At 64.8% G+C, this 111,898-nt stretch carries 114 protein-coding genes, 1 pseudogene and 1 riboswitch (2 of these 116 only partly in view); of the genes and pseudogenes, 56 read left to right on the top strand and 59 right to left on the bottom strand.

All coding sequences use genetic code 11. The annotated features are described in order from the left end of the window. A protein-coding gene (locus XI08_RS30820; protein ID WP_271577272.1) for a PAS domain S-box protein crosses the window boundary here: on the top strand, positions 1-1,216 show its 3' portion. The gene continues 1,610 nt to the left of window position 1, outside the view; the window shows 1,216 of its 2,826 coding nt (coding positions 1,611-2,826); the start codon falls outside the window, past its left edge; its stop codon occupies positions 1,214-1,216. Between the two features lie 61 nt (positions 1,217-1,277). Then, positions 1,278-2,276 carry a P1 family peptidase gene (locus XI08_RS30815; RefSeq protein WP_271577271.1) on the top strand — a complete coding sequence of 333 codons (999 nt, stop codon included), beginning with the start codon at positions 1,278-1,280 and terminating at the stop codon, positions 2,274-2,276. Between the two features lie 222 nt (positions 2,277-2,498). Here the strand turns inward: XI08_RS30815 and XI08_RS30810 are convergent, their stop codons facing one another. Further along, a complete protein-coding gene (locus XI08_RS30810) occupies positions 2,499-3,293 on the bottom strand; it encodes an EF-hand domain-containing protein (protein WP_271577270.1) in 795 nt (264 codons plus the stop codon). A 254-nt stretch (positions 3,294-3,547) separates the two neighbouring features. Between XI08_RS30810 and rpe the strand changes: the two genes are divergently transcribed. The 5 genes from rpe (at position 3,548) to XI08_RS30785 (ending at position 5,528) form a co-directional block, all read left to right on the top strand. Next, entirely contained in the window at positions 3,548-4,249 is a 702-nt protein-coding gene (gene rpe / locus XI08_RS30805) for a ribulose-phosphate 3-epimerase (RefSeq protein WP_271577269.1), read from the top strand. 49 nt (positions 4,250-4,298) lie between these two features. Continuing rightward, positions 4,299-4,898, top strand: coding sequence for a hypothetical protein (locus XI08_RS30800; protein WP_271577268.1), 600 nt, complete (start codon positions 4,299-4,301; stop codon positions 4,896-4,898). Positions 4,899-4,989: 91 nt separating this feature from the next. Continuing rightward, positions 4,990-5,127, top strand: a complete 138-nt coding sequence (locus XI08_RS30795; RefSeq protein WP_271577267.1) for a hypothetical protein — start codon at positions 4,990-4,992, stop codon at positions 5,125-5,127. A 5-nt stretch (positions 5,128-5,132) separates the two neighbouring features. Beyond that, a complete protein-coding gene (locus XI08_RS30790; protein WP_271577266.1) occupies positions 5,133-5,312 on the top strand; it encodes a hypothetical protein in 180 nt (59 codons plus the stop codon). Between the two features lie 24 nt (positions 5,313-5,336). Then, positions 5,337-5,528, top strand: a complete 192-nt coding sequence (locus XI08_RS30785) for a hypothetical protein (RefSeq protein ID WP_271577265.1) — start codon at positions 5,337-5,339, stop codon at positions 5,526-5,528. A 27-nt stretch (positions 5,529-5,555) separates the two neighbouring features. Here the strand turns inward: XI08_RS30785 and XI08_RS30780 are convergent, their stop codons facing one another. The 5 genes from XI08_RS30780 to XI08_RS30760 form a co-directional block, all read right to left on the bottom strand. Further along, entirely contained in the window at positions 5,556-6,995 is a 1,440-nt protein-coding gene (locus XI08_RS30780; RefSeq protein ID WP_271577264.1) for a bifunctional serine/threonine-protein kinase/universal stress protein, read from the bottom strand. Between the two features lie 5 nt (positions 6,996-7,000). Continuing rightward, complete coding sequence (locus XI08_RS30775; RefSeq protein ID WP_271577263.1) at positions 7,001-7,741, bottom strand: metallophosphoesterase family protein; 741 nt, start codon at positions 7,739-7,741, stop codon at positions 7,001-7,003. Between the two features lie 117 nt (positions 7,742-7,858). Beyond that, complete coding sequence (locus XI08_RS30770) at positions 7,859-8,464, bottom strand: hypothetical protein (RefSeq protein ID WP_027548676.1); 606 nt, start codon at positions 8,462-8,464, stop codon at positions 7,859-7,861. After that, a complete protein-coding gene (locus XI08_RS30765) occupies positions 8,457-9,128 on the bottom strand; it encodes a hypothetical protein (protein ID WP_271577262.1) in 672 nt (223 codons plus the stop codon). Before XI08_RS30765 ends, XI08_RS30770 begins: the two co-directional genes overlap by 8 nt. Next, on the bottom strand, positions 9,125-9,895 hold the full coding sequence (locus tag XI08_RS30760; RefSeq protein ID WP_271577261.1) for a MotA/TolQ/ExbB proton channel family protein: 771 nt from the start codon (positions 9,893-9,895) through the stop codon (positions 9,125-9,127). Before XI08_RS30760 ends, XI08_RS30765 begins: the two co-directional genes overlap by 4 nt. 179 nt (positions 9,896-10,074) lie before the next feature. Here XI08_RS30760 and XI08_RS30755 point away from each other — a divergent pair, with 179 nt between their 5' ends. From XI08_RS30755 to XI08_RS30745, 3 genes are all read left to right on the top strand, one after another. Continuing rightward, positions 10,075-11,445 carry a sensor histidine kinase gene (locus tag XI08_RS30755; RefSeq protein WP_271577260.1) on the top strand — a complete coding sequence of 457 codons (1,371 nt, stop codon included), beginning with the start codon at positions 10,075-10,077 and terminating at the stop codon, positions 11,443-11,445. 7 nt (positions 11,446-11,452) lie between these two features. Continuing rightward, positions 11,453-12,106 carry a response regulator gene (locus tag XI08_RS30750; RefSeq protein WP_271577259.1) on the top strand — a complete coding sequence of 218 codons (654 nt, stop codon included), beginning with the start codon at positions 11,453-11,455 and terminating at the stop codon, positions 12,104-12,106. Between the two features lie 107 nt (positions 12,107-12,213). After that, positions 12,214-12,519 carry a hypothetical protein gene (locus XI08_RS30745; RefSeq protein ID WP_271577258.1) on the top strand — a complete coding sequence of 102 codons (306 nt, stop codon included), beginning with the start codon at positions 12,214-12,216 and terminating at the stop codon, positions 12,517-12,519. Positions 12,520-12,535: 16 nt separating this feature from the next. Here the strand turns inward: XI08_RS30745 and XI08_RS30740 are convergent, their stop codons facing one another. Then, entirely contained in the window at positions 12,536-13,123 is a 588-nt protein-coding gene (locus XI08_RS30740; protein ID WP_271577257.1) for a TetR family transcriptional regulator, read from the bottom strand. Between the two features lie 542 nt (positions 13,124-13,665). Here XI08_RS30740 and purB point away from each other — a divergent pair. Next, positions 13,666-14,973, top strand: a complete 1,308-nt coding sequence (gene purB, locus XI08_RS30735) for an adenylosuccinate lyase (RefSeq protein WP_027548669.1) — start codon at positions 13,666-13,668, stop codon at positions 14,971-14,973. 129 nt (positions 14,974-15,102) lie between these two features. Next, complete coding sequence (locus tag XI08_RS30730) at positions 15,103-16,275, top strand: M20 aminoacylase family protein (RefSeq protein ID WP_271577256.1); 1,173 nt, start codon at positions 15,103-15,105, stop codon at positions 16,273-16,275. Positions 16,276-16,414: 139 nt separating this feature from the next. On the opposite strand, the gene XI08_RS30725 is transcribed toward XI08_RS30730, so the two are convergent. After that, a complete protein-coding gene (locus XI08_RS30725; protein ID WP_333928589.1) occupies positions 16,415-18,268 on the bottom strand; it encodes a CHASE3 domain-containing protein in 1,854 nt (617 codons plus the stop codon). Between the two features lie 202 nt (positions 18,269-18,470). On the opposite strand from XI08_RS30725, the gene XI08_RS30715 reads away from it, so the two are divergent. Then, the gene (locus tag XI08_RS30715; RefSeq protein WP_271577255.1) at positions 18,471-19,832 is read left to right on the top strand and encodes an ABC transporter substrate-binding protein; all 1,362 of its coding nucleotides are present in this window, start codon (positions 18,471-18,473) and stop codon (positions 19,830-19,832) included. Between the two features lie 64 nt (positions 19,833-19,896). On the opposite strand, the gene XI08_RS30710 is transcribed toward XI08_RS30715, so the two are convergent. Continuing rightward, positions 19,897-21,768, bottom strand: a complete 1,872-nt coding sequence (locus XI08_RS30710; protein WP_271577254.1) for a caspase family protein — start codon at positions 21,766-21,768, stop codon at positions 19,897-19,899. 127 nt (positions 21,769-21,895) lie between these two features. Beyond that, entirely contained in the window at positions 21,896-23,803 is a 1,908-nt protein-coding gene (locus XI08_RS30705; protein WP_271577253.1) for an acyl-CoA synthetase, read from the bottom strand. A 251-nt stretch (positions 23,804-24,054) separates the two neighbouring features. Here XI08_RS30705 and XI08_RS30700 point away from each other — a divergent pair, with 251 nt between their 5' ends. After that, positions 24,055-25,152: a SecDF P1 head subdomain-containing protein gene (locus XI08_RS30700; RefSeq protein ID WP_271577252.1), complete on the top strand. Its 1,098-nt coding sequence runs from the start codon at positions 24,055-24,057 to the stop codon at positions 25,150-25,152. A gap of 259 nt (positions 25,153-25,411) precedes the next feature. Beyond that, positions 25,412-26,218, top strand: coding sequence for a Crp/Fnr family transcriptional regulator (locus XI08_RS30695; protein ID WP_271577251.1), 807 nt, complete (start codon positions 25,412-25,414; stop codon positions 26,216-26,218). A 13-nt stretch (positions 26,219-26,231) separates the two neighbouring features. Here XI08_RS30695 and XI08_RS30690 read toward each other — a convergent pair whose 3' ends face one another. Further along, a complete protein-coding gene (locus XI08_RS30690) occupies positions 26,232-26,873 on the bottom strand; it encodes a glutathione S-transferase family protein (protein ID WP_271577250.1) in 642 nt (213 codons plus the stop codon). A gap of 131 nt (positions 26,874-27,004) precedes the next feature. After that, positions 27,005-27,556: a cytochrome b gene (locus tag XI08_RS30685; protein WP_271577249.1), complete on the bottom strand. Its 552-nt coding sequence runs from the start codon at positions 27,554-27,556 to the stop codon at positions 27,005-27,007. Positions 27,557-27,729: 173 nt separating this feature from the next. On the opposite strand from XI08_RS30685, the gene murI reads away from it, so the two are divergent. From murI to XI08_RS30655, 6 genes are all read left to right on the top strand, one after another. Beyond that, on the top strand, positions 27,730-28,527 hold the full coding sequence (gene murI / locus XI08_RS30680; protein WP_271577248.1) for a glutamate racemase: 798 nt from the start codon (positions 27,730-27,732) through the stop codon (positions 28,525-28,527). 82 nt (positions 28,528-28,609) lie between these two features. Beyond that, entirely contained in the window at positions 28,610-29,383 is a 774-nt protein-coding gene (locus tag XI08_RS30675) for an HpcH/HpaI aldolase family protein (RefSeq protein WP_271577247.1), read from the top strand. A gap of 69 nt (positions 29,384-29,452) precedes the next feature. Next, positions 29,453-29,836, top strand: a complete 384-nt coding sequence (locus XI08_RS30670; RefSeq protein WP_271577246.1) for a cupin domain-containing protein — start codon at positions 29,453-29,455, stop codon at positions 29,834-29,836. Positions 29,837-29,941: 105 nt separating this feature from the next. Then, positions 29,942-30,709: an acyltransferase gene (locus XI08_RS30665; protein ID WP_135174168.1), complete on the top strand. Its 768-nt coding sequence runs from the start codon at positions 29,942-29,944 to the stop codon at positions 30,707-30,709. 303 nt (positions 30,710-31,012) lie between these two features. Beyond that, a complete protein-coding gene (gene rpsD / locus XI08_RS30660; RefSeq protein ID WP_271577245.1) occupies positions 31,013-31,630 on the top strand; it encodes a 30S ribosomal protein S4 in 618 nt (205 codons plus the stop codon). Between the two features lie 88 nt (positions 31,631-31,718). Beyond that, complete coding sequence (locus XI08_RS30655) at positions 31,719-32,786, top strand: threonine aldolase family protein (protein ID WP_271577244.1); 1,068 nt, start codon at positions 31,719-31,721, stop codon at positions 32,784-32,786. A 16-nt stretch (positions 32,787-32,802) separates the two neighbouring features. On the opposite strand, the gene XI08_RS30650 is transcribed toward XI08_RS30655, so the two are convergent. From XI08_RS30650 to grxD, 4 genes are read right to left on the bottom strand one after another with little or no spacing between them, the layout of a single operon-like run. After that, entirely contained in the window at positions 32,803-34,065 is a 1,263-nt protein-coding gene (locus XI08_RS30650; protein WP_271577243.1) for a serine hydrolase domain-containing protein, read from the bottom strand. 1 nt (position 34,066) lies between these two features. Next, the gene (locus XI08_RS30645) at positions 34,067-35,353 is read right to left on the bottom strand and encodes a serine hydrolase domain-containing protein (RefSeq protein ID WP_271577242.1); all 1,287 of its coding nucleotides are present in this window, start codon (positions 35,351-35,353) and stop codon (positions 34,067-34,069) included. Between the two features lie 46 nt (positions 35,354-35,399). After that, positions 35,400-35,951 (bottom strand): O-acetyl-ADP-ribose deacetylase, encoded by a 552-nt coding sequence (locus XI08_RS30640; RefSeq protein ID WP_271577241.1) that lies wholly within the window; start codon positions 35,949-35,951, stop codon positions 35,400-35,402. 3 nt (positions 35,952-35,954) lie between these two features. Further along, the gene (grxD, locus tag XI08_RS30635; protein WP_027548651.1) at positions 35,955-36,281 is read right to left on the bottom strand and encodes a Grx4 family monothiol glutaredoxin; all 327 of its coding nucleotides are present in this window, start codon (positions 36,279-36,281) and stop codon (positions 35,955-35,957) included. Positions 36,282-36,521: 240 nt separating this feature from the next. Here grxD and egtB point away from each other — a divergent pair, with 240 nt between their 5' ends. The 3 genes and pseudogenes from egtB to XI08_RS30620 all read left to right on the top strand — a co-directional run bounded on the left by egtB (position 36,522) and on the right by XI08_RS30620 (position 39,818). Continuing rightward, positions 36,522-37,820, top strand: coding sequence for an ergothioneine biosynthesis protein EgtB (gene egtB, locus XI08_RS30630; RefSeq protein ID WP_271577285.1), 1,299 nt, complete (start codon positions 36,522-36,524; stop codon positions 37,818-37,820). 50 nt (positions 37,821-37,870) lie between these two features. Beyond that, positions 37,871-38,842: an L-histidine N(alpha)-methyltransferase gene (gene egtD, locus XI08_RS30625; protein WP_271577240.1), complete on the top strand. Its 972-nt coding sequence runs from the start codon at positions 37,871-37,873 to the stop codon at positions 38,840-38,842. Positions 38,843-38,993: 151 nt separating this feature from the next. Beyond that, positions 38,994-39,818 (top strand): annotated as a pseudogene (locus tag XI08_RS30620) (IS5 family transposase). Positions 39,819-39,972: 154 nt separating this feature from the next. On the opposite strand, the gene XI08_RS30615 reads toward XI08_RS30620, so the two are convergent. Beyond that, the gene (locus XI08_RS30615; RefSeq protein WP_271577239.1) at positions 39,973-41,166 is read right to left on the bottom strand and encodes a low temperature requirement protein A; all 1,194 of its coding nucleotides are present in this window, start codon (positions 41,164-41,166) and stop codon (positions 39,973-39,975) included. Between the two features lie 24 nt (positions 41,167-41,190). Further along, a complete protein-coding gene (locus tag XI08_RS30610; protein WP_011088461.1) occupies positions 41,191-41,427 on the bottom strand; it encodes a BolA family protein in 237 nt (78 codons plus the stop codon). Positions 41,428-41,611: 184 nt separating this feature from the next. Between XI08_RS30610 and XI08_RS30605 the strand changes: the two genes are divergently transcribed. Beyond that, positions 41,612-41,971, top strand: a complete 360-nt coding sequence (locus XI08_RS30605; protein WP_271577238.1) for a DUF427 domain-containing protein — start codon at positions 41,612-41,614, stop codon at positions 41,969-41,971. 120 nt (positions 41,972-42,091) lie between these two features. Here the strand turns inward: XI08_RS30605 and XI08_RS30600 are convergent, their stop codons facing one another. Next, positions 42,092-42,265, bottom strand: a complete 174-nt coding sequence (locus XI08_RS30600) for a DUF1328 domain-containing protein (protein ID WP_027548646.1) — start codon at positions 42,263-42,265, stop codon at positions 42,092-42,094. Between the two features lie 214 nt (positions 42,266-42,479). Here XI08_RS30600 and XI08_RS30595 point away from each other — a divergent pair, with 214 nt between their 5' ends. Continuing rightward, positions 42,480-43,670, top strand: coding sequence for an acyltransferase family protein (locus XI08_RS30595; protein ID WP_271577237.1), 1,191 nt, complete (start codon positions 42,480-42,482; stop codon positions 43,668-43,670). A gap of 106 nt (positions 43,671-43,776) precedes the next feature. On the opposite strand, the gene purL is transcribed toward XI08_RS30595, so the two are convergent. Next, positions 43,777-45,987 (bottom strand): phosphoribosylformylglycinamidine synthase subunit PurL, encoded by a 2,211-nt coding sequence (gene purL / locus XI08_RS30590; RefSeq protein ID WP_271577236.1) that lies wholly within the window; start codon positions 45,985-45,987, stop codon positions 43,777-43,779. A 183-nt stretch (positions 45,988-46,170) separates the two neighbouring features. On the opposite strand from purL, the gene XI08_RS30585 reads away from it, so the two are divergent. Together XI08_RS30585 and XI08_RS30580 are read left to right on the top strand one after the other, a co-directional pair. Further along, a complete protein-coding gene (locus XI08_RS30585; RefSeq protein WP_271577235.1) occupies positions 46,171-46,650 on the top strand; it encodes a PaaI family thioesterase in 480 nt (159 codons plus the stop codon). 75 nt (positions 46,651-46,725) lie between these two features. After that, on the top strand, positions 46,726-47,691 hold the full coding sequence (locus XI08_RS30580) for a DMT family transporter (RefSeq protein ID WP_271577234.1): 966 nt from the start codon (positions 46,726-46,728) through the stop codon (positions 47,689-47,691). A 9-nt stretch (positions 47,692-47,700) separates the two neighbouring features. Here XI08_RS30580 and XI08_RS30575 read toward each other — a convergent pair whose 3' ends face one another. Together XI08_RS30575 and purQ are read right to left on the bottom strand one after the other, a co-directional pair. After that, positions 47,701-48,675 carry a tripartite tricarboxylate transporter substrate binding protein BugD gene (locus XI08_RS30575; RefSeq protein ID WP_271577233.1) on the bottom strand — a complete coding sequence of 325 codons (975 nt, stop codon included), beginning with the start codon at positions 48,673-48,675 and terminating at the stop codon, positions 47,701-47,703. Continuing rightward, positions 48,672-49,373, bottom strand: coding sequence for a phosphoribosylformylglycinamidine synthase subunit PurQ (purQ, locus tag XI08_RS30570; protein WP_027548640.1), 702 nt, complete (start codon positions 49,371-49,373; stop codon positions 48,672-48,674). Before purQ ends, XI08_RS30575 begins: the two co-directional genes overlap by 4 nt. A gap of 167 nt (positions 49,374-49,540) precedes the next feature. Here purQ and XI08_RS30565 point away from each other — a divergent pair, with 167 nt between their 5' ends. Further along, entirely contained in the window at positions 49,541-50,557 is a 1,017-nt protein-coding gene (locus XI08_RS30565) for a magnesium and cobalt transport protein CorA (RefSeq protein ID WP_271577232.1), read from the top strand. A 260-nt stretch (positions 50,558-50,817) separates the two neighbouring features. On the opposite strand, the gene purS is transcribed toward XI08_RS30565, so the two are convergent. After that, positions 50,818-51,057 (bottom strand): phosphoribosylformylglycinamidine synthase subunit PurS, encoded by a 240-nt coding sequence (purS, locus tag XI08_RS30560; RefSeq protein ID WP_014494125.1) that lies wholly within the window; start codon positions 51,055-51,057, stop codon positions 50,818-50,820. Positions 51,058-51,070: 13 nt separating this feature from the next. Further along, the gene (gene purC / locus XI08_RS30555; RefSeq protein ID WP_008974302.1) at positions 51,071-51,838 is read right to left on the bottom strand and encodes a phosphoribosylaminoimidazolesuccinocarboxamide synthase; all 768 of its coding nucleotides are present in this window, start codon (positions 51,836-51,838) and stop codon (positions 51,071-51,073) included. 309 nt (positions 51,839-52,147) lie between these two features. On the opposite strand from purC, the gene XI08_RS30550 reads away from it, so the two are divergent. Further along, positions 52,148-52,471, top strand: a complete 324-nt coding sequence (locus tag XI08_RS30550; protein ID WP_271577231.1) for a DUF1476 domain-containing protein — start codon at positions 52,148-52,150, stop codon at positions 52,469-52,471. 115 nt (positions 52,472-52,586) lie between these two features. On the opposite strand, the gene cynS is transcribed toward XI08_RS30550, so the two are convergent. The 4 genes from cynS to XI08_RS30530 form a co-directional block, all read right to left on the bottom strand. Beyond that, a complete protein-coding gene (gene cynS, locus XI08_RS30545) occupies positions 52,587-53,075 on the bottom strand; it encodes a cyanase (RefSeq protein WP_011088475.1) in 489 nt (162 codons plus the stop codon). A 97-nt stretch (positions 53,076-53,172) separates the two neighbouring features. Further along, entirely contained in the window at positions 53,173-54,105 is a 933-nt protein-coding gene (locus XI08_RS30540) for an ABC transporter ATP-binding protein (protein ID WP_271577230.1), read from the bottom strand. A 6-nt stretch (positions 54,106-54,111) separates the two neighbouring features. Next, complete coding sequence (gene ntrB, locus XI08_RS30535; protein WP_271577229.1) at positions 54,112-54,954, bottom strand: nitrate ABC transporter permease; 843 nt, start codon at positions 54,952-54,954, stop codon at positions 54,112-54,114. A 184-nt stretch (positions 54,955-55,138) separates the two neighbouring features. Then, the gene (locus XI08_RS30530; RefSeq protein ID WP_271577228.1) at positions 55,139-56,518 is read right to left on the bottom strand and encodes a CmpA/NrtA family ABC transporter substrate-binding protein; all 1,380 of its coding nucleotides are present in this window, start codon (positions 56,516-56,518) and stop codon (positions 55,139-55,141) included. Between the two features lie 159 nt (positions 56,519-56,677). Between XI08_RS30530 and XI08_RS30525 the strand changes: the two genes are divergently transcribed. Continuing rightward, the gene (locus XI08_RS30525) at positions 56,678-58,606 is read left to right on the top strand and encodes a sigma 54-interacting transcriptional regulator (RefSeq protein ID WP_271577227.1); all 1,929 of its coding nucleotides are present in this window, start codon (positions 56,678-56,680) and stop codon (positions 58,604-58,606) included. Positions 58,607-58,612: 6 nt separating this feature from the next. Here XI08_RS30525 and XI08_RS30520 read toward each other — a convergent pair whose 3' ends face one another. Genes XI08_RS30520 through XI08_RS30510 form a run of 3 tightly spaced genes read right to left on the bottom strand, consistent with a single transcriptional unit; the run spans position 58,613 to position 61,230 of the window. Then, on the bottom strand, positions 58,613-59,491 hold the full coding sequence (locus XI08_RS30520) for a sulfurtransferase (RefSeq protein WP_271577226.1): 879 nt from the start codon (positions 59,489-59,491) through the stop codon (positions 58,613-58,615). 48 nt (positions 59,492-59,539) lie between these two features. Further along, positions 59,540-60,652, bottom strand: a complete 1,113-nt coding sequence (locus XI08_RS30515) for an acyl-CoA dehydrogenase family protein (RefSeq protein ID WP_271577225.1) — start codon at positions 60,650-60,652, stop codon at positions 59,540-59,542. A 35-nt stretch (positions 60,653-60,687) separates the two neighbouring features. Then, a complete protein-coding gene (locus XI08_RS30510; protein WP_092191689.1) occupies positions 60,688-61,230 on the bottom strand; it encodes an OsmC family protein in 543 nt (180 codons plus the stop codon). A gap of 247 nt (positions 61,231-61,477) precedes the next feature. Between XI08_RS30510 and XI08_RS30505 the strand changes: the two genes are divergently transcribed. Next, on the top strand, positions 61,478-62,131 hold the full coding sequence (locus XI08_RS30505) for a TetR/AcrR family transcriptional regulator (RefSeq protein ID WP_271577224.1): 654 nt from the start codon (positions 61,478-61,480) through the stop codon (positions 62,129-62,131). Between the two features lie 165 nt (positions 62,132-62,296). On the opposite strand, the gene XI08_RS30500 is transcribed toward XI08_RS30505, so the two are convergent. Next, on the bottom strand, positions 62,297-63,856 hold the full coding sequence (locus XI08_RS30500; protein WP_271577223.1) for an alpha/beta hydrolase: 1,560 nt from the start codon (positions 63,854-63,856) through the stop codon (positions 62,297-62,299). Between the two features lie 138 nt (positions 63,857-63,994). Here XI08_RS30500 and mddA point away from each other — a divergent pair, with 138 nt between their 5' ends. The 3 genes from mddA to XI08_RS30485 are packed head-to-tail and all read left to right on the top strand — an operon-like array spanning position 63,995 to position 66,545. Beyond that, a complete protein-coding gene (mddA, locus tag XI08_RS30495) occupies positions 63,995-64,786 on the top strand; it encodes a methanethiol S-methyltransferase (RefSeq protein ID WP_271577222.1) in 792 nt (263 codons plus the stop codon). Further along, the gene (locus XI08_RS30490; RefSeq protein WP_271577221.1) at positions 64,783-65,760 is read left to right on the top strand and encodes an NADPH:quinone oxidoreductase family protein; all 978 of its coding nucleotides are present in this window, start codon (positions 64,783-64,785) and stop codon (positions 65,758-65,760) included. The genes mddA and XI08_RS30490 overlap by 4 nt, the downstream gene beginning before the upstream one ends. A 32-nt stretch (positions 65,761-65,792) precedes the next feature. Further along, complete coding sequence (locus tag XI08_RS30485) at positions 65,793-66,545, top strand: PaaI family thioesterase (RefSeq protein ID WP_271577220.1); 753 nt, start codon at positions 65,793-65,795, stop codon at positions 66,543-66,545. A gap of 27 nt (positions 66,546-66,572) precedes the next feature. On the opposite strand, the gene XI08_RS30480 is transcribed toward XI08_RS30485, so the two are convergent. Then, positions 66,573-67,772 (bottom strand): TrmJ/YjtD family RNA methyltransferase, encoded by a 1,200-nt coding sequence (locus XI08_RS30480; RefSeq protein ID WP_271577219.1) that lies wholly within the window; start codon positions 67,770-67,772, stop codon positions 66,573-66,575. 337 nt (positions 67,773-68,109) lie between these two features. Here XI08_RS30480 and XI08_RS30475 point away from each other — a divergent pair, with 337 nt between their 5' ends. Both XI08_RS30475 and XI08_RS30470 read left to right on the top strand, forming a co-directional pair. After that, a complete protein-coding gene (locus XI08_RS30475) occupies positions 68,110-69,324 on the top strand; it encodes an NADP-dependent isocitrate dehydrogenase (RefSeq protein ID WP_271577218.1) in 1,215 nt (404 codons plus the stop codon). A gap of 96 nt (positions 69,325-69,420) precedes the next feature. Next, positions 69,421-69,921: a DUF3455 domain-containing protein gene (locus XI08_RS30470; RefSeq protein WP_271577217.1), complete on the top strand. Its 501-nt coding sequence runs from the start codon at positions 69,421-69,423 to the stop codon at positions 69,919-69,921. A 4-nt stretch (positions 69,922-69,925) separates the two neighbouring features. Here XI08_RS30470 and XI08_RS30465 read toward each other — a convergent pair whose 3' ends face one another. Continuing rightward, positions 69,926-71,146: a cyclic nucleotide-gated ion channel gene (locus tag XI08_RS30465; RefSeq protein ID WP_027548620.1), complete on the bottom strand. Its 1,221-nt coding sequence runs from the start codon at positions 71,144-71,146 to the stop codon at positions 69,926-69,928. A 5-nt stretch (positions 71,147-71,151) separates the two neighbouring features. Further along, on the bottom strand, positions 71,152-73,830 hold the full coding sequence (gene alaS, locus XI08_RS30460) for an alanine--tRNA ligase (protein WP_271577216.1): 2,679 nt from the start codon (positions 73,828-73,830) through the stop codon (positions 71,152-71,154). Positions 73,831-74,061: 231 nt separating this feature from the next. Further along, positions 74,062-74,150, top strand: a riboswitch (glycine riboswitch). Between the two features lie 145 nt (positions 74,151-74,295). Between alaS and gcvT the strand changes: the two genes are divergently transcribed. The 3 genes from gcvT (at position 74,296) to gcvP (ending at position 78,840) form a co-directional block, all read left to right on the top strand. After that, positions 74,296-75,441 carry a glycine cleavage system aminomethyltransferase GcvT gene (gcvT, locus tag XI08_RS30455; RefSeq protein WP_271577215.1) on the top strand — a complete coding sequence of 382 codons (1,146 nt, stop codon included), beginning with the start codon at positions 74,296-74,298 and terminating at the stop codon, positions 75,439-75,441. Positions 75,442-75,451: 10 nt separating this feature from the next. Continuing rightward, positions 75,452-75,820 carry a glycine cleavage system protein GcvH gene (gene gcvH / locus XI08_RS30450; protein ID WP_027548617.1) on the top strand — a complete coding sequence of 123 codons (369 nt, stop codon included), beginning with the start codon at positions 75,452-75,454 and terminating at the stop codon, positions 75,818-75,820. A 155-nt stretch (positions 75,821-75,975) separates the two neighbouring features. Next, complete coding sequence (gene gcvP / locus XI08_RS30445) at positions 75,976-78,840, top strand: aminomethyl-transferring glycine dehydrogenase (RefSeq protein WP_271577284.1); 2,865 nt, start codon at positions 75,976-75,978, stop codon at positions 78,838-78,840. A 4-nt stretch (positions 78,841-78,844) separates the two neighbouring features. On the opposite strand, the gene XI08_RS30440 is transcribed toward gcvP, so the two are convergent. The 3 genes from XI08_RS30440 to XI08_RS30430 form a co-directional block, all read right to left on the bottom strand. Then, complete coding sequence (locus tag XI08_RS30440; RefSeq protein ID WP_271577214.1) at positions 78,845-79,831, bottom strand: hypothetical protein; 987 nt, start codon at positions 79,829-79,831, stop codon at positions 78,845-78,847. 113 nt (positions 79,832-79,944) lie between these two features. Then, positions 79,945-81,033 (bottom strand): recombinase RecA, encoded by a 1,089-nt coding sequence (gene recA, locus XI08_RS30435; protein WP_027548614.1) that lies wholly within the window; start codon positions 81,031-81,033, stop codon positions 79,945-79,947. Positions 81,034-81,463: 430 nt separating this feature from the next. After that, positions 81,464-81,598, bottom strand: a complete 135-nt coding sequence (locus XI08_RS30430; protein ID WP_271577213.1) for a hypothetical protein — start codon at positions 81,596-81,598, stop codon at positions 81,464-81,466. A 132-nt stretch (positions 81,599-81,730) separates the two neighbouring features. Here XI08_RS30430 and XI08_RS30425 point away from each other — a divergent pair, with 132 nt between their 5' ends. Further along, on the top strand, positions 81,731-81,961 hold the full coding sequence (locus XI08_RS30425) for a hypothetical protein (RefSeq protein ID WP_271577212.1): 231 nt from the start codon (positions 81,731-81,733) through the stop codon (positions 81,959-81,961). Positions 81,962-82,630: 669 nt separating this feature from the next. Then, the gene (locus XI08_RS30420; RefSeq protein WP_271577211.1) at positions 82,631-82,828 is read left to right on the top strand and encodes a hypothetical protein; all 198 of its coding nucleotides are present in this window, start codon (positions 82,631-82,633) and stop codon (positions 82,826-82,828) included. A gap of 894 nt (positions 82,829-83,722) precedes the next feature. Here XI08_RS30420 and XI08_RS30410 read toward each other — a convergent pair. After that, on the bottom strand, positions 83,723-83,932 hold the full coding sequence (locus XI08_RS30410; protein ID WP_271577210.1) for a hypothetical protein: 210 nt from the start codon (positions 83,930-83,932) through the stop codon (positions 83,723-83,725). Between the two features lie 237 nt (positions 83,933-84,169). Here XI08_RS30410 and XI08_RS30405 point away from each other — a divergent pair, with 237 nt between their 5' ends. The 3 genes from XI08_RS30405 (at position 84,170) to XI08_RS30395 (ending at position 87,046) form a co-directional block, all read left to right on the top strand. Then, positions 84,170-86,017: a caspase family protein gene (locus XI08_RS30405; protein WP_271577209.1), complete on the top strand. Its 1,848-nt coding sequence runs from the start codon at positions 84,170-84,172 to the stop codon at positions 86,015-86,017. 197 nt (positions 86,018-86,214) lie between these two features. Continuing rightward, positions 86,215-86,634, top strand: coding sequence for a nuclear transport factor 2 family protein (locus XI08_RS30400; protein WP_271577208.1), 420 nt, complete (start codon positions 86,215-86,217; stop codon positions 86,632-86,634). A 244-nt stretch (positions 86,635-86,878) separates the two neighbouring features. Beyond that, positions 86,879-87,046: a hypothetical protein gene (locus XI08_RS30395; RefSeq protein WP_167771457.1), complete on the top strand. Its 168-nt coding sequence runs from the start codon at positions 86,879-86,881 to the stop codon at positions 87,044-87,046. Between the two features lie 828 nt (positions 87,047-87,874). On the opposite strand, the gene XI08_RS30390 is transcribed toward XI08_RS30395, so the two are convergent. Beyond that, positions 87,875-88,114: a DUF2798 domain-containing protein gene (locus tag XI08_RS30390; protein ID WP_271577207.1), complete on the bottom strand. Its 240-nt coding sequence runs from the start codon at positions 88,112-88,114 to the stop codon at positions 87,875-87,877. 296 nt (positions 88,115-88,410) lie between these two features. Between XI08_RS30390 and XI08_RS30385 the strand changes: the two genes are divergently transcribed. Both XI08_RS30385 and XI08_RS30380 read left to right on the top strand, forming a co-directional pair. After that, positions 88,411-88,599, top strand: a complete 189-nt coding sequence (locus XI08_RS30385) for a hypothetical protein (RefSeq protein WP_027548608.1) — start codon at positions 88,411-88,413, stop codon at positions 88,597-88,599. Positions 88,600-88,745: 146 nt separating this feature from the next. Beyond that, a complete protein-coding gene (locus tag XI08_RS30380) occupies positions 88,746-88,979 on the top strand; it encodes a DUF6894 family protein (protein ID WP_027548607.1) in 234 nt (77 codons plus the stop codon). Between the two features lie 9 nt (positions 88,980-88,988). On the opposite strand, the gene XI08_RS30375 is transcribed toward XI08_RS30380, so the two are convergent. Then, positions 88,989-89,243, bottom strand: a complete 255-nt coding sequence (locus tag XI08_RS30375; RefSeq protein WP_027548606.1) for a hypothetical protein — start codon at positions 89,241-89,243, stop codon at positions 88,989-88,991. A 101-nt stretch (positions 89,244-89,344) separates the two neighbouring features. Then, positions 89,345-89,641: a hypothetical protein gene (locus XI08_RS30370; protein ID WP_027548605.1), complete on the bottom strand. Its 297-nt coding sequence runs from the start codon at positions 89,639-89,641 to the stop codon at positions 89,345-89,347. A gap of 380 nt (positions 89,642-90,021) precedes the next feature. Between XI08_RS30370 and XI08_RS30365 the strand changes: the two genes are divergently transcribed. Continuing rightward, positions 90,022-90,486, top strand: coding sequence for a PaaI family thioesterase (locus XI08_RS30365; RefSeq protein ID WP_271577206.1), 465 nt, complete (start codon positions 90,022-90,024; stop codon positions 90,484-90,486). A 120-nt stretch (positions 90,487-90,606) separates the two neighbouring features. Here XI08_RS30365 and XI08_RS30360 read toward each other — a convergent pair whose 3' ends face one another. Beyond that, positions 90,607-90,858, bottom strand: coding sequence for an HdeA family protein (locus tag XI08_RS30360; RefSeq protein WP_442869876.1), 252 nt, complete (start codon positions 90,856-90,858; stop codon positions 90,607-90,609). A 209-nt stretch (positions 90,859-91,067) separates the two neighbouring features. On the opposite strand from XI08_RS30360, the gene XI08_RS30355 reads away from it, so the two are divergent. Next, complete coding sequence (locus XI08_RS30355; RefSeq protein WP_027548601.1) at positions 91,068-91,310, top strand: PilZ domain-containing protein; 243 nt, start codon at positions 91,068-91,070, stop codon at positions 91,308-91,310. Between the two features lie 197 nt (positions 91,311-91,507). Here the strand turns inward: XI08_RS30355 and XI08_RS30350 are convergent, their stop codons facing one another. Then, complete coding sequence (locus XI08_RS30350) at positions 91,508-91,738, bottom strand: hypothetical protein (protein WP_271577204.1); 231 nt, start codon at positions 91,736-91,738, stop codon at positions 91,508-91,510. Positions 91,739-91,892: 154 nt separating this feature from the next. On the opposite strand from XI08_RS30350, the gene XI08_RS30345 reads away from it, so the two are divergent. Next, positions 91,893-92,297: a hypothetical protein gene (locus XI08_RS30345; RefSeq protein WP_271577203.1), complete on the top strand. Its 405-nt coding sequence runs from the start codon at positions 91,893-91,895 to the stop codon at positions 92,295-92,297. A gap of 261 nt (positions 92,298-92,558) precedes the next feature. Then, on the top strand, positions 92,559-92,879 hold the full coding sequence (locus XI08_RS30340) for a hypothetical protein (protein ID WP_271577202.1): 321 nt from the start codon (positions 92,559-92,561) through the stop codon (positions 92,877-92,879). Positions 92,880-92,958: 79 nt separating this feature from the next. Here the strand turns inward: XI08_RS30340 and XI08_RS30335 are convergent, their stop codons facing one another. Genes XI08_RS30335 through XI08_RS30325 form a run of 3 tightly spaced genes read right to left on the bottom strand, consistent with a single transcriptional unit; the run spans position 92,959 to position 94,238 of the window. Then, entirely contained in the window at positions 92,959-93,315 is a 357-nt protein-coding gene (locus tag XI08_RS30335; RefSeq protein WP_027548597.1) for a carboxymuconolactone decarboxylase family protein, read from the bottom strand. 21 nt (positions 93,316-93,336) lie between these two features. After that, positions 93,337-93,804 (bottom strand): DUF6691 family protein, encoded by a 468-nt coding sequence (locus tag XI08_RS30330; RefSeq protein ID WP_271577201.1) that lies wholly within the window; start codon positions 93,802-93,804, stop codon positions 93,337-93,339. Positions 93,805-93,809: 5 nt separating this feature from the next. Beyond that, on the bottom strand, positions 93,810-94,238 hold the full coding sequence (locus tag XI08_RS30325) for a YeeE/YedE family protein (RefSeq protein ID WP_271577200.1): 429 nt from the start codon (positions 94,236-94,238) through the stop codon (positions 93,810-93,812). Between the two features lie 95 nt (positions 94,239-94,333). Between XI08_RS30325 and XI08_RS30320 the strand changes: the two genes are divergently transcribed. From XI08_RS30320 to XI08_RS30310, 3 genes are all read left to right on the top strand, one after another. After that, positions 94,334-94,654, top strand: a complete 321-nt coding sequence (locus XI08_RS30320) for an ArsR/SmtB family transcription factor (protein ID WP_271577199.1) — start codon at positions 94,334-94,336, stop codon at positions 94,652-94,654. A gap of 32 nt (positions 94,655-94,686) precedes the next feature. Continuing rightward, positions 94,687-96,126, top strand: a complete 1,440-nt coding sequence (ccoG, locus tag XI08_RS30315; protein ID WP_271577198.1) for a cytochrome c oxidase accessory protein CcoG — start codon at positions 94,687-94,689, stop codon at positions 96,124-96,126. 163 nt (positions 96,127-96,289) lie between these two features. Continuing rightward, positions 96,290-97,459 (top strand): GNAT family N-acetyltransferase, encoded by a 1,170-nt coding sequence (locus tag XI08_RS30310; RefSeq protein WP_271577197.1) that lies wholly within the window; start codon positions 96,290-96,292, stop codon positions 97,457-97,459. A 7-nt stretch (positions 97,460-97,466) separates the two neighbouring features. Here XI08_RS30310 and XI08_RS30305 read toward each other — a convergent pair whose 3' ends face one another. From XI08_RS30305 to XI08_RS30270, 8 genes are all read right to left on the bottom strand, one after another. Beyond that, positions 97,467-98,132 carry a DsbA family oxidoreductase gene (locus XI08_RS30305; protein WP_271577196.1) on the bottom strand — a complete coding sequence of 222 codons (666 nt, stop codon included), beginning with the start codon at positions 98,130-98,132 and terminating at the stop codon, positions 97,467-97,469. Between the two features lie 71 nt (positions 98,133-98,203). Next, complete coding sequence (locus tag XI08_RS30300; protein WP_271577195.1) at positions 98,204-99,025, bottom strand: helix-turn-helix domain-containing protein; 822 nt, start codon at positions 99,023-99,025, stop codon at positions 98,204-98,206. A 218-nt stretch (positions 99,026-99,243) separates the two neighbouring features. Continuing rightward, positions 99,244-99,711, bottom strand: a complete 468-nt coding sequence (locus XI08_RS30295; protein ID WP_271577194.1) for a hypothetical protein — start codon at positions 99,709-99,711, stop codon at positions 99,244-99,246. Further along, positions 99,695-100,612 (bottom strand): DUF2950 domain-containing protein, encoded by a 918-nt coding sequence (locus XI08_RS30290; RefSeq protein ID WP_271577193.1) that lies wholly within the window; start codon positions 100,610-100,612, stop codon positions 99,695-99,697. The genes XI08_RS30295 and XI08_RS30290 overlap by 17 nt, the downstream gene beginning before the upstream one ends. Then, positions 100,609-102,279 carry a DUF3300 domain-containing protein gene (locus XI08_RS30285; protein ID WP_271577192.1) on the bottom strand — a complete coding sequence of 557 codons (1,671 nt, stop codon included), beginning with the start codon at positions 102,277-102,279 and terminating at the stop codon, positions 100,609-100,611. Before XI08_RS30285 ends, XI08_RS30290 begins: the two co-directional genes overlap by 4 nt. Positions 102,280-102,372: 93 nt before the next feature. Next, the gene (locus tag XI08_RS30280) at positions 102,373-104,286 is read right to left on the bottom strand and encodes a sensor histidine kinase (RefSeq protein WP_271577191.1); all 1,914 of its coding nucleotides are present in this window, start codon (positions 104,284-104,286) and stop codon (positions 102,373-102,375) included. A gap of 127 nt (positions 104,287-104,413) precedes the next feature. Beyond that, positions 104,414-105,646 carry an HlyD family secretion protein gene (locus XI08_RS30275; RefSeq protein WP_271577190.1) on the bottom strand — a complete coding sequence of 411 codons (1,233 nt, stop codon included), beginning with the start codon at positions 105,644-105,646 and terminating at the stop codon, positions 104,414-104,416. Then, on the bottom strand, positions 105,639-106,073 hold the full coding sequence (locus tag XI08_RS30270) for a hypothetical protein (RefSeq protein WP_271577283.1): 435 nt from the start codon (positions 106,071-106,073) through the stop codon (positions 105,639-105,641). The genes XI08_RS30275 and XI08_RS30270 overlap by 8 nt, the downstream gene beginning before the upstream one ends. 180 nt (positions 106,074-106,253) lie before the next feature. Between XI08_RS30270 and XI08_RS30265 the strand changes: the two genes are divergently transcribed. Both XI08_RS30265 and ppk2 read left to right on the top strand, forming a co-directional pair. Continuing rightward, positions 106,254-106,706, top strand: a complete 453-nt coding sequence (locus tag XI08_RS30265; RefSeq protein ID WP_135178370.1) for a hypothetical protein — start codon at positions 106,254-106,256, stop codon at positions 106,704-106,706. 42 nt (positions 106,707-106,748) lie between these two features. Then, on the top strand, positions 106,749-107,549 hold the full coding sequence (gene ppk2 / locus XI08_RS30260; protein WP_271577189.1) for a polyphosphate kinase 2: 801 nt from the start codon (positions 106,749-106,751) through the stop codon (positions 107,547-107,549). Positions 107,550-107,643: 94 nt separating this feature from the next. Here ppk2 and XI08_RS30255 read toward each other — a convergent pair whose 3' ends face one another. From XI08_RS30255 to XI08_RS30240, 4 genes are all read right to left on the bottom strand, one after another. Continuing rightward, the gene (locus XI08_RS30255; protein WP_271577188.1) at positions 107,644-108,135 is read right to left on the bottom strand and encodes a hypothetical protein; all 492 of its coding nucleotides are present in this window, start codon (positions 108,133-108,135) and stop codon (positions 107,644-107,646) included. A 169-nt stretch (positions 108,136-108,304) separates the two neighbouring features. Continuing rightward, a complete protein-coding gene (locus tag XI08_RS30250) occupies positions 108,305-108,739 on the bottom strand; it encodes a hypothetical protein (protein WP_027548580.1) in 435 nt (144 codons plus the stop codon). A gap of 31 nt (positions 108,740-108,770) precedes the next feature. Beyond that, positions 108,771-110,471: an aspartate:alanine exchanger family transporter gene (locus XI08_RS30245; RefSeq protein ID WP_271577187.1), complete on the bottom strand. Its 1,701-nt coding sequence runs from the start codon at positions 110,469-110,471 to the stop codon at positions 108,771-108,773. A gap of 12 nt (positions 110,472-110,483) precedes the next feature. Beyond that, positions 110,484-111,898, bottom strand: partial view of a decarboxylase gene (locus XI08_RS30240; RefSeq protein ID WP_271577186.1) — the 3' portion only. Its footprint extends 1,339 nt past the window's final position; the window shows 1,415 of its 2,754 coding nt (coding positions 1,340-2,754); its start codon lies off the right edge, out of view — the gene reads right to left on this strand; the stop codon is at positions 110,484-110,486.

Here is a 111,898-nt window from a genome sequence, read left to right as displayed (position 1 = left end):
GGGCACCTGGTCCGAGCCGGTGAAACGCCATTTCTTCATCGGCCGCGACCTCACCGAGAAGCAGGCCGCCGAAGCCCAGCTCCGGCAGGTCCAGAAGATGGATTCGATCGGCCAGTTGACGGGCGGGGTCGCCCACGACTTCAACAACGTGCTGACCGTCATCACCGGCACGATCGGCATTCTGTCGGATGCGGTCGCCGACCGGCCCGAGCTCGCCGCCATCACCAAGCTGATCGACGACGCCGCCGAGCGCGGCGCGCAGCTGACCAAGCACCTGCTCGCCTTCGCCCGCAAGCAGCCGCTCCAGCCGCGCGAGATTGACGTCAACGCGCTGATGCTCGAGGCCGCCAAGCTGCTGCATCCGACGCTGGGCGAGCAGATCACCATCATGCCCCAGCTCACCGAGGATGCCTGGCCGACGCTGGTCGATCCCGGCCAGCTCTCCACCGCGATCCTCAACCTCGCGCTGAACGCGCGCGATGCCATGCCCGACGGCGGCACCCTGGTGCTCGAGACCCGCAACGTCTTCCTCGACGACGGTTATGCCAGCATGAATCCCGACATCGTTGCCGGCAATTACGTGATGATCGCGGTCAGCGACACCGGCAGCGGAATTCCGGCCGATCTGATCGAGCGGGTGTTCGATCCGTTCTTCACGACCAAGGAGGTCGGCAAGGGCACCGGCCTCGGGCTCAGCATGGTGTTCGGCTTCGTCAAGCAGTCCGGCGGCCACATCAAGATCTACAGCGAGGAAGGCCACGGCACGAGCGTGAAGATCTACCTGCCGCGCTCCACCGGCGTGCAGGAAACCGAGTTCGAGGCACTCCAGAACGCGCCCGTCGCCGGCGGCAGCGAGAAGATCCTGATCGTCGAGGACGACGCGCTGGTACGGCAATATGTCGTGACCCAGATCAAGAGCCTCGGCTATGCCGCGCTCGAAGCCGGCAACGCGGCCGAAGCGCTCACCATCATCGACGCGGACAAGGGCATCGACCTGCTCTTCACCGACGTCATCATGCCGGGCGCCATGAACGGCCGTCAGCTCGCCGATGAAGCGGCCCGCCGCCGCCCCGACCTGAAGACGCTGTTCACCTCGGGCTACACCGAGAACGCCATCGTCCATCACGGCCGGCTCGACTCCGGCGTGCTGCTGCTGGCCAAGCCCTACCGCAAGTCCGAGCTCGCCAAGATGCTCCGGACCGCGCTGGCGAGTTGAGCCTGCGGCATCTCTGCGCTATCGCAGATAGGCGAACTCCTTATCAGCGCGTGAGGCCACCTTGAAAAACCTTCTCACCGACATCGCCGGCGTCCGCGTCGGCCATGCCGAGGATGCCAAAGTCGCCTCCGGCACGACCGCGATCATCTTCGATTCCCCTGCGGTCGCAGCGATCGACGTCCGCGGCGGCGGTCCCGGCACGCGCGAGGACGCACTGCTCGATCTCGCCAATACCGTCGAACGCGTCGACGCGATCGCGCTGTCGGGCGGCTCCGCCTTTGGCCTCGACACCGGCGGCGGCGTGCAGGCCTGGCTCGCCGAGCAGGGCCGCGGCCACCGGGTTCGCGAAGCGCTGATCCCGATCGTGCCGGGCGCGATCCTGTTCGATCTCCTCAATGGCGGCGACAAGGTCTGGGGGCGCTTTTCGCCCTATCGCGATCTCGGCTACGCCGCGGCAGCCGCCGCCGGCACGGACTTCGCGCTGGGCAGCGTCGGTGCGGGCCTCGGTGCCACCACCGCGACGTTCAAGGGCGGGCTTGGCTCAGCCTCGGACGTGACGCCTGGTGGCGTCAAGGTCGCGGCGATCGTCGCCGTCAACGCGGTCGGCAGTGTCACCGTCGGCGACGGGCCGTGGTTCTGGGCGGCGCCGTTCGAGGTGGGCGGCGAGTACGGCGGACGCGGCCTGCCCGACAAGTTCACCGACGACATGCTCCGCATGCGCATCAAGGGCGGTCCCGCAGCGAGCGCGCGCGAGAATACCACCATCGGGGCCGTCGTCACCGATGCGGTGCTGACCAAACCCCAGGCCAAGCGGCTGGCTATGATCGCCCACACTGGCTTTGCCCGCGCCATCTATCCGGTGCATGCACCGACCGACGGCGACGTGCTGTTTGCGGCGGCGACCTGCGAGAAGCCGATCGAGCCGCTGGTCGGACTCACCGAGCTCGGCACCGTCGCCGCCAACGTGGTCGCGCGCGCGATCGCACGCGGTGTGTATTGCGCGACGGCGCTGCCGTTCGGCGGCGCGCAGCAGGCGTGGAAGGACCGGTTTGGTGGGTAGTTAAACGCCCATCACACATCCGGTGTCATCGCCCGGCGAAGACCGGGCGATCCAGTATTCCAGAGACGGCTGTGATTGAACCGGAAGGCCGCGGCGTACTGGATGCCCCGCTTGCCGCCTACGCTAAAGCTTCGGCGCCCCGCGATCTCAACCCCGGCGAAGCCTTGGCGTAGCCGGGTCGCGGGGCATGACAGCGTGATGTGCCGAGAGAGCGCTCTTAGCTCACACGCTCATCGACATCGACGAGCCGGCGGTCGCCGAGGCGCCCTGTCCCTGCCCGCCTTGCCGCTGCATCAACTGTGCGAACAGATCGTAAGCCGAATTAGCGGAGGACTTGGAGGCGCCCGGGACCGTCGTCGACATCTTGAAGCCGTCGGCGTAGGTGACGGTGGTGGTGGTCGAGCCGTCGGCGGCGGTCGTCGTGGTCGAAGTCGATCCGCCGCTCGGCTTCGAGGAGGAATCCGATCCGTCGCCCGATCCGCCGGCACCCTGGGCATGGCGACCATGATGGCCGCTCTTCAGCGCTTTCGACATCTCGTCGAGGTTGACGCTGCCGTCGGCATTCGAATCCAGCTTCGAAAACACGTCATCGGCCTGCGCCAGGTTGGTGCCGCCGGCTCCCAGCGCGTTCTCGAATTCCGACTTGGTGATGCTGCCGTCGCCATCGGCATCGATCTGCGAGAACAGGTGCTTCAGCGCGGCATCCCGGCCCGACGAGGTCGAGGACGGCGAGCTGGACGAGGTCGAGGTGGTCGCGCTGCCGGTGCCGTCCGAGGACTGGCTTTGCGCGGCGAACAACGCGTTCATCGTCTCCGGCGATATCTGCGGATATTTGCCTGCATTGACCGACGAGGTCGCGCCGCTGCTCGTGCTGTTGCTGCCGCTGTCGATCGCGAACGGATTGGTCGGCGCGCCTTGCGACGACCCCGTCTTGTGGGTCGAGGACGACGGTTTCGAATTCGTCAGCGACTGGATCGCGTCGAGCGCGCTCGAGACGGCGCCAAGGGCAAACAACATTGCACAACTCCAACCGATGCGGCATGCCGCGGTCAATGTTCCGGGGAGGACGTCAGCAAGCGTCGTGCCAGCGTGAAAAGCTCAATGAATTCCGCTTCCAGCGCGCCTGGCGCGGCCCGGCAATATCGGCAATTCGTGCCGGAGACGGCAGAAATTTCCGCCCACAGGAAGCGCGCCTGTCCTGCATTGCCCGCCACGGAGGCCCATGTTAGGCGAGGCCCACTCCTCTTCCGGCCGCGACGGGAAACAGCGTCATGACCCAAGCCTTCACCCCCCGCCCCCTGGCAATCGCCCCCTCGATCCTGGCCTCGGATTTCTCCAGGCTCGGCGAAGAGGTGCGCGCGGTGGACGCCGCCGGCGCCGACTGGATCCATCTCGACGTGATGGACGGACACTTCGTCCCGAACATTTCCTATGGCCCCGACGTCATCAAGGCGATGCGCCCGCACAGCAAGAAGGTGTTCGACGCGCACCTGATGATCTCGCCTTGCGATCCCTATCTCGAGGCCTTCGCGAAAGCCGGCTGCGACCACATCACGGTCCATGCGGAAGCAGGTCCCCATCTGCACCGCTCGCTCCAGGCGATCCGCGCGCTCGGCAAGAAGGCCGGCGTCTCGCTCAATCCGGGCACGCCCATCAGCGCGCTCGAATACGTCCTCGACCTGGTCGATCTCGTGCTGGTGATGTCGGTCAATCCCGGCTTCGGCGGCCAGGCCTTCATTCCCTCCGCGATCGGCAAGATCCGCGACATCCGCGCGATGACGGCGGGTCGTCCGATCGACATCGAGGTCGACGGCGGGGTCGGTCCCGACGTCGCGGGCGCGCTCGCCGCGGCCGGCGCCAACGCCTTCGTCGCCGGCACCTCCGTGTTCAGGGGCGGCACGCAGGACGCATACAGGAACAATATTGCCGCGATCCGCACCGCGGCGGCAACGGCGCGCGGCGAGGCCATCTGACGGCCATTCGCGGTCCGAACCGGCCTTGCGGCCGCTGCGACCAACGGGAATGGATGAAATCCGCGCCACTCCGTTTTCCGCAGGCCTGCGGCGTCTGTGCATCGAGGCCCTGCAGGACGGGGAGCAGGTGGTCTGGCAGGGGCAGCCCGACGGCGTCGCCCGCCTGATGATGTGGCGATTTCTCTGGTGGATCGGATTCCCCTGGCTGTTGCTGACCATCATCGCCATCAGAAACGATTGGATCGACCAGGCTGCCCAACCTCTCGTGATGCTCGGCGTTGCGATGGTTGCAGCCCCGCTGGTGATGCTGCTGCAAGACCTGCAGACGCTCTATCTGATCACCGATCGCCGCGCGCTGATCCTGCGAACGGCCTGGGGCAGACGGACGGTCAGCCCGACGCCGTTCCAGGCGATGGACGCGGACTTCGAAATCCTCGACATCGGCGGTGGAGCCGGTCACCTCAACTTCGCATCAGGGCGATCGACCCGTTCGTCCGATACCGACTACGCCGGCCGCTACGGGTTTCGCTTTGTTCGAGACGCTCCGCGCGTCCGGGATATCCTCGCAGGCGCGCGCGCAGGCAGGATGCCGCGGCTGCACACGCGAAAACCTGCGGCTTCTACGGGCGCCGCAGCGCGCGATGCCTAAAATTGTCCCTGCGACCCGTACTCATCCGGGCTTCACTGATTCGCGCAAATCACCGCTACTGGCTCCTGCCTGCTTTTGACGGGAGCACATCATGACGACGACCCTGGTTTGGACTGGCGTGGCGTTGTGGCTTGGTTTCAGTGGATTTGTTGTGTTTGGCCCATCGGTCGAACCGGTGAAGGTTGCGGCACGTTCCGCCCGCATCAATCACCTTCGTCGCCGGGGCTGACGTCCATGCAGATCGCGCTCGTAAAACGTCAGCCGAAGCGCAGGTGCCGGATTCCGCGTCGCCCGCATCCGAGCCTCGATTATTTCTTCGGCCGCCTCGAGCGCGCCGACGGCGCGATGGTCGACGATGCCGGGCTCGACAATTCGGAGCTCGACCATTCGTTTTCCTCGCAGCGCCGACACTGAGAACCTTCTTTCCGGATCGAATCCATGAAACCGCATTGCCCGAACTGCCTGAAGGAAATGACCAAGGCATCCGCGTCGCGTAACCTGTTCAACTGCGAGCCCTGCCGCGAGATCATCCAGTATTTCGGCGGCACCGCGGATCATTGCGAGCCCGGTCCGCAATTCTCCTGGCCCATCCGCCGCCAGCGCTCCGGCCACACCGCCCACGCGGCCTGATCTCACCCTCGAAACGCCAGGCGCAACCTATCCCGCCGCCTCACCGGCGCCCGCCTCTTCCGCATCCGCAGCCATCCGCGGCGGCCGCACCACGGTGACAGTGCAGGCCGCTTCCGCGGCCACCTTGGCCGAGACGCTGCCGAGCAGCGTGCGCCTGAACGAGCCCTGCCGCGCACCGATGATGACGTGGTCGACGTGGTTGACCTCGGCGAATTCCAGGATCGCCGCGGCGGGATCGACCGCCTCCAGCACATGAGCCGACAGCCGGCTCTCGTCCAGCTTCAGCGGCGTGGCCCAATGCCGGAGCGCCACCAGCCGGTCGATATGCTTGTTGGAGCCCTGCTCATCCAGCGTCCGGTCGATCGCGATGCGGTTGAGCTTCAGGACGTTGAGGCAGGCAAGCCGCGCCGAGGGCAGCGTGGCGAGAATGCGCTCGGTGGTGACGCGCAGCGCCTCGTTCAGCTCGGGCGCGCCTTCCGCCGTGTCGAGCGCGACCGCGAGGATCGGGCTCGATGCGATCTGGGCTGCGACATCCGATTTCGCGCGCGGCTGCATGACGCCCTGGTTGAAGCGGCGCCGCCAGGCGACGCTGAGGGGGTCGCGCTTCATCCGTTCCGAGCGCGTCGTGAGCCTGACCTGGTCCGGATGGGTCAAATCGAAGGCGAGCTGGGAGGCAGTCGGATAGCGCCGCACGGGCTCGATCTCGAGACACCGCAGCACCACCTCCTGGAGCCAGGGCGGATAGTCGGCGCGAAGTGCGCGCGGCGGATGCGGATCGCGCCACAGCCGGCGGCGCATAGCGCGCAACGTCTCGCCCTCGCCGAACGGCCGCTCGCCGGTCGTGAAGAAATACAGCAGCACACCGAGCGAGAACAGGTCGCTGCGCGGATCGTCGCGTACACCCAGGAGCCGCTCCGGCGCCATGTAAGGCGCGGTGCCGTAAGGCAGGCGGAATTCCTCCTGCAAGAGATCTGGCAGATGATTGTGGTGCGACAGGCCGTAGTCGATCAGCACCGCCTCGCCGGACTCGCGGAACATGATGCTGCTCGGCTTGATGTCGTGATGGATCACGTTCTGCCGGTGCAGATCGGCAAGCGCGGTCGCGATCTTCGCGACCAGCAGTCGCGCTTCCTCGTATGGCAGCGGCAGGTCGGCCAACCGCTTGTAGAGCGTGGTCCCGGCGATGCGCTCGATCACGACATAGGCCTGGTGGGCGAAATCGCCGGTGCCGAAACACGAGGGCACGTGCGGGCCCGCAAGCCGCGGCAGGATCATCATCTCCATCTCGAAGGAGACGATCGCGGCGGGGTCCTCGCCCTCCGACACCCGCGGAATCTTCATCAGCAGCGGGACGTCGATGCCGGGATGGGTGACCGTCCAAAGCGTCGCCATGCCGCCGGCATGGACGCATTCGCCGATGGTGTAGCCGTCGATCTCCGCGCCTGATTTGACCAGGGTTTTCGGCATCGCCGTCACCGTCCTTGCGACAGCCGGTCGGCGAGCCAGGGCGGCAGGCCGTTCTCGCGGATCTTGTTCGCCGCGCTGGCGATGTCATAGGGCACGCGGCAATAGGTGATCTGGCACGAGACGGTGTCGAACAGCACGAAAGATGCGGACGGATCGCTATCGCGGGGCTGGCCGACCGAGCCGAGCACGGCGAGCCATTGCCGTCCGCGCAGGAGCTGCACCGGGACGTCGGTCTTCGGCACGAAGCTCGTCATCTTCGCCGTCACCGACATCGAATAGAGCGCAGGACGATGGATGTGGCCGCAGAAGGTGACATGGGCGGACGTCGATATCAGGCTCTTGGCGGCATCCGCCGTCGAGCGGACGTAGTGCCAGCGCTGCGGACTGGAGGCTTCCGAATGCACGAACAGCCGGTCGCTGTCCTCCACCAGCATCGGCAATTCGGCGAGGAACCGCCGCTGCGCGGTGTCGAGCCGGCCGCGGGTCCATTCGATCGCGATCTGCGCTTCGGCATTCATGGTCTCGGCCGAGGAATTCACCGCCTGGTCGTGATTGCCGCGCACGGCCACAGCGCCCCCGGCGACGAGCTCCATCGCGGTATCCACGACCCATTCCGGATCGGCGCCATAGCCGACGAAATCACCGAGCAGGATGAACCGCTCCCCGCCCTTCGCACGGGCAACCTTCAGGCAGGCTTCGAACGCCTGCCGATTGCCGTGGATATCCGATAAGACAGCGAGAAGCACGCACCCTCCACCCTCAGGTTCTTATCGAAAGCCGATAAGGCCAAATTGAGGGACGTCAACAGGATGCGCCAGCGCGGGGCCGTTTTCCAGCGCGCCCCCGCCGCGATGGTCAAGAGTCTATTGCTCGTCCTTCGGCGGCATCCGGGGCGGCGGCAGCGGCGTGAACACGACGCCTTGCGCGCCGGCCGGCGGGGCGGTGAATTCGCCGGTCGAGGAATCGCCGCCGCTGGTCTCCAAAATGGTCTTGGGCGTCACATATTCCCGGACCATGTCGATCAGGCTGCCGTCGCCACCGCCGAAATCCGCGGCGCGCCCGCCTTGCGGATGCCCGGCCGCGATCTCGTTCTGTGCGGCATGGGTCTTGTCGGCCAGCCGGTCGTCGTAGGGCACGCGGAAGGCCCGGGGGATGCCGCTCGGACGATTGTCCTCGTCGAGCTGCTCGACCCACAGATAGATCGAGCCGGGATCGCCCTCAAGCGAATGCGGCTCGACGATGCGGGCCTGGAGCAGCTTGAAGGTAGCAGGCAGCCGCTCGGTGCTCGCCCAGCCGAGCAGCCCGCGCATTTCCGTGAAGCTGACGACATAGAAGGCGCTGGTCACGACCACCGCGACCGCCTTCAGCGACCAGTGCAGCCGCGCATAGACCAGCACGACCAGCAGCAGCGCACCGATGACGGCATAGGCGACCGACAGCGTCAGGATGACCGTTTGCAGGTTACTCACGGCGCACCCTCACCCGCGTCCTCGGGTCGATATCGGCGCCGTTGCGCCAGCTGTTGCGGAACGTCTCCAGCAGCGATTTCGGCCGCTGGTCCACGTTGACGACCTTTCCTTCCGCATCGATCCGGAACCGCACCGCGGTCTTCTCGTCGCCGGTGTGGTCGAGCGTGAACTTGTTGTCGAAGACCACCTGCGCGGTCGGATTGAGCTTCTGTACCTTCACATTGGCCGTGACGGGCTCGCCGGTCGTCGCGACGAAATGCGAGACGTTGACGGTGTATTCGCCGGCGACGATGCCGCGTACGGTGACGATCTCCTCGCGGATGGGCGAGGCGATCTTCTTGCCGGCGACCATGATGAAGTCGTTGGCCCCGCCGCGGTCGTCGCGGTCGAGCGTGAGGAAGCCGGCCTCGCGGTGACGATACCAGGCGATATTGCCGGCGGGATCCTGCACGAACAGGTCGAGATCGTCGGGGTGGTTGTCGGGCCAGTCCAGCGTGATCATGAACTCGGCCTTGGAGTCGATCTTGCCGTCCTTGGCGTCGGGAGAGACCGCGAGGAGCGCGAGGAAGAACAGGAACGCGATCACCTGGAGCGCCTTGAACAGCATCACGCCGAGCGGATCGAACGGCTCCTCGCGCGGATAGAGACCGAAATCATCCATCATGACGGGGTTCCGGCACCCTTGCGTTCCAGCACCGGCGTCACATAGGTCTCGGTCAGCACCACCGCATCCGAGAACACCTGCTGGGTCGCGGCATCCAGCATGTAGTACTGGATGCGGACCAGGATCGAGCCGACGAGACCCGCCAGCGTCGTGTACATGGCCACCGCCATGCCGTCGCTCATCAGCCCCATCGAGGAGCGCATCGCGACCTTGTCGGCGGCGTCCAACCCCGCGATCGGCGCCAGCATGATGATGAAGCCGATGATGGTGCCGAGCAGGCCGAGCTTCATCAGCGTGTCGGAGACGAAGGCGCCAAAACCGTTGGAGCCGCGCAGCCGGTCGGCCAGCGTCCGCAGCAGCAGCGTCTGGTCCACCGGGCGGTAGTCCTGCGCGGCGGCCTTGGTGACTAGGCTGTCGATATGATCCCGCACCAATCCGCGCGGCAGTGCGGTCGCGCTCGCATCGAGCACCTTGCTGCCATCGGGCGCCGCGAGCACCGCCCGGCAGCGCCTCGCCGCCGCCCCCTCGCGCGCGATCGCCCGCGTGCGCAGGAAGCAATGGCCGCAGGTGACGATATAGAGCAGCGCGATCACGCTGGAAATGTAGGTGCGGTCCGAGGTCAGCATCAGGTGGATCAGGCCGAAGCGCCACAGCAGCACGACGGCGAAGACCGACAGCCCGGTGAAGATCATCCAGAACAGCAGCGCGCTGCGCTCGGAGGGGTCGGCAGCAGACCCCGCGATCGGCCCAATCGTCATCGAACTCATGCTGCACCGCTCCTGGCCTTGTTCCTCACCGATTAGATCAAAGCCGCCGCGCCCGGTCCAAAGAGCCATGCCCAATCCGGCTTGGGAAATTTGCCCGAGCTGCGATCCTGCCGTTCCCTGCGATTGGCAAGGCGCGGCGGCGTTGTTAGGCTGACCTTACCAAACTTTGGGGTGATCGCATGCGCCTCGTGCTTCAGCTTGTCGCCCGTCTGCTGCTCATCGTGGCGCTCTGCCTTGGCGCGGCGACCGTATGGGCCACGTTCGACGCCTATCGCAGCGTCGACCGGGCGACCGCGGCCTCGGCGCAGCGGGTCGCGCAGGCGCTTCAGGCGCTGTACTGGCACGAGCTGTTGTTGCGCAGCAGCAGAGCGCGCGAACATCTGCTGCCGGTTCCGGAGTGGCGCACGCTGGACACGATGAAGCTGATCTCGCCCGGCGTCTGCGTCGAGTTCCAGCCCGCCGCCGCATTCGAAAAGCCGCTCTGCGGCCAGAGCGAGGGGCTCGGCAAGACGCCGCCGCGCTGGTTCGCATCGATCGTGCCGACCTTCCTCGGCAGCCACGCGGAGGTGGTGCGGCCCGTCAGTCCGCGCGCCGCGGCCGCCGGCACGGTGGTTGCGACGCCCGATGCCGCGGCCGCGATCTCGCTCGCCTGGGACTACATCCTCAACGTCATCGACGTTGCGCTGCTGATGGCGGCGGCGATTGCGCTGCTGGCGTCGCTTGCGATCGCACATACGCTGGCGCCGGCGCGCACGATCGTCACAGCACTCCAGCGCATGGCACGCGGCCATTATCGGACAAGACTGCCGCGCTTCCGCTCGATGGAGCTTGCGATGATCGGGGGCGCCGTCGGCGAGCTCGGCACCCGGCTGGAGGAAGCCACCGAACAGCGCGCGGCGCTGACGCGGCGGCTGATCGAGATTCGCGACGACGAACGCCGCGCGCTTGCCCGCGAGCTGCACGATGAGTTCGGCCAAAACCTCGCGGCCATCCTCGCTTTCGCCAACACCATCGAGACGGCGAGCGCGAAGGAGAAAAGCGATAACGTCGTTGCGCAGGATGCGCGGATGATCTCGCAGGCCACGCATTATCTGATGGCCTCGCTGCGCGATGCCCTGAAACGCCTGCGCAATCCCCTGCCCGAGGAGCTTGGACTGGAGGCAAGCCTCGTCAATCTCGTCGACAGCTGGCGCTCGCAGAGCGCGGCGCGGCCGACCATCCAGCTCGACCTCAGGGGCGATCTCACCGACATCAGCGGCCCGGCCGCCACCACCGCCTATCGCGTCGCCCAGGAATGCCTGACCAACGCGCTGCGCCACAGTTCGGCACGCGAGATCTCCTTGCGCGTCGAGCGGCGCGCCGGCGAGGACGACGCGCTGCTGATCCGCGTCGAGGACGACGGCGGCGGCGATGCGGAACGCGTCGCACAGTCGGCCGGCTTCGGCCTCACCGGCATCCGCGAGCGCGTCGCAGCCGCCGGCGGGTCGCTCTCGATCCTGCCGGCCAGAGGCGGCCTCAGCGTCGCCGCCACCATCCCGCTCGCCGCGTGAGGCCGGGATGAGCGAGGTTGCAGCAACAGGCATCTCCGTGCTGCTGGTCGACGACCACCCCATCGTCCGGCAAGGCTACCGGCGCGTGCTGGAAAGCCAGGGCGATCTGCATGTCGTGGCGGAGGCCGACAACGCGGCAGATGCCTACGGCGCCTTCAAGGCGCACGACCCTGACGTCGTCGTGCTCGATATCTCGATGCCCGGTGCCAGCGGGCTGGAGGCGATCCGCAACATCCGCGCGCGCAGCCCGCGGGCGCGCATCCTGGTCTTCACCATGCACAACGAGGCCGTGCTGGTGAAGGCCGCCTTCAGCGCCGGCGCCTCTGGCTTCGTCACCAAGAGCAGCGAGCCGTCCGCGGTCGTGAATGCGATCCGCAGCGTCGCCCGCGGCGAGCGGGCCATGAGCGACGACATCGCGCATATCCTGGCCGAGGACAGCCTGTCGCCGACCGGTTCTGTGCTGGATCAACTGGGCGAACGCGAGATCGAGATCCTGCGCCAGTTCGCCGGCGGTGCCACCACCGAGCAGATCGCCTCACACCTCAATCTCAGCGTCAAGACGGTGCAGAACTATCACTATCTGATCAAGACCAAGACCGGCGCACGCACCGATGCGCAGCTGGTGCGGCTTGCGGCGAGCTGCGGGTTGACGAGAATCTAGCAGCGGGGCTGTCGGATTCCTCGAGCGACGTGTTGCTCTTGAATCTGCCGAGCGGGATGGAACGGAGGCCCTCCAGCTCCGGTTAGTAGTAGAGTGGAGGAATCGCCATGAGTAAGGCTCATCACAAGGCAGTCGACCATCCCCCGATCATCACCGTAGGCGAGCTCATCGACGAACTTTGCCGCTTGCCCGATACGGCCGTCGTCCACTTCCGCTGCCCGATGCTCGAGCAGGAACTGACATTCTACCGCCTTCGAAAGCGGTCAAAGGATATCGTCGAAATCGCGGTCAATACATATCCGGAGAGCCCGCCGGTCGTACCAGCAGCCAACGGCGCGTTTCACCCGCGCAGGCACGCAACTGCCTCGCCCTCCGTTCGCGAGGACGCGCTTCTTCACAAGGCAAGAGGTTGAGTTAGGCGTCGCGGCCTCACGCCACCTTCAATCCGCGCAGCAGCAGCGCGAGCGTCGCATCGACGCGCGCGGGCAGATCGGCGTCCTTCCACTCGTCGGCATGGGCCGGATGGTGGAAGCGGACGGTGGCATCGAAGATCGCGCGGGCGGTGGCCTTGACGTCGCCCACCTCGAACACGCCCTGCTTCACGCCGTCGGTCAGGATCGATGAGATCTGATCGATCATGGTGTCCTTGTGGCACTTGACGGCCGCGCAGGCCTCGCGTGCCAGGGTCAGATAGGTCTCGAACATCTCGGGGTCGTCGAGCACGCGCGAACGCTTGGCGGCGAACAGCGTGCGCAGCCAGCGGTCGAGCCTGTCAGGCGCCGGCCCCTGCTCCTTGGCAATCGCCAGGAGCGGCGCGTCGATACGGTCAAGCCAGCGTTTGGCAACGGCCTCGCGCAGCGAGGCCTTGCTTGGGAAATGGCGATAGACGCTGCCGTGGCTCACATCGAGCGCACGGGCAACGTCGACCACGGTGGCCTTGGCAAGTCCGTAGCGCCTGAGCACGTCCTCGGTAACTTCGAGGATCCGCTCCGGCGTCAAGACAACGGCTTCGTTCATGCCAGCACCATGTTCCCGCTCGGGGTTCATTTATCCGGCGATGGCGCTGCTTCCGAAGCGCCCTTGCCGGTCGTTCGGAAAACTCTCGCCTCAATGAGGCAGTTTTGCAGCCTGCGCCGCGATCTGGCGCGCCACCAGTAAATTGAGCCAATGCCCAATCGTCCCGGTCAAATTGATGATTTCGGTCGTCATTGTCGTAAGTCTCCATTCGTCCACGGTCCCCTCTCTTCAATTTCGTCCCTCGATCCGCATTTGTTTCGGACGTCGGGGCTTCCGGGGGTGGCCGCGGGATGCCCAATCGGAGCATCCGAGAACGGATATACACGTCCCGCTGACAGATTTCAATATCTGTCAGTCAATGATCCGTGATTGACAGTTACTTTTTGACCCGCCGACCCTGCGGGCGGGTCCAGCGGTCATCCCCCGTTACCTTGCCTCCACCGTTTGTTTCGCCCTCCCCGCTCTGCTAAATCACGGCGTAAAAAGCATTTTGGCCGGTCGCCGCCCCCTGGGGCCGCCGCCCACCTTCCTGGAGCAGTCTGATGATCCCCCGCTACACCCGCCCGGAAATGGCCTCGATCTGGGAGCCGCAGACCCGGTTCAAGATCTGGTTCGAGATCGAGGCGCATGCGGCGGACGCCCTGGCCGAGCTCGGGACGATCCCGAAACAGGCCGCCAAGACGGTCTGGGACAAAGCCCGTAACGCCACCTTCGACGTCGCCCGCATTGACGAGATCGAGCGCGAGACCAAGCACGACGTCATTGCCTTCCTCACCCACCTCGCCGAGATCGTCGGCCCCGAGGCGCGCTTCGTGCACCAGGGCATGACCTCCTCCGACGTGCTCGACACCTGCCTCAACGTCCAGCTCACCCGCGCCGCCGACCTGCTGCTCGCCGACCTCGACAAGGTGCTGGCGGCGCTGAAGAAGCGCGCCTTCGAGCACAAGATGACGCCGACCATCGGCCGCAGCCACGGCATCCATGCCGAGCCGGTGACCTTCGGCCTCAAGCTCGCCTATGCCTATGCCGAATTCTCGCGCGCCAAGGAGCGCCTGATCGCGGCGCGGAAGGAAGTTGCGACCTGCGCGATCTCCGGCGCCGTCGGTACCTTCGCGCAGATCGATCCGCGCGTCGAAGAGCACGTAGCAAAAGCCATGGGCCTCGTGCCCGAGCCGATCTCGACCCAGGTGATCCCGCGCGACCGCCACGCGATGTATTTCTCGACCCTTGGCGTGATCGCCTCCTCGGTCGAGCGCATTGCGGTCGAGATCCGCCACATGCAGCGCACCGAGGTGCTGGAGGCCGAAGAGTTCTTCTCCGAGGGACAGAAGGGCTCCTCCGCCATGCCGCACAAGCGCAACCCGGTGCTGTCCGAAAACCTCACCGGCCTCTCCCGCATGGTGCGCGCCTATGTGACGCCGGCACTGGAGAACGTCGTGCTCTGGCACGAGCGCGACATCTCGCACTCCTCCGCCGAGCGGATGATGGGACCCGATGCGACCGTGACGCTCGACTTCGCGCTGGTGCGCCTTGCCGGCCTGATCGACAAGCTGCTGGTGTATCCCGCCAACATGCAGAAGAATCTCGATCGCCTCGGCGGCCTCGTGCACTCCCAGCGCGTGCTGCTGGCGCTGACGCAGAAGGGCGCGAGCCGCGAGGACGCCTACAAGCTCGTGCAGCGCAACGCCATGCCGGTCTGGCGCGGCGAAGGCGACTTCCTCCAGCTCCTGAAGAAGGACACTGAAGTGAAGAAGTATCTCACCGACGCCGAGATCGAGGAGCAGTTCGACCTCGGCTATCACCTCAAGCACGTCGACACGATCTTCAAGCGCGTGTTCGGCGAGAGCTGATTATTCTCGTCATTCCGGGGCACGCGAAGCGTGAACCCGGAATCTCGCGCTACGATCTCCAGATTCCGGGTTCGATGCTACGCATCGCCCCGGAATGACGAGAGAACCCAAAAGAAACGGATCCCCCTCATGCCCATCGTCAACCGCATCGCCGCACTCTCCGACGAAATGGCCGCCTGGCGCCATGACTTCCACGAGAACCCGGAGCTGCTCTACGAAGTCCACCGCACCGCCGGCATCGTCGCCGAGAAATTGCGCGCGTTCGGCTGCGACGAGGTGGTGACGGGCATCGGCCGCACCGGCGTGGTCGGCGTGATCCGCGGCCGCAAATCCGCTTCCGGCAAGACGATTGGCCTGCGCGCCGACATGGACGCGCTACCGATCATGGAGACGTCGGGCGTGCCCTACGCCTCCAAGGTCCCCGGCAAGATGCACGCCTGCGGCCATGACGGCCACACCGCGATGCTGCTGGGCGCGGCAAAATATCTCGCCGAGACGCGCAATTTCGACGGCAGCGCAATCATGATCTTCCAGCCCGCCGAGGAAGGCGGCGGCGGCGGCAAGGCCATGGTCGAGGATGGGCTGATGACGCGCTGGAACATCCAGGAAGTGTACGGCATGCACAACATGCCGAACCTGCCCGAAGGTCATTTCGCGACCACCCCCGGCGCGATGCTCGCCTCCTCCGACAACATCCAGATCACGGTCCACGGCAAGGGCGGTCACGCCGGCGCGGGTCCGCACAAATCGGTCGACAGCGTGCTGATCGGCTCGCAGATCGTCAATGCGCTGCAATCGATCGTCGCGCGCAACGTCGATCCGCTCAAATCCGCGGTCATCTCGATCACGCAATTCCACTCCGGCACCGCCTTCAACATCATCCCGGAGGTTGCCGAGCTCGGCGGCACCGTGCGTACGCTCGACCCCGAGGTGCGCGATCTCGTCGAGCGCCGCATCGGCGAGGTCGCCGAGAGCGTCGCCCGCGCCTATGGCGGCTCGGCGGAGACGAAATACACGCGGATGTATCCGGTGACGATGAACCATGCGCGCGAGGCTGGCCTTGCCGCCGACGTCGCCCGCGACATCGTCGGCGCCGACCGCGTCAACGACAAGTTCATTCCGATGATGGGCGCCGAGGACTTCTCCTTCATGCTCGAAGCGCGTCCCGGCGCGATGGTGCTGGTCGGCATGGGCGACGGCAACGAATGCCACCACCCGTCCTATATCTTCAACGACAACATCCTCGGCCACGGCGCCTCGTTCTGGGTGCGCCTGATCGAGACGAGGTTGCCGGCGGCTTGAGACTGTATTCGCTGCACGTGTAGCCCGGGTGAGCGCAGCGACACCCGGGAACGCGAATACCGATCCTCTTGACGTCGCGGATGTCGCTTTCGCTCATCCGGGCTACATTCCCGCAGAGGACCAGGCGACGCGGAGCCCGTCATCGCGCCGCAGAACGTCGACCACTTGCCTCCTCCGCCTCCAGCAGGCGAGATGCGGTCTCGTCCAACGCAAGAGGCAGGGTGAACTGAAAGAAGGCGCCCCGCGGCTCGTTTGCGCCGGCCGACATCCGCCCGCCATGCGCCTCGATGATCGAGCGGCAGATGGCGAGACCCATCCCCATGCCTGTGGGCTTGGTGGTGTAGAAGGCTTCGAACAGGCGCTCCACGTTCTTCGGATCCAGCCCTGGACCGGAATCCCGCAAGGTGACGTGGACGCCGTCCGATCCATGCCGACCGGTGCTGATCAGCAACTCGCGTCCCCCCTCGCCGACCGCGGCCATCGCCTCGATCGCGTTGACGATCAGGTTGAGCACGACTTGCTGAAGTTGAACCCGATCTGCCTGAACCGGCGGCAAGCCCTCGGCAAATTGCGTCCGCACCGACACGCCGTTCTTGAACGCTTCGCTGCGTGTCAGCGCGATGACCTCAAGCACCGCCTGGTTGATCTCCAGAGTCTCCTTTTGCGGGGGCGCGTTCCTGATCAGCGCCCGGATCCGGCCGATGATGTCACCGGCTCGCATGCCGTCCTTTGTGATCCAGTCGAGCGTCTGTCGAACCCGCTCCAGATTTGGCGGTTGGGCCTCCAGCCAATTCACCCCGGCCTCGGCGTTCGCGATTATCGCGGCGATCGGCTGGTTGACTTCGTGGGCGATCGAAGCGGTTAGTTGCCCCATCGTGGTGACGCGATTGGCGTGCGCGAGCTCCATCAGCGCTTCACGGTAGCGCCGCTCGAGTTCGCGGCCTTCGGCTTCCGCCCGCTTGAGAGGCGTCAGATCGAGGACAAAGCCGACGCCATTCTCCGCACCTTCTCCAAACATGGTCCCGCCGATCAGCACCGGCACACGGCTTCCGTCCTTCCGCACATACTCCTTCTCGAATGGCTGGGCCGTCCCGACCCGCTTCAGTTCCGCCACGGTTTGCACGTCGCGGGCGCGCCATTCCGGCGGCGTGAGGTCGGTCCGATGCAGGCGCCCTGCGTTGAGATCTTCCCGGTCGTATCCCACGATGCGCAGGAATGCATCGTTGGCCTCGAGAATGCGCCCCTCGACTTCCCAGATGATGATGCCGATGATGTTGGCATCGAACAGGCGCCTGATCTTGATATCCCGTGCTGCAAGATCACTCTGGAGCTGGATATTCTCCTCGATCGCCTTTCTCCGCCGTTTCGTTTCGAGCCGCGCGAGCGCCAGCGCCGCGCCGGCCAGCGCGATGACGAGGACAACGGCGCCAGCGATCAGCCAGGTCCAGCGTTGCTCGAATGCTTCGGCGCGCGCCTCCCGGTCGGCGAGCCGAAAGCGCTCGTGATCCACCATCTGGTCGATTTGCGAGCGGATCTCGTCCATGCTGCGGATCATTGCCAGCGCGGCCAGCCCGGACGTGCCGGCCGTCTTCAGCAGCTCGTCGATCTCGCGCAGCGTGGCTGTAACGGTCAGCGCCAGATGGCCGGCCCGAAGGCCCTGCAACGGGTCGTCCGCGACCAACATCTGCAGCGCCTGAGCCTCCCGCCGTACACTTTCGTCAGAGACGCCGTAGGCCTTGAGATAGGCCGGGTCGAGGGTCATGAGATACCCGCGCCTTTCAGTCTCCAGTTCCGCGACGATCGCCCGCAGCCGATCGAGCGTTTCGAGGACCTGGCGGCTATGTTCGATGAAGTGATGAACTGCTTGCCGCTCCTGCCAATATTGCAGGCCGAGGAAGCTGGTCGCCGCAAACAAGGTCACAAGCACTGCGACCGCAAGGATCAGCGGACGAGCAAACCATCGCAGAGGCAGGGCCCGAACAGGAACGGACATTGGCCGTGGGTCTTCGATGCTCGTGTGACCGCGCGTGTTCTGGTGCCGACGCCAGAGCATGACAGGACAATAGCACGGATAGGGAGGTCGGGAACCCGACATTCATCGGATACGCCAGGCGGGAGGGCCGTGATGTCGCAGGGCTGCGGCCCCGAGCGTGTGCTATGGATGAATGCCCTTGGTTGATTCAAGGAGCATCATCATGGCACAGGGTGAAAACTCATTGAGCCATCCGGCGAGCCGGCGCAGTTTCATCAAGGGACTGGGGGCGGCTGGCGCGGGCCTGACCGCGCTGCCGCGCTGGAGCTTTGCCGAGGATCCCGCTGCGGCTTACGCCAACGCCGCGATCGACTGGAAGCAATTTGCGGGGCAGACGATCGCGCTTTCGGGCGCGATCCATCCGTGGTCGAACGCGATCACGCCGCTGTTGCCGGAGTTCACCATACTCACCGGCATCAACGTCACCATCGATTTCCAACTGGAAACCACCTACCTCGGCGCGCTGCCGATCAGGCTCGCTCGCGGCAGTAGCACGCCCGACGTCTTCATGTTCACGACCTATGGTCAGGGCATCTCGAACGGATGGGTGGAGCCACTGAACGGCTACTATTCCCAGAGGTCGCTGACCGACCCCGCCTGGTATGACGAGAGCGACCTGCTCAGGACGGCCCGAGCCTTCCCGCTGTGGTCGGACGGCGAACGGTACGCCGTCCCGATTACCTCGGAGGCAATGACCCTGTTCATCAACAGCGATGCGCTGGCAGCCAAGGATCTGCCGATTCCGCAGACTTTCGAGGAGCTGCTTGTCGCCGCCAAGGCGGTCAAGACCAACGGGATGTCGGGGATCGCGATGCGGGCTCAGGCCAGCGGCAATTCCTCCCCACCGGCCATGGGCTTCCTGTTCTCCTACGGCGGGGCCATGGTCGAACACAACAGGGTCGCTTTCGCGAGCCCGGAGGGGATCGCGGCCGTCGAGATGTACGGACAGCTGCTCGGTCAGGCCGGGCCTGCCGGCGTCGGCAGCTATGAATGGTACCACGTGCTGGACGACTTCCTGCAGGGGCGGACGGCCATGGCGATCGACAGCAGCAACTTCGCGACCGACATCTCCAATCCCGCGAAAAGCCGTGTCGCCAAGCAGGCCGGATTTGCAACCTTCCCGCATCTCGCCGGTCGCGGACCCGTCCCCTTCATGTCGCACTGGCAGGCGTGCATCAATTCCAGATCTCGAAACAAGCGGGCGGCTTTCCTGTTCCTGCTCTGGGCGACGAGCAAGGCGACCTCGCTGCGCACTGCTGCAGCGGGGCTGGCGACGACACGCGTGTCGGCCTGGTCGAGCGAGGGCTTCAAGAAGGCGTTCGGGCCGCAGGCCGCCGAGGCGGCGCTGACAAACTTGCAGAATGCCGACGTCGACCGCGCCAAGGCAATTCTTTTCCATCCGCGTTCGAGACTGATCCTGGACGCCTTCATGATCGGCGTGAACGAAGTGGTCAACGGTGCGAAATCGGCGAAGGATGCGATGACGGGCGCGGCCGAAAGGGCCAATGCGGCGATCCGCGGGTAGCGGCGATGCGTTGTCCAAACAACGACCTGAAGCGCGATGGCGATTCATCCTCATCGCATCACGCTTAGTTGCATATCTCCGTTGTGTACGTCATGCCTCTGCTCGTCTCCGTTCCGAGACGGCACCCTTTTCCGACCGGCCTGCAGATACCGCTGCGGCAGATCATCTGCCCGGACGCTTGCGACTTTGGTGCCGCGGATTCCGCCTCTTTCCGGTCCTGATCGCGCTTCTTCGAGTCCTCGCGCGTCGCAACCGGCTTCTTCTCCTGCACCTTCTCGCATTCGTTGTCGTCCCCGACGCGATAGCCGGCGCGGCAGGTGATCTTCACGCATTGATCGCCGTCGGCCTTGAAGCCGAAATTGCACACGAGCGGGCAGACCCGTCCCTGCTTCGTCTTCAGTGCATCGAGCGCGTCAACGCTCGCCAGCTTCACGTCAAACTTGGTGCCGGCATATTTGTTGAACAGCGTCAGCGAACGCTGCGCGGCCGAACTCCACTCGCCCTCCGCAGCCGAGGTCAGGCAGCCGACCCGGCGCAATTCGCTCTGCACTGATTTCGCCAGATCGGCCGCCGATACGGTCGATGTCGGCGCGGGTGCGAGCGCGGCCACTTTCTGGTTTTCGCCGTCGGGCAACATCTGCCGGTCGGCCGTCTGCTTCGTCGCCCCGGCGGCGGCCTCTTTCTCCGCCGCCTGCTTGGCGGCCAGCTCGGCCTTGGCCTTCTCCGCCGCCTGCTTCTCCGCAAGCGCTCTTGCAGCGGCGGCCTCGGCCGCCTTGCGCTGCTGCTCGGCAGCATCGGCTCTGGCCTGCTCGATCGCTTTCGCCTTCTCCGCCGCGATCCTGGCTTCTTCCGCCGCCTTGGCCGCGGCGGCCGCCTTCTCCTGCTCGGCCTTCTGGGCACGCTCGGCGATGAGTCTTGCCTTCTCGTGCTCGGCCGCTTTCGCCTTTTGCTCAGCCGTCGCGCGTGTTTCTTCAGCGGTGATCTTGTTCAATTGCCCCTTGGCCAGATTGGCATAGAAGCCGTCGGGATATTGCCCCAGAAAGGCTTCCCAGCCGTCGCGTGTGCCGAGCTGCAGCGCGAGCTCATAATCCCTGCGAATGGCATCCTGCGGATTCGCCTGCGGACCTGTGGCAGCGGGCTTGGCCGCAACCAGCGGGACATCGTCACCGCCGAGCGAACCGTAGACATACGGCTCCTGCTTGTAGCCGGTGGTCTTGAGCACGTCGTCGCGCACGAAGCCAAAGGCCTTGCGCAGATCGAGGCCAGGCTTTGGCAGATGATCGGCCAAGGCGGTTGCGAACGGGCTATTCCTCAAGTCACCGTCTGATGCTGTCGAACCGGCTTTGGCCGCGAACGCAATCATCGTATTCGGACTGGTCGGCTCAACCTTGGCAAGCCCGCGGCCGATCGCACGGGAGGCCACCGTCCGCTTCATGCTCTTGGCGAACGGGTTGTCGCGGCAGGCATCAAGGATAACGAGCCGAAGCTGCTTGGCTGTCTCGATCGTCACCAGCACGCGATCGAGCGGCAGCGCCTCGTCATAGACGTCGGTATCGGTCTCAAGCGTCGCGTCGGTCGGGATGAGATAGTTCGCGCCGTCCACCTCCATGCCATGGCCGGCGTAGTAGACCACGGCAACATCTGCGTCGCGCGTCCTGCTACCAAATTCGCGCAGCGCCTTGCGCATCTCGGACGCGCTGAGGTCCTGCCTGACATCGACCGTGTCGAAGCCGGCTCTCCTCAGTACGCCGCCGATCAGGCTGGCGTCGCTCACGGGGTTTGCCAGCTTCGGCACGCTCTTGTAGGCGGAATTGCCGATCACAAGGGCGACCCGCTTCTCGGCTTGGGCCGGTCCGCAGATGAGCCAGATCGCAATAATCAACAAACCAAACAATCGAAGCGGAATCACTTGCAGTCCCCGCCGATGCAATTCCATCACAATATTCGCAGCATGGCCGAATGCAAACGTCCCGAGCGTGACGTGCATCACACAAAGGCTTCGAAAGCGGAGTCATGGATAATTCCCGGGTGTGTCTCGCCCCGAGGGTGATGCTGTTTCGCACCTATTCGTGCACCACCTCGTGGCGCATCACGAATGGTGCAAGCAGCGCGTGTACCTCTTGGCCAACGAGCGCGCGCTGATCCTCCGGCAGGCCGGTAAGCGTCACGGTGGCGATCGAGCCGTGGCTGCCGTGGGCGCCGACCTTGACCTTGCAGTCGATGCCGCGCTCGGCGAGCGGCGCCAGTACATTGGTGAACACGCGCTGCGCGGCATCCCAGCGCAGCTGCGGCTTGAACACCTTGCCGACACCCGTTACCGGCATCGGGTCGATCGGGATGACCTGCACCGGTACGGCAGCACGCTCCGGCGTGCGCTCGCGCACCCACGCCTCGAGTTCGCCCGGCGCGACGGTCGCGCCCGGCTTCAACTGCACGTAACCCACGGGCAGTTCGCCCGCATAGGCGTCGGGCTGGCCGACCACCGCGGCGAAGCCGACGGCCGGATGGCGGAACATGATCTCCTCGATCGGCGCCGGATCGATGTTGTGGCCGCCGCGGATGACGAGATCCTTGGCGCGGCCGGTGATCCAGAGATAGCCATCGGCGTCCAGCCGGCCGAGATCGCCGGAATTGACCCAGACCTCGTCGACGAAGGCGCCCTTGTTGTGATCGTCGTTGAGATAGCCGCCGAACACGCCGGGCCCGGCCATGACGACGACGCCGATCTCGTCCGGCGCGCAGTCGCGGATCAGACGGCCGTCGGCGTCGAGCTGCACGATGCGCACGCGCGCATAAGGCATGGGAAGGCCGACCGAGCCGAGCCGGATCGGCCGCGACGGATAGGCCAGCGTGTGCACGCTCGACGTCTCGGTCATGCCGTAGACCTCGACCACCGGCAGCTTCAGCTTGTCCTGGATCGCCGAGCCGACCGCGACGGGGATCGCCGAGCCGCCGCCGGCGGCATATTTCAGGCTGGAGATATCCGCATTGCCCGGCGGCACCGCCAGCGTCGCGGCCAGGACCGTCGGCACGCTCGACAGCGCCTCGGGCTTGAAGCGTTCGACCAGCCCCCAGATGTTCTTCACCGAATTCGGGTTGCGCCATCCGCTCGGCGACAGCACGACCAGCGAGCCGCCGCTCGACAGCGTCAGCAGCACCTGCGTCAGCGATCCGCCGACGTGAAACAGCGGCATGCCGAACAGCAGGTTGGACCCCGGCCTCGGCTTCAGCAGCAGATTGAGCGCCCAGGCCTGATAGACCTGGTTGGCGTGAGTATGCCGCACCAGCTTTGGCGTGCCGGTGGTGCCGCCGGTGTGGAAATAGGCGGCGATATCGCTGCCGAGAATCGTGCGTCCGCTGACCAGCCGGTCTGACGGCTGCTGCTTGATGAGATCGTTGAAGGCAAAGATTCCCTTGGCGGGGTCGCCGCCACCGAACACCTGCACGATCGCCTTGAGATGCTTGAGCTGCGGGCGGATCTGCTCGACCTTCTGCCAGATGTCGGTGCCGGGCATCGGCCCGAGCGCCACCAGGATCTTCGTGTTCGCGGCCTCCAGGATCTCCGCGATCTGGTGCGGCTCGAGCAGCGGATTGACGGGATTGGCGATGCCGGCGGCTTCCGCGCCGAACAGCGTAACGAAGGCGTCGGGCACCAGCGGCAGCATGAAGCTGATGACGTCGCCCTTCTCCGCGCCGAGCGCGTGAAACATGTTGGCGGCCTGCGTGACGCGGCCGATGAAGTCGCGGTACGTGACCACGACCGGCGTATCGGCCGGGTCGGCGTTTTGCAGGAACTGGATCGCAGCGCCGTCGGGATTGCGCTCCGCACCGAGCCTGATCGCGTCATAGGTGCTCTCGGCCGCGACGCGATCGGCGTAAGGGACCTGCTCGAAGGCCCGGACCTCTTCGTCGGCCGCCAGGTCCGGATAGTCGTTGCCGATCAGCCGATCGAGTACGTGGATGCCCGCCATGAAATTCCGTCCTCCCTCAGATGCATGTCCCCGCCCCCCTGTCTTTTGACATTTTGGATCGGCGAGGCCTCGACCGATTGGCCGGTCGAGCGCGAACACAATGATGGATGATTTGGCGTTCGTCTATTGCCTAGCGGCTGCGGCGACGGGTGCCGGTTCGGACGGAATTTGAACCTCCGCGGCCGATCCGGGGACCAAGAACAGGCATCGGATTCGCCTGCCAGCGTCCTGCCGCAAGACTTGAGGTCATCATGACTATGCCCCTGCGGGATCGCATCGGAAGGCTGATCGCCCTGCTCGCCATAACTTCGGTGGTTCTGGCATCGGCGATCGCGTTGCCCGGCGCGGCGCTCGCCGAGGACAGCCAGCTCGACAAGATGCGCGCCAAGATCGCGGCCTTCGTCGCCGACAAGATGGAGAAGCTGGGCGGCTCGCGCATCGTCTACAAGGTGGACAGCGATGGCCTGCGCGAGAGCGTTGTCACGGATTTGCGCGACGACGTCTACAAGACCTTACGCGAGGGCAAGATCGCCTTTTCCGGTCTTGCGATCCGCGACGGCGGCGTCGAATTGAAGATCGCGGACGCCAAGGGCCGCGACGAGTTGAAGCGCAAGCTCGCCTCAGCCGCGGAGGGATTGCCATCGCATGCGCTCGCCGTGACCGACGGCGGCGACGGACTGGTCAGGCTCGCCCCGACCGATGCCGCATCCGCGGCTCGGCTGCGCGATCTCGTCGAAGATTCCATCGCCATGATCGAGCAGCGCCTCAAGGATGCCGGCATCAACCTCGCCAGCGTCCAGCCCGATGGCACGGATCGCATCCGCATTTTCATCCCGGGCATGGTGGAGCCCGGGCGCGTGACCGAGGTCTTCGCCAGGAAGGTCAAGGTCGGCTTCCGCCTGATCGACCTCTCGATGCCGGCGGAGCAGGCACAATCCGGCACGCCGCCGACTGGCACCGAAGTGCTGCCCGGCTTCAAGGACAGCCGGCATTACCTGGTCGCCAAGGAGAGTGCGCTCGACGGCGACGACATCAGCTATGCCGGCCCCGGCTTTGCGAGCGGCACGAAGGACCCGATCGCCTCGTTCCGCTTCAACGGCCGCGGCACGCGGCGCTTCGCCCACATCACCGCAGAGAACGTCGGAAGACCCTTCGCCATCGTGCTCGACGACAAGGTGATCTCCGCCCCGGTGATCCGCGAGCCCATCACCGGCGGCTCCGGCCAGATCTCCGGCAATTTCACCCTGGAAGAAGCCAACAGCGTCGCCATGTTGCTGCGCGCCGGGTCGCTGCCGGGGCACCTCGGCCTCGTCGAGCAGCAGGTGATCCAGCCCGCCGGCAAGCCATAAGGCGGAGATCGCCCGACGCCCCGCCTCGCCGGGGCCCCTGGTCGATCAACCGCGCCGAAGCCCGCGCCCCGGGGAGCCGAATCACGGGGCTCCACGGCCATACGCACCCAACGGGCAATTGCCGAAACGCCCGATCAGGCTAAAATTTGCCTCTTGCGGCATGACGGCCGAAGGCTTCATTCAAGCGGTCGTCATTCGATTTCGGCTATACGTGTCGAGCATACCGACCAGGACTGAAAGCCTTACGCGGGGTTAGTACATGCCGTCCGGCAGCGCAGACATTTCCTCGATCCTCGACCGCATTCTCGATGCGGCGACGGACAATCTCAGGATCGCGAAGATCCTGGTCCAGATGGGCCTCGATCCCAACAACGTCACCTACGACGCGATCTTCAATCGGATGCTGGAGATCTTTGTCCAGAACATCACCCTGGCCAATCTGTTCGCCGCGGTCGGCGCCGGCTTCTTCGTTGCCACCCTCCTGATGCGGACGATGGTGCCCCTGCGGGTCGCCAACATGATTGGCTGCGTGTTCTTCTCCATTTTCGGCGCGCTCTCGGCCAACGTCTCGACGTTCCTCCTTTATCTGCTGCTGCTTCCGATCAACGCCTTGCGCCTGCGGCAGATGCTCAAGCTGGTCAAGAAGGCGCGCCATGCGGCCGAAGGCGACATGTCGATCGAGTGGCTCAAGCCGTTCATGACCGAGCGCAAGTATCGCAGTGGCGATACGCTCTTCAAACTGGGTGATCCCGCCAAGGAGATGCTTCTCACGGTCACCGGCAAGTTCCTGGTCAAAGAGATCAATGTCGAGATCGGGCCCGGAGCTCTCATGGGAGAGCTCGGCTTCCTCACGCCGGACAACCGGCGCACCGGAACGATCGAATGCATCGAAGACGGACAGGTGCTGACGATCACCTATGACCGCTTGCTCGAGATCTATTTTCAGGACCCGCAGTTCGGCTATTACTTCCTGGTGCTGACCAGCCAGCGCCTGCTGCAGAACATCGATCGCTTGCAGAAGCAGCTGGCGAGCGAGCGGGCGGCGACCACGAACAGGATCGCGTGATCGGCACCGCCGCTCAGCTCAGCAGCAGCGCCATGCCGGGATCGCCCTTCTCCATCGCGCGCCGATAGGCCGCCCGCGCGCCGATGCGGCCGAGATAGTTCACCACATTCGGACAGCGCGACAGATCATAGGGCTGGAAGTAGCGCATCGTGGTGAGCGAAAAGCCCGTCATGATGTCGGCGGTGGTGAAGGTGTTGCCCGCCAGATATTCGGCGTCGCGAACACGCGCATCGACCAGATCGAAGGCGCGGTCGACGCGCCCCCTGGTCACGGCCAGCATCGGATTGTCCTCGGCGAGCTTGAGCCGGTTCAGGATCATCAGCCGGCCCATGCCGGCCTGCAGCGTGCCGTTGGCGAAGTGAAACCAGTACAGGAACTGCGCGAAATCAGGATGATCTGGGCGGAGCGCAAGGCGTCCATTGCCGTGTTTGGCCATGATGTAATCGACGATGGCGCCGGACTCGGCGAGCACGAAGTCGCCGTCGGTGATCACGGGTGCTGTCCCGATCGGATGCAGCGCCTTGTAGTCCGGCGGCGCCAGCATGGTAACGGGATCGCGCGCGTAGCGCTTCAGCTCGTAGGGGATTTCGAGCTCCTCGCACAGCCAGACGATGCGCTCGGACTGCGACTTGCCGAGATGATGGACGGTGAGCATGGCGCCTCCTGGAGACACGTGACGTCGCATCATACCCCGTCATAGCGAACGCAGCGAAGCAATCCAGACTGTCACCGCGGAAAGATTCTGGATTGCTTCGCTGCGCTCGCAATGACGATGTGGAGAGACCCCTACCCCGCCTCGTCCGTCACCATCCGTGCGACCACGCGGTCGCGGCGGATGAAGTGGTGCCAGAGGGCGGCGACGACGTGAACCGCGATCAGGGCGAGCAGCACATAGGCAAAGAGGATGTGGCGGTCCTCATAGGCGCGCGCGGCTTCGCGGTCGGGAGAGGTGAATTGCGGCACGTGAAACAGGCCGAAGAAGTCCGAGTAATCAGGCGCGTGCGCGCCGGAATGCGCCCAGCCGAGCATGATGACGACAATGACGGCAAGATAAAGCGCGCCATGGCTGATGCGGGCGGCGAGCTTCTGCCAGGGCCGGCTGTCGGCCGGCAGCGCCGGCGTCGGGTTGAAAGCGCGCCAGACCAGACGCAGCACGGTGAGCAGCAGGATCATGTAACCGATATCGGCATGGATCGAGCGGTAGAAGAAGCGGTCGGGCCGCGCCGGGATGTGATTCATCCACCAGCCGAAGCCGACCATGCCGAGGATCGCCAGCGCCAGGAGCCAGTGCAGCCACCGGGCAACGCTGCCCCAGCCGTTACTGGTGTTTCTGATCATATCGGCTCCCCGGGATTTTGCGGAGATGTCCCTGCCCGCAGCGCAGCATGGCCGCAGATAGCGGGAACGTGCGGCAGGCGCGAAATTGAATCGTTCCAAATTGGCCCCAGGTGACCCCGCCGCAAAACCGCCCCAAAAACCGAATGGTAACCATGACGCCTTAAGGTAACGACGTGACAGACTCCCCGACGATCCTGGTGTTCGATTCCGGCCTTGGTGGGCTCACGGTGCTCCGTGAGGTCGTGGCCGCGCGCCCGGACGCGCATTACGTCTATGTGGCCGACGACGCCTTCTTCCCCTACGGCCACCACAGCGAGGACGAGATCATCGCCCGCGTCGTGCCGCTGATGGGCGAACTGATCGGCACGCATGATCCTGACCTCGTCGTCATCGCCTGCAACACGGCGTCCACCCTGGTCCTATCTCACTTGCGCGCCGCTTATTCCCTGCCCTTCGTCGGCACGGTGCCGGCGATCAAGCCGGCCTGTGCCCAGTCGAAGAGCCGCCGCGTCTCGGTGCTCGGCACCAAGGGCACCGTGAAGCGCGAATACACCAAGGCGCTGATCCGCGACTTCGCGCAGGGATGCGAGGTGACGCTGGTCGGCTCGCCCGAGCTCGCCTCGCTCGCCGAACGCGCACTCGGCGGCCATCCGATCAGCGACGGCGACATCCTCGCCGAGCTCGCGCCCTGCTTTGTCGGCGATGCCGCGGACGCAGGCGCGCGCACCGACACGGTGGTGCTCGCCTGCACGCATTATCCGCTCCTGCTCGACCGGCTGACCAGGCTCGCGCCCTGGCCGGTCGACTGGATCGACCCGGCACCGGCCATCGCCCGCCGCGTCTCGGATCTGCTCGCCCCGGCTATCGGGGGCATCGCGCAGTCCGGCGCCGAGATGATCTTCACCTCGAACCGCGTGCATGGCCTTTCGGCCACGCTGACGCCGTTCTTCGGCGGCCGCGTGCTGGCCTGACTTTTCGGGGCCATGGTGCGCTGCTAGGCTCGCCGTCGTCATCTCCGCGCAGGTTTCCCAAGGTCATTCCCAAGGTCATCGCATGTCGGTCCCGACCACGCCGCTCAACCGTCTCCGCCAATTGTGGCGCGAGGGCCGCCCCGCCTTCGGTGCGATTGCGACGATTCCGAGCGTGCAGACCGTGCAGATCATGGCGCGCTCGCTCGACTGGATCATCGTCGACCTCGAGCACGGGCCGATCGGCCTCACCGAAGCGCATGCGATGATCGCCGCCACGACCGGCACGCCGTGCACGCCGCTGGTGCGGATCGCGGCGAACGAGCCGTGGCTTGCGAAAGCGCCGATGGACATCGGCGCCTTCGGCATCAATTTTCCGATGATCACGAACCGCGCGGAGGCGGAGAAAGCGGTGCGCAGCGTCCGCTATCCGCCGCGCGGCGATCGTCTCTGGGGTCCCTTCCACGCGCCATTCCGTTGGGGCCAGTCGATGCCGGATTATATGGCCGGCGCCGACGACGAGATGATCTGCATGATCACCATCGAGCATGTCGAGGCCGTCAACCGCATCGACGAGATCATGGCGACGCCCGGCATCGACGTCGCGGTGATCGGCCCCGGCGATCTCGCCACCTCCATCAACAAGCGCGGCCAGATGGACGATCCGGAGCTGCTCGAGCTGGTCGCGCGCGCCGAGGCCGGCATCCTGAAAAGCGGCGTGCCGATCGGCGGCGTCGCCCGCACCGCCGACCAGGCCAACGCCCTGGTCGACCGTGGCTACCGGGCGATCGCGCTCGGCTTCGACTGGTCGCTGTTCCAGCGCGGCATCATGGCGGCGTTCGAGGGCATCAGGCGCTGAACAGGCCGATGACCACCTTGCCGGGAACGGCGGCGCTGCTAGGGTCGGCCGTTCCAGGGAGGAAAAACCATGCTCAAAAAGACTTTGCTCGCTCTTGCCTTCACCGGCCTTGCCGTTGCCGCCGTCGCCCAGCAGCCCGGCATCAAGCGAACCCCGCTCCAGAAGGTCGAGTTTCCGGACGGCTACAACACCATCACCGCTATCGCGGAAATCCCGGCGGGTGGCGCGGCCGGACGCCATACTCATCCCGGGATCGAAACCGGCTATGTGCTGGAAGGCGAACTCAATCTCCTCATCGACGGGCAGCCGGAAAAAACCCTCAAAGCCGGTGATTCCTACCAGATCCCGGCAGGCGTCGTGCACGACGCCAAGGCTCATGGCGATAAGGCTATGAAAGTGCTGGGAGTTTACGTCGTCGACAAGACCAAGCCGCTCGCCTCGCCGGCGCCCTAATGCGGCGAACCGACCGGGCCCAACCGGGTTAGTTCGTGCTAGAGCAGGCGACGAGCGGGAACCCGCTCGCTGCTCATATTTTAATCTGCGGGAACCGAAAGACCGATGCGCGGGACGCCAAAGACCATTTCGCTGCCGCGCCGCCTGATTTGCGACCTCATGCGCGCCTCGATGGGCGTGCCCTTCGTCTCGCTGTCCCGTTCGCTCAATATCCGGCCCCTGCTGGAGGCCCGCTCAGGCGCGATGGCGCCCGCCGGCTGGGCGGCGATCTTCGTCAAGGCCTTCGCCCTGGTGGCCAGGGACGAGCCGGTTCTGCGCACCGTCTACGCCAAATGGCCCTGGCCGATGCTCTACGAGCTGCCGAAGAGCGTTGCGCTGGTGGCCATCGCGCGGGTCGAGGACGGCGAGGAATGCGTGCTGCCGCAGCGAATCGCAGCCCCGGAGGCCCTTCCACTGGCCACAGTCGATGCCGAGATCCGGCGCGGCAAGACGGCGCCGATCGACGACGTCCCGATGTTCCGCAAGATCATGCGGGCAACCCGCCTGCCACTGCCGCTGCGGCGACTGTCCTGGGCCATCGGGCTGAATTTTGGCCGGCAGCGGGGCAATTGGTTCGGCAGCTTCGCGGTGAGCTCGGTGGCCGCCTATGGTGGCGGCGAGCTGCATCCCGTCACGCCCGGCCCGTTCATCGTCAGCTATGGGGTGGTCGAGCCCGACCAGACCATCCATGTCGTGATCCGCTGGGACCACCGGGTCACCGACGCCGCCCCCATCGCCCGGGTCCTGACCCGGCTGGAACAGGTCCTGAACACTGAAATCGCTGCCGAATTGCGGGCAGCTGGCCCCAAGCCGATCCGGGCGGTGGGCACGTGACCGCGTAGCGGTCATCCCGGGGCGGTGCGCAGCACCGAACCCGGGATCTCGAGGAACCCAGGCGCGCAAGCGCGCGCCGGGGTTCGCTCTGCGAGCGCCCCGGAACGACCCTCCCCGCATTGACAGCGAACCCCAAACTCCCCTAAAAGCCGCCTGCTCGCGGGCCGATTTCGGCCCGCGAAGCGTTTCGCGACCCGTGGTCCTGTCCCTTAAAGCTTTGGGGATCGGACCTGTCGGTGCCGGGCTTTGGCCTGTCACACAGGAGGGCGCGTTTCCTCAAACCATGCAACCGAAGAGGACGCGATGACTAAGCGCAGTGAGGCGAAGTACAAGATCGATCGCCGTATGGGCCAGAACATCTGGGGCCGCCCGAAGAGCCCCGTGAACCGCCGCGAATACGGCCCCGGCCAGCACGGCCAGCGCCGCAAGGGCAAGCTCTCCGACTTCGGCGTGCAGCTGCGCGCCAAGCAGAAGCTGAAGGGCTACTACGCCAACATTTCCGAGCGCCAGTTCCACGGCATCTATGTCGAGGCGAGCCGCCTCAAGGGTGACACCGGCGAGAACCTGATCGGCCTCTTGGAGCGTCGTCTCGACGCGGTCGTGTACCGCGCCAAGTTCGTCTCGACGATCTTCGCCGCGCGCCAGTTCATCAACCACGGCCACATCAAGGTGAACGGCCGCAAGGTCAACATCTCGAGCTACCAGCTCAAGGTCGGCGACGTGATCGAGGTCAAGCAAGCCTCCAAGCAGCTCGCCCACGTCCTCGAAGCCAGCCAGCTCCCCGAGCGCGACACGCCCGACTATCTCGAAGTCGACCACGGCAAGATGACCGCCAAGTACATCCGCATCCCCGGCCTCTCCGACGTGCCGTTCCCGGTGCAGATGGAGCCGCATCTGGTCGTCGAATTCTATTCGCGCTAAGATCTGATTATCGGAAGGCCCCGGTTCGCCGGGGCCTTTTTGCTTAAAGAGCCACGTCAGTGGCCATCCCGCCGTTAGGAGGCGTCGCATGCTCTACACCCCTCCCCCGATCGATCCCAAGGCGCCACCGGTGCGCATAAATCTGCTGTCGGACACGCAGACCAAGCCGACGGCTGCCATGCGCGAGGCGATGGCGCGCGCCGAGGTCGGCGACGAGCAGGTCGGCGACGATCCGACCGTGAACGCGCTGTGCGAGCGCGTTGCGGATCTGCTCGGCAAGGAAGCCGCCGTCTACATGCCCTCGGGCACGATGTGCAACGTCACCGCGACGCTGGTGCATTGCCGCCCCGGCGACGAGATCCTCGCCCATGAGAGCGCGCACATCATCGCCCGCGAAGGCGGCGCGCATGCCGCGATCGGCGGCTTCCAGGTCATGCAGCTGAAGGGTGCCGACGGCCAGTTCACGCCGGAGACGTTCCGCAAGGCGCTGCACCCGCGCACGCGCTACCAGCCGCCGCAGACCGTCGTCAGCGTCGAGCAGACCGCCAATATCGGCGGCGGCACGATCTGGAAGAAGGCCGCGCTCGACGAGATCGTCGCGATCGCCAGGCAACATGGTCTCGTCACCCACATGGACGGCGCGCGCCTGCTCAACGCCACCGTGGCGAGCGGCATCTCTCCACGCGACATGACGGCGGGGTGGGATTCGGCCTGGATCGATTTCTCCAAGGGCCTGGGCGCGCCGATCGGCGGCGTGCTCGCGGGCTCGCGCGCCTTCATCGACGCGGTCTGGCAGTGGAAGCAGCGCCTCGGCGGCTCGATGCGGCAGGCCGGAATCTGCGCCGCCGCCTGCATCTACGCGCTCGACCACCACGTCGACCGCCTCGCCGACGACCACGCCAATGCGCGCGCGCTCGCCCGCGGATTGTCGCAGATCGCAGGCATCGAGGTGCAGGAGCCCGAGACCAATCTCGTGTTCTTCAAGCCCGACGGCGCCGGCGTCCCGGGCGACAAGATGGTCGCGGCGCTGCGCCAGCGCGGCGTGACGCTCGCGATGATGGACGGCCGCATCCGCGCTTGCACGCATCTCGACGTCAATGCGAGCCAGATCGAGGAAACGATCGGATACGTGCGCGAGATCGTGCGCGGGGCGTAAGTCCCGTAGCCCGCGATCAGCGCCCCATCGCCTGATAGATCAGCGTCTTCAGCGCCAGTTGAATCCGGCCGCGCTGCGACGGGGTCTGCACCATGAGGATCCCGAACAGATCGTCTTCGGGGTCGATGAAGAAGAAGGTGCCGCCGACGCCGTCCCAGCGATATTCGCCTAGCGGCCAGGACGTGCCTGATGGCACCGAGGTGCGCACGGCAAAGCCGAGGCCAAAGCCGGAGTTCCCGCCCGGATAATAATTATGATCGCGCGCGATCTTCGTCTCCGGTCCGACATGATCCGACGCCATCAGCGCAATGGTCTCGGGCTTGAGATAGCGCCGGCCCTCGTAGGTGCCGCCGTTCAGCAGCATCTGCGCGAACCGGGCGTAGTCACCGACGGTGCCGACCATGCCGCCGCCGCCGGATTCCCCAGTTATGGGCAGCCTGATATCGCGAACCTGCGTCGTCGGATTGATGCTGCGGTCCCCCGGCATCGGCTCGGCAATGCGGGGAAACTTGGCGGGATCGGCGACAAAGAATGCCGTCTCGGTCATGCCGAGCGGATCGAGTAGGCGCTCCCTCTCGAACTGGAGCAGCGTCTTTCCCGAGATCACCTCGACGACGCGTCCGAGCACATCGGTGGAAAAGCCGTAATCCCACACCGTGCCCGGCTGCTCGACTAGCGGCAGCGTGGCGATCTTCGCGGCGAAGTCGGCATTACCGAGATTACTGTCGAAGAGATTGGCCTCGGCGTAGAGTTCGCGCACCGCGCCGCCGCCGTAATAGCCGTAGGGCAACCCCGAAGTGTGGCGCAGCAGGTCCTTGATCGTGACCGGACGATCGAGCGGCTCCAGCGCCAGCGCGACCTTGCCGTCCTCAGCTTTCTTTTCGACGCCGACCTTCATGCCGGCAAAGGCCGGAATGTATTTTGAAACGGGATCGTCGAGCGCGAGCTTGCCCTCCTCGACCAGCATCATCGCCATCACGGAGGTGACCGGCTTCGACATCGAATAGAGGCGGAAGATCGTGTCCGCGCTCATCGAAATCCTGGTCGCGACGTCGCGCACGCCGAAATTCTCGTAATAGACCGGTTTGCCGTGCTGCTGGAGCAGCAGGATTGCGCCGGGTATCTTCCCGGTCGCGACCTCGTTCCTGATGTAGTCGGAGACTTTCGCCAGGCCTTCAGGCGAGAGGCTGCGCGCGGGGCGCCCTTCGGAGCCTGCTCTCGCGCCGATGACACCGACCAGAACGACGAGCGCCGCGATCAGCGCGCGGCGCCCGCTCATGTCACTTCTCCATGGCTTCATAAACCAACTGCTTCAGTGTCCGCTGCACGCGCTGGCGCTCGGTCGGGGTCTGCTCCAGCAGCACGAAGAACATGTCCTGCTTGGGGTCGATCACGAAATAGCAGCCGGAGGCGCCGTCCCACTTCAATTCCCCGAGATCGCCGGGCGGCGGCGGCTTGGCATTGCCGGGGTCGGTGCGGACCGCAAGTCCGAGGCCGAAGCCAAAACCGTCGCCGGGGAAATAGAAATAGTCGCGACTGACCCCCGAGGTCGGGCCGACCTGATCGGTCACCATCAGCTTGAACGTCTCGGGCTTGAGAATGGTCTTGCCGTCGAGGCTGCCGCCATTGAGCAGCATCTGCGCAAAGCGCTCATAATCGGCCATGGTCGTGACCATGCCGCCGCTGGCGAACTGGATCTTCTTGACGACCGTCGGATCGTTGATCCGGCCGACCCTGAAATCGCTGTCATTCGGCACCGGCTGCGCCAGCAGTTTCTGCTTCTCGGGGGCCGTGACGAAGAAGCCGGTATCGACCATGCCGAGCGGATCGAGCAGCTTCTCCCGCATGATGTCTATCAGCGGCTTGCCCGCCGCGATCTCCATCACGCGCGCGAGGACGTCGGTGGAGTGGCCGTACTGCCACAGCGCGCCCGGCTGGTTGTGCAGCGGCAGTTTGGCGATGCGCTCGGCGAACTCGGCGAGATCGAAATCGCCGGCATAGATGTTGGCGTCGCGATAGGCCTTGCGGACCAGGCTGTCGCCATAGAAGCCATAGGTGATGCCGGAGGTGTGGCGCATCAGGTCGAGCACCGTCATCGGCCGCGTCGGCGGCACCAGCTCGAGCGACTTGGTGCCGTCGTCGGCCTTCTTCTCGACGCCGACCTTCACGTTGGCGAAGGACGGAATGTATTTCGAGACGGGATCGTCGAGCTTGATCTTGCCGTCCTCGATCAGCTGCACCGCGACGACGGACGTGATCGCCTTGCTCATCGAGAACAGGCGGAAGATGGTCTTGTCGGTGATCGGCGCCTTGCTGGCGACGTCCTGCACGCCGAAGGCTTCGTGGTAGACCGGCTTGCCGTGCTGCCGGATCAGCACGGTTGCGCCGGCGATCTTGCCGGTTGCGACCTCGTTCTTGAAGAATTCGCTGATCCTCAAGAGCTTGTCCGGATTGAAATGCGCGCCGGCCGGGATCTCGTAGGTGCCCTCTGCCCGTGCGAACGACATCGCGCCAAGCGACACCAGCGCGCCGCAGGCGAGCGCACGCAGTCCAGACTGTGAAATCATATCCCCTCCCCGGAACATGGCTGGGCGGAGTGTACTGACCGCGTCATCAGGCACAAGGGCTGCTGTGTCGCGCAAGCGCCTCGGCATGGAGCCTGGCGCTCGGCTCGGCAAAGCAGCAGAACACCACGCGCGCAACGGATGGCGCGACGGCGAGCCCTTCGATCGTCGTGCGCACGGCGATATCCGCCGCCCGGTCCGCGGGAAAGCGGAAAATGCCGGTCGAAATCGCGGGAAATGCCACCGAGGTCAGCTTGTGCTTCCCGCACAGCTCCATCGAACGGCGATAGCAGGAGGCGAGCAGATCGTCTTCGTCCAGCGTGCCGCCATTCCAGACCGGACCGACGGTATGGATCACGTGCGCGGCCTTGAGCCGATAGCCCTTGGTGATCTTGGCGTCGCCCGTTTTGCAGCCGTGGAGCATCCGGCATTCGGCGACCAGATCGGGCCCGGCGGCCCGATGGATCGCCCCATCGACGCCGCCCCCGCCCAGGAGCGACGTGTTGGCGGCGTTGACGATGGCGTCAACGCTCAGTGTCGTGATGTCGGCAACGATGACCTCGAGCTCCGCGCCGCCAATCCGGCGCGACAGCGCGGTCACGCGTCAGGCCGCGACTGCGACGCCCTTCTCGGAGAGGAGCTGCTGCAATTCGCCGGCCTGGAACATCTCGCGGACGATGTCGCAGCCGCCGACGAATTCGCCCTTCACATAGAGCTGCGGAATGGTCGGCCAGTTGGAGAAGGTCTTGATGCCGTTGCGCAGTTCTGCGGATTCGAGGACGTTGAGGCCCTTATAGCCAACGCCGAGGTGGTCGAGGATCTGCACGACCTGGCCGGAGAAACCGCACTGCGGAAATTGCGGCGTGCCCTTCATGAACAGAACCACGTCGTTCGACTTCACTTCGTTGGCGATGAATTCCTCGATGCTCATATCCATGTCCTTCTGGGGCGGAGCCCTCAACAATCACTCCGGGCCGGCTCAGCCGATTTAACCCGATACCTGCCTATATATGTAGCCCAAACCGTTGTGCATCCAAAGTAAAATGGCGGCGAACACCCCCTCGGCGGCCGGTCCTGCTGGCACCGGCCCCATTGCATGATGACACGAATATCATCACCGGGGAGGACTTTCATACCGTAACGGAGCCCCTATCTAGGACGAACCTTGGTTTTGGAACCGGGCAACGCCAACAACGTTCTCTTGTCCTGTCTGGAGAAAAACGTGACGAAACCAGCCTCCGCCACGGCCGCCCCGCCAATTTCGTCATCGTCCTCCGACCCGGGCAATCTCGCCCAGCGGCTGGAGGATGGGTTTCTCGCCGTCCGCAACGAGACCGAGCGCCGCGCCGCCCCGCTGTCGCCGGAGGACCAGCAGATCCAGTCCATGCCGGATGCGAGCCCCGCGAAATGGCACCGGGCCCACACCACCTGGTTCTGGGAGCAGTTTTTGCTCGGCGAGCATTGCCCGGGCTACCAGCCCTTCCACCCCGATTTCGCGTTCCTGTTCAATTCCTATTATGTCAGCGCCGGCCCGCGTCATGCCCGGAATCACCGCGGCGACATCACCCGTCCCAGTGCGAACGAGGTCGGCGCCTATCGCAGATATGTCGATGCGGCGGTCGTAAAATTCTTCCGCGAGGCGGGCGAGGACAAGCTCCGGGCCATCGCGCCACTGGTCGAGGTCGGGCTCAATCACGAGCAGCAGCATCAGGAATTGATGTTCACCGACATCCTGCACGCCTTTGCGCAGAATCCGGTCTATCCGGCCTACGACGCGGACTGGCGCTTTCCATCCGCGACGCGCACCGGCGATGACTGGCTGATCCTCAACGAAGGCATCCATACCGTCGGCCACGTCGACGACAGCTTCCATTTCGACAACGAGAAGCCGGCCCACCGCGCCCTCGTCGGCCCGGTCAAGGTCGCGCGCAATCTCGTCACCAATGGCGAATGGCTCGCCTTCATGCGCGACGGTGGCTACGCGAACGCAACGCTGTGGCTGATGGACGGCTTTGCCACCGTCAGCAAGGAAGACTGGCAGGCTCCGGGACATTGGCGCGAGGTCGATGGCGCCTGGCAGGTGATGACGCTCGCCGGCCTCAAGCCGGTCGTTCCCGACGCCCCAGTCTGCCATGTCAGCTACTACGAGGCCGATGCGTTCGCGCGCTGGGCCGGAAAACATCTGCCGACCGAGATGGAATGGGAGGTCGCCGCACGCGCGGGCGCGCTCAACGATGCCTTCGGGATCGTCTGGCAGTGGACGCGATCCTCCTACTCGCCCTACCCGGGTTACCGCGCCATCGAAGGTGCCCTCGGCGAATACAACGGCAAGTTCATGGTCAACCAGCTGGTGCTGCGAGGCTCCTCGCTTGCAACCCCGGAGGGGCACAGCCGTATCACCTATCGTAACTTCTTCTATCCGCACCACCGCTGGCAATTCACGGGACTGCGGCTCGCCGATTACAACTAGTTCTCATCCGACGATAAATGCGCGCCGGACAGCGCGTTCAGGAGAGTATCATGAATGTGCACGCCAGCGCTTTGGCCCAAGCCCATCTTCCCGACGAGCAGACCACTGCATTCGCCCGCGAGGCCATCGAGGACCTCTCGCAGCAGCCGAAAAAGCTGTCGCCAAAATATTTTTACGACGCGACCGGATCGGAGCTGTTCGAGGCGATCACGCGCCTGCCCGAATATTATCCGACGCGTACCGAGCTTGCGATCCTGAAGGAGCGCGGCAGCGAGATCGCAAAGATCATTCCCGAGCATGCGGCGCTGGTCGAGTTCGGCGCGGGCGCGACGACGAAGGTCCGGCTGCTGCTGAACCACTGCAAGTTCGCGGCCTATGTGCCCGTCGACATATCCGGCGACTTCCTGACGGCGCAGGCGAACGGCCTGAAGCGGGACTTCCCGACGCTCGGCATCTATCCGGTGGCGGCCGACTTCACCACGCCGTTCGAGCTGCCCAGGGCGGTCGCGTCAATGCCCAAGGTCGGTTTCTTTCCGGGCTCGACCATCGGCAATTTCGAGCCGCATGAAGCGCAGGCCTTCCTGAAGAGCGCGCGCCAGATCCTGGGCAAAGGCGCGCAGATGATCATCGGCGCCGACCTCGAGAAGGACGAGCGCGTGCTCCACGACGCCTACAACGATGCCGCCGGCGTCACCGCGCGCTTCAACCTCAATGTGCTGGTCCGCATCAACCGCGAGCTCGGCGGCAATTTTGATCTCTCCGCCTTCACCCATCGCGCCATCTACAATCGCGAGCGGCACCGCATCGAGATGCACCTGATCAGCAAGAAGAGCCAGACCGTGCGCCTGCTCGGCACCAGCTTCTCGTTCCGCCCGGGCGAGAGCATCCACACCGAGAACAGCTACAAATACAGCCTCGAACGCTTCGCCGCGCTGGCGCATGGCGCCGGCTGGAATGTGCGGGAGAGCTGGACGGACGCGGCAAGGATGTTCTCGGTGCACGCGCTGGAGGCGGCGGAGTAAACGCTGCACCGCATCTGAGAGCGCTTTCCCTGCGGCGCATCCTTCGAGACGCCCGCTTTAGGCGGGCTCCTCAGAGCCTGACCGAAAAAGGTGAGCGGCTTTAGCGGGCCTGTGATTCCTTCGGATTTGCAAAGATTCGAGGGAGGGCACCATGCCGTGGACCAAAGCCGCTCGTATCAAGTATCAGCGCAGTGGACTGCGTTACACAAGTGATCTGACCGATGCAGAGTGGGCGTTGATCGCCCGGAAGATGCCGCCGCGACGTCGGTTGGGCCGGCCGCGGGAGGTTAATCTGCGCGAGATCGTGCAGGCGATCTTCTATATTCTGTCGAGCGGCTGCCAGTGGCGAGCCTTGCCGAAGGAGTTCCCGCCATACTCGACGGTTCAGGGCTATTTTTACGCTTGGCGCGACACGGGTAGATGGCAGGAGATCGTCGAAGCTTTGGTTCGGAAGGCGCGCCGGAAGCTTGGGCGAAAGCCCAGACCGACAGCTGCCGTCATCGATAGCCAGACCGCCTCGACGACCGAGGCCGGCGGGCCACGCGGATTCGACGCCGGCAAGCGTCTCCATGGGCGCAAGCGCCATATCGTTACCGACACCAACGGTCTCTTGCTGGCTGCCTATGTTCATCCCGCCAACATTCAGGATGTCCATGGTGCCGTTCCTCTGTTGGAGCTCTTGCGAGGCCGCTTCCCAAGGCTTGAGCATGTCTTTGCCGATCGGATTTATCGCGGCAAACAGCTCCTCAACGCACTTTCCGACTGCGGACCATGGACGATCGAGATCGTCGAGCGACCGCTCGGGGTCAAAGGCTTCCAGCTCCTGCCCAGGCGCTGGGTCGTCGAGCGTACCTTTGCATGATTCGGCAGATGTCGTCGCCTCTCCAAAGACTTCGAAGGCTCTGCCGCCACCGAGCTAGCCTGGTTGCTCGCCGCCCATCTGAGGCTCCTAACTCGCCGCTTGGCCAGACCCTGAAGACGTCGACGCTTTTTGAGTCAGGCTCTCAGGATGAGGACGGAGTGCGCGGCAGCAGATTCAACGAGCACTGACGCTGATCAGCCTCATCCTGAGGAGACCGCGGAGCGGTCGTCTCGAAGGACGAGGCGTGCGCTCAGACCGCTCCCGAGCTTCAGTGCTCCTCGGCCTCTTCCACCTTCGACCCCAGCGACACCGACTCCCACACCGCGACGACGATCATGATCACCGTCGTCGCGACCGAGAGCCATAGCGGCGAGAGATCGGCGGCGAACCACCACAGCGCCAGCAGCAGGACGATGCCGATGCCGTGCGATAGCTGGAGGAAGCCGCGGATCGCGTGCTTGAACAGGATGGTGCCGATCAGGAACACCAGCGGCCCGCCGATCGTGCTGACGATGGTGCGGACATCGGAATGCCCGGTGGGGTGCTTCAGCACCAGTTCGTCCGACACCGCGGTCAGGATGATGCCGGCGACGATCGGCATGTGCAGATAGGTGTAGGCGAGCCGTGCCAGCCGGCCGGATTCGGCGGACTTCGAGATGCGCTCGGAGCCGGCCTCGGCGCCCTTGTGGAAATAGATCCACCACATCGCGATGGCGCCGGTGAGCGCGGAGACGAAGGCCAGGATGTTGTCGGCGGTCCAGTCCAGCTCGGCAAAGGTCGCGCCGTTGACGACGACGGCCTCGCCGAGCGCGATGATGATGAACCCGGCGCAGCGCTCGGCCATGTGGCCGCCTTCGACGGCCCAGGCCTCCACCGACGAGAATCCCAGCTTCGGCACCCAGAAGCGGACCGCGGGCGAGATATATTCGATCGTTAGCGCCACGATCCAGAACCAGAGCCGCTCCTCCCCATGCGCGAGGCCGCCAAGGATCCAGAAGATCGCGGAGCCGCAGAGCCAGACCAGGATGCGGATCGCGTTGTGCCGCACTGCCGTGCGGTGACGCGGGGTCGCAAACAGCCAGAACGCGGTGCGTCCGACCTGCATGGTTGCATAGGCGATCGCGAACCAGAGACCGCGGCCATCGAAGGCGGTCGGGATCGTCGTCGACAGCACGAGACCGCCCAGCATCATCAGGAAGATCAGGATGCGGACCGGCGTCAGATCGGGATTGAGCCAGTTGGTGACCCAGGCGGTGTAGACCCACACCCACCACACCGCCAGGAACAGCAGCGTGACCTCGACCGCGCCGAGCGGCGTGAAGTGGTGCAGCAGCGTGTGCGACACCTGCGTGACGGCAAAGACGAAGACGAGGTCGAAGAACAGCTCGGCATTGGTGACGCGGCTGGGCTGGTTCGGCAGGATGACGCGAAACATCGCGCCGCGCGGATTGTCCGCAGCCATCATCGGTCCCCCGCTGCGATCAGATCAGGTGCCGGGTACCCCGGTTTGCAGCGCCAGCGCGTGCAGCACGCCGCCCATCTGGCCGCGCAGGGACTGATAGACGATCTGGTGCTGCTGGACGCGGGACTTGCCGCGGAAGGATTCCGAGATCACGGTCGCGGCATAGTGGTCGCCGTCGCCGGCGAGGTCTCGGATCGTCACCTCGGCATCGGGGATCGCTGCCTTGATCATCGCCTCGATATCGTGGGCGTCCATGGGCATTCGGGTCTCGCTCCTTCTGGTCTCAAGCGTTCGAATCGCTGCCGGGGTCCCCTTGCCGGCAGGGCCAAACTTAGCGTGAACGGCCTTCTACGTCACGCATTCCTGCACTATATCCCTGATCCCATCAGGATAAAGGCACGACAAAGTGCCGCGCGCGACAGATTGATCGAAAAGGCGTGAAATCATGAAGCTCCCAGGGCCCGACCACCCCATCACCATCACCCCAAACCCCCGGCGCGTCCGCGTCATGGCGGGCGACATCGTGATCGCCGAGACCAGCAAGGCGCTGACGCTGAAGGAAGCCAAGTATCCGGCGGTGCAATATGTGCCGCGACAGGATGCCAACATGGCACTGCTGGAGCGCACCGACCGCGTCACCCACTGCCCCTACAAGGGGGACGCGAGCTACTACAGCGTCAAGGCCGACGGCAAGACGCTCGACAACGCGATCTGGACCTATGAGGCGCCCTTCCCCGCGATGGCAGAGATTTCAGGCCATCTGGCCTTCTATCCGGACAAAGTGAAGATCGAGGAAGTGGGGTAGTTTTGGATACGGTCATTCCGGGGCGGTCCGCAGGACCGAACCCGGAATCTCGAGATTCTCAGGTGCGCAACTGCGCACCGTAGTTCAATGCTTCGCATCGCCCCGGAATGACCCGTGTGGCTACGCCCTGAAGATCGTGAGCCCGAGTATCAGCAGCACCAGGAAGATCACGACGAAGACATAGAACAGGAAGCGGGCGATGTCGGCGGAGGCGGCCGAGATGCCGGTGAAGCCGAGCACGCCGGCCACGATCGAGATCAAGAGAAAGATCAGCGCCCATTTCAGGATCGTCATCGCCAGCTCCGACTCGGGTGCCGCTACCCGCGGCCCTCAACGCATTCGGGGACGCTAACTTCGCGGCGCGGAACTGGTTCCTGACGGCGCGGCATCGGCCAAGACGCTGCACAGGCATGACGCTGAACAAACATGCCGCTGCACAAACGGCGCTTGCTGAATCGGGTTCCCGGCGGCACAGTCTGGCCGGGACAGGAGCAAGACCGGGGCGGCCATGATGACGATGTCACATTCAGCGACGATCGATGCAGAGGTGCACGCCGCGCCGAAGAGCAAGACGCGCAATCTGTCGCTCGATCGCGCCCGCACCTTCCTGACGCTGGTGGTGCTGCTGCATCACGCGGTGATCCCCTACACTTATTTCGGTCATACCGATCCGAAGTACTTCTTCGGCTTCGACATGATCGTGCTCGCCACCGACAGTTTCTTCATGGCGATGTTCTTCTTCCTGTCGGGACTGTTCGCCTGGTCTGGTATCGCCCGGAAGGGAGCGCGGAGCTATTTGGCAGATCGCCTGCTTCGGCTGGGCTTACCCTTCGCGATCTGCGCCCTTACAGTCATTCCGCTCGCCTATTACGCGATCTCCCTGCGGCAGCATCCCGAGATCGGCTTTTCGGAATACTATTGGAATATGATCACGAAGGGCCCGTGGCCGAGCGGGCCGATCTGGTTCCTTTGGGTCTTGTTCGCCTTCGACCTGGTTGCCTGCCTGCTGCACCGGCTGTCGCCCAATCTGCTCGATCCGATCAATCGCCTCTCGCTACACGGTCGCCGCCGGCCCGCCGTGTTCTTCGCGGTCATGCTTGCCGTCACCGCGGCGTTCTACATTCCCGGGCGGGTTCACTTCGGAGCAGGCAGTTGGTTCGAGTTCGGGCCGTTCTCGGTCCAGCACGGGCGCGTGTTGCTCTACGCGACCTACTTCTTTTTCGGTGCCGGCATCGGCGTTGCGCAAATGGATCGCGGGCTGCTCGCTGCAGACGGACGGATGGCGAAGGTCAGTTGGGACTGGATGGTGCTGGCGATCGTTCCGTATTGCCTCTTGTGGGTGCTGATCTTCATCAAGCGCGAAATCCTAGGCAACCCGTCGCCGCTGCCGGACTGGTATGAAGCGCTCTATGCCGTCTGCTTCACTGTCTTCAGCGTGGCCATCATGTTTCTGATCCTGGCCTTTTTCCAGAGGTTCAGGCAATCAGGCTCAGCCAAGCTGCTCGATCCAATGCAGAGCGACGCGTACGGCATGTTCCTGGTGCACTATCCGATCGCACTGTGGCTGCAATACTGGCTGTACGACTATGACCTGCCGGCGATCGTCAAGGCGATGGTCGGATTCGTGCTGACCGTCGCGTTCAGTTGGGCGCTCACGCGCGCCTTGCGCCAGATTCCCGGGGCGACGAGGGTGTTGTAGGGCACGCCGTCTCAGCGATTGTAGCCCGGATGAGCGCAGCGATATCCGGGAGACCCCATCAAGAAAGTCCCGGATGTCGCTGCGCTCATCCGGGCTACGAAAAAGCTTACGCCGCCTTCCCGCCCATATACTCCGGCAGCCAACGCTCGAACGACTTGCGCAGCGTGTCGATCGCAACCGGCGCCTCGCCGGCGATCGCGATGGTGTCGCCGCCGGTGGTACCGATCCGCACGCAGGGCACCTCGCAGCCGCGCATCTTGGCCAGCACGCGCCCGGCCTCCGTTTCCGGCACGGTGACGAGATAGCGCGCCTGGTCCTCGCCGAACCAATAGGCCTGCGACACGAGCGCGGTCGGCGCCGCCAGCAGCTTCGCGCCGATGCCACTCGCCATCGCCATCTCGGCGAGCGCGATCAGCAGGCCGCCGTCGGAGAGGTCGTGCACGGCGGTCGCGGTGCCCGCATGGATCATGCCGCGGACGCAGTCGCCGTTGCGCTTCTCGGCGGCGAGATCGACCGGCGGTGGCGCGCCCTCCTCGCGACCGCAGATGTCGCGCAAGTAAACCGACTGGCCGAGCCAGCCATGGGTCTCGCCGATCAGCAGGATCGCCTCGCCCTCGGCCTTGAAGGCGAGCGAGGCGGACTTGGTGAAATCGTCGAGCAGGCCGACGCCGCCGATCGAGGGCGTCGGCAGGATCGCGCGGCCGTTGGTCTCGTTGTAGAGCGAGACGTTGCCTGAGACGACCGGGAAGTCGAGCGTGCGGCAGGCTTCCGAGATGCCCTTCAGGCAGCCGACGAACTGGCCCATGATCTCGGGCCGCTCAGGATTGCCGAAGTTGAGATTGTCGGTGATCGCGAGCGGCTTGCCGCCGACCGCGGTGATGTTGCGCCAGGCCTCCGCCACCGCCTGCTTGCCGCCCTCGAACGGATCGGCCTCGCAATAGCGCGGCGTGACGTCGACGGTCAGCGCCAGGCCCTTCGGGCCGTCCTGCACGCGCACCACGGCGGCATCGCCGCCGGGGCGCTGCATGGTGTTGCCGAGGATGACGTGGTCGTACTGCTCCCAGACCCAGCGCTTGCTGCACATGTCGGGCGTGCCGATCAGCTTCTCCAGCGCGGCCCCGACACCCATCGGCGCCGGCACCTCGCGCGCGTGCACGACCGGCAGCGCGGCGGAAGGGACATGCGGGCGGTCATAGAGCGGCGCCTCGTCGCCGAGCTCCTTGATCGGAAGGTCGGCCATGACGTCGCCGCCATGCTTGACCACGAAACGCTTGCTCGGCGTGGTGTAGCCGACCACCGCGAAGTCGAGGCCCCACTTCTCGAAGATCGCCTCGGCTTCCTTCTCCTTCTCGGGCTTGAGCACCATCAGCATGCGCTCCTGGCTTTCCGAGAGCATCATCTCGTAGGCGCTCATGCCGGTCTCGCGGGTCGGCACCGCGTCGAGATCGAGGTCGACGCCGAGGTCGCCCTTGGCGCCCATCTCGACCGCCGAACAGGTCAGGCCCGCCGCGCCCATGTCCTGGATCGCGATGACGCAGCCCTTCTCCATGATCTCGAGGCACGCTTCGAGCAAAAGCTTCTCGGCGAAGGGATCGCCGACCTGCACGGTCGGGCGCTTCTCCTCGGACTTGTCGTCGAACTCGGCCGAGGCCATCGAGGCGCCATGGATGCCGTCACGGCCGGTCTTGGAGCCCAGATAGACGATCGGCATGTTCACGCCGGAGGCGGCCGCATAGAAGATCTTGTCGGCGTCGGCGAGGCCCACGGCCATCGCGTTGACGAGGATGTTGCCGTCGTAGCGGGTGTGGAAGCGCACCTGGCCCCCGACCGTCGGCACGCCGAAGGAATTGCCGTAGCCGCCGACGCCGGCGACCACGCCAGAGACCAGATGCCGGGTCTTGGCATGCTCGGGGGCACCGAAGCTCAGCGCATTGAGGCAGGCGATCGGGCGCGCGCCCATCGTGAAGACGTCGCGCAGGATGCCGCCGACGCCGGTGGTCGCACCCTGATAGGGCTCGATGTAGCTCGGGTGGTTGTGGCTCTCCATCTTGAAGACCACGGCCTGGCCGTCGCCGATGTCGATCACACCGGCATTCTCGCCGGGGCCCTGGATCACCCAGGGCGCTTTCGTCGGCAGGCCGCGCAGATGGATGCGCGAGGATTTGTACGAGCAATGCTCGTTCCACATTGCCGAGAAGATGCCGAGCTCGGTGAAGGTCGGCTCCCGCCCGATCAGCTTCAGGATGCGCTCGTATTCGTCGGGCTTGAGCCCGTGGGCGGCAACCAGTTCGGGGGTGATCTTGGGTTCGTTCTTCATGGATTCGGGGCTTTCGGCGGCGGTTGGCCGTTCTTAGGAAGATCGGGGCCTCGCGAAAAGCCCTTTATGGCGCATTTTCCCACTGTCCCACGTTTTGCGGCCGAGGGGTGCGGGAACGGGAATTGCACAGCGCGGACAGATCGGATTTAAGGGCTAAGGACCCGCAATTGAAGGCCCATTTCCTTGCACGAATTGACCAAAACGGCCGCTTCGCCCCGCCCCGAGCTGCATGTCGCGACCGAGGGTGAGTTCGAGGGCTGGCAGACCTGGATCAGGGACAGCTTTGAGAACCATATCGGCCCCTTCTGGCACCGCCTGGAGGCGGACGGCAGCGTCCGCTGCGCCTTCCGGGTCGAAAAGAGGCATTTGAACGGCTCCGGCAACGTCCATGGCGGCTGCTTCATGGCCTTCGCCGATTACTGCCTGTTCGCGATCGGCCGGAACGCACTGAACGGCCGCGGCGTGACGGTCAATTTCGCCTGCGAATTCCTGGATGCCGGGCATGAGGGCGAGCTGATCGAGTGCACCGGCGAGGTCACCCGCGCCGGCGGCTCATTGATCTTCCTGCGCGGGCAGATGGCCTCCGGCGAGCGCCTTCTGTTCACCTTTTCCGGGACGATCAAGCGGGCCAAGTGGAAGTCGCTCCCTCAGCCAAACGCATAGCTCGACGCCTTCCCTTTTGGCGTCCCCTCGCCCAGACTTGCGAGAAGCGCGGTCGCGCCGGGGAGCAGGAACAAGGTGCCGCAGAGCACGTCGCCGAGGGGTCGCGCAGCGGCCTCCGTATCATCGCCGCTACCGTCCGTGGCCGCGACCGGCGCCCGTAACTGGCGCGACTATGCGCTGCTGTTCGCGCTCGCCTGCTGCTGGAGCTCCACCTATCCGCTGGCCAAGCTCGCGCTGGACACGATCCCGCCCATCACCTTCATCTCGGCGCGGTCGCTGATCGCGGCCGCCTTCCTGTTCGCGATCCTGTGGATGCGCGGCGTCAGGATCCCGACCGACGCGAAGGCCTGGAAGCTGTTCGCGACCCAGCAGCTGATCAACTCGACCTTCCCGTTCCTGGTCATCACCTGGTCGCAGCAATATGTGCCGGCATCCAACACGGTGGTGCTGGCCTCGACGACGCCGATCTTCGCCTTCCTGATCACCTCGCTGATCACGCGCCACGAGCCCGCCACGCTGTTGAAGCTCGCGGGCGCGATCCTCGGTCTCGCCGGCACGGTCGCCATCGTCGGCCTCGATGCGCTCGGCGGCTTCGGCCGCGAGATCATCGCGGAGATCGCGATCCTGCTCGCCACCATCTCCTTTGCCTGCGCGACGATCTTCGGCCTCAGGCTATCCGACTACGACCCGATGGTGGTGGCCGCCGGCTCGCTGCTGTTCGGCGGCCTCATCCTGCTCCCGCCTTCGCTGATCATCGACCAGCCCTGGACGCTGCATCCGACGTTTCAGGCGATCATCGCCACCATCGTCATGGGCATCGTCTCCAGCGCGTTGGGGCTGATGCTGTTCTACGTCTGCCTCGGCCGGCTCGGCACGCTGACCACGAATGCGCAAGGCTATTTGCGCATCCCGATCGGCGTCGGCCTCTCGGTGCTGCTGCTCGGCGAGAGCGTGCCGTCGAACCTGGCGCTGGGCCTGTTGCTGGTCATGGCCGGCGTTGCCGCGATGACGGTGCCGGCCGAGCGACTGAAGCTGCGCTAGCGCGAGGCGCTATGGCTTGGCGTCGTCCGCCAGCATCTTCCGGTATTTCTCGACGTCGCGCGTCACGAGCTGCTGAAGCAGCTCCGGCGTATGCTCGTTGTCGTCGGGCGCGACGGTCGAGAGATCGGCAAAACGCTTCTTGACCGCGTCGGTCTCCACCGCGGTGCGCGCCGCCGCATTCAGCCTGGCGATGACGGCCGGCGGCGTGCCCTTGGGCGCGAACAGGCCGTTCCAGCCCTGCGCCTCGAATTCGGGCAGGCCGGCTTCGGCGGACGTCGGCAGATCTGGCAGCGTCGCGAGCCGCACGGTCGAGCCGACCACGAGCCCCCGCACCAGCTTCTCGTTGATCGACTGCGACACCGAGGCGGCCGCATCGCAGACGCCGTCGATCTGGCTGCCGACCGCATCGGTCAGCGCAGGCGCGGCGCCGCGATAGCCGACCAGCGTCGCGTCGATCCCGGCGGCCGTGACGAAGCTCTTGCAGATCAAATAGTTCGAGGAGCCGACGCCGGCATGGCCGAGATTGATCTTGCCCGGATTGGCCTTGGCGTAGGCGATGAACTCCTTGAGGTCCTTCGCCGGAAAATCCTTCCGGATCGCGATGATGCCGAACGTCTTGGCCACCATGGCGATCGGCACGAAGGATTCGGGCGTGAACGGCAGCTTTGGATAGATCGTGTAGGTCGCGGCATTGGTGCCGGCATTGCCGATCGCGATGGTGTAGCCGTCAGGCTCGGCGCGGGAGGCGCGTGCCAGCGCGGTCGAACCGCCGGCGCCGGCGACATTCTCGATGACGATGGTCTGGCCGAGCGCGATGCCCATCTGCTCGGCGACCGTGCGCGCGATCACGTCCGAGGTGCCGCCGGCCGCGAACGGCACGATCATCGTGATCGGACGCTTGGGGAAATCCTGGGCGAATGCGGCAGTCGTGAGCGACAGCGCCGCGATCGCGGCGAGGACCCGTTTCAACACGAACGAAATCACGCGGCCTTTTCCAGATGCGCGGTGAGACCGGCGAACAGGCCGCGGCCGTCGGTGCAGCCCATGATGTCTTCGACGTGGTTTTCCGGATGCGGCATCATGCCGAGCACGTTGCCCCTGTCGTTGACGAGGCCGGCGATCGAATGCGCCGCGCCGTTGATGTTGTGGCTCTCGTCAACCGCGCCGTCGGCCGAGCAGTAGCGATAGAGCACCCGCCCCTCGCCCTCGATGCGCTTGATGGTCTCCTCATCCGCCTCGTAATTGCCCTCGCCATGCGCGACGGGGACGCGGATCACCTGCCCGGCATTGTAGCCGCGGGTGAATGGCGTGTCGGAGCGCTCGACGCGCAGATGCACGTCGCGGCAGATGAATTTCAGCCGCGCATTGCGCATCAGCACCCCCGGCAAGAGGCCGGACTCGCAGAGGATCTGAAAACCGTTGCAGACGCCGAGCACGAGGCCGCCCTTGGCCGCATAGTCGCGCACCGCATCCATCACCGGCGCACGCGCGGCGATTGCGCCACAGCGCAGGTAATCGCCATAGGAGAAGCCGCCGGGCACGACCACGAGATCGGTGCCTGCCGGGAGCGACGTCTCGGCGTGCCAGACCATCGCGGGCTCGCTGCCCGAGATCAGCCTCAGCGCGCGCGCCATGTCGCGCTCGCGGTTGATTCCGGGAAAGACGAGGATGGCGGCTTTCATGGCAGGGGTTCCGACGGTGACGGGAATCGGGCTGGCCAAAGGGCCAATTCGTGAAGAGACATAGCCATTTGACGGGGATTTTACCAGTGCTAGCCTCGCCGGACGGCCTTGTACACAGGCCATAGCCACGGCGCTTTTGCCTGACGATTTTGCCCGGGATTGCAGCCATGAACGTCCCGTCGCTGCCCGCATCCTCCGCCGATCCGGTGTCCGCTGAGGGCGTCGTCGCCGCGGGTGCCTATGTCGACGGCCGGCGCGTCGCCAACATCGCCATCAGCGAGGCCTCGAGCTGGCGAGCCAAGCCCGGCCACGTGGTCTGGATCGGGCTGCACGAGCCGAACGCGGCCCTGCTCGGCGCCGTGCAGAAGCAGTTCGACCTCCACGATCTCGCGATCGAGGACGCCGCCCACGCCCATCAGCGGCCCAAGATCGAGCAATATGGCGAGGCCCTGTTCATCGTGGCGCGGACGGCGCAGCTGGTCGAGGGCCGGATCGCCTTCGGCGAGACCCACATCTTCGTCGGCGAAGGCTATCTGGTCTCGGTGCGCCACGGCGCCTCGACGTCCTACACGCCGGTGCGCGAACGCTGCGAGAGCTGCCCGCGAGCGCTCGCGCGCGGCGAGGACTACATCCTCTACGCCATCCTCGATTTCATCGTCGACAACTACTCGCCCGTGCTCGAGAGCATCCACGACGAGGTCGAGGGCATCGAGGACGACGTGCTCTCCAAGCCGATCAGCAAGGCGCAGATCGAGCGGCTCTACATGCTGCGCCGCGACCTGCTGCGGCTCAGGAACGCGATCGGCCCGCTGGTGGAGGTCTGCCGCCGTCTGGAGCATGACGAGCTGGCGATGGTGCGGCAGGCCATGCAGCCGCTGTTCCGCGACGTCACCGACCACGTCAGGAACATCCAGGAGCGCATCGATTCCATGCGCGAGGTGCTGGCCTTCGCCTTCGAAGCGAGCCTGCTGGTGGGACAGGCGCAGGAGACGGCGGTCTCCAAGAAGCTTGCCTCATGGCTCGCGATCATCGCGATCCCGACCGCGCTCGCGGGCATCTACGGCATGAACTTCAAGCACATGCCGGAGCTGGAATGGGAGTACGGCTATTACTTGCTGCTCGGCGTGATGCTGATGGCATGCGGCGCGCTCTATTGGCGCTTCCGTCGCGTCGGATGGCTGTGAGCGCGAAAGCGCTCGGGCAACTTCGTAGCCCGGATGGAGCGAAGCGCAATCCGGGACAGCGCCGTCGCGGATAGCCCCCGGATTTCGCTTCGCTCCATCCGGGCTACGACTGCAGCGTCACAACCGTTCCCGCTCCTCATCCTGAGGAGCGCGCTCTTCGCGCGCGTCTCGAAGGATGAAGGCCGAGGTGCGAGACCCGGGCCTGCATGGTTCGAGACGGCGCTTGCGCGCCTCCTCACTATGAGGGTCTACGGGACGGTTCAGACGATCTCGACCCGATAGTTCTCGATCACGGTGTTCGCCAGCAGCTTGTCGGCGGCCTCCTTCAGCGCGGCTTCCGCCTTTGCCTTGTCGGCGCCGGCGAGTTCGATGTCGAACACCTTGCCCTGGCGGACACTGGCGACGCCGTCGACGCCGAGCGACTTCAGCGCGCCTTCGATGGCCTTGCCCTGCGGATCGAGAATGCCCGTTTTCAAGGTAACGGTGACACGTGCCTTCACGTCGAAAACCCCTTTAGCTCTTCACCAGCACCGGGCCGGAGCCCGCCGGACGCTCGTTCTCCATGAGGATGCCGAGGCGTTTTGCAACTTCGGTATAGGCCTCCAGCAGCCCGCCGAGATCCCGGCGGAAACGATCCTTGTCGAGCTTCTCGTTCGACTTGATGTCCCACAGGCGGCAGGAGTCCGGCGAGATCTCGTCGGCGACGATGATCCGCATCATCTCGTTCTCGAACAGCCGCCCGCACTCCATCTTGAAGTCGACGAGGCGGATGCCGATGCCGAGGAAGAGGCCGGTGAGGAAGTCGTTGACGCGGATGGCGAGCGCCATGATGTCGTCGATCTCCTGGGGCGTGGCCCAGCCGAAGGCGGTGATGTGCTCTTCCGAGACCATGGGGTCGTTGAGCTGGTCGTTCTTGTAGTAGAATTCGATGATCGAGCGCGGCAGCTGCGTGCCCTCCTCGATGCCGAGGCGCTGCGACAGCGAGCCGGCGGCGACGTTCCGCACCACCACTTCCAGCGGCACGATCTCGACCTCGCGAATCAACTGCTCGCGCATGTTGAGGCGGCGGATGAAGTGGGTCGGCACCCCGATGTCGTTGAGGTGCTGAAACAGGTACTCCGAGATCCGGTTGTTGAGGACACCCTTGCCCTCGATCACCTGATGCTTTTTCGCATTGAACGCGGTGGCGTCATCCTTGAAGTGCTGGATCAGGGTACCTGGCTCCGGGCCTTCGTAAAGAACCTTTGCCTTGCCTTCATAAATGCGACGCCGACGGCTCATTGGGATGTACCGTGTTTTGTTGAAATCCATGAATTTGGTGTGCTCCGGTTGACTAGGATTACGACCCACAGCGGAGCTGCCGTGAACGGCCGGGAACCCGTAGAAACAGAACGGGAACCAAGCCTTTAGGCAACCTATCCGATTGGCTGTCCGAGCACAATCGATCCGGCCGTCCGGCACCAACTTATACCGTTTTGCCTGCGGCTTAACGGCTCGTTGTTTTGCCGATTCGTGCCCCCTATCTAGGCATGCGCCGGGGCTGTCGCAACGAGGGCCGCCGGGTCCAGTCAGCAGGGAATTGGAAAAGGCATGAACGAGATCAACAAGCGCGAGGAAGGCTTTGAGAAGAAGTTCGCCCTCGACGAGGAGCAGAAGTTCAAGGCGGAGGCCCGCCGCAACCGCCTGCTCGGGCTGTGGGCCGCGGAAAAGCTCGGCAAATCCGGCGAAGCCGCCACGGCCTACGCCAAGGAGGTGGTCGCGGCCGATTTCGAGGAGGCTGGCGATGGCGACGTCCTGCGCAAGCTCATGGCCGATTTCGCCGCCAAGAGCGTCGTCGTCACCGAACAGGCGATTCGCGCCAAGATGAGCGAGTTGCTCGCTGTGGCCGCGGCCGAGGTGAAGGCGGGGACATAAGGCCGCGCGCGTCCCACACTCGCAGTCATTCCGGGGCGGTCCGCAAGACCGACCCCGGAATCTCGAGATTCCGGGTCCGATGCTTCGCATCGTCCCGGAATGACGGAGCGGGAAATCACCCCTCCTTGAAGCCATACTCCGGCACGTTGCCGCTGGCGCCGTAATATTTGTACGGCAGGAACTTGCCGCTCATGGTGATCTTGACGCGGTCGCCCTTCGGGTTCGCGACGCGCTCGATCCCCATGTCGAAGTCGATCGCCGACATGATGCCGTCGCCGAATTCTTCCTCGATCAGCGCCTTCCAGGCCGGGCCGTTGACCATCACCATCTCGTAGAAGCGGTAGATCAGCGGATCGGTCGGCGGCATCGGCGTGCCGGTGCCGCGCATCGGCACCTCGTTGAGCATCGCGGTCTCGGCCTTCGACAGGCCGAACAGCTCGCCGGCGTTGGCGGCCTGGGGCTTCGTCAGTTTCATCTGGCCGAGGATCGCGCCGACGATCAGCACCTCCGCATAGCCGCCGATCTGCTCGCAGATGTATTTCCAGCTCCAGCCCTTCTCGCGCTTGATGTCGAGCAGCTTCTCGGTGAGGTCTTCGCGTTTCATGTCAGGGTCTCCTCTTGGTTAGGTGTCCGTGCGCCCGGGCTAAAAGCGCGAAGCGCGTCTTCATACAAAATGTCCCGGGCACACGTTCTTGGCTGGCTTAGGAAGACGTGGATGGCCGGGACAAGCCCGGCCATGACGTCTCCTTGAGCGGCTCCGGCTTGGCGTCGGAGGCGACCGTCAGCCCGGGCTTGCCGATATGCACCACGGGCACGTTGCGCGGATCGTGACCGGGCTTCTCGGCCGCGAATGTCTTGCTGCGCGTCACCAGGAAATCGATGATGTGGTTGCGCAGCGCGTAGTACAGCGGATGGCGGTGCAGGTCGGTGCGGCCGCGATCCTTCGGCAGCGGATTTTCGACCACCTCCGCGAGCACCGCGCCGGGGCCGTTGGTCATCAGGAAGATCTTGTCGGCGAGGTAGATCGCCTCGTCCACGTCGTGGGTGATCATGAACGCGGTCTGGCCAGTCTCCAGACAGATGCGCCGCACCTCGTCCTGCAGCGTGCCGCGCGTTAGCGCATCCAGCGCCGAGAACGGCTCGTCCATCAGCATCATCTTCGGCGTGATCGAGAGCGCGCGGGCGATGCCGACGCGCTGCTTCATGCCACCCGAGAGCTCCGAGGGTCGCTTGTGCTCTGAGCCCGTCAGGCCGACGAGATCGATGAAGGTCTGCGCGTGCGCCTTGACCTTCGCCCGATCCCAGCTGCGCCATTTCGAGCTCACGGCATAGGCGACGTTGCCGAGCACGGTGCGCCAGGGCAGCAGCGCGTGGCTCTGGAAGATCACGGCGCGGTCGAGGCTGGTGCCCGAGATCGCCTGCCCGTCGACGATGACGGCGCCTTCGCTCGGCGCATCGAGGCCGGCGAGGATGTTGAGCACCGTGGTCTTGCCGCAGCCGGAATGGCCGATCACGCAGCAAAACTCCCCGCGCGGCATCGACAGCCACAGGTTCTCGAACACGGTGGTCGTGGCACCGCCCGCACCCGGATAGCGCTTTGCGATGCCTTCGATGGAGACGAATTTGTCGGTCATCGGCCCCTACTCCGGAAATGTGACCATGCGCGTGAAGCGCGCGAGGATTTGGTCGAGCAGCATGCCGACGATCCCGATCAAGAGGATCGCGATGATGACGTTGGTGATCGAGAGGTTGTTCCACTCGTTCCAGACGAAGTAGCCGATGCCGGTGCCGCCGACGAGCATCTCGGCGGCGACGATCACGAGCCAGGCGATGCCGATGGAGATGCGCATGCCGGTCAGGATCGTCGGCGCCGCCGCCGGCAGGATCACGGTGAAGGCACGCCTGATGGTGCCGACCTCGAGCGTGCGCGCGACGTTGATCCATTCCTTGCGCACGCTGGCAACGCCAAAGACGGTGTTGAGCAGCATCGGCCAGATCGAGCAGATGAAGATCACGAAGATCGCCGAGATCGAGGAATCCTTGATGGTGTAGAGCGCGAGCGGCATCCAGGCGAGCGGCGAGATCGGTTTCAAGACCTGGATGAAGGGGTCGAGCGCCTTGCTCAGCAGCGGCGACATGCCGATCAGGAAGCCGAGCGGAATGGCGACGAGCACCGCCAGCAGATAGCCGGTGCCGACGCGCGCGATGGAATAGGCGAGCTGGATGCCGAGCCCCTTGTCGTTGGGTCCGTTGTCGTAGAACGGCCGCTTCAGGTGCTCCCACAGCTTGGCGCCGACATCGAGCGGCCCCGGCATGGCGGATTTGCCCTGCGTCGCGGTGAGGCCCATCAGCTTGGCGTATTCCGGGCTCATCGTCGCGACCGGCGCCGTTGCGCGCGTGGCGAGATGCCAGATGCCGAGGAACGCGGCCAGCAGCACGATCGAGACGAGGCCGGCGCGGAGACGGAGGGAGGTGGTGGTCATCTTGCGGGATCCCTCCACCCGTCGTCCCGGCGAAAGCCGGGACCCATAACCCCAGGGAGAAATTTGGCGAAGACTAGCCGTTCGGTACCCTCACCGATCGCAATCGATAGAGCACGGCGTATGGGTCCCGGCCCCCGTGCGCAACGCGCACTAGGCCGGGACGACGATGAGAGAGCGCGGTCCATCACGACGCCTTCCTGATCTTGAAGCTCGCAACGTAATCCTCGGGCTTTGCCGGATCGAAGGTCTTGCCCATCACCGCGAACGACTTGTAAGCACTCGCCGGCGGCGACAGGCCCATCTCGGTCATCAGCTTCTTGGTGTCCGTCGCCAGATACACCTGCTCGGCGACCGCCTTGTAGTCGACGTCGCCCTTGATCTGGCCCCAGCGCTTCATCTGCGTCAGCATCCACACCGCAAAGGACTGCCAGGGGAACGGATCGAAATCGACGCGCTTGGCGTCGGTCTTCACCCCGCCGAGGCCGTCGGCATAGGTGCCGGTCAGCACCTGCTCCAGCACCGTGACCGGTGCGTTGATGTAGTTGGCGGGCGCGATGGCCTCGGCGATCTGCTTGCGGTTCTCGGCCTTCGACGCATAGGCGGTGGCATCGACGATGGCGCGCGTCAGCGCGGCAAAGCTGTTCGGCGCCGTGGTGATGAATTCGCGGCTGGCGGCAAAGCTGCAGCAGGGATGGCCGTCCCAGATCTCCTTCGAGAGCAGGTGCATGAAGCCGACGCCGTCATAGATCGCGCGCTGGCAGATGTTGTCGGGCGCAAGGAAGCCATCGATGTTGTCGGCGCGGAGGTTCGCGACCATCTCCGGCGGCGGCACCGAGCGCAGCTGCACGTCGGTGTCGGGGTCGAGCCCGTGCTCGGCGAGATAGTAGCGCAGCAGATAATTGTGCATGGAGTAGTCGAAGGGGATCGCGAATTTCAGGCCCTTCCAGTCCTTCGGGTCGCGCTTGTCCTTGTGCTTGGTCGCCAGCACGATGCCCTGCCCGTTGATGTTCTCGATCGCGGGGACGGCAAACGGAATGGCGTTGGCACCGAGGCCGAGCGAGATCGCGATCGGCATCGGCGCCAGCATGTGCGCGGCGTCGTATTCCTTGTTGATGGTCTTGTCGCGGATCACGGCCCAGCCGGCGGTCTTGACCACTTCGACGTTGAGGCCGTGCTTGGCATAGAAGCCCATCGGCGCCGCCATGATGATCGGCGTCGCGCAAGTGATCGGGATGAAGCCGACCTTGAGGTCCTTTTTCTCGGGCGCTCCGGCCTGCGCAAAGACTTCGGTCGCCGTCTGAATCGGAAAGAACTGCGACAGCGCGGCCAGCGCCGTGGACGCGCCGACCGATTTCAGGAAGGCGCGCCGCGCCACGTCCTGCGGAAACATCGCGCGCATCACCGCGGAGGCGACGACGCCCTCGTAGCGCTTGTCCTCGCTCTCGACGGGCGCGCAGCGCATCGCCGTGGCCTGCTCGTGCTCCGCCGCGGATTGGTGCTGGCCACAGACGCAGCCGGCTCGAAGGTTGCGATCGGGATCAAACGGATTGTCGAACGTGGACATCGGACCTCCTGCGCGTCATTGCAGGAGCAATTACGCAAGGAGCATGCCACCGCCTTTCGGCCGGCCAGTGCCTTGATGACGCAGCACTTTTCATCACACTTGGTCGCTACGAAAACTCGTGATATACGATAATTCGTAGTTCAATCACGAGATTTCGTAATGGCAACGATGCCAATGCTCGTTTCCGATGATACCGCCGAGGCGATCGATCCGCGCGTCGCGGCCTTCGAATCCTCCGTCGAGGCCACGCTGTTGGTCGATCCCTATGCCGACCAGATCATCGATGCCAATCCGGCCGCCTGCGCCCTGCTCGGCTACGACCGCGCGCTGCTGCGGCAGACCAGGGCGAGCACCCTCCACGCCGGCGAGCTTCCGGCCCTGACTGTCTTTACCCAGGCCGTGCTGCACAAGGGCGCCTACTGGACCACGGCGCTCACTCCCCGCCATGCCACCGGGCAAAATCTCAGGCTGGAATATGCCGGCTGCGTTCTGCCGCATGACGGCCGCACGCTGGTGCTGCTCACGCTGACCGATCTCGACGCGCGCCGGCGCCGCAATGTCGACGCCGCCGCCGAAGACCACATGCGCAGCGGCATCTCGACCTGGCAGCGGGTCGAGCGTGTCTTCCAGGACATCGAGCGCGAGAACCAGCTGATCCTGCGCGCCGCCGGCGAAGGCATCTATGGCGTCAACGCGGAAGGAAAGACCACCTTCGTCAACCCCGCCGCCGAACGCATGCTGGGCTGGACCGCCGAGGAGCTGGTCGGCAAGGAGATCCACCCGATCGTGCACCACACCCATCACGATGGCCGGCACTATCACAACCATGATTGCCCGATCTACGCGGCGTTCCGCGACGGCGCCGTGCATCAGGTCGACGGCGAGGTGTTCTGGCGCAAGGACGGCTCGCCGGCCTGGGTCGAATACACCTCGACCCCGATCCGCGACCGCGGCGTCGTGGTCGGCGCCGTCGTCGTGTTTCGCGACGTCAGCCAGCGCCGCGAGGCCGACGAGAAGCTGCACGCCGCGCTCACTGAAGTCGACCGCCTGCGCGAGCGGCTCGAGCTGGAGAACGCCTATCTCCAGGAGGAAATCCGCATCGAGACCAATCCGCGCGGCATCATCGGCCAGAGCGAGGCGGTCCAGAAGACGCTGCGCCAGGTCAAGCTGGTGGCGCCGACCACCGCGGCCGTGATGATCACCGGCGAGTCCGGCACCGGCAAGGAGCTGATCGCCCGCGCCATCCACGAGGATTCCACCCGCAGCGACCGGCCGCTGATCCGCGTCAACTGCGCCGCGATCCCGCGCGAATTGTTCGAGAGCGAGTTCTTCGGCCATGTCCGCGGCGCCTTCACCGGCGCGACGCGCGACCGCATCGGCCGGTTCGAACTCGCCGACGGCGGCACGCTGTTCCTCGACGAGGTCGGCGAGATCCCGCTCGAACTGCAAGGCAAGCTGCTGCGCGTGTTGCAGGAAGGCAATTTCGAGCGCGTCGGACAGGAGCGCACCCGCGCCGTCGACGTCCGCGTCATCGCCGCGACCAACCGCGATCTCAAGCAGGAAGTGCAGCGCGGCCGCTTTCGCGAGGACCTCTATTTCCGCCTCAACGTCTTCCCGATCGAGACGGTGCCCTTGCGCGAGCGGCGCGAGGACATTCCACTGCTCGCCCAGCATTTTTTGACGCGCGAGGGCAAGGCGCTGAAATCGAATTTGCGCCTGTCGGAAGGCGATGCGCGGCGGCTCGCGCGCTACGACTGGCCCGGCAATGTCCGCGAATTGCAGAACGTGATCGAGCGCGCCGCGATCCTGTCGCAGAACGGCCGCCTGCGCATCGACCTGCCTGACACATCCGGCGCGCCAGCGCCGACCGGCGCCGCGCGCCAGAAGGCCGACGCGCGCCCGGCGGTCATGACGTCGTCGGAGATGCGCGATCACGAGCGCGCCAACATTCTCGCCGCGCTCGAGGCCTGTGCGGGAAAAGTGTTCGGCCCCGGCGGCGCGGCGGAAATGCTCGACATCAAGCCGACCACGCTGGCCTCGCGGATCAAGGCGCTTGGGATCGCGCCCCGTCCGCGGGCCTTCGGTTAGCGAGGCTCACGCCGCCTTGGTCGTCACATCGGATGCGATCGGCAGCCCCTGCTCGATCGGCAGCGACGGATCGCGCGACCATTCGTTCCAGGAGCCGAAATACATCCGCACGTCCCTCACGCCGGCGTTCTTCAGCGCCAGGAACGTGTTCGAGGCCCGCGCGCCCTTGAAGCAGTAGAGATAGACCGGCGTCGCCTGCGAGATGCCGACGGTGGCGCATTCGGCCAAAATCTCGTCCTTGGACTTGAAGCGCGGGCCTTCGGCAGTCGGCTTCATCATGCGGTACCATTCCAGCCACACGGCGCCGGGGATGCGGCCCTTGCGCGGGCAGAAATCCTTGCCGTACGGAGACGAGCTGTCGCCGATCCACTCGTCGACGTCGCGCACGTCGAGGATGGCGATGCCGGGCTTGCCGACGGCGCCGAGCATCGTCTTCGCATCGATCAGGATCTCGCCCGCCTCGGGCACGATCGCAAACGAGGCCTTTGCGGGCGCAGGCACGTCCTTCGTCACCGGGAAGCCCGCTGCCGACCACGCATCGAAGCCGCCATGCAGCACCTTGACCTTGGGATAGCCGAGCATGGTGAGCAGGTAATAGCCGCGGCAGGACTGGCCGAAGCCTGAGTTCATCGACTGTTCGTAAATCACAGCCGTCTCCTTGCCGGAGAGGCCGGCGCCGCCGAAGGCATCGGCAAACTTGGTCTTCAGCTCAGCCATTCCCTCCGGCGTCGAGGTCGCCAGGAACGTGAAAATCTCGTGCACGTTGACGGCGCCCGGCAGGTGGCCGGCGGCGTAGGCATCGGGGTTGCGGGTGTCGATGACGACACACGGCTCTAGCTTCAAGAGATCGGCGAGTTCGACGGCAGTGATCAGAACGTCAGTCATGGCAGCCTCTCCGTTGAGGTTGGGGGTCTTCGGGTGGACTCGCAAAAATCAGGAATCGGCGAGCATCTTGCGCAGCTGCTTGGTGGCAGGCGTGACGATCGCGACGAAATAGGCTTCGCGCAGACGCCGCTGCGCGCGGTGGCTCCTGAGGTAGCCGCGCGCGCCACAATGCAGCATCGCCGCATGCGCCGCCGCGACGCTGGCCTCGCCGGCGCGCAAGCGGAGCGCGATCACCTTGCGCCAGTAGGTTTCCTCCTCGTTGTAGGGATCGCGCGCCAGCGCCATGGTCTCCGCCTCCAGCTCTGCGGCGAGATCGCGGAAATGCACCGGCTGCTGCGGCAAATAGCGGTTGATGTGGCCGAGGGGATTGTCGACCTCGTCCATGATGTTGATGCAGTCCCTGATCACGCCAAGCGCCATGCCGGCCTGGAGCAGGATGAAGCCGGCGCGGATCTTCTTGACGAACGGACCGGCGGGATCGGCGAGGATCAGCTCATCCGGCACGAACGCGTCGCGGAACTGCACGCCATAGGTGCCGGTGCCGTCCATGGCGAGGAACGGCTTGCACGGCGTGAGCGTGATCGCGGGATCGGAGCAGTCGGCCAGGAACATCACGAGCCCCGGCTCGTCCTCGCGCTCGAAGATGGTACCGAAATAATGATCGGGGCCGAGATTGGAGACCCATGGCAGCGCGCCGCGAACGATATAGCCGCCCTCGACCTTCCGCCCTTTCAGCTTGAGCTTCTCGATGCCGAAAAAGCTCTTCATCGGGTTGGAGAGCCCGGTGCCGCCGAGCACGCGGCCGGTCGAGAACGCATCGCCGAAGCGCTTTGCCAGCTTCATATTGGTGGAGTTCGCGGCGTACCAGACCAGCGTGTTCTGGCACCAGGCCATGAACGCCGTGGCGCCGCAGACCTCGCCGATCGCTGCCATCGCCTGGATCGCGCAGCGCAAATCGGCGGGACCTTCATGCGGCATGTGACTGCCCCAGGCGCCGACCTCGCCGAACTTGCGCAGCACCTCGGCCGGATAGACCGAGCCGTCGTCGATGCCGGCGGCGAGCGGCGCAAGCTGCTCGCGCGCGATCCGCGCCACCTCGCCTGCAATGGACGGTGCGGGCTGATCCAAAATGTCGGCCCGTGATAAAGCCAGTGAACCCATGATCGTCTCCCGCACCTTGTCCTGTTGCCGTCAGCCTAGATGCCGACCTCGAGATTGACCGGGCGGGTGAAGGTGTTGGCGACCGGCGACCATTTCTTCACATGAGCGACCAGCGCGTTGATCTCGTCCTGCGAGATGCCTTCGCACTCCATGTCGACCTTGACGCGCACGTCGGTGAAGCCAACCGGTTTGTCGGAAACATCGCCGGTGCCCCACACGGCCGTGATGTTGAGGTCGCCTTCGAGCTCGAGCTCGAGCTTGTTGACGATCCAGCCGCGATGCACGGCGTTGGCGTGCAGGCCGACCGCAAGGCAGGAGCCGAGCGCGGCGAGCGAGGCTTCGGACGGATTGGGCGCGGTATCGTCACCCAGAAGGCCCGGCGGCTCGTCGACGATGTAGGGCGGCAGGTTGCGGATGTAGTTGGCGTGGCGGAACTTGCCTTCCGCGACCGTCTTGCACTTCAAGGTCTTGACGACCTTCGGATTGGCCTTGCCGCTCGCGATCAGTTGCTCGAGCCCATTCTTGTCGATGGGCGCGAGGCAACCCGTCAGCACTGTCTTTTGAACGACGGCAGTCATCAGTTTTCTCCCTGGCAGCCGAGGAAATCGGCAGGATACCGAACGGTCTGTTTTCTTGCATGGAGCGTGCCAGAGGCGGCCAAAACCGAAAGGCGAAGCATTGGAGCCGCTTAGCGATCGCTGCCTGCGGATTGATCAGCAGCCGCTTGCTCAAAGGCGATGCAGATGGGGTGTGCTCTGCGAATCTTTTCAGCGCGGAACAGATGCGGCTTGCTGATGCGGCGCGGCTGCGGGTAAGTTTGGACTCATGGCAAAGACGTCATCGAAGAAGACATCCAATTCGCCCCACGCCGGTGCTGGCGAGGACGAGTCCGCGCGCGGGCGCCTCTTGAGCGCCGCGACGCATCTGTTCTGCAAGAACGGCATCAACGCCACCGGCATCGACGCGATCATCGCGGAAGCCGGCACGGCGAAGACCACGCTTTACAAATTGTTCGGCTCCAAGACCAATCTCGTCAACGCGGTGCTGGAGAGCGAAGGCAGGCAGTGGCGCGAATGGTTCATCGGCGCCATGGAGCAAGGCGGCGGCGACGCGCAGGCAAAGCTGACGCGCATCTTCCCGGCGCTGAAGAGCTGGTTCGCGGAGGAGCGCTTCTACGGCTGCCCCTTCATCAATGCGGTCGGCGAGCACGACAAGGACGCCAAGCAGTTCCGCAACATCGCGCTGAAGCACAAGAAGATCGTGCTCGGCCACATCGAGAAGCTCGCCGGCGAGCTCGGATCGAGCGAGCCAGCAGTGCTCGCGCACCAGCTCGGCCTCATCATCGACGGCGCGATCGTCGCAGCGATGATCTCGCGCGACCCGGGCGTTGCGGATACGGCCGCGCTTACCGCCGGCCCCCTGCTCGGCCAGTCCAAGACGAAGAAGAAGCGCGCGGCGGATCAGCTCGAGGCGGTGTGACCGCTTTGATCTTGTAGCCCGCATGGAGCGGAGCGGAATGCGGGGACACCGTCCCGGATTACGCTCCGCTCCATCCGGGCTACGGGGCTCATGATGTAGCCCGCATGAGCGTAGCGACATGCGGGACTTTTCCCGGATATCGCTTCGCTCATCCGGGCTACGACCCTACGTCCTCGACTTCCCCTCGCCCAACGCCCCCACGAATCCCCTGATCGCCTCCAGCACCGGCCCCTGATCGCCGGCAAAGAACCAGTGATCGTTGCCGTCGAGCTCGACGAATTCCGCGCCCTTGATCCGGCTCGCCACGTCGCGGCCGGCCGCGATCCGCACCGCCTGGTCGCCGCGCCGGTGCAGCACCAGCGTCGGCACGGCGATCTGCGCCAGAAGGTGCCGCACGTCGGCATCGCGAAACGCCTCGAGCACGGCGGAGATGCCGCCGGGGCTGGAAGCCGCGCGCAATAGCCCGGCCCACCAGGCGCGCGCCTGCGGATCACCGGCAAGGCTCGGCGCGAAGGTCTCGATCCCGACCGGGCCGCCCCATTGCGCGACGAGATGCTGGCGCCAGGCGTCATACTGGCTGGCGCGCAGCGCGTGCGGATAGTCCGGTGACCAGCAGCCCTTCGCCAGCGCGCCGAACAGGATGAGCCCGGCCACCAGGCGCTGTTCATCGACCGCGAATTTGATGCAGGCCGGCCCGCATTCGGACGCACCAAACAGCACGACGCGGCGCGCATTCGCCGCGCGCAGGACTGTGCCGATATCTTCCGCGGTGACGTCGATGCCGGGGGCCGATCCGACCCGGTCGGACAGCCCGATGCCGCGGCGATCGAACACGATCAGCCGCCCGAGCTTCATCAACGACGCGAGAAACGTCCGGCTCGCTGGATGCTCCCAGGCGCGCTCCACATGCGACACGAAGCCGGGCATGACCAGGATATCGAGCGGGCCGCTGCCATAGGTCTGATATGCGAGGTGTACGCCCGCGCCCTTGACGTAGCGCGTCGCCGGAACGTCATGCGACGCCGCCGCAGGGCTCATCAGCGCCTCGGTCTCGGCTTCCGGCGCGACCCCGAGTTCGTCGCGCAGCCGCTCTGTCAGCGCCGCGTGGTGCCGCTCAGCCGCACTTCGGTCGCCGGCCAGCAGCAGGCTGCGGATCAGATGCCGGCCATACACCTCACTCAGCGGATCGAGCTCGACCAGACGTCCCGCATGTGCGGTCGCGGCAAAATGCTCGCCGGCGGCATTCTTGTCCTGCACCAGACGCTCCAGCGCGTGCATGAGCCGTCCCCGCAGCGCCTCACGGCGGAAGAATGCCCATTCGTCGAATTCGGGACAGTCGTCCAGCGCGAAGCCGGCCAGGAAGTCACTCCGGTAAATCTGGCAGGCCTGCTCAAAGTCGCCGCGGTCGCAGGCGCCCTCGAACAGATGCGTATCGACCTTCAACTCGAGCGCCGGAGACCATCGCGCGCTGCTGCGGTCAGTCTCGAAAACTGCATGGCCGAGCGTCTGCTCGATGCGGTGAAGCAGCCGCCGCAATCGCGCACGGCCGGTCTCGCCGGGGCTCTCAGGCCACAGCAGCGTGGCCACGACGTCCCGCGCCACAGCGCCCTTGGCCTCCGCGAGATAGACCAGCAAAGCAAGCCCCTTGCGTAAGGCCAACTTGATCGGGCGGTCGTCGGCATGGACCTCGGGGAACCCGAATGTTCCCAGCGAGAAGGCCGTCATGGAAATCCTCCCTCCCCGGCCGGGGACGCACAGGGGACGGTCCAGCGATAACAGTCGGGTCAGATCGAGCCGGCTCGCCAGCGAGCGATTGAGGCTCCTGCATGCGGCACTGCCGCCACCAGCACAATAGGACAAAACATGTTCGCGCGCCTCCTGATCCTGCTCTACGCCATCGTGAGCTATGCCGTGTTCACGGTCTCATTTCTCTACGCGCTCGGTTTCGTCGGCAATTATGTCGTGCCCAAGTCAATCGACAAGTCGATCGACGTCGGCAGCCCCACTGACGTGAGCGAGGCCATCCTCGTCAACCTGCTGCTGATGAGCCTGTTTGCCATCCAGCACAGCGTCATGGCGCGGCCGGCCTTCAAGCGATGGTGGGGCAAATTCCTTCCCGTCGCCTGCCAGCGCAGCACCTATGTGTTGCTCTCCAGCCTGATCCTCCTGCTGCTGTTCTGGCAGTGGCGTCCGATCCCGACGCCGATCTGGCAAACGAGTGGAATCGCGGCCTGGCTGCTGATCGGCGTGCATTGGCTCGGCTGGCTGATCGCGTTTGCCTCGACCCACATGATCGATCATTTCGATCTGTTCGGTCTGCGTCAGGCTTTCGTCGCATTCCGCGGGACCGAGATATCGGGTCAGTCCTTCAGGACGCCGCTGCTCTACAAGATCGTGCGGCATCCGCTCATGCTGGGATTCCTGCTCGCGTTCTGGGCGACGCCTGCGATGACCGCCGGCCACTTGCTGTTCGCGATCGCGAACACGGCCTACATCCTGGTCGCCTTGCAGTTCGAGGAGCGGGATCTGATCGCCGAGTTCGGCGCGACCTACCAGGACTATCGACGCCGCGTCCCCATGCTGGTGCCGCGCCTTTTCGGCCGCCGCCGGGGGGACGATCGCCAATCGCCTCGACCCGTTGGAGCGCCCCGATGAAAGCGGTTCTGTGCAGCTCGTTCACCGGCCCCGCGGACCTGCGCCTCGGTGAGATCGACGAGCCGAGGCCCGCCGCCGACGAGATCCTCATCGACGTCCATGCGGCGTCCGTGAGCTTCATGGACCAGTTAATGGTCTCGGGCCTCTACCAGATGCGGCCGCCGACGCCCTTCGTGCCCGGCACGGAAGCATCCGGCATCGTCGTCGCAGTCGGCGACGAGGTCACGACATTCGCCCCCGGCGATCGAGTGGCGTGCAGCAGCTGGACCGGCGGCTACGCCGAACGGATGACCGCCAAGGAATCGAAGAGCGTGCGTCTGCCTGATGGCGTCGCGTTCGCGGCCGCGGCGACGGTCCTGCACAATTACGGCACGGCCTATTACGCGCTGGTCGAGCGCGCACGGGCGCGACGCGGCGAAACCATGTTCGTCACCGGCGCTGCCGGCGGCGTTGGACTCGCCGCCGTCGACCTCGGCCGCCATCTCGGCCTGCACGTCGTCGCCGGGATCGGCTCCGACGACAAGGCCGCCCTGGTGCGTGGTTACGGGGCCAGCGACATCGTCAACTATCGCAACGAAGACCTGCGCGACCGGATCAAGTCGATCACATCGGGAGACGGCATCGATGTCGGCTTCGACAATGTCGGTGGTGCGGTCTTCGAGCAGATGGCGCGGCTGATGAAGTGGGGCGGACGGCTGATGCCGATCGGCTTCACCAGCGGCGAGATTCCGCAGCTCCCCATGAACCTGCCGCTCCTGAAGAACTATTCCATCATCGGCGTCTTCGCGGGCGCCTGGGCGGAGAAATTTTCTGCGGAGGCCGCGCGCATGAACGACACGCTGATGCGATTGCTGGCCGACGGACAGATCCGCCCGCACATCGATCGCATCCTCCCTTTGGAGGAGGCTGGCGACGCCATGCGCGCCGTGGCCAATCGCACGGTTCAGGGACGAATTGTCCTCAAGATCATGTAGAATGTGCCGACGAGGAAGCGAGAACAAAACCGATGACCCGGATCATCATTGACAAGCGCTATTGCGGTCCTCCGAACTCCGGCAACGGCGGTTATGTCTGCGGCCGGCTGGCCCGGCACATTCCCGGGGCTGCGGAGGTGACGCTGCGCGCGCCGCCTCCGCTGGACACAGCGCTCGATGCAGTCGCGACCGACGACGGCACATTGGAGCTTCGCGACGGTGCCAAAATCGTCGCGACCGCGCGAGCGGCAAGCGTCGAGCTTGCGCGTATCGAGACCGCCAGCTTCGACGAGGCAACCGCCGCCGAATTGCGGACGCCGGTCAAGCCGCACGAGCACCCGTTGCCGACATGTTTCGTCTGCGGTCCTGCAAGGGCCAAGGGAGACGGCCTGCGCATTTTCGCCGGACCGCTCGGGCGTCACGCGCGGAACGCCGTTCTCGCGGCGAGCTGGACGCCCGATCCAAATCTGGCCGCCGAGGACGGCCTTGTCGCGAGCGAATTTCTCTGGTCGGCGCTCGATTGTCCCACCGGCTATGCCTGCAACTACAATCAGGAGAGCGACAGCTTCGACCAGGCCCCGCTCCTGCTCGGACGGATGTCAGCGCGGATCGAAGCGCGGCCGCGCCCCGGCGACCGCTGCATCGTCACGGCCTGGCCGACCGGCCGCGACGGCCGCAAGCGCACCGCCGAGGCCGCGGTGCATCATGAAGCCGGGACGTTGCTCGCCGTGGCGCGGGCGACATGGATTGCGGTGGAACGTGAGGTGCAACTCGGGCGCACTTAGGGTGGATTGGCCCGCGGCTGCGCCAGCCTACACGCCCTGCTCGATCATCCCCTGCAGCCGCACCAGCTCCGCCTCGAGATCGCGCTCCACATCCGCGGCCCGGATCTCCAGCACCCGATAGTCCCGCGCTTCCAACCACGTCCGCCGGCCCGCGCGGTCCGCCGCGATCGTCTCGCCCTCGCCGGGGTTGACCAGCTCGATCGCGATCCGGTGCGGGAACGAGACGAAATCCGGGATGTGCCGGCCGACCGGGGTCTGGCGCTTGAACCCACCTGCGAAGCGGCGATCACGCGTGAGCGCCTGCCAGAGTAGGCGCTCGGCGTCGGTGGGGTTGCGGCGGAGCAGGCGGGCGAGCCCGCGCACTGTCGAGCCGCTGTCGGGGACGCCGCCGCCCTGCCCGTGCTCGGCCAGCAGCGCGCGCAGGCGCGTGGCCTGCTCGCCGTCGAGCACGCCGCCCTTGGCCGGGCCTTTGCGCCCTTCCGCGATCGCCATCACTACCCCGTGCAGGGTGTGCATGTCCTGCTTGGTCGGCTCCATCCGGCTGAAGATATTGCGCAGGTTCACCAGCATGGTGTCGCGTTTCTCGGCCGGCCGCAGGAATTCGACCCGGTCGAGCTCGCGGATGAGGTTGTCGAAGAAGGCCTGCATCTGGTGTTGCGAGGCGCGCTCGGAGCGCTCCGGCATGGCGTGCGGCAGCTCGCCCGACGTCGCCAGCTTGAACCATTCGTAGCCGACCAGCAGCACGGCCTGGGCGAGGTTGAGCGAGGCAAAGCCCGGATTGACCGGGAAGGTGATGATGCGGTTGGAGAGCCCGACCTCCTCGTTGGTCAGCCCCCAGCGCTCGCGGCCGAACAGGATACCGGCCTTGCCCCCTGTGGCGACGTGCCCCGAGATCTCGGCGGCGGCGGCTTCCGGCCCCACCACCGGCTTGGCCTGGTCATGGGGGCGTGCGGTGGTGGCGAACAGCAGGTCGAGATCGGCGACGGCCTCTTCGACCGTGCCAAACAATTCGACCTTTTCCAGAATGTAGTCGGCGCCGGCAGCGGCGCGCTGGGCGGCGATGTTGGGCCAGCCGTCGCGGGGGTTGACGATGCGCAACCGGCTCAGGGCGAAGTTGCCCATGGCGCGCGCGGCCATGCCGATGTTTTCGCCAAGCTGCGGCTCGACCAGGATCACGATGGGACCGTCGAGGGAAAGACCCGCCTTGCTCTTGTCAGTCCCCGACATCTCGTTTCGCTTTCACTCTTCGTCTCAAGGCCTTGGCAAGGCGCTCTCAGGAATTGATTCAAGCCCGCCGCCAGCCGGCGCAGCCCTGTCCGCCTGTCGTTTGCCTGTCCTGACGAAATTCTCAAGGGAAATAACGACTTGGATTCAACTTTTGAATCTCTTCTGAAGCCTCAGGCCGGCCCCGCCGGCGGGCCGCTCCCCGCCCCCCATCTGCGGAAGCTGGATGGGCTAAAAGTGCATAATCCCTTGGCTTTCGCCCGCCGCGCGGCGGTGCTAAGAGGCGGCGGATATTCCCGTCGCGCACCAATAGCGCCGTTCCCAAGAGGCTTCCCCGATCATGGCAAAAATCAAGGTATCCAATCCCGTCGTCGAACTCGATGGCGACGAGATGACCCGGATCATCTGGCAGTACATCAAGGACAAGCTGATCACCCCGTTCCTGGATGTCGAGCTGATGTATTTCGACCTGGGGATGGAGTACCGCGACCACACCAACGATCAGGTCACCATCGACGCCGCTGAAGCCATCAAGAAGGTCGGCGTCGGCGTCAAGTGCGCCACCATCACCCCGGACGAGGCCCGGGTGAAGGAGTTCAACCTCAAGCAGATGTGGAAGTCGCCGAACGGCACCATCCGCAACATCCTCGGCGGCGTGATCTTCCGCGAGCCGATCATCTGCAAGAACGTGCCGCGCCTGGTTCCCGGCTGGACCAAGCCGATCATCATCGGCCGCCACGCCTATGGCGACCAGTACCGCGCCACCGATTTCAAGTTCCCGGGCAAGGGCACCCTGTCGATGAAGTTCGTCGGCGAGGACGGCACCGTGATCGAGAAGGAAGTGTTCAAGGCGCCCGGCGCCGGCGTCGCCATGGAGATGTACAATCTCGACGACTCCATCATCGACTTCGCCCGCGCCTCGCTGAATTACGGCCTGCTGCGCAACTACCCGGTCTACCTCTCGACCAAGAACACGATCCTGAAGGTCTATGACGGCCGCTTCAAGGACATCTTCCAGGACATCTACGACCGCGAGTTCAAGAAGGAATTCGAGGCCAAGGGCCTGACCTACGAGCACCGCCTGATCGACGACATGGTGGCCTCGGCGCTGAAGTGGTCCGGCGGCTATGTCTGGGCCTGTAAGAACTACGACGGCGACGTGCAGTCCGACACGGTCGCGCAGGGCTACGGCTCGCTCGGCCTGATGACCTCGGTCCTCCTCACCCCGGACGGCAAGACGGTGGAAGCCGAAGCCGCCCACGGCACGGTGACCCGCCACTACCGCGAGCACCAGAAGGGCAAGGAGACCTCGACCAACTCGATCGCGTCGATCTTCGCCTGGACCCGTGGCCTCGCCCACCGCGCCAAGCTCGACAACAATGCCGAGCTCGCCAAGTTCGCGAACACGCTGGAGAAGGTCTGCGTCGACACCGTCGAGGAAGGCTACATGACCAAGGACCTCGCGCTGCTGGTCGGCGCCGACCAGCGCTGGCTCTCGACTACCGGCTTCCTCGACAAGGTCGCCGAGAACCTCACGAAGGCGTTGGCGGCCTAAGCCGTCCGCAATTTCGCCCGACTGGGCCGGACATCATCACGGGCCGCGTCTTTGAGCGCGGCCCGTTGTTTTTTGAAACCCTTTGCGGAGACCTCCATGTTCATCAAGCTTGCCGCCCCCGCCCTGTTGCTCGCGGCCCTGATCGGACCGGCCGGGGCTGCGGAGCCGCTCCCCGAGGCCATCGCGGCGCCGGGCGAGACGGTCGTGCTCAGCGTCCACGCCGAGGGTGCGCAGGTCTACGAGTGCAAGGCCGGCGCTGAGGGCAAGCTCGCCTGGGCCTTCCGCGAACCGGTCGCGACGCTGCTCTCCGAGGGCAAGACGATCGGGCGGCACTATGCCGGCCCGAACTGGGAGCACGCCGACGGCAGCGCCGTCGTCGGCAAGGCCATCGGCAACGCGCCGGGCACGACCGCCGCCGATATCCCCTGGCTGAAGCTGGAAGTCGCCTCCCGCCGCGGCAGCGGCGTCCTGACGCCGGTCACCGCCGTCCAGCGCATCAACACCCATGGCGGCAAGCTCGACGGTGCATGCGACAAGGCCGGCGAGTTCAAGAGCGCGCCTTACTCGGCCGACTACGTTTTCCTGAAGAAAGGCTGACCGCTCAGCGGCCCTCCTTCTCCGCCTGCGCCAGTTCGGCCGCGGCGAGATCGCCGGTCTCCTCCAGCCGCGCTTTCGCAGTCTGGTGGACATGCTCGGCCAGCGTCGGCATGCGCGCGATCAGGGCGTGAAAATCCTGGGCGTCGAGCACCAGCAGCCGGGTCTTGCGCGTCGCCGTTACCGTGCCGCTGCGTTTTGTCTTATGCAGCAGCGCGATCTCGCCGAAGAAGGTGCCGTCGGTGAGCCGAACCTGCTGGCTCGGCAGCGCGATCTCGACCTCGCCCGCGGTGATGAAATACATCGACGAGGCGGCATCGCCCCGCCGCACCAGGATCTCGCCCTGCTCGATGGTGCGCGCGCGCAACAGGCGCATGATGTCGGCGATCTCGGCCGCGGACAGATGCGAGAACAGCGGCACCCGCGCCAGCATGCCCCAAGTGACGACGAAATCGCGCCGCTTCACCTCTTCCGCGAACGCCGAGGAGATGATCGCGACCGGCAGAGCGATCATCGCGAAGCCGCTGATGATGGCGAAGGTGGAGATGAACTTGCCGAGCGGCGTCACCGGCACGACGTCGCCGTAGCCGACGGTGCCCAGCGTCACGATCGCCCACCACATCGCCTGCGGAATGGTGCCGAGCTTGTCCGGCTGCACGTCGCGCTCGACGACATAGAGCAGCGAGGCAAAGGTCAGCACCGCGCCGATCAGGATGACGATGCAGCCGATCAGCGCGCGCCGCTCGGCATGGACGGCGGCGAGCAGCGAACGCATCGCCGGCGAATAGCGGATCAGCTTGAAGAACGGCAGCACGCCGAGCCCGGCCAGCGTCGCGTGCCGGCCGGTGGCGAGCACCACCGCGGCCGGCAGGAACGCCATGAGGTCGATGATGCCGAGCGCCGAGAAGACATAGCCCAGCCGGTCGGACAGCGCCGAGCCCCTGCGCTGGGTGTGCCCCGCCACCGTCCACAGCCGCGCCAGATATTCGAGCGCGAACACGATGACGGCGAGGATGGCGATCGCGCTGAACAGCGTGTCGAACCGCGCGTCGAGCTCCGGCACCGAGGCGAGGATCATCGCGGCCACATTGAGCACGATGACGCCGATGATCAGCTGGATGAAGCGCGACCCGACCGAATAGGCCAGCGGATCGTGCTCCAGCAGTTCGTAGAGGCGATCCCTCAAATCGGGATCGCCAAGCCCACGTCCGCGCGGAACGGGGGGCATGATGTTTACGCGCCTGCCATCGCTTTTTCGATTGCCGCCAACGCCTCGGGCGCCTTGGCCCCATCGGGGCCGCCGGCCTGCGCCATGTCGGGCCGGCCGCCGCCGCCCTTGCCGCCGAGCGCCTCGGAGGCGACGCGCACGAGGTTCACGGCGTTGAAGCGCGCGGTCAGATCCGCGGTGACGCCGACCACGATGCCGGCCTTGCCGTCCTCGGTGACGCCGACGATGGCGACCACGCCGGAGCCGATCTGCTTCTTGCCGTCGTCGGCGAGGCTCTTGAGATCCTTCATCTCGATGCCCTCGACCGCACGCGCCATCAGCTTGACATCGCCGACCTCACGCACGCCTGCGGCTGCGCCGTTCCCGACGGATGTACCGCCGCCCATCGCGAGCTTCTTGCGGGCGTCGGAGAGCTCGCGCTCGAGCTTCTTGCGCTCCTCCATCAGGGCGGTGATGCGCGCCGGGACGTCGTCGATCGAGGTGCGCAGTTCGTTCGCCGCGGTCTTCGCCAGCGCCATGGTGTCGTTGGCGTGCTTGCGCGCATAGTTGCCGGTCAGCGCCTCGATGCGGCGCACGCCGGAGGCGACCGCGCTCTCGCCGGTCAGCGTGATCAGGCCGATGTCGCCGGTGCGCTTCACATGGGTGCCGCCGCAGAGCTCGACCGACCAGCCGAGCGCGTTGGCGCCGCGCTCGCGCGCGGTCCTGCCCATCGAGACGACGCGGACCTCGTCGCCATATTTCTCGCCGAACAGCGCACGCGCCCCCGCTTCGCGGGCTTCATCGACGCCCATGACGCGGGTCGTGACCTCGTCGTTCTCCAGCACCACGTCGTTGGCGATGTCCTCGACGCGGGCCAGTTCCTCCGCCGTGATCGGCTTCGGATGCACAAAGTCGAAACGCAGACGATCTGGCGCGACCATCGAGCCGCGCTGGGCGATGTGATCGCCGAGCACCTGGCGCAGCGCCTCGTGGATGAGGTGCGTCGCCGAGTGATGCGCGCGGATCGACGAGCGACGCGAATGATCGACCTCGAGCTGAAGCGCGGTGCCGAGCTTGATTTCGCCGCTCTCTACCGTGCCGATGTGGACGAAGAGATCGCCGAGCTTCTTCTGCGTGTCGGTGACGCGGAATTTGATGCCGCCCTCACCGAGCAGCACGCCGGAGTCGCCGACCTGGCCGCCGGACTCCGCGTAGAACGGCGTCTGGTTCAGCACCAGCGCGCCGGTCTCGCCGGCCTTGAGGCTCGTGGCCTCCTGACCGTCCTTCACCAGCGCGGATACCACGCCTTCGGCGGTCTCGGTCTCGTAGCCCAGGAATTCGGTAGCCCCGAGCTTTTCGCGCAGCGGGAACCAGATCGCCTCGGAGGCCGCCTCGCCCGAGCCCTTCCACGACTCGCGCGCCTTGGCCTTCTGGCGCTCCATCGCGTCGGTAAACGAAGCTTGATCCACGCCGATGCCGCGCGACTTCAGCGCGTCCTGCGTCAGATCCAGCGGGAAGCCGTAGGTATCGTACAGCGTGAAGGCGACGTCGCCGTCGAACATGTCGCCCTTCTTCAAGGACGCGCTCTTCTCGTCGAGGATAGCAAGGCCCCGCACCAGCGTCTTGCGGAAGCGGGTCTCTTCCAGCCGCAGCGTTTCCTCGATCAGATTTTCCGCGCGCATCAGCTCCGGATAGGCCTGGCCCATCTCGCGCACCAGCGCCCAGACCAGACGGTGCATCAGCGGCTCTTTCGCGCCGAGAAGCTGCACATGGCGCATCGCGCGGCGCATGATCCGGCGCAGCACATAGCCGCGGCCTTCATTGGAGGGCAGCACGCCGTCGGAGACGAGGAAGGCCGAGGAGCGTAAGTGGTCGGCGATGACGCGGAACGAGGCGACAGTCTGCTCGTTCGGCCCGCTGCCGAGCGCGGAGGCGGTCGCGTCGATCAGGTGACGGAACAGATCGGTCTCGAACACGCTGTCCACGCCCTGCATGATGCAGGCCATGCGCTCCAGGCCCATGCCGGTGTCGATCGAGGGACGCGGCAGATCCACGCGCTCCTCCTTCGTCACCTGCTCGTATTGCATGAACACCAGATTCCAGAATTCGAGGAAGCGGTCGCCGTCCTCGTCAGGAGAACCGGGAGGGCCACCCCAGATATGGTCGCCGCGATCGATGAAAATCTCCGAGCACGGGCCACACGGCCCGGTGTCGCCCATCGCCCAGAAATTGTCCGAGGTCGGGATGCGGATGATGCGGTCGTCGGAGAAGCCGGCGATCTTCTTCCAGAGCCCATGGGCCTCGTCGTCGGTGTGGTAGACCGTGACGAGCAGCTTGTCCTTCTTCAGCCCAAAGTCCTTGGTGATGAGCGTCCAGGCCAGCTCGATCGCGCGCTCCTTGAAATAGTCGCCGAACGAGAAGTTGCCGAGCATCTCGAAGAAGGTGAGATGGCGCGCGGTGTAGCCGACATTGTCGAGGTCGTTGTGCTTGCCGCCGGCGCGCACGCATTTCTGCGAGGTGGTGGCGCGCTGATAGGGCCGCTTCTCGACGCCGGTGAAGACGTTTTTGAACTGCACCATGCCGGCATTGGTGAACATCAACGTCGGATCGTTGCGCGGCACCAATGGCGAGGACGGCACGATCTCGTGGCCGTTCTCGGCAAAGAAGTTCAGAAAGGTCGACCTGATCTCGTTGACGCCGCTCATGTTCATCCAATCGGGTGTGTTCGGACCCGCGACCGCCGTCCAAACCGGAAATTAAGGCTGATATCTGCGGGCCAAAGCGCTTTTAGACAAGGCCAGCTTCGCTGTCCAGAAACTGTGCAGAGAGATCAGAGGGTTGCCGCAGGCGCGCAATCCCGTTGCAATCCCGTTGAAAGGCGCAATCCCCGCGTTGACAGGCTTGGCTGCCCTGTGGTCTCTACCCATTTGTATCGTACGGCCACGTCGGGAGAGACCGGCTTTGGTGCCGGCGCCGAAGGAGCAACCGCCCCGGAAACTCTCAGGCAAAAGGACCGCGTGGCTTTGACAGCATCTGGAAAGAGGCGCCGACGGGCTTGAGGCCCGGACTGCGTCCGCCGACGGGATAATACTCTCAGGCACAGCGACAGATGGGGCTTCGACTGGTTGGCTCGGGGAATCGTCCCCGGGGAACCGCCGAGGGCCCCTGTGATGCTTGCACCCGACCAAGACTCCCTGAAACGTACGCCCCTCCACGACCTTCATGTGTCCCTCGGCGGCAAGATGGTGCCGTTCGCGGGCTATGACATGCCCGTGCAGTACCCCGCGGGCGTGCTGAAGGAACATCTCCATACCCGCAGCTCCGCCGGCCTGTTCGACGTCTCCCACATGGGCCAGATCCGCTTGCTGCCGAAGTCCGGCAAGGTCGAGGACGCCGCCCGCGCGCTGGAACGGCTGGTGCCGCAGGACATCGTCGCGATTGCGCCGGGCCGGCAGCGCTACGCCCAGTTCACCAATGAAGATGGCGGCATTCTCGACGACCTGATGGTCGCCAATTTCGGCGATCACCTGTTCCTGGTCGTCAACGCCGCCTGCAAGGCCGAGGACGAGGCGCATCTGCGCGCGCATCTGTCCGACGACTGCGTCATCGATTCGCTGGCCGACCGCGCCCTGGTCGCGCTCCAGGGCCCGAAGGCCGAATTCGCGCTGGCGAAATTCTGTGCAGAGGCGCCTGCCATGAAGTTCATGGACGCCGGCCCGCACAAGGTCGCCGGTCTCGACTGCTTCGTCTCGCGCTCCGGCTACACCGGCGAGGACGGGTTCGAGATTTCGGTTCCGGCCGCGGACGCCGAGCGTCTGGCAAAAAGTCTGCTGGAAAACCCCGACGTGCTGCCGATCGGCCTCGGCGCCCGCGACAGCCTGCGGCTGGAGGCCGGGCTCTGCCTCTACGGCCACGACATCGACACCGCCACCACGCCGGTCGAGGCCGCGCTGGAATGGTCGGTGCAGAAAAGCCGCCGCAGCGGCGGCGCCCGAGCCGGTGGTTTCCCCGGCGCCGAGAAGATCCTCGCCCATTTCGATCAGGGTGCCGGCCGCCGCCGCGTCGGCCTGCGCGCGGAAGGCCGCGCGCCGGTGCGCGAGGGCGCGCTGCTGTTTGCGGATGCGACATCCGCCGCGCCGATCGGAACGGTCACATCGGGCGGCTTCGGCCCGAGCCTGAACGCGCCGGTCGCGATGGGCTACGTGCCCACCGCACTGGGCGCGCTCGGCACCAGCCTGTTCGCCGAGGTGCGCGGCCAGCGACTGCCGCTCACGGTCGCCGCCATGCCCTTCGTGAAAAACACCTACAAACGCTGAGGACTTCAGAATGACCACGACGCTGTACACCTCCGACCATGAATGGCTCGCCATCGAGGGCGATGTCGCCACCGTCGGCATCACCGACTACGCGCAGCAGCAGCTCGGCGACGTCGTGTTCGTCGAACTGCCCAAGCTTGGCCGCGTGCTGAAGAAGGCGGAAGCCGCCGCCGTGGTGGAATCGGTGAAGGCCGCCTCCGACGTCTACGCGCCTGTTACGGGCGAAGTGCTCGAGACCAACGCCGCGCTCGCCGCCGAGCCGGCGCTGGTGAACACGGACGCGCAAGGCGCCGCCTGGTTCTTCAAGATCAAGATTGCCGACAAGAGCGAACTCGGCGGCCTCATGGATGAAGCCGCCTACAAGGCCCACACGGCGTGAGGATATGACCCGAGCCGTTTCAACATACTCACTGTCATGCCCCCGCGAAGGCGGGGCATCCAGTAAACGCAGCCGGTTCGGCCAGAACCGAGAGGCCGCGGCGTACTGGATCGCCCGCCTTCGCGGATGACAGCAACTCCTAGCGAGGACCCATGATGACCGCGCACCGCAAATCCAACGGCGACACCGTCAATTTCGCTCGCCGCCACATCGGCCCGTCGGCGCGCGACGTCGCCGCGATGCTGGAGGCCGTCGACGCCAAGAGCGTCGACGCGCTGATGGCGGAAACGCTGCCGGCCTCGATCCGGCAGGCCGCCCCGCTCGATCTCGGCAAGCCGCTGAGCGAGACCGAGGCGATCGCGCATATGGGCGAGCTCGCTGCCCAAAACCAGGTCTTCACCTCGCTGATCGGCCAGGGCTATTCGGGCACGATCCTGCCCGCGGTGATCCAGCGCAACATCCTGGAGAATCCGGCCTGGTACACCGCCTACACGCCGTACCAGCCGGAGATCAGCCAGGGCCGGCTGGAGGCGCTGTTCAACTTCCAGACCATGATCTGCGACCTCACCGGGCTCGACGTCGCCAACGCCTCGCTGCTCGACGAGGCGACCGCGGCAGCCGAAGCGATGGCGCTGGCGGAGCGGCACTCGCGGGTCGAAGCGAAGGCCTTCTTCGTCGACAAGGACGTGCATCCGCAGACGTTAGCTGTGATGCGCACCCGCGCCGAGCCGCTCGGCTGGAAACTGATCGTCGGCGATCCTCTCACCGAGCTCGACAAGGCCGACGTGCTCGGCGCGCTGCTGCAATATCCGGGCTCTTCGGGCGCAGTGCGCGACCTCAGGCCCGCAATCGCGACGCTGAAGGCCAAGGGCGCCCTCGCGATCGTTGCCGCCGACCTGCTGGCCCTGACGCTGCTCGCCTCGCCCGGCGAGCTCGGGGCCGACATCGCCATCGGCTCGGCTCAGCGCTTCGGCGTGCCGATGGGCTATGGCGGGCCGCACGCGGCCTACATGGCGGTGCGCGATGCGCTGAAGCGCTCGCTGCCCGGCCGCATCGTCGGCCTCTCCGTGGATTCGCGCGGGATGCCGGCCTACCGCCTCGCGCTCCAGACCCGCGAGCAGCACATCCGCCGCGAGAAGGCGACCTCCAACATCTGCACCGCGCAGGTGCTGCTCGCCGTGATCGCCGCGATGTATGCGGTCTATCACGGCCCCGAAGGCCTTGCGCAGATCGCGCGCCAGGTGCATCGCCGCGCTGCCGTGCTCTCTAGCGGCCTGCGCAAGCTCGGCTTTGCGCCTGATAGCGAAAACTTCTTCGACACGCTCAGCGTCGATGCCGGTGGCAAGCGTGCCGAGATCGTCGCGCGCGCGGCTGCCGAGAAGATCAATCTCGGCGTCGGTGAGGCGGCTTTGCGCATCGCGCTCGACGAGACCACCACGCCCGCGACCATCGAGGCGGTCTGGCGCGCCTTCGGCGGCACGCTCGCCTACGCCGAGATCGACGCGACCACGCGCGAGGCGCTGCCGGAGGCGCTGAAGCGCACGACCGCGTTCCTCACCCATCCGGTGTTCCACGCGCATCGCTCGGAGACCGAGATGCTGCGCTACATGCGCAAGCTCAGCGACCGCGACCTCGCGCTCGACCGCGCCATGATCCCGCTCGGCTCCTGCACCATGAAGCTGAACGCGACCACCGAGATGATGCCGCTGACCTGGCCGGAATTCGGCTCCCTGCACCCGTTCGCCCCGCGCGAGCAGGCCAAGGGCTATCACGCGCTGTTCGCGCGGCTGGAAAAGTGGCTGTGCGACATCACCGGCTATGACGCGATCTCGCTGCAGCCGAATTCCGGCGCGCAGGGCGAATATGCCGGGCTTCTGGCGATCCGCGCCTATCACGCCGCGCGCGGCGAGACGCACCGCAAGATCTGCCTGATCCCCTCCTCCGCCCACGGCACCAACCCGGCCTCGGCCGCGATGGTCGGCATGGATGTGGTGGTGGTCGCCTGCGAGAAGAACGGCGACGTCGACGTCAATGATCTCCGCGCCAAGGCCGACAAGCATGCGAATGACCTCGCCGCGGTGATGATCACCTATCCCTCGACCCACGGCGTGTTCGAGGAGCACATAAGCGAGATCTGCGACGTCGTGCACGGCCATGGCGGCCAGGTGTATCTCGACGGCGCCAACCTCAACGCGCAGGTCGGCCTGTCCCGGCCCGGCGATTACGGCGCCGACGTCAGCCACCTCAACCTGCACAAGACCTTCTGCATCCCGCATGGCGGCGGCGGCCCGGGCATGGGCCCGATCGGCGTGAAGGCGCATCTTGCACCGTTCCTGCCGGGCCATCCCGCAACGCAGACGGATGCACCGGTCGGCCCGGTCTCGGCGGCGCCGTTCGGCTCGGCCTCGATCCTGACCATCTCCTACATCTACATCCTGATGATGGGCGGCGAAGGGCTGAAGCGCGCCACCGAGATCGCGATCCTCAACGCCAACTACATTGCAGCACGGCTCGATGCGCATTTCCCGGTGCTCTACAAGAACGCGAAGGGCCGCGTCGCGCATGAGTGCATCGTCGACCCCCGCGCCCTCAAGACGACCAGCGGCGTCACCGTCGACGACATCGCCAAGCGCCTGATCGATTACGGCTTCCACGCGCCGACCATGAGCTTCCCGGTGCCGGGCACGCTGATGATCGAGCCGACCGAATCGGAATCGAAGGCCGAGCTGGATCGCTTCTGCGACGCGATGATCGCGATCCGCAAAGAGATCGCCGAGGTCGAGGCCGGCCGCTTCAAGATCGAGGCCTCGCCGTTGCGTCACGCCCCGCACACCGTGCACGACATCGCGGACGATGCGTGGAATCGCGCCTACACACGTGCCGAGGGCTGCTTCCCCGACGGCGTCTCGCGCACCGACAAATACTGGAGCCCTGTGGGGCGCGTCGACAACGTCTATGGCGACCGCAACCTGGTGTGCTCCTGCCCGCCGGTGAGCGACTACGCGGAAGCCGCGGAGTAATGGCTTAAGGCGCCACCAGCGAACGGCTTTGCGGATTCCAGCACCAAAGCCGTTCGTTGGTCAGGAGCGTGCCGCCCCACCAGCGCCGGATCGCATTGTGGCTGCGGAAATTGTCTCGGCCCGCAAGCACCGCTTTGCCAAAGTCCGTCAGCAACAGCCGGCTCCGGCGAAAAGCGGCGTTGCGACCGCGCGCATCGTGCGGGGCGAGCGTCGCGAGCTTCGAATCGAGGCCGGCGACCGCCGGCATCGGACCGGACGCGAGCCCTTCGAGCAAAGGGCCGAGCTCCCACTGGTCGAACACGCGTGTTTCGAGCAGGCCGCCCGGCTGAAACAGCTCCTTGGTACGGTTGTGTCCCCTCGCAATCAGTTCGAGAAGTCGCGCTTCCGTCGCGCCCAATCCGGTGATTGGTGACGGCAGTTCTGCCAACAATGCTTCCATCGCCGGCTTCAGGAAAGGCAGCCTGGGCAAATCCCTGCGCAGGAGCCCGGAGCAGAGCTCCGGCGTTGGCGCCCGGTAGGCCTCCCAGGCCGTGCGGGCGATCTCAAAGTCGTGCTCCGTGACATCGAGCGCCCGCACGGTACGCTCGCGAAGCCCCGCGACGTCTGCTCCGAGCAAATCGAAATCGACCAGTCGCAATTTCAGGCGCTCGGCCATGTAGGGTTCGGCGCGGAGATAGTCGAGGATCCAGATCAACTGCAATTGATTATTCGGGCTGGGATCAAACCACAGCTCGATGACATCGACGCCGTAGGCCTTGCAGAACCAGTCCAGCGGGAGCTCCTTGTGCGCGAGACCCGTCTCGGGAGACCGCGCAACAAGATCGGACCAACGCACCTCCGGATCGCCTCTGAAAAAGCCTCCCGTGAGGTAGGTCCCGAGGTGGTGCGACGTGGGCAGCGGTCCCGACACGAACCGAAAGATGAGCGGAACAACCATGTCGGCGCGATCGGCATAGGTGAGACCGACGCCGGACGAACTGATCAGGATCATGCGCTTCATCGTCGACGCACCCACCCCCACGCAAAACGAAACGGGCGCCGAAGACGTCGGCAACTCAACGTCATCAGCGCCCGCTCCTCGCGAAAAACTTTCCGCGTTAAAACCTACTCTTCCGTCGGCTCCTCGCCGTCGGCGTCGCGCTCCGGCGTGCCGGCCAGGATTTGCTCGGCGATCAGGCCGGAGTTCTGGCGGATCGCGGTCTCGATCTTGGCGGTGATGTCAGGGTTGGCCTTCAAAAACGCCTTCGAGTTCTCGCGGCCCTGGCCGAGGCGCTGGCTGTCATAGGAGAACCAGGCGCCGGATTTCTCGACGATGCCGGCCTTGACACCGAGATCGAGGATCTCGCCCATCTTGGAAACGCCCTCGCCGTACATGATGTCGAACTCGACCTGCTTGAAGGGCGGCGCCAGCTTGTTCTTCACCACCTTGACGCGCGTGGTGTTGCCGACCACTTCGTCGCGCTCCTTGATCGCGCCGATGCGGCGGATGTCGAGGCGGACGGAGGCGTAGAACTTCAGCGCGTTGCCGCCGGTCGTCGTTTCCGGTGAGCCATACATCACACCGATCTTCATGCGGATCTGGTTGATGAAGATCACCATGGTGTGGGACTTGTTGATGGACGCCGTCAGCTTGCGCAGCGCCTGGCTCATCAACCGCGCTTGAAGGCCCGGCAGCGATTCGCCCATCTCGCCCTCGAGTTCGGCCTTCGGCACCAGCGCCGCGACCGAATCGACCACCAGAACGTCCACCGCACCCGAACGCACCAGCGTGTCGCAGATCTCAAGCGCCTGCTCGCCGGTGTCAGGCTGCGAGATCAGCAGCTCGTCGATGTTGACCCCGAGCTTCCTCGCATAGACCGGGTCGAGCGCGTGCTCGGCGTCGATGAAGGCACAGATGCCGCCCTTCTTCTGCGCTTCCGCCACCGTGTGCAGCGCCAGCGTGGTCTTGCCCGAGGATTCCGGCCCGTAGATTTCCACGACGCGCCCCTTCGGCAGGCCGCCGATGCCGAGCGCAATGTCGAGCCCGAGGGAACCGGACGACACCGCCTCGACATCCATCGACCGGTCGTTCTTGCCCAGCTTCATCACCGAACCCTTGCCGAACTGGCGCTCGATCTGGGAGAGCGCGGCGGCCAGAGCTTTACTCTTGTCCATGGAAGATCCTTCGACGATACGCAGGGCAGTTGCGGACATTGGGTCGTGCTCCTTATGGCGAGGATTCGCTAGGGGGACAAACGATTGGCGAGGCGGGCCGGCGATAAAAGCAATGTACCCCATTTGTTCCAAGTTCGCAATATGTTCTTTTACGGATTTGGGTACTGTCCGTATTTAACCCCTAGTGTCCTAAGCTGAATTCGGAAGTGTCCTATTTTGTTCGCGAACTGCCACAACCTGTTCATGCGTGTTTAGGATTAACCCGTTCTGGGTGTAGCGAATAAAGGCCGGGGCGTTCCGCTAAGAGAACACCTTGGGGAACAATCGGCTTGGCGGCGCGTTTGCTCGCGTCTCCAGCCGAAAGGTGCCCCCCCGACTGCTGGAGGAAAACCCGCCAGACGGGTTGGCGGCCCCCTCTTGGGGCCGTTTAAAATTCAAGAACAAGGGCCGCCTCAGTTGGCGGCCTCTTTCATTTGGGCTTCCCTAGCCTGGGAAGATCGTCGAACGGCAGAAGCAGATTGGCGTCGTTCAACTTCAGATAGGCGATATCCATCTTCTCCCAGAAATCGTGCCTGTCCCTGGACAGGCGCATCATCGCCTTCACGCCTAATTCAGGTCCAGGCCAACCTTTGGGACAGATCGTATTTAATCCCAAAGAACATGTAGCGAACCTTGCAAGGAATGGAACAAGAGCATTTAATGGGTTCCATTCATCGCGGCTGCTGAGGGCCGTCAGATGCCTGAGTACCAAGCCTATGTGATTGGCGAGGATGGGCACATCAAACAGCGCCTCGACCTGATATGCGCGGATGATGCCGCGGCCAAGGAACGGGCCAAGTCCCTGGTGGAAAACGACGCGATAGAGCTATGGCAATCCGACCATAAGATCGCGACGTTCGACCCTGACCCCCTGAAAGCTGAACAAGTGCAGGGCTGGCTCAACAGCGAGCTACATCCGCCGAAGTAAGGCCGCCTCGGTTGGCGGCCTCTTTGAACGAAAAAGGCCCCAGCTCGCAGGATTAGGGGGGCGTTGAGCTGGGGCCGGCGGGGTACCCTTGGGGAAGGGCACCGGGAAAACCTGGCAATCCAACGATCGTTCCTAACGGCTCCCGCCCCAACACTTCCCAATGGCCCGATCTGCCTCTGCGGGTGTCCTAATTGGGACAGCACCCGGATGTGGGGTGCTGTCCGTATTTGATCCTCTGGTGCCCCAAGCTGAACGACGTTCGGGTCCCTCTGGAGCTCCATCGGCATCAAGATGTCCCGCTCCAGCACAATGAACCTTGGCACGGAGCGTGCAGACAAAGCATTACCGGGGTTTTGCATCATCCCCCCTGGGGCTGGAAAGCCGCCGCCCGCGCTATATTTGAGCGGGCGGCGTTTTTATTTACGGATAGCAAAAGGCCCCAACGCGAGAGGGACCGGGGAGCTGGGCCAAGGTGCCGGGCCAGCCAAGGCCGGTTTGAAAATCGCAGTGGCCTGATTTGCTTTCGCCAACTTTTCCCGAGGTGGTCAAGATTGACCAGATGTCCGGCAGCGGACATGTCAGGCTATACCATCACCGCGCGGCCCTCGGCTTTCATCGGTGATGAGAACGCCCTTAGCGCTCCCGCCTCCTCTGGAATGGAGCAGCGCCATGCAGCGACGCCGTCTCAAGCAAACCACGTCACTTGAAGAGCGCCTGGCCGAACAAGCGCAACGACTCCGTGAGGAAGCCGAATCGCTTCCACCCGGTATCGAACGTGAGCATACAATCCGCAAAGCCCGGCAAGCCGAGACCGGCGCTCACATCTGCGAGTGGCTGAATTCGCCCGGGCTGCAACCACCGGATTGAACGCTGCGGCCAACTCGCAGGCGCCGGTGGCTGAGAGCGACGCGCTCCCGCCCCGCATTTTCGAGAGCGCCTGCGGTGGCTATCGACGTAGTGCAAGGCCTGCTCGCGGCCCAGGAAGAAGCCGTCCGCGCATTGGCCGGCCTCGCATGGGACGCCGTGCGAAACGTCGGGGGCAGCGCAGCAAAAGGCCCCAACTCAAGGGAACGGCGAGCTGGGGCCAAGGTACCGGGCCAGCCAAGGCTACCGCCGGCCCATGCACATCAACATGCACCAGGGCGCCATCCCGGTGCGATGGGGCAATCGGCTTAATCAGGATTTGCAAGCGGGAGCCCCACGCGCAGCGGCCCCGCCTCGCTGGTGCGCGGTAGGGCCGCCCCGCTCCCCCGGATTAGGGGCTGGATCCGTCCGGTGGGCCAATTCAGCTTATGCCCGTTAGCGGGAAACCGTGACTGCTCAAAAGGGGCATCCGTGTCCAATTGGGACAGGCCAACCTATTCCTGAGGAGTTTGGATTAACCCGTTTGAGGTGCAACGAATAAAGGCCGGGCCGTTCCGCCAGAAGAAGACCATGAAATGTGAAATGTTCACTTTGGAACAGAACGCGGCGCGTCTGCATATTAAGATCGCTAGAACTCAAACCCAACGGTTAGGACCCGTAAGCCACGAGGCGAGTCATGCAACATCGTCGCAGGTTCAAGCACACCCTGTCCCTCGAAGAGCGCCTGGCCCGAGAAGCCGAACGATTAAGAGAGCAAGCCAAGAAGCTCCCGCACGGCCTTGAGCGCGAAACCCTCCTCCGCAAAGCCAGACAAGCCGAGACCGGCTCGCACATGAGCGAATGGCTTACATCGCCGGGGCTTCAACCGCCAAAGCCAGCGTAGACGCAAGGCACGCCTCAGCTATCGAGTTGCCCGGCATAGATCCGGATCCGTCCCGGCGTGGTCATTCGCAGCCTGCCCTGAAGAAAGACCATGTAGCCCAGCGCGATCAATCGGGCGCGATGTTTGGCAGGGATCGCAGGCGCAGCGCCGTTTGCAGACGCATTACCGACCGTGAGCAAAGAGGCGAACTCTTCATGGGTGAGCTTTTTCCCTTTCGCGGTCATCACCGGAGCATGGACTGCTTCGGCGATCCTGCATGTGCAATTTTGTTCAGACCCAGGAAATAAAGGCCGCCTCAACTGGCGGCCTCTTTCATTTGGACAGCTCGTGGTTGCAGCCTCGTCAAGTTCCTCTTGGTCAGCCGGGAACTGACCAACCCGACTAGTGATGTACCTCACATACCATCCGCTTGCCTTTCGGCAGGCTGCGAATACGCTGCTCGCGTTTGATTTGGGGCTGTAATGGGCGCGCTTCGTTTTCTTTTGATCGTTTTTGCCGTGTGGCTCGGATGCGGACCGGCAATGGCCGAACGGCGCGTCGCGCTTGTGATCGGCAATTCGGCCTACAAGAGCGTCCCCCGGCTCACCAACCCGGTGAACGACGCCACCCTGGTCGGCGGCATGTTCAAGAAGGCCGGCTTCGACGATGTCGATGTCAGGCTCGACCTCAACGCCGCCGACATGCGCCGGTCGCTGCGCGAGTTCGCGGGCAGGACCCGCGATGCCCAAGTTGCCGTCATTTACTATGCCGGGCACGGCATCGAGCTGGACGGTACGAACTATTTGATCCCCACCGATGCCGCGCTGGAAACCGACGGCGACGTGCTCGACGAGACCGTCGCGCTCGACCGCGCGCTTTATGCCGTGGAGCCCGCCAAGCAGCTTCGCCTCGTCATCCTGGACGCCTGCCGGGACAATCCGTTCGCCAAGACGATGAAGCGCACGATCGCGTCGCGCGCCATCGGGCGCGGACTTGCCAAGATCGAGCCGACCAGCCCGAACACCATGATCGCCTTCGCCGCCAAGGCGGGCTCGACGGCGTCAGACGGCGACTCCAAGAACAGCCCGTTCGCGGCAGCTCTGGTCGAGCGTCTGCCGACGCCAGGGCTCGATCTGCGCAAGGCCTTTGGCTTCATCCGCGACGATGTGCTCAAAAACACCGGCTACAAGCAGGAGCCCTATGTGTACGGCTCGCTCGGCGGTGATGACGTGCCGCTGGTTGCCGCGAAGCCGGTCGTGGCCGGGCCGCAGGCAAATCCCCAAGATGCAGTTCGCCGCGACTATGAGCTGGCGCTGCAGGCGGGTGATCGCGACGCATGGGAGGCGTTTCTCCAGACCTATCCTGAGGGCTTCTATGCGAACCTTGCGCGGGTGCAGTTGAAGAAGATCGGGGCCGAAGATGCACGCGCGGCCGCAGCGGAGAAGGCAAGGCAGGCCGAAGACGAGAAGGCGCGGCTGGTCGCGGAGCGAGCCAAGAAGGCCGAGCAGGACAAGGCCGCCGCCGCCGCCAAGGCCGCCGAGGATGCCCGGCTCGCGGCCGAAAAGGCCAAGCAGGTCGAGGAGGCCAAGGCGGCCGCAGCCGAGCAACGCAGGAAGGATGCCGAGGCCGCCGTCGCCAAGGCGCTGGCCGACAAGCAGGCTGCCGAGAAGGCGCTCGCCGACAAGATCGCGAACGACAAGGCGGCTTCCGAGCTGGCCGCAAAGCAGGCGACCGAGAAGGCTCAGCGTGACGTCGAGCAGAAGGTCGCGGCAGTTGCCCCAACGCAATCGCCGCCCAGCCTCTCGCCGCAGGAGACGGCCAAACTGGTGCAGTCAGAACTCCGTCGCGTCGGGTGTCTGACGGGTGCAGCGGACGGAGAATGGAACGCCGCCGCGCAGCGCTCGCTGACGCTGTTCAACAAGCATGCCGGGACGAAGTTCGATGCCAAGCTCGCCAGCTTCGACGCACTCGATGCCATCAAGGCCAAGCCGGGACGCGTCTGCCCCCTGGTTTGCGATCGCGGCTCCAGGGCTGATGGCGACACCTGCGTGAAGATCGCCTGCCGCGCGGGCTATCGCGTCAACGACGACAACGAATGCGAGAAGGTACAGGACAAGAAGCCCGTCGCGACCCGCGACGGGTCGAGGACGCGTGACAACGAGCGTCAACAGATCGAATCATCTCCGCCCAAGCCGCAAGCCACGTCCTCGAGCCAAATGTTCTGCTCGGCCGCTGGGTGTCGGCCAGTTCGCCCAGGCTGCAGACTTGAGCGCGGCGCGCCGGGATTTACTGGCCCTGGCGGGACCACGCAGGCTGAAGTTTGTAACTGAGCCGCGAGTGAGAGACCCGATCTTGCGGACCGGATACCGTCGCCTCACCTTGAGAGGCGCGCCTCGGGGGCCAGTGACACTAAATCGATACGCGAAACGTCCGGCACCCGGATTTTGACGCTGGCCTGTTTCCGGGCTCAGGACCCCGGTTTGATTTTCACGGTGGCCTATCTTCAATTACGGTGCATCGCAACGTGATGGAGCCGGCCAGTGTCAGACGAGGTGCGCGATCTATTCGACCGCTGGAACGGGTCTGGCACGACGGCCAATATGACCTGGTCCCGAGCTGCGTCGGGCCGACCTACATCAGGCATGACGAGAACGGCGATCGGACCGTGACGCGGGAGGCTTACGCAGCCGAGTTGCAAGGCGTCCACAAGGACCGACCGGGCATCCGCGTCGTGGTCTACGACCATTCATTTACGACGGACCGCGCCTGGTTCCGGTTCTCGTTCCAATGGCGCGATCCCAGGACCGGCGAGAGGCAGAGCCGGGCCGGGATGCAGAGCTACCGGATCGAGGACGGAAAGCTGGTCGAGACCTGGATCACGATGCGCCCGCTCGGCACGTCATGGACTGACACGCCGCAGGAACGCTGGACGACGCCGAAGACGTAAGGCCGCCTCGGCTGGCGCAGTGAGCCGCCTCGGTTGACGGCCTCTCGGTTCTCCGAACTTGCGCATCAACGCCTCTGACTCCAATCTCTGACTCCAATCTCGCAGCGTCCTTCTTCGACCGAAGCTGACGCGCATCAAAGACGCATGAGCGGGACGCCGTCATGCTTCCGCAATCTTTTGGCATCGAACCTTTTCGCGGTCTGCGGCTTCTCTGAGTTGGAGCGCAACAGTGGGGATCTCGGTCATGACGGAAGACACGCACCAGGATGCAACCAGGCGTAATCGCCTGCTGGAGGCGGCGCATGAGGAGATGGTCAAGTTCGAGCGGAAGGAAAACGAGTTCCGCAAAAAGGACCGTCTGGAGCGTGCCGCCGAGCTCCAGCTTCCGCTGGACGTGATCAAGGTTCACTAGGGCCACCAGGACGGGCTGCGGAGCCGACCAGGCGCGCCGGCACGGCGGGCATCGGGCATGCGTCACCGAAAGCGGCGGCTGACAGCGGCCGCCCTGGTCAATGCAAGGCCCGGCATCACGCGTTGGCAATATGCCCGGCTTCAGGGCGATCGCGCGCGTAAAAGGTATCCAAATACTACCTCTAAATTATTGACCCAGCAGGCAAATCCCCAACCCGCCTACTGTGCATGGGGTTGTTTTCCAATTTTTTGAAAGACGGGGCCAGCTGCCGCCGGCGCATGCCGGCCAAATCTACATGAGCGCCAGCAGCCCGATGCCGATCACCAGCACGACAAAGCCAACCGCCGTCGCGGCGGCGAACGACCGCTCTACGTTATCCATGATGCTACCCCGTTGCCGGCAAGCCACGTTTCCCCCATGGCTGCACCGGACCTTGCGGAATCTCGCCTGCGGCTGTGGCCCGAGTGTTGCGATCGGGTGACCAAATTGGGACCGGTGCGGGGCCAGTCTGCGGCCTCCCCGGTGCGGGCTTCGATGCTGCGGCCGTCAGGCACCCGTAAGCCTGGTCGCCTAATGTCGTCTCGTCCGGTGGACCAACACCGGACCTCCATACCCAACCGACGACCCCGCTCTCCCACGAGCGGGGTTTTCTGTTGGCGGGCATGGGTGAGCGCCGGCCTGGATTCGATTCGCGGGCTTGTCAGGCTGTCGTAAGCTCAGCCGGCTAGGGTCATTGGGCTTATGGTGTTGCAGCCCAGCACCTCAGCCTCCAATAACCTTTGACCCCGCCTGGCTCTCCCCAGGCGGGTTTTTTTCATGCCGGCCGGTTCACGGGCCCCTCTCCTCCCGCGTCAGCCGCAACGAGAAGGCGCGGATCGCGGGCGCCGCCAGCAGCACCACGGGCAGCATCGCGGCCCATGCGAGCAGCCATGACAGCATCCAGTGCCGGGCGAACAGCATCGCGCCGTCGGCCGGCAGGCTGGCGATCCCAGCCGCGATCAGCGAGGTCAGTCCGGACTGGAGGACACCGAAGACGAAATGACTGTAGCGGCGGGGAATGCCGAGCATGATGCGCTCATGTTGCTTGCCGTCACGAGGCCAAGCAAGCCACATGCCGTCGCGCGCATCGAGGCGGGCCTTGGCTCTTCCCGTTCGATCGGGATCGCCGGCGTCACAACCGATCGTTAACCGATGACCATCGAACGCCCCGTGGTTCTCCGACCATGAACAGAGTTCCTGAGCCGCGCTCAACTGCATCAGCGCGCACCGGGCGATGGTCTTGCATTGCCTTGCGGGCCGGCCTCTTTCGGAATTCGATTGCCAACATGCTACAGTGATCGAAGGTGAATCGTGGGGAGGTAACCATGAATCACAGGGGCGTCGAATTCACCGTCGCCAAGACGGCCATTCCCGGAATCTGGCAATGGCAGTTCCGCATCGGTGAGCAGGTCAAGACCGGCAAGACCGAGACCAAGATCGACCTGCTGGCGATCCGGCGGGTGCAGCTGCGCATCGATCGGGAGCTGAAGGCCATCGGGCGCAAAACGGCCTGAACCGGACGCGCCGAGATCGGCGTCACGGCCCCTCCTATGCGCCCCGGTTATCCCGTAGCCGCCCGGAATTGATCTGCCGGTGGTTTGGGATTGCACTGCGCGCCGTGGGCCTTGGGGGCGGGGCCGTCACGCGATCGGTGCCAGCCATGCCGCTCTATTTCTTTCGAATTCGGAACGGCCGCTATTCCGGCTGTGCGGACCAGGCGTCGGAATTTGCCGACCGCGATCTGGCCTGGAAGGAGATGACCAGTGTCTGCGCCGACATGGCCGCGGGCATCGCCCGCAAGCTCCAGGAAAATTCCGAATGGCACATGGAACTCCTGGACGAGACCAAGGAGCCCGTGTTCCGCATCCGCATCGTCGCCGAGACGCTCGACTAGGGGCCGACCTCAATCGGCGCTGGGCAGCCGCCGCATGGTGAATTCGATGTCGCCGCCGGGCAGCTCGCGCCAGGTCTCGACCGCGCTCATATAGCCGGCCTTGGGGTAGCGGGCGAAGAAGGCCTGCGCCCTCGCCCGCGCCGCCGCGCGCGGCAGCGTGAAGGTCTCGCGCAGATAACCGTCGCCGGCGTGCTCGCCCGGCTTGCCGCCGATCCTGCGCCGGCGCGCCATCCGCTCGGCGAGATCCCGCGGACGATCGGCCATGACCTGTCCTCCTCTACGCAACACCTGCCGGCAATGTAGGGAGCGGATCGGACGAAGAGGAGTCCCGGCCGAAAGGCGCATGCCGCCTCCGGCCGAAAGGCTCAGTTGGCGGCCGTGCCGGTCTTGGTCTTCTTCGGCGCGCTGGTGGTTGCGGCCGATGCCTTCGGCGCAGCCTGCTTCGGCGGATCGGAGCGCATGCCGCCCCAGGGATCGTTGGACGACTTGGCGTCCGGAATCTTCTTCAGCGTTTCCTTGTAGACCTTTTCACGCTCGGCATCCGCGGCCTTTTCTTCCGGGGACTTGCTCGGCGCGTCCTGCATCAAATTGATATTGGGCATTTGCGCGTAGGCCGGTCCCGCCAGCACGGCCAGCACCGCCGCCATACGGAAAAGCTTCATCATCTACTCCCTGATCATCATGGCGGCGCGGATCAGCCGCGCCTGTCATCCCTATCACAGCCCGTCCGTGACCGCTGGGGTCGCTCAGGGCCGAATGGCCCGCTAGAGCCGGTCCGATCTGCACGATTTCGGCGCGTGCAGCCAGTCGTCCCAGATCGGGCCGCATCTGGTGCACCCGTCCAGCACGATGCCGAGCGCCACCAGCCAAAACACGAGGACACACCGACGCAACATCATCCACCCGATCCCAAGCGCGGCATCATATCGGGCGAAGTCAGGCATTTTCAAGCCGACGGGACCGGCATCAGACCGGGTGACTTTGCCGTGCCGATCCGCGCAGAATGGCAGAAACATCCGGCAACAATGGAGGACACGCCGCAATGCCATCGCAGCCAGAAGCCGAGTTCGGCATCGCTGAGGCCAGACGCATCCTCGGCGAGGTCTTTGCGCCCTGGGTCCAGGATCTCAACCTCTCGGTCGAGCGCATCGAGGACGCGCAGCCTGCGGATGCGCCGGACTGGCAGCCGGGTGCGCTGCTCCGGATGGCGTTTTCGGAGCGGCTGTGCCGGAACGGCGGCGTCGTCTGCGGCCAGGCGCTGATGGCCCTCGCCGACACCGCGATGGTCATCGCAATCCTCGCCGCCAATCGCGGCTACCGTCCGATGACCACGGTCGACCAGACCACGCATTTCATGCGCGCGGCCACCTCGTCGGACGTGCTCGCGGACGCCCGCGTGGTGCGGCTCGGGCGCACCATGAGCTTCGGCCGCGTCACGCTGCTCTCGGCCGCCGACAACAAGCCGGTGGCAATGGTGTCGAGCGCGTTCGCGATGCTGCCGGGCTGAGCATCGCCGCAAAAGACGAGAGCCGCGTGAGCGCAAGGCGCACCGCGGCTCTCCATCACGTTCGCATCAAAGCGAGAGGCCGAAGCGCGATTGCGTCCGCGCTTCAGTCCGCTTCAAGAGTTACTTGCCGAGGATCTCGTCGGCCGCGGTGACGACGCTGACGGTCGGATTCTTTCCGCAATAGGCCCCGAACTTCTTGGCGTTCTCGATGAACACCTCGGTGTCGATGATCGCGTTGTCCTCGTCGCCCTTGTACCAGCCGTCCATCCAGGTCAGCACGACCGCGATGTTGTCTTCGCCGCTATCGAGGAACTGCTTGCAAGTCATGGTCGAGAGGTCCCACTTGACGGCGTGGGCGGGCATCGACGACAGCGAAAGCGCTGCGGTGAGTCTTCATGGGAATCTCCATCGGCGCGTAAGGCCATAAAGGAAAGGCTTGTGAGGAAAGTCGGCGGGACGTGACTCACCGCTTCAACGTCGTAAACGAAATCTGAAGCGCTGTGCAAGTAGCGCCAGTATTGAGTTTAGTTCAACGTAATTTCTATGCACTACTTCACAATCATCATTGTGGATCAACGCAGATGACCGAGAAGCGTGCAGCCCAACGTTACCGTGTTTTCAAGGGTGGAACGATCACCTTTGAAAACAACGGCATCGCTTGCACCGTGCGAAACATGTCCGCAGGCGGCGTGGCGATCGACCTCGAGACCCCCGTCACATTGCCGCAATCGTTCACACTCTCGATCGCGCGCGACAATTTCGTGCGGACTTGCCGCCCCGTATGGCGCAGCGACAGGCGCGTCGGTCTCGCTTTCGTGCAATAGCGCGCACGATGTGAACGACTGTTCGTATCGCATCCACAACACGGTTATGAGTGCCTGCTACGATGGCAGCGACGCAAGGCGCAGGCCGCCAGCACGCGTGCGATCGCCGACGATGCCGCAAACGCTTCCACTGGACTGATCGAGATCCTCGGTGGCTGCGATCAGATGGCACTGGCCTGTCGCAGCGCCCATCAGGTTTATTTGGACTTCTTGGCAGGTTCGGGCGGACGCGCCCCGCCCCACGGGTCATACTTCTCCTTGGGCTCCGGAATGCGCTCGAGCGCCGCCTTGTAGGCCCCCTCGTCGACCTTGGGCTTGGTGTCCGCCTTCTGGCCCTCGCTAGGCTGGCGTCTGCCGCCACCCATCTGCGCCTGAGCCGAGCTGCCCGCCAATGCCAGCACCGCAGCCGCTATGACCAAAATCCTCATTGGCGCAATCCCCTTCGTCTGGGGTACAAACTAGCCTGCAATCCCCTAATAGCAAATGCCGTGCGTTCCAGGCCTTCAGCAAATCTTGATCGGCCAGGACTTCGCCAGATCGCATTCGTGCCTATCTGTTGGCCCGCAGGGGGACCCTTCACGGATGTTGCGGATCATTGCTCATGCGGCGCTGCTGGCCGGCGCGCTCGCGCTCGGTGCCTGCGGCTTTGCCGACAGCCGCGCGCCGGTGCCCGAGTTCATGCGCATGAAGGAAGCCGAGCAGCCGCCGCCCGAGCCGCCCCCCGACGTCAAGCGCGTGGTGCGCGAGCAGATCGATGTCGTCTTCCTCAACACGTCATACCCGCGCGAGGTGCACGTCGCCCCGCCGCATCGTGAGGTGCGAGGACCCGGCTGGACCGCCTGCGTCCGCGCGCAGCTCACCTCCGCAACCGGCACCGCGCTTGGCGCCCAGACCTACATTGTCACCATCACCGGCGGAAAGGTCGTCGATCGCCGCCGCGCGGAAGCCGACGACATCTGCGGGTCCGAGGTTTATGAGCCGATCTGACAGGCCTCGTCGTCAGCCCTGTGTAAGGCGGAACATAGCGAGCGCATCCGAGACCAGATCCGCAGTGCTGCTTCAGCTTCCCCGCAGAGAGGAAATCGGCAAACGGCTCGCAGCAATCATGATGCTTCGCCGGATTGGCGCGTGTCGCCCCCGGGGAACATTGTCCGCGCGCCACCAGTTCCGGGAAAATCCTGCATTTGGATCGGAACGATCGCCGCCCCCCCCTTCTTGTTACCGCAGAGGGCAGTTTCGGAGGAGAATATGATGCGGACATTTACGATTGCACTGCTGGCCGGCGTCGCGGCCATCGCTGCGGCGAGCGGCGCGAAGGCCGCCGACATCTACACGACCAGCGAATACGCCAACCCCAATCTCATCCAGGAAGTCCGGCTCGTCTGCGATGACGCCGGCAATTGCTATCGCACCCGCGGCGGCGCGCGCGTAATCGCGCGCGACTCCTATGCCACCATGCCGCGCGAGCGCTATTATGAACGCCGCACCTATCGCGACTGGGACGACGGCCCGCGAGGCGGCGTCGGCATTCGCGCTCCCGGCGTCAGCGTGGGCGTCGGTGGCTGGTAATCGGTAGAACCAAGACGGACGGGACCGGACGAGACAACTCGCCCGGTCCCTTCCATATGGGTGCATCCGATCACAGGCGTCAGGCGGCAACCGATTGCTGCTGAAATTGCTCGTAGGCTGCGATCGCATCGGCTGCGTACATCAGCGACGGCCCGCCGCCCATATAGACGGCCATGCCGAGCGTCTCTTCGACCTCCTCGCGCGTCGCGCCGAGCTTGACGAGGGCCTCGGTGTGAAAGCCGATGCAGCCGTCGCAATGCGCGGCGACGCCGAGCGCCAGCGCGATCAGCTCCTTGGTCTTCTTGTCCAGCGCGCCGTCACGCGTCGCGGCCTGGGCCAGCGCGGCAAATCCCTTCATGGTGTCGGGAATGTCGCTTCGCAGCTTGCGCATGTTGGCGGAGATTTGCCGGGTGATCTCTGGATAGTTCTTGTCCATGCTTACTCTTTCACGGTGACTTCAGGTTTCGAGCGGATCGGCCGGCGTGACGAAGCGCGTCAATGACGGCCGGTGAGTGACGAAGCGGGCGAGCACCATGCCGGCACACATCGCCGCAACGAAGATGAAGGCGGAGGCCGAGCCGAACCCGAGCGCGGTCAGCGCCGGACCCGGACAGAACCCCGCCAGTCCCCAGCCGATGCCGAAGATCGCGGGACCTGCGACGATCCTGGGATCGATGTCGCTTCGCGTCGGAAGATAAAATCGTTCGGCGAAGAACGGCCGCGTGAGCTTCAGGACGCGGTTGAAGCCGATGAAGGTCACGGCCACCGCGCCCGCCATCACGAAGGCAAGGCTGGCGTCCCACGTGCCTGCCGGGATGCCGCCGATGTCGAGGAAGTTCAGAACCTTCGCCGGGTTCGACATGCCCGAGACAATGAGGCCGAGACCGAAGATCAGGCCGATCGCGAATTGGACCAGGATTGCCATGGTCGTCAGCTCCAGTGCCGCATCAGGAAGACCGTCGCCATGCCGGCCGCCATGAAGGTGACGGTCGCGACCAGCGAGCGCACCGAGAGCCGCGACAAGCCGCAGACGCCGTGGCCGGAGGTGCAGCCGCTGCCCCACACCGAACCGAAACCCGTGAGCAGTCCGCCGACAATCAGAACGGTCGTCCCCGCCTCGATCGTCTGCGCCGGCAGGCTTCCGGTGACAAGCCGCACCAGCACGGGCGCGGCGACGAGACCGGCGATGAAGGCGAAACGCCCGGCGAATTCGCCGTCCTCATAGGGCGGGAACAGCCGCGCCGCGATGCCGCTGACCCCGGCAATCCGTCCCGTCGCCCACATCAGCAGAACGGCGGCGACGCCGATCAGGACGCCGCCAGCGAGGGAGGCGATCGGTGTAAATGATGTCGAGACCATGAGCCCTCCGGATCGGGGGCGCCCCTCTCGCGGGCACCGATGACGGTTATTTCAGTTGTTTCGTATTTTCGAATATACTAATATATCGGACAGTCATGAAGCTCAAGCCCCGGAATCAGGAACTGCTCGCTCTGGAGGAGAAGGCCGAAGAGGCCTCCCGCCTCCTCTCCGCCATGGGCAATCCCAAGCGGCTGCTGGTTCTCTGCAACATGCTGGACGGCGAAAAGTCCGTCGGCGAACTCGCCGACATCGCAGGCCTGTCGTCGGCCGCACTATCCCAACATCTCGGAAAGATGCGCGCATTGAGCCTGGTCAAACCCAGGCGGGACGGTCAGACGATATACTACAGCATCGCGAGCCAGGAGGTCCGCTCGGTGCTGGAGACCTTGTACCGCCTCTTCTGCGCACCGGAATAGGGCCTCGCTGACGCAAACGCGGGAAGCGCAGCATGAGCGACGACACTTTCATCGAGGGACCTCTCTACGAGAAGCGGCGGAAGGTCTATCCGCAATCCGTCCACGGCCCTTTCCGCCGCCTCAAATGGACGATCCTCTGCGTCACGCTCGGGACCTATTATCTCCTCCCCTTCGTGCGCTGGAATCGCGGACCCGGCCTGCCCGACCAGGCCGTGCTGATCGATTTCCCGCATCGGCGCTTCTACTTCTTCTTCATCGAACTGTGGCCACAGGAGGTCTACTATTTCACCGGTCTGCTGATCATCGCGGCGATGACGCTGTTCCTGATGAACGCGGTCGCCGGCCGGCTGTGGTGCGGCTACATGTGCCCGCAGACGGTGTGGACCGACCTGTTCTATGCGGTCGAGCGCTGGGTCGAGGGCGACCGGCGCGAGCGCATGCAGGGCGACAAGCGCTACTGGACGTTTGATCACATCCGGAAGGTCGTGCTGAAACACTTTCTCTGGATCATGATCGCCTGGTGGACGGGCGGCGCCTGGGTGCTCTATTTTTCCGACGCACCGACGCTGGTGAAGGATCTCGCCACCCTCCAGGCCCCGTTCATCGCCTATCTCTGGATCGGCATCCTCACCGCCACGACCTATGTCTTTGCCGGTCACGCCCGCGAGCAGATGTGCATCTACATGTGTCCGTGGCCGCGCATCCAGGCCGCGCTGACCGACGAATGGGCGCTCAACGTCACCTATCGCCGCGACCGCGGCGAGCCGCGTATGTCGGTGAAGAAGGCGGACGCCGCCCGCGCGCATGGCGAGCTCGCCGGCGACTGCGTCGATTGCCATCAATGCATCAATGTCTGCCCGACCGGCGTCGACATCCGCAACAGAATCCAGCTCGGCTGCATCCAGTGCGGCCTGTGCATCGACGCCTGCGACAACGTAATGCGCGAGATCGGCCGGCCCGCCGGCTTGATCGGCTACGACACCGACATCAACATGCAGCGCCGGCGCGAGGGCAAGGCGCCGCTCTACCGCATCATCCGTCCGCGCACGCTGATCTATGCCGCGGCCATCGCCATCGTCGGCGGCATCATGCTCTATGCTCTCGCGACCCGTACGACGATGGACGTCAACGTGCTGCATGAGCGCAATCCCCTCTTCGTCCAGCTCTCGGATGGCGGGGTGCGCAACGACTACACCGTCCGCATCCTCAACAAGGGCGCGCAGCGATCGTTTGCGCTCGAGGTCTCCGGTCTGCCCGGCGCCACCATTCGCGTCGCAGGCATCGAAGCCGGCCTCGACGGCAAGCCCGTCATCGAGGTCGGGCAGGACCAGACCCGCGAGGTCAGGCTGTCGGTGCAGGTCGGCCCCAGCGACCTGCCGAAGACCTCGCGCGACGTCGATATCGCCATCACCGACACGGCCGGCGGCGGACGCGCAAGCACCCGCGATCATTTCGTGCCCGGCGAGCAGTAGCTTCCACATTCCATGGCGCATCCGGCGACTGCCGCCGGATGCTCAATGAGACGTTAACACTACCGCTCGAATTGAAGCGGCTTCCCAACGGGATTTTCCAATCTTTGCGCTAAGGATGACCGCGTAACCCGGGCTCAGCCCGCGTGAACGGGGACGACGGGACGTGGTCGACATCGCGCACCAGGCAGCGATCAATCCGGCATCGGCAAAGCATGCCGCGGCGGCGCGCGCGCTCGTCCCGCTCACCGCGATCGAACCCGGCCAATGGCGCGCGCTCGCGCAGCGGGCGGTCGAGCCGAACGGATATTACCTGCCCGCCTGGGAGCTCGCCGTCAGCGCAACCGCGCGCGGCCGCACGGATGCCTCCGTACTGCCCGCATTCGACGGATCTTCGATGCGGCTGATCGGGCTGATGCCGGTGATCTCGCTGTGGCGGGCATGGAAGATTCCCCTGCCCGCGCTGGTGAGCGCGCATCCCTATGGCACGCTGTGCAGCCCGCTGATCGACCGCGACGCTCCGATCGAGGCGGCGACGCGTCTGTTGCAGCAGGCGCGCGAGGCCGGTGCCCATGCGCTCGTGCTGAACGACGTCGCGCTCGACGGCGCGGCGATGGCCTCGCTCAACCAGATCCTGAATCGCGACGGCCTGAAGCCGCGTGTCCTCAGTTCCTACATCCGCGCCAGCCTCAACGCGACGCAGGACGGCGAGACGCTGCTGCACGATGCGCTGGGCACCAAAAAGCTCAAGGAGTTGCGCCGTCTGCGCCATCGGCTCGAAGAGCACGGGCCCGTCGTGTTCGAGGTCGCGCGCCGGCCTGACGAGATCGGGCCCGCACTCGAAACATTTTTGCAACTCGAAGCCAGCGGCTGGAAGGGCAAGCGCGGCACCGCGCTGATCCAGCATGCGGGCGATGCGGCCTTCATCCGCCGCGCGGTGCCGGCGCTGGCAGAGACCGCACAGTGCGAGATCGTCAGCTTGCGCGCCGGCGCGATTCCGGTGGCCGCCGGCATCGTGCTGCGCCATCAGGACCGCGCCTTCTTCTTCAAGCTCGGCATCGACGAAGGCTTTGCAAGATATTCGCCGGGCGTGCAGCTCACGCTCGACCTCACCCGTCACCTCTGCGCCGACTCCGCCATCGCCAGTGCGGATTCCACGGCGAGCGCCGACCACCCCATGATCAACCCGATCTGGCGGGGACGCTTCGCAATCGGTGACGTGCTGATCCCGCTGCGGCGGAACGACCCGGTCGTGGCGCTCATTCACGCAGCACTGGTCGGCCTCAACGCCGCGCACGAGGCCGCGCGACGCGTGGTCCGCCGCCTCCGCAAATAAGCGAAATCTACTCCGCCGCCTGCGCGTTGATTTCCTCCGAGACCTGGCGGATGGCACGGGCGAGCAGGTTCGGATCCTGCGCGCCGGAGACGGCGTATTTCTGCGCGAACACGTATGTCGGCACGCCGGAGATGCCCTTCTCGGCGGCTTCCTGCGCGTCGGCCGAGACGCGCGCGACGTCCTCGTCGGTGGCAAGACGCCGGCGCACGTCGTCGGCGTCGAGACCGACATCGGCGGCCGCCTGCACCAGCACGTTCACATCGGTGAGGTCGCCGCCATCGCGGAAGTACAGCTCCATCAGGCGCTGCTTCATCTCGGGCGCCTTGCCGATCGCTTCGGCCCACAGGATCAGGCGATGGCAGTCGGTCGTGTTGGGCTGACGCGCCACCAGCTCCGGCCTGTAGACGAGACCCTCCTCGCTGGCAGCCGCGACGACGCGCCCCGCAATGCCCTTATAGGCCTCGACCGAGCCGAACTTCTTGGTGAGATAGTCCTCGCGGCTGATGCCCTCGCGCGGCACCCAGGGATTGAGGAAGAAGGGACGGAAATTCAGCTTGACCGGAACGTCGGGCACGAGCGCCAGCGCGCTCTCGATGCGGTGCTTGCCGATATAGCACCAGGGGCACACCACGTCGGAGACGACGTCGATCTGGAGCGGTTTCAGCGTGCTCATGTCAGGCGCCTCCTTCGGGCACTTCAAGGGTTCGCCCAAAGATAGGCAGAACCCGGCCCAAGGCAAGGGCGCTAGCTCATAGCTGCTGCCATCTGCTTCAGCCGCTCGGCGGTGCGCTCGTCGGCCGGAAAGAACGTCTCCAGCGCAAGCTCCGACAGGGTGATGTCCACGGGCGTGCCGAACACCATGGTGGTGGAGAAGAAACTAAGTATCTCCCCCTCGTGACGCAGCTTGAAGGGGATGGCGACATTGTCGCTCGACAGCGGCGCCGATCGTGCCGGGATCGGGTAGCCCTTGAGGTCGTTGTAGAGCTTGATCAGCTCCGGATCGGCCGTTGCTTCGCATTGCCGGTGCAGCCGCTCCAGAAGATGCCCGCACCACTCCGCGAGATTGACCGTGCGCGGCGCCAGCGCCTCGGGATGGAAAGCGAGCCGCAGCACGTTGAAGGGCTGGCCGAGCAACCGCTGCGGAATGCCGTCGAGGAGCGGCGCCACCATGCGGTTGGCGGAGACCAGGTTCCAGTGCCGGTCCACGGCGAGCGCCGGATTGGGCTCGTGCGCCCTGAGGACGAGGTCGATCGCCCGGCGAGCTGATTTCAAGGCGGGATCCTCCAGCGGGCGCTGCGGAAACGCCGGCGCAAAGCCGGCGGCGACCAGCAGCACGTTGCGTTCGCGCAAGGGCACGTCGAGACGCTCGGCGAGCCTCAGCACCATATCGCGCGAAGGGGCGGCGCGGCCGGTCTCGACGAAGCTCAGATGCCGCGCCGAGATATCGGCCTCGCCCGCCAGATCGAGTTGGCTCATGCGGCGGCGCTGCCGCCATTCGCGCAAATGGTCACCGATATGGATCGGCTGGCTGCGTTCAGTCTGTGCCGTGGATGCATGTGCGTTCATGGTCGAAAACCTAGCATGCCGCGTTCATCCGTTCCATTACCCGCGAGGTAATGGATATGGGCATGCACCCACATGAAACAATTGAGTTCATTTTTCGCCGCGGAATAGCGTCGATGTCCCTAAAGGGACCGGTGCACGTACCCGCGATAAAAGGGACAAGGCGCGAAATGTGATCCGGTTTTGCGCAGGACCGGCGAAAACACTATTTCAACATCGCCTCACCTCATCGAAATCGTGATTGTGCTGAGATTGGCGGCGAACTCCATGCCCGCCTTGGGGCCTTGCAGCACGATGGTCACGCCCTTTTCGTTGCGCAGGTGGACGCCATTGATGCCGCCGACCAGGGCAGCGCCACCGCCGACCGAACTGTAGGTCCCGGCGAAGTCGCCGACCTCGCGGATGCCCGAGGCCCGGCCATCGAGCCGGCCGACGGTCGCGCCGGCGGTGATGCCAAAACTCACGCCGGATACGTTGAACGGATAGTCGCGACCACGATAGGTCAAGACGCCGTTGCCCGCGCCACCGCCGATCAGCAGTCCCGCTTTCACGATCTTGACCCGGACCTGACCGCTCGCCTGCCCATACGACGGCGTCGCCGGAATGGCGAACGCGAGCAGTGCGATCGCCATCAAGCAAACGGCGATCGCGCGCGGACGAGCTCGCCTGCTCTCAGGGTTTTGCGGCATCGACCTTCTTCCAGGTCTGGTCCGGATCGAACAGCGTGGTGCGCTGGGCGATAGACTCGGTGCGCTCTCCCAAGTCCTTCTGGTAGACGGTGCCGGCATGATTGACCAGGAAGGTCATGACGCCGGAATTGCCGTATTCGGCTGGCCAGGCGATCAGCGCGAAACCACCGATCATCTTGCCCTTGACGACGTAGTTGAGAGCACCGCCGGGCGCATCCGATCCCTGCCCCTTCAGGATACGGAAATAGTATCCATGATATGGGCTCGGCCCTACACTTCCGGCCTTGTAGCCTTCGGCTGAGGCGTCCGCCGCCAGTGCACCGAGTGGGCTCGGGTCGCTGTCGTCGCGCCAGAACAGGCCGTCCTTCTTGCCCGGGCTGCTGACGATGCGTTGCGCATAGACGCCAACGCCCTCACCACGATCCTTCTCGGCATATTCATTCTGGGCATCGACATAAGCGAGCGCGGTCTGGATCGCGTCGAGCTCGTTGCGGCCGATGCGACGATAGAGCACCTCGATCCGTCCCTCGGCCGTGTCGAATTCCCAGCCGCTCTTTGCATTGACGAGTGGAATCGGGAACGGGAAGTCGTCCGGCCCCAGCATCAGCGTGGCCTTCTTGTTGCCTTCCGCCTTGATCGAATGCTTGGCATCATACATCGACGTAAAGCGCTGGCGTGTATCTGCATCGGCGACCTCGTCGCCGGACGAGACGATTTCGTCGGCAGCCCTGCCGAGCACCTTGAGAATATCGCCCGGACCTCTCTTGACCGCTGCGGCAAGAGCTGCCGCTGCATCCTCGGGCGTAGAAAAAGATTGCTGCGCAAGCGCGGTCGAACCCAGCAGTACCAGCGCCATGAAGCCCGGCAACGCCGCGCGATGAAGTGACTTCAGACCGATCATGGCGTGATCTCCGCGGGGATCCTCGCACCGCCGGCGAGCCAATCGCTGTAGGTGCGGAACTTCAATCCGAGCTTGTCGTAGTAGACAACCAGGTAACCGTCGTTGCCGCGGGCCACCGCCTCCGGGTTCACGCGTTCGACCTCCTGCGCCATGACACCAACATAGGCCTTGTTGCTGCCGAGATAGCTGAAGCGGTAGTAGCCGAGCCCATTGGCGAGATAGCCGAGCAAGACGACGTCGTGCTTCAACGCGATATCGGAACGCCGGCCGCCGCCGCCTCCCCGTCCGCCGCCACCGCCTCCTCGGAAGCCGCCTCCGGCAGACATGCCGCCACCGCCACGCCCGGCGAAGCTCGCCCCACCGCCACCGCGGGGCATGCTCGCCATACTCGACCGCCCGCGGGCGGAAGCCGCTGCAGCCGCTCTGCCAGAGGAAACGTTCATGGCACCGCCGCGGCTGCCTCCACCACCGCGATTGGCAGAAGCTGCGCGATTGCCGCCACCGGCGCTGCCGCGGTTGGCGGCCTTGGCGCGGTCGCCACCACCCTTGGCTCGATCGCCTCCGCCCTTCGCACTCCCCTTGGCGCGGTCCGCGGCGCCGGCGCGATCGCCGCCACCGGGCCGGTCCCGCGTACCCGCACGGTCGCCAGCGCGGTCACCCGCTCGATCTCCTGCACGATCGCCCGCGCGATCAGCGGCACCGGCGCCCGGACGATCCTTGAGGACCTGCTGGCCGTCGCGGCCGCGAAAGTCCATCCGGTCCGCGGCGCCCGCCTTCAGATTGTTGTTGCCAAAACGCTGCTGAACATTGGTGTTGTTGTAACGCACGCCCTGGCGGTGCGCCGGATTGTGCTGCCAGCCATTTGCGATGTTGGTGGTCCGGTGATTGACATAGACGTTGCGGTTGCCCCAGTTGCAGCCGCCGCCCCAGTAATTGCCCCAGCGTCCGATCGCCCACGCGGTCCCAAACGCGAGACCCGCCGCGACCACGCCTGCACCGATATAGGACGGATAGCCGAAGTAATACGGCGGGTACTCCGCGTAGGGCCAGTCCCCGTAAACGGTGGCTGGTTCGTAGTAGGGCACGTACATCGTTCCCGGCTCGGCCGGTTCGATGACGACCACCTGCCTGTTTTCCTGCGTCTGAACACTGACCTTCTGCTGCTTGGTCGTGACGAGCTTCTTGTTGTCATAGGCCTTGGTCCGCAATCGCTGGATCGCATCCATCACGTCCGGCTGTTGCGCGAGCACGGCGTCACCCAGGCTCTTGGTCCAATCGAGCTTGTCATTCATCATCGTCAGAACGTCCGCCGTGCTGGCGAGCGCCTTGACGCTGTCGTCCCAGGCCTGCTTCTCGACCTCGGTCTTGAGCGCATCGCCCTTCAGCGACTTGTGTTCTTTCAGCCAGCGATCGGCCTGCACGACTTCCAGCGGATAGGTCGACGCGGCCAGCACATTGGCCAGCAGCTCGTCAGGATAGAGCGCGATCGGCGCCACCAGCGCTTCGAGCTGCTCGGGCTTCAGGAGCTCGGCGCTTGGCGGAGCCTGGCTTGCCGGCTGCGCCTGAGCGGTTGGAGCAGCAGGTTTGTCGGCCGTCTGCGCCGAGGCGACGGCCGGGATGGCCATCAAAAGCGCGAGCGCCATCACGGTCCTGGCATAACGAAGCATCACACCCTCCATCGGAGTCACCATTTGGAGGATCGATCCGCGGCCCGGTCGTTCTTTGACAAAGATCAAGGGAAACGGCTGCGCCCGGTTGCGTTAATCGTACTGCTGCAACGCGAAAGCCCAGCGCGCGATCGGGAGCTTGATCTTGAACAGCGCCCCGCCGGAGGGCGCGTTCTCGGCGGAAATCGTGCCGTGGTGCGCCTCGACGATGGTCCGGGCGATCGCCAGGCCCATGCCCATGCCCTGCGGCTTGGTGGTAAAAAACGGATTGAAAATGCTCTTGAGATCATCCATCGCGATGCCGGCACCGGTGTCACCGATCCGGATCTCCGCCCAGGCACCGGAAACGTTCGTCGTTACACTGATTTCGCGTTTGCCTGCCTGAATTTCGGACATCGCGTCCAGGGCATTGACAATGAGATTGAGCACAACCTGCTGGAGGTGAATCGGATCGCCCCGGACGTAAAGTTCGGCCGGTGCCGGAACATAGTTCAACACGACGCCTCGTCCCTTGGCCACATCCGCGACGAACCCGATGACATCCCCCACGGTATCGTTCAGTTCAATGTATCGAACTTCAAAGGGCGTCTTTTTCAGCATGCTGCGCAGCCGTCGGATCACTTCGCTCGCCCGCTGATCGTCGCGCCTGATGTCGGCCAGGATGGCTCTGAGTTCATCAAGGCTCGGCGAGGCGCTCTTCAGCATGAGCTCCGCTGTCTCGGCGTTGGTCAGGATAGCGCCGAGTGGCTGGTTCAGCTCGTGCGCGATGGAGGTCGTCATCTCTCCGGCGGCCGCATAGCGGCTGAGATGCGCGAGCTCCGCCAGGCGCTGCCGCAACTCGACGTCCGCCAGTCGGCGCCGGCGACGTTCGTGGAGTAGCCCGCTGATCAGCCCGGCCTGGACCAGGAACGCTGCTGCGATCATTGCCATTTGCCAACGGTATCTTTCCCAGAGCCCCTGCTCGCGAAATAGAACCTCGCTGCCCGTCGGCAAATCGCCCTCGCTGATGCCCCAACGCTGCATCTCGCGCCAGTCGTATCTCGGCGCGGCAAATCCGATCGGTTCGATCTTGATATCGCCCGGCCTCTCGCCCGCGAAGATTCGAAGCGCCGCGCTGACAGTTGCCTTGCTGGACTCGGCTATCGAGTGCATCGGGCCGCCGACGGTTTCACGACCGAAAAATGCTTCCTGATAGGAGAAGATCGGCGCGTTGGCGACGGCGTGCAGCCTGCGCAAGGCCAGATCGCCTTCGTGGGCGACGCCGGCACCGTCGACCGACATCAGTTGCCAGAACAGCACCGTATGTGGTGGTAGCGTGGAGGCTCGCTTCAATATCTCTTCAAACGACAGGTCTGAGTACCAGATGAACTCGATCCGGCTCTCGAAGGGCTTTGCCTCCCGTTTGACTTCGTCGAGCCAGAACCTCTCGATAGGCGATGCGCCGATGACCACGGCAATTGTCTGGGTTTCCGGCAACACCCGAAGAATGCTGCCGAAGAACGCTCCGAAGTCGTTGCGCACCGGAACGACGACGTCGTTTTTGGTCAAAGCCGCCCGGTTCACCTGCCGTTCCTCGACCGCCGCCATCACCAGCGGCGTATCCGGGAAAAGCTGCTCGCGATATTTCTGGGCGAAGCGCGCTGCCGGTGCTCCGAGAGTCATCACGATATCGGGTGGACTAGTGCGGTACAGGGAGCGCAGATAGTCGACAAACGGCTCTTCCGGTCCTGGATTGTTGAACCGGGCCGTCAGCAGTGCGTGCTCCTGGATGTCGAGTGGAAACGCGGATTGCTGTTCGAACTCGGCCTTGATGCTCCGGGCATATTCGCTCCAGGGACGAAAATCCCGGCCGAAGGAATGGAGCAGGAGGAGCCGTTTGGGTTCGTTGCGATCGGCGGCAAGGGCCGCCGGCAGCAGAGCGGCCCAGACCATCAGACATAGACTGAACCGTGCAACGACGATCAGCCAGCTCAACTTGACCGGGGCCGTAGCGATGCGCCCGCTCATGCTTTCTCCAGGAGAGTAGCCGCCTACTGGCCACACTCTAGCGCAAATTGTCCAGGCGCCAATCGTCCTCGCGCCATTCGCATCGGCAGCGCGTGGTGATCCGGCCGCAGGCGTCCACGCCCCCGCATCAGTGCCCGCTCAGGACGAGCGTCTTGATCGGCAACAGCAGTGCCTGGATACGTAGCAACAACGCGTGCACGAGGCCGACGCCATCGACCACATGCAGCGCGATCTTGCGGAAGGTGCCCGTGTCCTTTGCGCTGATCTCTTCGTGATTACTGGTATAGGCGTTCACGATGCAGCTGCTGCCCGCCGTCACGCCGTCGAGGCCGCCTTTGTAGAGCGGTTCAAGAAAGACCAGGATGGTACCGGGACGCGCGATGTTTTGCGGATCGATCAACTGCTCGCCGGAGCGGAACTGGCCGGCGGCGATATAGTCCTGCACCGTCGTGATCACCATCGGGATGATAACCCAGGGCTTTGACATGCAGGTCGCTTCCGCCACCATCCCTTCCTTCATCACCTGCGCCTCGATCTGGCCGAAGCCCGCCTGCAGAGCCTTGCGGCCGGCGCCTTCCGGGATCAGCACGCCGGCCGGACGCATCAACTGGTTGACGACATCGCCTGGGCGAACCAGGAACTGCTCGACGCGTCCGTCGACGCCGGCGCGAACCGTTGTCTTGTCAAGATCGACCTGGGCCTGAGCCAGCGCTGCCTCGGCGCTCGCCTTTTGTGCCGGAATGAGCGTCGTTACCTGCAAGCTCGCCGATTGCTTCGCAGCAGTGGCCGCGTCAACGCCGGCCTGGCGCTGATCGACCAGCACCTGCAGCTTCTCGATGTCGCGCTGCGGCACGATGCCGGGATTGCGGCGCTGCAGGTCGGACTTGGTGTCGAGTTCATCCTTGGCCTGCTGATGATTGGCTTTGGCCTCCTGAATCTGCGCTTCGGCCCTGACCACCTCGGACTGCGCCGCCGTCAACGACGCATCGACCTCGGCGACCTTGCGTGCGGCCGTCTCGACCGCAGCCTTCTGCCTGGAACTATCCAGCGTGAACAGCACATCGCCCTGCTTCACCGGTTCGCTGAATCCGACCTTCACCTCGGCCACCCGCCCTGACCCTTCGGGGAGGATGGGCACGGTACGGAAATAGAGCGCTGCCGAAGTGGTGGAGGGATGGAAATAGAAGATCATCGTGATCAGCGAGACCGTCAGCATCAGGCAGCCGGTAATGCCCCATCGGAGCTCGTACCAGATTGAGAAGAAGGTGATCTCCTTGCCGAAACGCTTGCCCTGGGCATAGCGGCGGTAGAGGTAGTCGGGCAAAATCGTGAGGAGCGAGCAGAACATGAGCTCAAACATGGCTGCGCTCCTTCTCCTTCGCAGGCCCCAATTGTCCGGGTGGCGATAGACCAGCCTCGCGATCCAATGAGGACTCCGCCAGCGCGTCCCCGGCTTCAACCGGCGTCGCATCGGCGATCCTTTCGACGGAACCCGCAATGCTGCGCAGCGGTGTGCCGAAATCGGGAAGATCGATCAGCGCAAGCAACAGGCCCGCGACCCAGAAGACGTGCATATGGGTAAAGAGCGAAATCAGGCCGAGTACGGCGACGAATTCGAATTGCAGCTTCTGCGACTTGTGCGCCATCCGCTCGGGCAGGCTGTGCAGTTTCCAATAGAGCGTGCCAACCCAGAGCACGGTGCCGATCAGGAAGATGCCCATCACGACCATCAGCGTATCCACCCCGCTTCCCGGCGCGAGATAGAACGGCAGATGATGCGGGGCCATCGGATGAAGCTGCTCGCTCAACGGTCTCTCCTCTTCGGCCCGCGTGTTCACGTCAATGCGGCGAATGCAGTGTCGGTACCGGGTCTTGTAATTGCTTGATCTGAATCAACGGACCTGGAGCGGCCCTACCTAGCCTCGCCTGAAAGCCGACGCACAACAGCCCAACAGGAGCCGCCCGCCATGCCCGGCATCGATGACCTGATCCCCAGTGCCACGCAGATCCGCAAGGAAGCGGCCCTCAAGGAGGCCGAGAAGGCGGACGAATATGCGCGGCTTGCCGCCGCCGCCGAAGCCGAGAAACGGGCCCTGATTGAACGCCTCAGCAAGCCCTCTGGCAAGACCGAAGAGGAGAAGGTCAAGCTCGCTTCGACGATTATCCAGCGTGCGGTGCGAAACGGCTTGACCGAGGTTCTGGTCTACCGCTTCCCCAACACGCTATGCACGGACAAGGGCCGCGCCATCAATCAGATGGAGAAAGGCTGGGAAAGCACATTGACCGGCATCCCGAAAGAAATCTTCCAACTCTGGACCGACCATCTGAAGCCACGTGGCTATCGCATCGCCTATCAGATCATCGATTTTCCCGGCGGCGTGCCGGGCGACATCGGCATCACGATTTCCTGGGGTGATTGAGCGCGGGACCGCCACGTGAGACCTGACGGCGAAAGGGCGAGCATGGCCAAGGACAAGCCTGCCGAGCGGATGAAGCGCAAGGACTACGAGAAGGAATTGGAGAAGCTCCAGGTCGAGCTGTGTCATCTCCAGGACTATGTCAGAGCGAACAAGCTGCGGGTCATCATTCTGTTCGAAGGCCGCGACGCCGCCGGCAAGGGCGGTACGATCAAGGCTATCACCGAAAAGGTCAGCCCGCGTGTGTTCCGCGTGGTTGCATTGCCGGCTCCATCCGACCGACAGAAGACGCAGCTCTTCTTCCAGCGCTACATGGAGCAGTTTCCCGCCGGCGGCGAGATCGTGATCTTCGACCGGAGCTGGTACAACCGCGCCGGCGTCGAGTATGTGATGGGGTTCTGTACGCCCGCCGAGCACGAGCGCTTTCTCTCGCTTTGTCCTCAAATGGAGAAGTACGTCGTCGACGGTGGCATCGTCCTGATCAAGATCTGGCTCGAGGTCGGAATGGACGAGCAGGAGCGCCGATTCAGGGCCCGCATAGATGATCCGGTGCGACAGTGGAAGCTGAGCCCGATGGACCTGGAATCGTATCGGCGCTGGTACGACTATTCGCGAGCCCGCGACCAGATGCTCAGGAAGACGAGCACGAAGCACGCACCGTGGTTCATCATCCGCTCCGACGACAAGCGCCGAGCGCGGCTGAACTGCATCGCGCATCTGCTGAAGGCAATTCCCCACAAGCGCATCAAGAAGGACAAGGTGAAGCTGCCGAGGCGGTCCGACAAGGGACGCTACAATGACCGGGCAGGCTTGCGCGGGCTGAACTTCGTCGCCGAGCGTTATTGACGAGGATCGGGCCGCGCCATGACGCGGCTCGATCGCGCGACGCCTGAGCCATCACTGCTAACGGACCACCGTCCCGACCGTCGGCAGCGCGTTCTCAGTATCGATACTGGTTAGGATATTGCGGACAGACCCAATTGCCGTAGGTGTCCTGATAACAGCCGTTGTTGTAGTTGTTGTTATAGTATCCATAGGCTCCGAGTGCGGCGGCGCCGGCGGCAGCACCGTAGGCTGCGCCGCGGTAGCCGTAGCGGGGATAACCAGCGACCGGACGGCCCGGATAGCCGGCGACCGGACGACCTGGCCGACCGGCAATGGGGTAACCTGGACGGCCCGGACGACCGGCGATCGGATGGCTCGGGCGTGGGCCTCCGACGCGATAGCCGTGTCCTCCACCGCCGTGGATCCGGCCGGCGTGAACCGCGCCGCCACGATGGCCGCCACCGTGGAAGCCCCCGGCCCGCATGCCTCCTCCACCGCCGCGAAAACCGCCACCACCGCCACCGCGACGGGCGTAGGCATCATCGGGAATGAGCGTAGCGGTGAGAAGAACGAAGGCCGCAACAGCTGCGAGAAGATAACGAAGCATGGCATGTCCTCCCTCGATATTGGGGGTGCCGTGATCCGCCCTTCGACGATGCCTCGCGAATCGCGGGCGGCACCCGACGGCATTCCGAGCGGCGATCTCCTGCGCTTGGCCTGGACGAGAGGAGCCGCCGCGCATCGAGCCGCGCTGAGGCGGCCCGATCGCTTCGCGTCTATTTCAAACGTATGGTCACACCACCCACTGCAGCCGACACTTCGGCGCCGACCTTCGGACCGCTGAGCTGCAGGATCACGCCGTTGGCGTTCTGCAGTTGAACGGCCCCCGCGCCCGCCGCAATGGCGCCGCCTGCTCCGCCCACCGCGTAGGAGCCTTCGATGGATGCCGGTCCCTTCAAATTGAGGGCGCGGCCAACCAGCTTGGTGGTCGAGGCGCCGATCGTGAACCCGACGCTCATGCCGGATACGGTAAAGGGATATTTCTTGCCCCGAAGGAGCAGAACACCTTCGCCACCGCCGACGCCGACGATGAAGCCGCCCTTGGTGAAGACGACTGCCACCTGCCCGGTCTCGGCACGCGACGGCGTGCTGAAGCCGGCAGCGGCGGCGGTCGCGGCAATCAAGACGGCGGCGATGGCAAATTTCCTCATGACGTTCTTTCCCCTTGGTTGTTGCGTTGGTTTATTGAGCCAGGATCATCGCGAAGTAACCGAATACCGTGAGCAGGATGCCCGAGACGGCGTAACCGACCGGGAAGCCAATCCACGGCACTGAGCTCTGGATCTCGACCGCAGCCTCGCGACACGGCCCCGAATGCGAACGAGCACCGGCGACGCCGCCCATCAGCACGGCCGGGTTGATCTTGAAAACGTGGAAGCCGATCGCCCAGACGATGAAAGGCGGGATCGTGCAGGCGATAAACCCGACGATGAAGATCTTCAGCGCCACCGCCCCCGTCAGCTGGGCCAGCAAGCCCGCGCCTGCATTGATGCCGACAATGGCGACGAAGACGACGAGGCCGAGGTCCTCGAGCACGTTCCGCGCTGCATTCGGCGTGTTGCCGAAGAAGCGCAACCGGGAGACCAACGACGAGACGATCACGCCTGACAGCAGGAGGCCGCCGGCATTGCCAAGGCCGATCTTGGCGCCGAAGGCCGGAAACTCGATCATGCCGATCAGGAAGCCGATGATCATGCCGACGGCGAGCGTCAGGAGGTCGGTCGAGGTGTTGGTCCGTGCAATGCGCCCCCACATCTCGCCGAGCTCGTTGACGGCGGACTTCAGGCCGACCACCGAGACGATATCCATCCGCTGGAGCTCGGTCTTCAGACCAGCTGGGATTGCAACGCCACCGCGCTCGACCTTAGTGACCTGCAACTGCCCCGCGATCGCCGTTTCGCGGAAGGATTCGAAGGTCCGTCCGACCATGTTCTTGTTGGTGATGAGAATGTCCGCCTGATCCATGGGAATGCCCAGCGCCTTGGCATCCGCAACCTCCGGCCCGATCAAGCCCATTTTGTCGGTCAGATGCGCGGTCGAGCCGCCGAGCGCGACGACGTCCCCCTTCTGCAACACGAGGTCGGAATCCGCTCCCAACAACTCGTCGCCACGCGCCACGTTGACGATGCGATATTCGGGATTAACCTTGCGGAATTTGGCTATGCTCGTGCCGAATTGCGCCGGGTTTTCGAGCCGGTAGGCGCGCAGTCCGAACTGCCGATAGCCGGTGAGGCCTCCGCCCTCGAGATCCTTGACGCCAAACTCCTGCTCATACTTCTTGGCCGCGGCCTTGGCGTCGACGCCCCACCAGCGCGGCAGATATTTGCAGATCAGGATGATGCCGACGGTGCCCCAGATGTAGGTGATGCCGTAGGACAGCGCGATCATGCCGGTCGCATCCGCGGGCTTCATGCCCTCAGGAAGCTTGACGACGCCCGAGGTGATCGCCTGTTCCGCCGAACCGATCGCGGCCGACATGGTCTGAGAGCCCGCCAGCATGCCGCCGGCCGCGCCGGTCGGCAGTGCGAATAGTTTTGCCCCGAGTACAACAAGCGTCAGTCCGATCACGCTCGACACCAGCGCCAGAATGCAGAACTTGAGACCGTCGCCCCTCAGGCTGTTGATGAAGGACGGTCCCACCCGCAGGCCGACGCCGTACATGAACAGATAGTAGAAGAGGCTCTTGGCAAAATTGTTCAACTCGAGCTTGACGCCGTAAGTCGAGGCCCAGACCGACAGTCCCGCCCCGACCACGATGGCCCCGGCGACCATGCCGAGGCCGTAGCCCTTGATGCTCGCCCGTCCGATATAGACCGCGAGGCCGACGACGAAGAACAGCAGCAGATACGGATTCTGCTGCAGGAAGGTGAAAAAGCCCTGCATGTTCGTCCCCTGTTATGAGGCGGCCTTCAGCTTCGGCTGCGCGCCGGGCTTGGGCCGGCCGATCTTCGCCAAGGCCTCGGCCCGCACGAGCTTCAGGCCTTCCTTGGCGTCGTAGCCATGGATTTCCTTCACATCGAGCTTGCGCATGAAGTCGATGGTTTCCTGCGTGATGACCTGGCCCGGCACCATGATCGGGAAGCCCGGAGGATAAGGAATCACGAAACTGGCGGAGACCAGGTCGGGACCTGCCTTCAGGCGCCGGTCGATTTCGGGATCGGCGAGCCGGATGTACTCGCATCCGGCCGCGTCATAGGCCGCGTAGAAGCCGCTGCGGATGTCACCTTCGTTGGTCTTGGCGCCGGCATCGCCGCGGAAACTCTGGTGGAAATGCGAGAAGTTCGGCAAGTCGGGCACGTCGGTCATCAGGCTCTTCACCCGCGCCTCGAAGGTCTTCTTCGCATTGGCTCCGCCTTGGGTCAGGCCACGGTCGACCTCGCCGGCGATCTCCGCCAGCACTCTGACAAGATGTGCCACGTCGCTGCGCGTGTTGTTGATGTTGGACTGGAGCAGCACCGAGTTGCGCGAGGTCTTGTTGACTTGGATGTTGTAGTCGTTCGCGAGGAGGCCCTTGAACTGCGTGCCGTCGAAGCCGGCTGTGCCGCACACCAGCGTCATGCGGGTTGGATCGAGGCAAAATTCGTCGTCGTCCAGGCTCTTCAGGATACTCGCCCAGTTCGTGCCGGCCGCCAGATAATCGGTGAACCCGCTTTGCCGGTATTGCGCCGGCACCATGGCGTCGGCGCCGAGGATACGGAAATATTTCGAGATCAGCGGATTGGTGTTGACTGCCTGTCGGATTGCGAGCGCGATCTCGATCGCATTGGCCACGAGACCGTAACCCTCGAGTTCCATCTGGCGCCGCGAGACGTCCAGGCTCGCGATGAGCTGCTGGTTCGGACTGGTCGAGGCATGGGTAAAGACGGCTTCCTTGAACTGTTGCTCGACCGTGTGGAATTCGACGTCCTTGACCGACAGCATCGAGCCCTGCCGGATCGCCGACATCGACTTGTGGGTGGAATTGGTCTGGTACACGCGGAGTCGAATCTGGCGCGGATCGGGGATCAACCGGGTCTTGAGCAGCACCTGGTCCGAAGGATTCTTGCCGAGCTCGGCCTGCTGCTTCTCGTAGGCCGCAACCGATTTGGGGTCGCGCATCCAGGCTTCGATCTCGTTGGCGGCGCCCATCGCGGTGCGCCGTCGCAGGAACGGGGAGAAACGCGCGAAGCCGAACCAGGCCTCGTCCCACAGGAAGATCAGGTCGGGCTTGATGGCGAGGCATTCCTCCATTACCCGGCGGGTATTGTAGATGTGACCGTCGAAGGTGCAGTTGGTCAGATCAAGCAGCTTGACGCGGTCGAGCCGACCGT

Source organism: Bradyrhizobium sp. CCBAU 11361 (assembly GCF_028128935.1).
Taxonomy (GTDB): domain Bacteria; phylum Pseudomonadota; class Alphaproteobacteria; order Rhizobiales; family Xanthobacteraceae; genus Bradyrhizobium; species Bradyrhizobium niftali.
The sequence above is the reverse complement of the archived record's forward strand: the minus strand, read 5'-3'. Positions and strand labels throughout refer to the sequence as shown.

Coding starts and splice junctions, on each gene's coding strand:
- XI08_RS30810 (WP_271577270.1), bottom strand. CDS start 3,293: ATGTTGTTTGCCCTTGGCGCCGTCTCGAGCGCGCTCGACGCGATCCAG.
- rpe (WP_271577269.1), top strand. CDS start 3,548: ATGACCCAAGCCTTCACCCCCCGCCCCCTGGCAATCGCCCCCTCGATC.
- XI08_RS30800 (WP_271577268.1), top strand. CDS start 4,299: ATGGATGAAATCCGCGCCACTCCGTTTTCCGCAGGCCTGCGGCGTCTG.
- XI08_RS30795 (WP_271577267.1), top strand. CDS start 4,990: ATGACGACGACCCTGGTTTGGACTGGCGTGGCGTTGTGGCTTGGTTTC.
- XI08_RS30790 (WP_271577266.1), top strand. CDS start 5,133: ATGCAGATCGCGCTCGTAAAACGTCAGCCGAAGCGCAGGTGCCGGATT.
- XI08_RS30785 (WP_271577265.1), top strand. CDS start 5,337: ATGAAACCGCATTGCCCGAACTGCCTGAAGGAAATGACCAAGGCATCC.
- XI08_RS30780 (WP_271577264.1), bottom strand. CDS start 6,995: ATGCCGAAAACCCTGGTCAAATCAGGCGCGGAGATCGACGGCTACACC.
- XI08_RS30765 (WP_271577262.1), bottom strand. CDS start 9,128: ATGATGGATGATTTCGGTCTCTATCCGCGCGAGGAGCCGTTCGATCCG.
- XI08_RS30760 (WP_271577261.1), bottom strand. CDS start 9,895: ATGAGTTCGATGACGATTGGGCCGATCGCGGGGTCTGCTGCCGACCCC.
- XI08_RS30755 (WP_271577260.1), top strand. CDS start 10,075: ATGCGCCTCGTGCTTCAGCTTGTCGCCCGTCTGCTGCTCATCGTGGCG.
- XI08_RS30750 (WP_271577259.1), top strand. CDS start 11,453: ATGAGCGAGGTTGCAGCAACAGGCATCTCCGTGCTGCTGGTCGACGAC.
- XI08_RS30745 (WP_271577258.1), top strand. CDS start 12,214: ATGAGTAAGGCTCATCACAAGGCAGTCGACCATCCCCCGATCATCACC.
- XI08_RS30740 (WP_271577257.1), bottom strand. CDS start 13,123: ATGAACGAAGCCGTTGTCTTGACGCCGGAGCGGATCCTCGAAGTTACC.
- purB (WP_027548669.1), top strand. CDS start 13,666: ATGATCCCCCGCTACACCCGCCCGGAAATGGCCTCGATCTGGGAGCCG.
- XI08_RS30730 (WP_271577256.1), top strand. CDS start 15,103: ATGCCCATCGTCAACCGCATCGCCGCACTCTCCGACGAAATGGCCGCC.
- XI08_RS30725 (WP_333928589.1), bottom strand. CDS start 18,268: ATGTCCGTTCCTGTTCGGGCCCTGCCTCTGCGATGGTTTGCTCGTCCG.
- XI08_RS30715 (WP_271577255.1), top strand. CDS start 18,471: ATGGCACAGGGTGAAAACTCATTGAGCCATCCGGCGAGCCGGCGCAGT.
- XI08_RS30710 (WP_271577254.1), bottom strand. CDS start 21,768: ATGGAATTGCATCGGCGGGGACTGCAAGTGATTCCGCTTCGATTGTTT.
- XI08_RS30705 (WP_271577253.1), bottom strand. CDS start 23,803: ATGGCGGGCATCCACGTACTCGATCGGCTGATCGGCAACGACTATCCG.
- XI08_RS30700 (WP_271577252.1), top strand. CDS start 24,055: ATGACTATGCCCCTGCGGGATCGCATCGGAAGGCTGATCGCCCTGCTC.
- XI08_RS30695 (WP_271577251.1), top strand. CDS start 25,412: ATGCCGTCCGGCAGCGCAGACATTTCCTCGATCCTCGACCGCATTCTC.
- XI08_RS30690 (WP_271577250.1), bottom strand. CDS start 26,873: ATGCTCACCGTCCATCATCTCGGCAAGTCGCAGTCCGAGCGCATCGTC.
- XI08_RS30685 (WP_271577249.1), bottom strand. CDS start 27,556: ATGATCAGAAACACCAGTAACGGCTGGGGCAGCGTTGCCCGGTGGCTG.
- XI08_RS30675 (WP_271577247.1), top strand. CDS start 28,610: ATGTCGGTCCCGACCACGCCGCTCAACCGTCTCCGCCAATTGTGGCGC.
- XI08_RS30670 (WP_271577246.1), top strand. CDS start 29,453: ATGCTCAAAAAGACTTTGCTCGCTCTTGCCTTCACCGGCCTTGCCGTT.
- XI08_RS30665 (WP_135174168.1), top strand. CDS start 29,942: ATGCGCGGGACGCCAAAGACCATTTCGCTGCCGCGCCGCCTGATTTGC.
- rpsD (WP_271577245.1), top strand. CDS start 31,013: ATGACTAAGCGCAGTGAGGCGAAGTACAAGATCGATCGCCGTATGGGC.
- XI08_RS30655 (WP_271577244.1), top strand. CDS start 31,719: ATGCTCTACACCCCTCCCCCGATCGATCCCAAGGCGCCACCGGTGCGC.
- XI08_RS30650 (WP_271577243.1), bottom strand. CDS start 34,065: ATGAGCGGGCGCCGCGCGCTGATCGCGGCGCTCGTCGTTCTGGTCGGT.
- XI08_RS30645 (WP_271577242.1), bottom strand. CDS start 35,353: ATGATTTCACAGTCTGGACTGCGTGCGCTCGCCTGCGGCGCGCTGGTG.
- grxD (WP_027548651.1), bottom strand. CDS start 36,281: ATGAGCATCGAGGAATTCATCGCCAACGAAGTGAAGTCGAACGACGTG.
- egtD (WP_271577240.1), top strand. CDS start 37,871: ATGAATGTGCACGCCAGCGCTTTGGCCCAAGCCCATCTTCCCGACGAG.
- XI08_RS30615 (WP_271577239.1), bottom strand. CDS start 41,166: ATGGCTGCGGACAATCCGCGCGGCGCGATGTTTCGCGTCATCCTGCCG.
- XI08_RS30610 (WP_011088461.1), bottom strand. CDS start 41,427: ATGCCCATGGACGCCCACGATATCGAGGCGATGATCAAGGCAGCGATC.
- XI08_RS30605 (WP_271577238.1), top strand. CDS start 41,612: ATGAAGCTCCCAGGGCCCGACCACCCCATCACCATCACCCCAAACCCC.
- XI08_RS30600 (WP_027548646.1), bottom strand. CDS start 42,265: ATGACGATCCTGAAATGGGCGCTGATCTTTCTCTTGATCTCGATCGTG.
- XI08_RS30595 (WP_271577237.1), top strand. CDS start 42,480: ATGATGACGATGTCACATTCAGCGACGATCGATGCAGAGGTGCACGCC.
- purL (WP_271577236.1), bottom strand. CDS start 45,987: ATGAAGAACGAACCCAAGATCACCCCCGAACTGGTTGCCGCCCACGGG.
- purQ (WP_027548640.1), bottom strand. CDS start 49,373: ATGAAAGCCGCCATCCTCGTCTTTCCCGGAATCAACCGCGAGCGCGAC.
- XI08_RS30565 (WP_271577232.1), top strand. CDS start 49,541: ATGAACGTCCCGTCGCTGCCCGCATCCTCCGCCGATCCGGTGTCCGCT.
- purC (WP_008974302.1), bottom strand. CDS start 51,838: ATGAGCCGTCGGCGTCGCATTTATGAAGGCAAGGCAAAGGTTCTTTAC.
- XI08_RS30550 (WP_271577231.1), top strand. CDS start 52,148: ATGAACGAGATCAACAAGCGCGAGGAAGGCTTTGAGAAGAAGTTCGCC.
- cynS (WP_011088475.1), bottom strand. CDS start 53,075: ATGAAACGCGAAGACCTCACCGAGAAGCTGCTCGACATCAAGCGCGAG.
- XI08_RS30540 (WP_271577230.1), bottom strand. CDS start 54,105: ATGACCGACAAATTCGTCTCCATCGAAGGCATCGCAAAGCGCTATCCG.
- ntrB (WP_271577229.1), bottom strand. CDS start 54,954: ATGACCACCACCTCCCTCCGTCTCCGCGCCGGCCTCGTCTCGATCGTG.
- XI08_RS30530 (WP_271577228.1), bottom strand. CDS start 56,518: ATGTCCACGTTCGACAATCCGTTTGATCCCGATCGCAACCTTCGAGCC.
- XI08_RS30525 (WP_271577227.1), top strand. CDS start 56,678: ATGGCAACGATGCCAATGCTCGTTTCCGATGATACCGCCGAGGCGATC.
- XI08_RS30520 (WP_271577226.1), bottom strand. CDS start 59,491: ATGACTGACGTTCTGATCACTGCCGTCGAACTCGCCGATCTCTTGAAG.
- XI08_RS30515 (WP_271577225.1), bottom strand. CDS start 60,652: ATGGGTTCACTGGCTTTATCACGGGCCGACATTTTGGATCAGCCCGCA.
- XI08_RS30510 (WP_092191689.1), bottom strand. CDS start 61,230: ATGACTGCCGTCGTTCAAAAGACAGTGCTGACGGGTTGCCTCGCGCCC.
- XI08_RS30505 (WP_271577224.1), top strand. CDS start 61,478: ATGGCAAAGACGTCATCGAAGAAGACATCCAATTCGCCCCACGCCGGT.
- XI08_RS30500 (WP_271577223.1), bottom strand. CDS start 63,856: ATGACGGCCTTCTCGCTGGGAACATTCGGGTTCCCCGAGGTCCATGCC.
- mddA (WP_271577222.1), top strand. CDS start 63,995: ATGTTCGCGCGCCTCCTGATCCTGCTCTACGCCATCGTGAGCTATGCC.
- XI08_RS30490 (WP_271577221.1), top strand. CDS start 64,783: ATGAAAGCGGTTCTGTGCAGCTCGTTCACCGGCCCCGCGGACCTGCGC.
- XI08_RS30485 (WP_271577220.1), top strand. CDS start 65,793: ATGACCCGGATCATCATTGACAAGCGCTATTGCGGTCCTCCGAACTCC.
- XI08_RS30480 (WP_271577219.1), bottom strand. CDS start 67,772: ATGTCGGGGACTGACAAGAGCAAGGCGGGTCTTTCCCTCGACGGTCCC.
- XI08_RS30475 (WP_271577218.1), top strand. CDS start 68,110: ATGGCAAAAATCAAGGTATCCAATCCCGTCGTCGAACTCGATGGCGAC.
- XI08_RS30470 (WP_271577217.1), top strand. CDS start 69,421: ATGTTCATCAAGCTTGCCGCCCCCGCCCTGTTGCTCGCGGCCCTGATC.
- XI08_RS30465 (WP_027548620.1), bottom strand. CDS start 71,146: ATGCCCCCCGTTCCGCGCGGACGTGGGCTTGGCGATCCCGATTTGAGG.
- alaS (WP_271577216.1), bottom strand. CDS start 73,830: ATGAGCGGCGTCAACGAGATCAGGTCGACCTTTCTGAACTTCTTTGCC.
- gcvT (WP_271577215.1), top strand. CDS start 74,296: ATGCTTGCACCCGACCAAGACTCCCTGAAACGTACGCCCCTCCACGAC.
- gcvH (WP_027548617.1), top strand. CDS start 75,452: ATGACCACGACGCTGTACACCTCCGACCATGAATGGCTCGCCATCGAG.
- gcvP (WP_271577284.1), top strand. CDS start 75,976: ATGACCGCGCACCGCAAATCCAACGGCGACACCGTCAATTTCGCTCGC.
- XI08_RS30440 (WP_271577214.1), bottom strand. CDS start 79,831: ATGATCCTGATCAGTTCGTCCGGCGTCGGTCTCACCTATGCCGATCGC.
- recA (WP_027548614.1), bottom strand. CDS start 81,033: ATGTCCGCAACTGCCCTGCGTATCGTCGAAGGATCTTCCATGGACAAG.
- XI08_RS30425 (WP_271577212.1), top strand. CDS start 81,731: ATGCCTGAGTACCAAGCCTATGTGATTGGCGAGGATGGGCACATCAAA.
- XI08_RS30420 (WP_271577211.1), top strand. CDS start 82,631: ATGCAGCGACGCCGTCTCAAGCAAACCACGTCACTTGAAGAGCGCCTG.
- XI08_RS30410 (WP_271577210.1), bottom strand. CDS start 83,932: ATGACCGCGAAAGGGAAAAAGCTCACCCATGAAGAGTTCGCCTCTTTG.
- XI08_RS30405 (WP_271577209.1), top strand. CDS start 84,170: ATGGGCGCGCTTCGTTTTCTTTTGATCGTTTTTGCCGTGTGGCTCGGA.
- XI08_RS30400 (WP_271577208.1), top strand. CDS start 86,215: ATGGAGCCGGCCAGTGTCAGACGAGGTGCGCGATCTATTCGACCGCTG.
- XI08_RS30395 (WP_167771457.1), top strand. CDS start 86,879: ATGACGGAAGACACGCACCAGGATGCAACCAGGCGTAATCGCCTGCTG.
- XI08_RS30390 (WP_271577207.1), bottom strand. CDS start 88,114: ATGCTCGGCATTCCCCGCCGCTACAGTCATTTCGTCTTCGGTGTCCTC.
- XI08_RS30385 (WP_027548608.1), top strand. CDS start 88,411: ATGAATCACAGGGGCGTCGAATTCACCGTCGCCAAGACGGCCATTCCC.
- XI08_RS30380 (WP_027548607.1), top strand. CDS start 88,746: ATGCCGCTCTATTTCTTTCGAATTCGGAACGGCCGCTATTCCGGCTGT.
- XI08_RS30375 (WP_027548606.1), bottom strand. CDS start 89,243: ATGGCCGATCGTCCGCGGGATCTCGCCGAGCGGATGGCGCGCCGGCGC.
- XI08_RS30370 (WP_027548605.1), bottom strand. CDS start 89,641: ATGAAGCTTTTCCGTATGGCGGCGGTGCTGGCCGTGCTGGCGGGACCG.
- XI08_RS30365 (WP_271577206.1), top strand. CDS start 90,022: ATGCCATCGCAGCCAGAAGCCGAGTTCGGCATCGCTGAGGCCAGACGC.
- XI08_RS30355 (WP_027548601.1), top strand. CDS start 91,068: ATGACCGAGAAGCGTGCAGCCCAACGTTACCGTGTTTTCAAGGGTGGA.
- XI08_RS30350 (WP_271577204.1), bottom strand. CDS start 91,738: ATGAGGATTTTGGTCATAGCGGCTGCGGTGCTGGCATTGGCGGGCAGC.
- XI08_RS30345 (WP_271577203.1), top strand. CDS start 91,893: ATGTTGCGGATCATTGCTCATGCGGCGCTGCTGGCCGGCGCGCTCGCG.
- XI08_RS30340 (WP_271577202.1), top strand. CDS start 92,559: ATGATGCGGACATTTACGATTGCACTGCTGGCCGGCGTCGCGGCCATC.
- XI08_RS30335 (WP_027548597.1), bottom strand. CDS start 93,315: ATGGACAAGAACTATCCAGAGATCACCCGGCAAATCTCCGCCAACATG.
- XI08_RS30330 (WP_271577201.1), bottom strand. CDS start 93,804: ATGGCAATCCTGGTCCAATTCGCGATCGGCCTGATCTTCGGTCTCGGC.
- XI08_RS30325 (WP_271577200.1), bottom strand. CDS start 94,238: ATGGTCTCGACATCATTTACACCGATCGCCTCCCTCGCTGGCGGCGTC.
- XI08_RS30320 (WP_271577199.1), top strand. CDS start 94,334: ATGAAGCTCAAGCCCCGGAATCAGGAACTGCTCGCTCTGGAGGAGAAG.
- ccoG (WP_271577198.1), top strand. CDS start 94,687: ATGAGCGACGACACTTTCATCGAGGGACCTCTCTACGAGAAGCGGCGG.
- XI08_RS30305 (WP_271577196.1), bottom strand. CDS start 98,132: ATGAGCACGCTGAAACCGCTCCAGATCGACGTCGTCTCCGACGTGGTG.
- XI08_RS30300 (WP_271577195.1), bottom strand. CDS start 99,025: ATGAACGCACATGCATCCACGGCACAGACTGAACGCAGCCAGCCGATC.
- XI08_RS30295 (WP_271577194.1), bottom strand. CDS start 99,711: ATGCCGCAAAACCCTGAGAGCAGGCGAGCTCGTCCGCGCGCGATCGCC.
- XI08_RS30290 (WP_271577193.1), bottom strand. CDS start 100,612: ATGATCGGTCTGAAGTCACTTCATCGCGCGGCGTTGCCGGGCTTCATG.
- XI08_RS30285 (WP_271577192.1), bottom strand. CDS start 102,279: ATGCTTCGTTATGCCAGGACCGTGATGGCGCTCGCGCTTTTGATGGCC.
- XI08_RS30280 (WP_271577191.1), bottom strand. CDS start 104,286: ATGAGCGGGCGCATCGCTACGGCCCCGGTCAAGTTGAGCTGGCTGATC.
- XI08_RS30275 (WP_271577190.1), bottom strand. CDS start 105,646: ATGTTTGAGCTCATGTTCTGCTCGCTCCTCACGATTTTGCCCGACTAC.
- XI08_RS30270 (WP_271577283.1), bottom strand. CDS start 106,073: ATGGCCCCGCATCATCTGCCGTTCTATCTCGCGCCGGGAAGCGGGGTG.
- XI08_RS30265 (WP_135178370.1), top strand. CDS start 106,254: ATGCCCGGCATCGATGACCTGATCCCCAGTGCCACGCAGATCCGCAAG.
- ppk2 (WP_271577189.1), top strand. CDS start 106,749: ATGGCCAAGGACAAGCCTGCCGAGCGGATGAAGCGCAAGGACTACGAG.
- XI08_RS30255 (WP_271577188.1), bottom strand. CDS start 108,135: ATGCTTCGTTATCTTCTCGCAGCTGTTGCGGCCTTCGTTCTTCTCACC.
- XI08_RS30250 (WP_027548580.1), bottom strand. CDS start 108,739: ATGAGGAAATTTGCCATCGCCGCCGTCTTGATTGCCGCGACCGCCGCC.
- XI08_RS30245 (WP_271577187.1), bottom strand. CDS start 110,471: ATGCAGGGCTTTTTCACCTTCCTGCAGCAGAATCCGTATCTGCTGCTG.